We start from the raw sequence: 113,540 nt of genomic DNA on the forward strand, positions 1-113,540 counted from the left end.
GTGACGCCCAGTTCGGCGAGATGACCGAGCCGCTCGGCCGCCGCGTCCAGGGTGCCCTCGCGCGTGTACGTCCCCACGTGCAGCTCGTACAGCACCGCGCCGGGCAGCGGCCGCCCGGTCCACCGCGCGCGCCACGCGTACCGCTCGTGGTCGACGACCGCGCTCAGCCCGTCCGGGCCGTCCGGCTGCCGCCGTGAGCGCGGATCGGGCAGCACGGGCCCCTCGTCCAGCGCGAAGCCGTACCGGGACCCGTCGCGCGCCTCGGCCTCGCCCCGCCACCACCCCGGCCGTTCCGGATCGCGCTCCAACGCCTGCGTCGCGCCGTCGCACTGGAGCGTCACTCGGCCGGCCTGCGGTGCCCACACCTCGAACTGCACGGACGGTTCCCCTTCGTCTGCTCACCGTGATGTAGCCCGTCCATGGTGCGTCAAAAGAGATCAATCCGCTGGCGCATCCTCCCTTTTGCGGCAGGTGTCGCCGGGTACGCGCCCGTGGCGGCCGTTTTCCCGTTTTCTGGACAGCCCGGCCGCGCTGCCCGACAATCACCAGCGTGACGTCGTCCTTCGAGTTCAACACGTACCCCGCGCGGCTCTCCGACGTGGAGCGCGACAGGGCGCTGAAGGTGCTCCGTGACGGCGTCGCCATGGGCCGCCTGTCCCACGACACGTTCGTCCGTCGCATGGAGCTGGCGCTGACCGCCCGCCGCCCGGACGAGCTCGCCGTGCTCACCGCCGACCTGCCCTCGGAGGGCCGGGTCTCCCGGATGGTGTTCGGCACCGTCGAGGCGGTCTCCGGATTCACCGTGCGGCTGCGCCGCGCCTGGCGGGCCGAGCGGCTGCCCAAGCTGCTGCTGCCCCACCCGGAGCACGGCCATCCGCTGCGCATAGGCCGCGACCCCGCCAGCGGGCTGCGCCTCAACCACGAGACCGTCTCCCGCGTGCACGCCGAACTCCGCCACCAGGGCGGCATGTGGGTGCTGCGCGACCTCGGCTCCACCAACGGCACGACCGTGAACGGCCGGCGGGTCGTCGGCGCGGCCCTCGTCCGCGAGGGCGACCAGGTCGGCTTCGGGCAGATGACGTTCCGGCTGACCGGGGTCCGGCCGGCGGCCGGCTGACCTGAAACCGAGGCACTCCCGGGCTCCGGCCTGGGAGTTGTCCGCCGCCCTTCCGTCAGGGTGGCTCAAATCCCGTTGCCGTCCGTGGTGTTGACGTACCCCTGAAGTCGTGACTCACTGTGCGTACGCCATCTACATCTGGTGAACCGACGGCACCGCATGGGGGAGGTGTGCCCTGCCGCCCTTTCCGCGCTACCCGACCGTCGACGAACTGGGCGCCCGGGCCGCCGCCCTCGTCGCCCGCCACCCCCGTGACGCCCGGCTGCGCCGGATCGGCACCTCGCGCGCCGGCACCCCCCTGTGGCTGCTCTCCGTCGGCCACGGCAGCCGCCAGGCCCTCGTCGTCGCCGGCCCGCACGCCAACGAACCCGTGGGCGGCGCCACCGTGCTGCGCCTGGCCGAGCGGGCCCTGGCCGACGCGCGGCTCACCGAGGGCGCCGACGCCACCTGGAACCTGCTGCTCTGCCTCGACCCGGACGGGCTGCGCCGCAACGAGGGCTGGCTCACCGGCCCGTACACCCTCGGCCAGTACTTCCGGAACTTCTTCCGGCCCGGCTTCCTCGAACAGCCCGAGTGGCTGCCCGACGGCGCGGCCGGCGCCGCCCTGCCCGAGACCCGTGCGCTGCTCGACGTCCAGGACGAACTGCGCCCGTTCCTCCAGTGCTCCCTGCACGGGGTGGACATCGGCGGCGGCTTCGTCGAGCTCACCCGCGATCTGCCCGGCCTCGCTCCGCGCCTCGCCCACATCGCCGCCCGGCTCGGCATTCCCCGCGAACTCGGCGCGTACGACGCCCTGTACTGGCCCGGCCTCGGACCCGCCGTCTACCGGATCCCGCCGCCGCGCCGGGCCGGCCTCGCCGCGGCCATCACGGAGGCGGCCGTCGAGTCGACGTGGTTCCACCCGCACGGGCACGGCACCGTCACCGCGGTCGTCGAGGCGCCCATGTGGGGCGTGGCGGCCGTGTCGGACGGCTCCCCGCCCGCCGATCAGGACGCGGTGCTACGGGCCGTCAGCCGCGACCTGCGCCATGACACGGGGCTTCTGCGGCACCTGCTGGCCCGGATCCGCCCGCACCTGGCCCACGTGCCCGAAGCGGCGCGCCTGCTCGCCCCGGTCGACGACTATTTACTGGTCTGCCCCGGCCTCGCCGACGCCTGGGACCCCGAGACCGGCCACGGCGCGGCCCAGCCCCTCCCGCCCCTGACCACCGCCCACCTGGCCGCCCTGCGCATCTCGGGGCGACGGCTGGTGCTGCGCACCGCGGGGCTGCTGCACCAGCTCGTGCGGGCGGCGGGCCGCGACCCGGCCGGGGCCCTGCCGGAGCTGGACCGGCTGATCGACGAGTGGTGCGCCGACTACCGCGACGGCTGCGGGGCGCGCTGGATCCCGGTGGCACGCCAGGCGGAGTACCAGACACGTGTGGTGCTCTGTGCCTCCGAGCTGGCCGCGCGGCACACCGGCGCTCGGGAGGCCGGGGCGGCGGTGCCGATGCGGCGCGACTGAACGCCGCAGAGGCCTACGACGCCCCCTCACGCGCGTGCAGCGCCGCCGCGACCACCGTGCGGGACTGGTGCTCGACCTGGTGCTCCAAGGGCACCCAGCGGGCGCGGAAACGTTCCGCGAAAGCGTCGCTCCAGGTCGCGACCAGTTCCTCGAGCTGCTTGGCCGCCCGCTCGTCGGTCCCGCGCAGCACCCGCAGCAGCATGGCCGCCGCCCGCAGCGGCACCCGCCGCACGAACGCGTCGACGCTCCCGACGTAGGCCATGGTGCGGTCGGGCGGCGGGGTGTGGACCAGGTCGGCGGCCAGCCCCGGCACCAGCTCCAGACCCCACTGGGCGGCCCGCAGCAACGGCCCGTCCAGGTCCGCCAGCCGGGGCAGCGCGCCGTCGAGCACGCGCGTCACCTCCAGCGCGTCGCGCTGCAGCCGGCGCGCGAGCCGGCCGATCGCCGCCGCCGGGGCCGGATGCGGAGCCGGGTCGTCCACCAGGTCGCTCGCCCACATCGGCACCTCGACCACCGCGGTCAGACCGCCGTACCGATGGGCGTGGAACCAGGTGCTGTGCCGAGCGTCGTCCGGCAGGCTCGGGTACGCCGGACCGATCCCCGGCGCGGGCATCACATGCACCCCCGGCCCGGAGGCCGGCCAGCCCGCGGCGTCCGAGGCGCCGGTCTCCACCGGGATGTGCAGCTCCGCCGCGGACTTGGCGAACGGCTCGGCCAGCCCGGGCACGTCCTTCGTCAGCTGCACCCAGCTGCCGCCCAGATCCGTGCCGTGCAGGGTCACCTGGAGATAGGGCCGCAGCTCGTCGATGACGCCGGTCAGGGCCAGGGTCTCGGGCGGCAGCCGGTCGGGCGGCAGCACGGAGGGCGCCCACTCCGGCTGCTCCGGGCCCGCGGGGCGGAAGAAGCCGAGGTGGTAGTCGAACAGGCTGCGCGGCGCCGGCGTCACATGCAGGCTCGCCCCGTCGGGGTCCGCGCACAGCAGGAAGTGCCAGGACATGCCGTCCCGCAACTCCCGCTCGGCCAGCACCCGCCGGGCGAGCGCGAGCAGGGTGCAGGAGCCGGTCGGCTCGTTGGCGTGGGCGCCGGCGACCACCAGTACGGCTCGGCGGGCGCGGCCCACGGACAGCAGGTGCAGAGGTCTGCCGGCCCGCGAGGCACCCACCTGCCGCAGGGTGCACACACCGGGGCGGTGAGCGGTCAACGCCCGGGCAGCAGAGACCAATTCGGTCACCGTCGGGTAGCGCAGCTCCGGCAGGACACTCACCCCCGTCACATCCGCCCGAGTTCGCAATCGCAGTACCCCACGGCCATGGTGCGGTGTCAAGAGCGCGGCCGGGGAGCCTCCAGGGGGCGCCCGGATGCACCGACGGCGGGAGTGCGGCGGGCGCCGTGAACGGTGTGTGGCCCCTGCTGAGGGCGTGGCGTCGCCGGCGCGGTGTCACTGCTGGTGGAGCCCGCGTCCGGCCAGGGTCAGGAACACCTCGCCGACCGCCTCCGACAGGGTCGGGTGCGGGTGGACGTGCCGGGCCACGTCGGAGGGTTCGGCGTCCCAGCCGACGATCAGCTGACTCTCGGCGATCATCTCCGACACATGCGGGCCCACCAGGTGCGCACCCAGCACGCGCCCGCCGCCCGCCTCGGTGACCACCTTCACGATGCCGCCCTGCCCGTGCACCATGCCCTTCGCGACGGCGGTCAGCGGCATGCTGTTCGCCACCACGTCGTGTCCACGCGCGCGTGCCTCGGCCTCGCTCAGCCCCACGGCCGCGGTCTGCGGAGACGAGTACGTGACCCGGGGCACGGCCGCGTAGTCCACGGGGAGGGACGGCACACCGGCCAGCGTCTCAGCCACCAGCAGCCCTTCCGCGAAGGACGCGTGGGCCAGTCCGGGCGACGGCGGCGGCAGCAGGTCGCCCACGACGTGGATCCCGGGCACGGCCGTCTCCAGCCGGTCCCAGTCGGCCGGCACGACGAAACCCCGCTCGTCCGTGGTGAGACCCGCGGCGGCCACGTCCAGGCCGTCGGTGACCGGGGCCCGCCCGACCGCCACCAGCAGTCGCTCCGCCCCGACCGTCACGGTCTCTCCCCGGGCGGTGCGCACCCGTGCGCGTACGCCGTCGTCGAGGACCTCGGCGTCCAGGAGCCTGGCGCCGGCCCGGACGTCGATGCCGCGCTTCTTCAGACCGCGGGTCAGATGACGGCTCACATCGGCGTCCTCCAGCGGGACGATCCGTTCGGCGGCCTCGACCAGGGTGACCTCCGCGCCCAGGGAACGGTGGAACGAGGTGTACTCCACGCCGATCGCGCCGCCCCCGAGCACCAGCACGGACGCCGGGAGCCCGGGTGCGAAGAGGGCGTCGTCGCTGGTCACCACACGCCGGCCGTCCGGCTCGAGCCCCGGGAGCGCGCGCGGGCGTGAGCCGGTAGCGAGCACGATGCCACGGCGGGCGGTGAAGTCCCGCGCGCCCTGGGCCGCGGCAGCGCCCTCCACCCGCACCGAACGCGGCCCCGCCAGCCGGGCGTTGCCCCTCACCACCCGCACGCCCGCATGCGCGAGATGGGTTTCCACACCCCGGTGGTTGCGGGCCACGATGTCGTCGCGCGTGGCCACCAGCGCCGGCCAGTCGACGGCGTCCAGGGTCGCCTTCACCCCCCAGCGCTCGCGTGCCTCCGCGATGCCGTCGACGAGTTCGGCCGCGTGCAGCATCGCCTTGCTCGGGATGCAGCCGCGGTGCAGACACGTCCCGCCGACCTTGTCCCGCTCGACGAGCACGACGTCGAGACCGAGAGCGGCGGCACGCAGGGCGGTGCTGTAACCGCCGGTGCCGCCGCCGATGACGATGACGTCCGACGAGGTGGCGTCCGGCGAGGTGGCGTCCGATGAGTTCATGCCCTCAGCCTCCGCCCGCCCCTTGTCATGAGTCCAAGGCAATGTTCTTGTGGGGTCGATGCAGGGCGTTTATGGGAGGGGTCTTGAGCCTGCGGCAGATGGAGTACTTCGTGACGGTCGTCGAAGAGGCGTCCTTCACGCGGGCGGCGGAGGTCCTGCATGTCTCACAGCCCGCGCTCTCCCACCAGATCAAGGCCCTGGAACGCTCGGTCGGCGGCGCGCTCCTGGAGCGCCTGCCGCGCGGTGTGCGGCTGACGCCGATGGGCCGGGCCTTCCTGCCGCACGCCGAGCTCGCCGTGCGCAGCGCCGCCCAGGCCCGCCGCGCGGCCCGCGCCGCCGCCGGCGCCGAGGGCGGCGAACTGCACATCGCCGCCGTCCACTCCGTGGCGGTCGGCGTCCTCCCGGACGTCTTCGCCCGCTGGCGCGCCGCCCACCCGCGCGTCCTGCTGCACCTGCACGAGTACGCCTCCTCCGAGGCTCTGGAGGAACAGGTCGAGCGGGGCACCGCCGACCTCGCCGTCGGCCCGGCACCCGCCGGCTGGCCCGGCACCGTCGTGGCGGTCGGCGAGGAGGACATCGTCCTGGTCGTGCCCTTCGACGACCGCTTCGCCGGCCGGACGACGGTGACGCTGCCCGAACTCGCCGACCGGCCCTGGGTGCGCTGCGCCATGGAACCCGTCGTCCAGGGCGAACGATTCCTCGACTGGGCCTGCGGCCGGGCCGGATTCACGCCGCGCACCGCCGTGTTCACCGAGCACAGCTCCACGGCGGTACGGATGGCCGCCGCCGGGGTCGGTGTCTGCGCCGTGCCCTCCCATCTCGTACGCGACGCGGTCGGTGAGGACTGCGTCGTCCTGGCCCACGAACCGCCCTGGAAGCGCACGCTGACGGTCTTCTCCCGCGTACCACCGATCGGCGCGGCAGCGGCCTTCATCGACCTGTTGCGCTCGGCGTGGCCCCACCCGCGCGTGGCTCCCGCCGCACCGCTGCGCGCGTACGAGGACTGCCCCGAGGACGGCCCGGCGGCGGTTGCCTGAGCAGGGCGCTGGGGGCGCGCAGGCACGTGTGTGTGGCGCCGCGGCATCAGCGCGCGTCAGGAGCCGTCCCGGTATCAGACCACGCGCCCGTGCCGCGCCGCCGTGCCCGTCACGCCCGCCTGTCGTGCCCGGCGCGCACGATCGCCATGCCGCGCCGTGATCATCCCGCCCTCAACCGCCCACCCGCTCCAGCAAAGCCACCGGCAGCACCGCGAAAAGCTCCTCCACGCGTGCGTGCCCCGTGAACTCACGCCCCGGCTTCAGCACATCCGCCCAGCGCCCCGGCGGCAGCGGCAGCCGGGTGTCCCGCCAGCCGCCCGCCTCCGCCAGCCGCAGCGACAGCCGCGTCACGGCCGTGAGCACCTCGCCGGAGCGGACGAACGCCGCGCAGTACGCCGCCGCGGGGCCCTCGGCGGTCAGCGGCGTGTACGTCGCCGTGTCACCGAAGGCGTCGGGCCGCCGCCCCCGCAGCCCCAGGGCCGCCCGTGTCACCGCGGCCTTCTCCCCGGAGGTTCCGCCCGACTCCTCGGGCGGGAAACCCACCGCCCGCCGGTTGTCGGGGTCGACCAGCGCCCGGTACTCGGCCTCCGTGCCCTGGTAGACGTCCGGGACCCCCGGCATCGTCAGCTGGACCAGGGCCGTGCCCAGCACGTTCGCCCGGATGTGCGGCTCCAGGGACTCCCGGAAGGCCGCCACCCGCTCGGCCGGCGCCCCGCACGGCCCGGCCGCCACGAACCGCGCCACCGCCTCCTCGTACGGCGGCTCCTGCTCGGTCCAGCTCGTGTACAGGCCCGCCTCGCGCACATGCTTCAGCAGCGCCCCCTGCACCCGCTCCGGCGACCCCGGCTCCGGGCCAAGACCGAACACCGTCTGCCAGGCCGCCCACGCCAGTTGCGCGTCCGGTACGCCCTCGCCGGTGCGCGTCACCTCGGCGAGGACGTCCGCCCAGCGGTCCGGGCACTCGGTGAGCACGTTCAGCGCCGCCCGGACATCGCCGCTGCGCTTGGTGTCGTGGGTCGAGGCGACCGTCCCGCTCACCGGCCAGTCGCGCTGCACGCGCGCGCAGTACGCGTGGAACTCCTCCGGCGACAGCGCGGGAGCGCCCGGATTCCCGCCCACCTCGGTCGCCGACAGCAGCGGCACGTACCGGTAGAACGCCGTGTCCTCCACGGACTTCGCCCGCAGCGCCGACGAGGTCTGCGCGAACCGGGTCCGGAACTCCACCTGCGCGGGCCCGTCGCCGTACCGCCCCAGCACCAGGTCCCGTACGACGTCCACCGCGCCCGCCTCCTCGGGCACGGCGAAGGCCTGCCGGGCCTCGGCCGCGGCCGCCTCGGTGACCACGGACGCGGCGTCGCCCGACTCGTAGGGCCGGTACACGTCCATGCGCACCAGGAGCTCCTGGAGCGCCGTGCGCAGCGCCCAGGGCGCGCGGTCGCGCAGGGCGGGCTCCGGCGAGGTCGCGCACAGCCGGCCCGCCACCCGGGTCAGCCGGTCCATCTCCGTGGCCAGCTCGTGCGTGAGGACCTTGTACGCCGCCCGCCGCACCGTCGCCTCCCACTGCCCGCCCCGGTCCGTCTGCGGGGCCGCGAACCGCCGGTACTGCCCCAGGAGGTCCCCGAACCCGGCCGGGTCCGTGAAGAGCCCGTCCACGTGCCGCAGGGCGTCGTAGCCGGTGGTCCCCGCGACGGGCCAGGACGCCGGCAGGTGCTCACCGTCGGCCAGGATCTTCTCCACGACCGTCCAGCGGCCGCCCGTCGCCTCGTGCAGCCGCCTGAGGTAGCCGTCGGGGTCGGCGAGCCCGTCCGGATGGTCGACGCGCAGCCCGTCGATCACGCCCTCGTGCAGCAGCTCGAGGATCTTGCCGTGGGTGGCCTCGAACACCTCGGGGTCCTCCACCCGCACCCCGATCAGCTCCGAGATGCTGAAGAACCGCCGGTAGTTGAGCTCGGTCCGGGCCAGCCGCCACCACACCGGGCGGTACCACTGCGCGTCCAGCAGCTGCGGCAGCGGCAGGTCCTCGGTGCCCTCGCGCAGCGGGAACACATGGTCGTAGTAGCGCAGGACGTCACCGTCGACGCGCAGCTCCCCGAGCACCTCGCCCAGCGGTCCGCCGAGCACCGGGAGCAGCACCTGGCCGTCCTGTGCCTCCCAGTCGATGTCGAACCAGCGCGCGTACGGCGACTTGGGGCCCTCGCGCAGCACCTCCCACAGGGCACGGTTGTGGCGCGGGGCCATGGCCATGTGGTTCGGGACGATGTCCGCCACCATGCCGAGCCCGTGCTCACGCGCCGTGCGGGCCAGCGCCCGCAGTCCCTCCTCGCCGCCCAGCTCCGCACGCACGCGCGCGTGGTCGACGACGTCATAGCCGTGCGCCGAGCCCGGCACGGCCTCCAGGACGGGGGACAGATGCAGATGCGAGACGCCGAGCGAGGCCAGGTACGGCACCACGGCCGCCGCGGCCCCGAAGGGGAAATCGGGCTGCAGCTGCAGCCGGTACGTGGCCGTGGGCACCACCGGGTCAGGACGCTCAGGTGTCATGAACCGTACGTACCCGCCCCGCCGCCGTTCGTGTCATCGCCCGCGCCAGGTGCGCCGCGCGTCGCCCGGACGAGTGGCTCTTTCCGGACGACGCGCCACCATCGCGAGGCGGGGCCGCGGGGGCGGCTACACGGGCCGCTGGAGCACCGTGAGGCTCCGGTCGGTCAGGGTCAGCCGGTCCCCGGCCTGCACCTTCTCGCCGCTGTCCTCCGGAACACCGTCGGCGCGGGCCGTGTCGACCACGACCTGCCACTGCCGCCCGTGGTCGACCGGCACCACGAACTCCAGCGTCTTCGGCGAGGCGTTGAACATCAGCAGGAACGAGTCGTCGGAGATGCGCTCCCCGCGCGCGCCCGGCTCCGAGATCGCGTTGCCGTTGAGGAACACGGTCAGGGCCGACGCCCGCGCCGAGTCCCAGTCCCGCTGGGTCATCTCCCGGCCCTCCGGAGTGAACCAGGCGATGTCGGACAGGTCGTCGTGCGTGCCCTCCACGGGCCGGCCGTGGAAGAAGCGCCGTCTGCGGAAGACCGGGTGGTCCCGGCGGAGCCACACCATCGAGCGCGTGAAGGCCAGCAGCTCCCGCTTGAGTCCCCCTTCCTCCTCGTCGCCCTCCGGCCACTCGACCCAGGCCAGCTCGTTGTCCTGGCAGTACGCGTTGTTGTTGCCGTGCTGGGTGCGGGCGAACTCGTCGCCGTGGCTGATCATGGGCACGCCCTGGGACAGCATCAGCGTCGCGATGAAGTTCCGCATCTGCCGGGCCCGCAGCCGCCGCACGTCCGGGTCGTCGGTCTCGCCCTCGGCCCCGCAGTTCCAGGACCGGTTGTGGCTCTCGCCGTCCCGGTTGTCCTCGCCGTTGGCGTGGTTGTGCTTGTCGTTGTAGGCCACCAGGTCGTGCATCGTGAAGCCGTCGTGGCAGGTCACGAAGTTGATGGAGGCCAGCGGGCGCCGGCCGTCGTCCTGGTACAGGTCGGACGAGCCGGTCAGCCGTGAGGCGAACTCCGCGAGGGTGCGCTGCTCGCCCCGCCACAGGTCGCGCACGGTGTCCCGGTACTTGCCGTTCCACTCGGTCCACAGCGGCGGGAAGTTCCCCACCTGGTAGCCGCCCTCGCCCACGTCCCACGGCTCGGCGATCAGCTTCACCTGCGAGACCACCGGGTCCTGCTGCACCAGGTCGAAGAACGACGACAGCCGGTCCACCTCGTGGAACTGCCGGGCCAGTGTCGCGGCGAGGTCGAAGCGGAACCCGTCGACATGCATCTCCGTGACCCAGTACCGCAGCGAGTCCATGATCAGCTGGAGCACGTGCGGGGACCGCATGAGCAGGGAGTTTCCCGTCCCTGTCGTGTCCATGTAGTAGCGGGGGTCGTCGGTGAGCCGGTAGTAGCGCGAGTTGTCCAGGCCCTTGAAGGACAGCGTCGGGCCGAGGTGGTTGCCCTCGGCGGTGTGGTTGTAGACCACGTCGAGGATCACCTCGATCCCGGCCTCGTGCAGCGCCTTCACCGCCGACTTGAACTCCAGGACCTGCTGGCCCCGGTCGCCCCAGGACGCGTAGGCGTTGTGCGGGGCGAAGAAACCGATCGTGTTGTAGCCCCAGTAGTTGTTCAGGCCCATGTCGACCAGGCGGTGATCGTTCACGAACTGGTGTACGGGCATCAGCTCAAGGGCCGTGACCCCGAGCTCGGTGAGGTGCTCGATGACCGCCGGGTGGGCGAGGGCCGCGTAGGTGCCGCGCAGCTCCTCCGGCAGGCCCGGGTGGCGCATGGTGAGGCCCTTGACATGAGCCTCGTAGATCACCGTGTGGTGGTACCCGGTGCGCGGGAGCCGGTCGTCGCCCCAGTCGAAGTACGGGTTGACCACGACCGACGTCATCGTGTGCGGCGCCGAGTCCAGGTCGTTGCGCCGGTCGGGCTCGTCGAAGTGGTAGCCGTACACCTCCTCGCCCCAGCCGATCGAACCGCTGATCGCACGCGCGTACGGGTCGAGCAGCAGCTTCGCGGAGTTGCAGCGCAGCCCGCGCTCCGGGGTGTACGGGCCGTGCACCCGGAACCCGTACCGCTGCCCCGGCATGATGCCCGGCACGTACGCGTGCCGCACGAACGCGTCGCTCTCCCGGAGCTCGATCGCCGTCTCCGAGCCGTCGTCGTGCAGCAGACACAGCTCTACTCGGTCCGCGGCCTCCGTGAAGACCGCGAAGTTGGTACCGGCGCCGTCGTACGTGGCACCGAGTGGATACGCCTCTCCAGGCCAGACCTGCATGGATACGACTCTTTCAGGTGTGCGGCGCCGGTGGGGACGCCTTGGCCCCGAGTCTCCCCGAAAGTGAGGGAACCTCCTATGACTTATGTCCCTCTTACCGAGTGACCAGTGCATACGCGGTATGCCAAATAAATGGGGCAAGAACATACTCCCGGGGCTGATGAGGGGAGTAAGGGGATGATGTGCGCAAGACAGTGCACCGTCACTTAGGCAAGCTGGTGGCCGGTACGGCCATCGCCGTGGCCGGGACAGCCGTGATGGTGGGGATCACCCTGCCGGGCACGGCGGGGGCGGACGACACGGGGACCAGGTCGGGGCAGGCGGGGCGGTCCGTGCGGCAGGGGGCCGGCGCGGACCGGGCCGTGGCGCCGGGGGTGGTGGAGGAGGCGCCCGCCGAAGGGGAGAAGGGCACGGGCCGCGACCCGCTGACCGACGACGAGATGGAGCGGGTCGCGAAGATCGCCCTGAACCGGCAGCTGCTCCAGAGCAGTGAGGGCGTCGACGGGGAGCGCGGCCCGCAGCGTCTCGGCGTCGATCTCGCCGAACCGGAGGCCGACGAGGTCGGCGACCCGGACGCGCCGCGGCGCGCCGACGTGACGTTCTACGACTACCGGGACGACACCCTCGTCACCAGGACCGTCGACCTCGGCACCGGCAAGGTGGTGCGGACCGGCACCCAGCGCGGTGTCCAGCCGCCCCTGAGCGGCGACGAGAAGGCCGAGGCGGCCCGGCTGCTGATCGCCGACCCGCTGGGCGCGGGCCTGAAGGCCGACTACCGGGACGCCACCGGCAAGGAGCTCACCTCCCCGGACCAGCTGCAGCTCAGCGGCGCCGTCTACCGGGCCGCGCCGGGCGCCCAGCCCGCCGTGCTCGACCAGTGCGGCGAGCACCGCTGCGTCCGGCTGTTCCCGAAGATCAAGAACGGGCCCTGGGTCGACGCGAGGTCGATCGTCATCGACCTGAGCGCCCGCAAGGCCGCCCGGCTCGACCGCTGACCCGTTCTCCTCGCTCCTACTCTCACTGTCAGGGAGTCATCTCGTCATGCGCGTGAACAGACACAGCAAGGTCCGCACCCTGGCGGCCGCGGGCCTGACCGTGGCCACCCTCGCCGCCGGTGTCACGGCCGGCGCGGGACCCGCCACCGCCCAGCCGAAGGCCGCCCCCGCGGCGCCGGCAGCGCCCTACTGCGGCGCCGCCCACCGCATCGAGCAGAAGCTCTCCACCGGCACGACCTGGCGGATGTGCTGGCGCTACGACGGCAAGGCCGGCCTCGTCCTGGAGAACATCTCGTACCAGCCCAAGGGCGAACCCAAGCCGATCAAGGTCCTCAACAGCGCCAGGCTCGGCCAGATCCACGTCCCGTACGACGACGGGAACGTCGAGTACGACGATCTGACCGGGTTCGACTTCGCCCAGGGCCTGATGAACCTGGCGCCCGGCGAGTGCCCCGGCGGCACCATCAAGACGATCAAGGTCCCGGACTCCTGGAACGAGGACCCGAACGTCAAGGGCCTGTGCACCACCACCCGCTCCCGCGGCCACGCCTACCGCATGCAGGGCGACACCGCGAACAAGGTCTACCAGGCCCAGGGCAAGGACCTGCTCGTCTACACCGTGAACCAGGTCGGCTGGTACGAGTACATGACCGAGTGGCGCTTCCAGGACGACGGCACGATCACCATGAACGTCGGCGCCACCGGCAGCCTGTCGTGGGACGACTACGACGCCGGGGACGGCCGCGGCTGGCCGATCGGCAAGGGCGCGAGCGCCGCCAAGGCCACCAGCCACAGCCACAACGCCTTCTGGCGGCTCGACTTCGCCCTCGACGGCTCCACCGCCGACAAGATCGAGCAGTACGACTCGACCGTCACCGCCCCGGCCACGGGCCAGCGCGCCCCGAGCACCAGGACGACCCGCACCAAGGTCACCAAGGAACTCGCCGGGGACAGCAAGAACTACCGCTGGTGGCGTGTGGTCAGCGGGGCCGGCAAGAACAAGGACGGGCACCCGCGCTCCTACGAGATCGTCCCCGGCCCGACGACCAAGTACCCGGGCCGCAGCTACACCAAGCACGACGTGTACTTCACCGAGTACAACAAGTGCGAGCTGTTCGCCAGCCACAACCCCGGCGACTGCGGTGCCGGAGCCGGCAACTCCGTCGACAAGTGGGTGAACGGACAGTCCCTCAAGCACCCGGTGGTCTGGACGAACATCGGCTTCCACCACATAGCCCGGGACGAGGACCAGCAGCCCATGCCCGTCCACTGGCAGGGATTCTCCATCGCCCCGCGTGACGTCACGGCTATGAATCCGCTCACTCCGGCCGAGCTCGGCTGGCAGAACGGGCACTGGCAGCCGCGGGGTTGAGAACTACCCTGCCCATCCGGCTGCACCGCCGACCGCTCCCGGAGTACCCTTCCTTGATCGTTGGGTGGGGCCAGGCCCCTCGGGAGGCTCGGGGGAGCGGAAGGCGGTGCGCGGGTGGGCTCGGGAGGGCTGGAGCTGCCCCCTGGTGACGAGGGTCACGAGGGGAACTCCACAGACGTCCCGACCGGTGCCGTGTCCCTGGCGCGGCCGATGGACGCGACGGGCTCGATCGGCCCGGAACTGGACTGGGACGCCGACGCCTGGCGCGAGGTGCGCACCCGCGCCCAGCGGGCCGGCCGCGCCTACATCTGGCTGAACCTCGTCGAACAGCGGCTGCGCACGGTCGTAGCCGCCGTACTGCGGCCCATCTACGAACCCGTCCACGGCGACGACTGGGTGGTGGCCGCCGCCGGACCCGCCGGGCAGGAATGGGTACAGCGCGCCGTCGCCGTCCGCGAGGTCAGCCGCCGCAAGGGCTATCTGCTCGACCCGGCCGACGACAATGTCCTGTCCTTCCTCACCCTGCCGCAGCTGCGCGAGCTGATGGTGCAGCACTGGCCCTGCTTCGAGCCCTACTTCGACGACCGCCGGGACGTCGAGCTCGCCCTGGACGAGCTGGAGGTCACCCGGAACGTCGTGTCCCGCAACCGGGCCCTGTCCGAGGCCGTCCTGAACCAGGCCGAGCGCGCCTCGGCCCGGCTGCTGGAGATGCTCGGCGCCGACGGTGACGTGCCGTCGGCACGCCGGCTGCCCGTCGACGCCGTCGAGGACCTGGTCGGCGACCGGTACGCCGACGTGGTCGCCGTCCACCCGGACCGGGTGCGGCTGATGCGCCAGTTCCCGGCCGAGGACATCTTCGGCGGCGCCCGCCGCCTCGACGCCATCGGCATAGGCCTCAACCTGCTCGTGCAGAACTTCTCCGGCCGCCGGCTGGTGCGGCTGGCCGAGTCGGGCTGCCGGGTGCGGCTGCTGTTCCTCAACCCGGCCTCCAGCGCGGTCAAGCGGCGCGAGCGCGAACTGGGCATCAAGCGCGGCGAGCTCAGCCGGGCCGTCGAGATGAACATCCTGCACATGCGCCGGGTGCGCGCCCGGCTGCGCGACCCGGGTGCCTTCGAGATCCAGGTCTTCGACGAGACGCCCCGCTTCACGGCGTATCTGGTCGACGGCGACGGGGCGGACGGCATCGCGGTCGTGCAGAACTATCTGCGCCGGACACGCGGCATGGAGGCGCCGGTGTTCGTGCTGCGCAACGGCAGCAAGACGGTCAAGCCGGGCGAGATCGACGAAAGCGGCCTCTTTCCCACCTACCGTGAGGAGTTCGAGGTGATGTGGGCGGATTCGCGGCCGGTGTCGTGAACGGTGCCCCGCTGTGTGGCGGTTGTGGCGGTTCACCCGGCCGCCGCCGGGCGTAAGCGGAACGCGCTCCTCGGATTGTCAGTGGTGCATGCGAAGGTGGAGACCACTGGGGGACACCACCGGGGGACGCACCACAAGAAGGGGGACCGCCCATGGGCTGGCACCGGGAGCTGCTGATCGGCTTCGACCTGGAGACGACGGGCACCGATCCGCGCGAGGCGCGCATCGTCACGGGGGCCGTGATCGAGGTCAGGGACGGGGAGCCGATGGGCCGCCGCGAGTGGCTGGCCGACCCGGGGGTGCCGATCCCCGAGGACGCGGTGGCGGTGCACGGCATCAGCAATGAACGCGCGGCGGCCGAGGGCAGACCGGCCGACCAGGTGGCGGACGCCCTCGCCGACGTCCTCACCTCCTACTGGAAGTCGGGCGTGCCGGTCGTCGCCTACAACGCGGCCTTCGACCTCACCCTGCTCTCCGCCGAGTTGCGGAGGTACGGACTGCCGTCCCTGCGCGATCGCCTGGGCGGCGTGGACCCCGCCCCGGTCATCGACCCGTACACCATCGACCGCTCGGTCGACCGCTACCGCCGCGGCAAGCGCAACCTCCAAGCGGTCTGCTCGGAGTACGGCGTGGTCCTCGACTCCGCCCACGACGCGACGGCCGACGCCCTGGCGGCGGCCCGGCTGGCCTGTGCGATAGCCGACCGCCACCCCAAGATCGCGAGCCTGGGCCCGGCGGACCTGCACCACCGCCAGATCGAGTGGTACGCGGAATGGGCGGCGGACTTCCAGAGCTTCCTGCGCGGCAAGGGCGACGCGACCGCTGTGGTGGACGGGGCGTGGCCCCTGCGGGAGTTGGCGGACGAGCCGGTCTGACCCGGCGGGCCCCCGGCCCTCAGAACGGATACCACCGCACCGTCTCGTCGCCCTCCCGCAACGACGCCACCCGCCGCTCGAACTCGGCCAGTGCCTTCGGGTTGCTCGGTGCGTGCTGGGCCACCCACGCACAACTGGCCGTCTCCCGGGCGCCGCGCAGCACCGAGCACCCGTCCCACTCCCGGACATCCCATCCGTATGTCTCGGTGAAGGACCCGTACGCCTCGTCCGCGAGCCCGTACCGGTCATGGGACAGCGCCATCACCACCAGATCGTGCTCGCGCAGGTCGGAGGAGACCGTCTCCAGGTCGACCAGAACCGGCCCGTCCGGGCCGACATGCACATTGCGGGGCAGCGCGTCGCCGTGGATCGGCCCGGGCGGCAGCTGCGGCGTCAGCGTGGCGGCCTCCGCGGCGAAGCCGTCCCGCCGCTCGCGCAGATATGCCGCGTCCGCGGGGTCGATCGCATCGCCCGCGAGCCGCAGCCAGCGTTCCACACCGCCCAGCAGATCGCGGGCCGGCAGTTCGAAAGGAGGAAGAGGCGTGGCGTGCACGACCCGCAGCAGTTCGGCCAGATCCCTCGGCTCGGCGGGCCGTACGGCATCGGGCAGCCGGTGCCACACCGTCACCGGGTGCCCCTCGACCAGCAGCGCCTTCGGCTCGGCCGCCCGCACCGCGGGCACACCCGCCTCCGCGAGCCACACCGCGACGTCCAGCTCGCGGCGCGCCCGGTCGAGAAGCTCGGCGTCACGGCCGACCTTGACGACCAGGTCGCCGGCGGCGAACACCGCGTTCTCGCCCAGCGCCAGCAGCCGCGCCTCGTCGGCCGCGCCGCCCGGCACGCCCGCCGCGGCCAGTACGTCCCGCGCCCGTGCCTCGTCCATCGTCCGCCTCCGTGGTCCAGGTCCTTGTGCGTCACCGTCGGGTTCCGGCCATCCGTCCGTCAGTCTCCCATTCGCACAGGTGGGACCGTGTGCGCGGTGCCTTGACGAGGCAGGCCGCCTTCACGACCATGACGTGGCCCGTCCGAGCCGAGCGAAGGGGCTGATGCCGTGACGTCGGTGACCGAGGTGAGGAAGCCGGCCGATCCGGCACCGGGCCGGGACCGGCCCCGCCGGGCCGTGGACCACGGCGCCTGGTTCCTGGTGCTGCCCGCCTTGATCCCCATCCTCGTACTCAGCGTCGGCCCGCTGCTGTACGGGATCCTGCTGGCCTTCACCGACGCCCAGGCGGGCCGCACCGAGCCCACGCAGTGGATCGGCGGCCTCAACTTCCGGGATCTGCTGCACGACACGCTGTTCTGGGAGTCGTTCCGGATCGGGCTGGTGTGGGCGGTCGGGGTGACCGTGCCGCAGTTCCTGCTCGCGCTGGGCCTCGCCCTGCTGCTCAACCAGGAGCTGCGGCTGCGCTGGCTGGCCCGTGCCCTGGCGATCATCCCGTGGGCCATGCCCGAGGTCGTCGTCGGCATCATGTGGCGGCTCGTCTACAACCCGGACGCGGGCATCCTCAACGAGACCCTGCGCGATGTCGGCCTGGGCGGCGGTCGCGACTGGCTCAGCGGGCTGGCGACCGCGCTGCCCGCCGTGATCCTCGTAGGCGTCTGGGCGGGCATGCCGCAGACGACGGTGGCGCTGCTCGCCGGGCTGCAGAACACCCCGCGCGAACTGCACGAGGCGGCGGCGGTCGACGGGGCGGGTGCCTGGCGCCGCTTCCGCACGGTCACCTGGCCCGCCCTCAGACCCATCGCCCTCGCCATCACCGCGCTCAACCTCATCTGGAACTTCAACTCCTTCGCCCTGGTCTATGTGCTCACCAACGGCGGTCCGGGCGGCCGGACCCGGCTGCCCATGCTCTTCGCCTACGAGGAGGCCTTCCGCTACGGGCAGTTCGGCTACGCGGCGGCGATGGGCTGCGTGATGGTGGCCGTGATCTCGATCGCCCTGGCCGTGTTCCTCGCCGGGCGCATCAGGGGAGGTGACGACGCGTGAGGACCAGCACTCCGGCCCGTGTCGGCCAGTACACCGCGCTGCTCGCGTACCTCGTCTTCCTCGCCTTCCCGTTCCTCTGGCTTCTCTCCACGGCGTTCAAGCCGCCGCGCGAGCTGAGCAGTCTGCATCCGACGTGGATCCCGGAGGACCCCACCCTCGCCAACTTCCGGCAGGCCTTCGACGAACAGCCGCTGCTGCACGCCGCCCTCAACTCCCTGCTCGCCGCGCTCGGAGCGGCGGTCATCGCCGTGCTGATCGCGACGCCGATGGCCTATGTCGTCGCCCGGCGGCGCACCCGGCTGGCGAAGGCCGTGACGGGCTGGGTGGTGGTCAGCCAGGCGTTCCCGTTCGTGCTGCTGATCATCCCGCTGTTCCTCGTGCTGAAGAACCTCCGAATGATCAATTCCGTGCCGGGTCTTGTGCTGGTGTACGTGGTGTGGGCGCTGCCCTTCGCGCTGTGGATGCTCGCCGGGTATGTGCGGGCCGTGCCGCCCGAGTTGGAGGAGGCGGCCGCGGTCGACGGGGCGGGCCGGGTGCGGACGCTGGTGTCGGTGACGGCGCCGCTGCTCGCGCCGGGCATCGTGGCGACGGCGCTGTTCGCGTTCATCACCGCGTGGAACGAGTTCTTCTTCGCGCTGGTCCTGCTCAAGACCCCGGAGAAACAGACCCTGCCGGTGGTGCTCACCCACTTCATCGGGGCCGAGGGCGTGGCCGACCTCGGCCCGCTCGCGGCCGCCGCGTTCCTCGCGACGCTGCCCTCGCTGGTCGTCTTCGCCCTCATCCAGCGGCGGATCACGGGCGGCATGCTCACCGGGGCGGTGAAGAGCTGATGCGCGCCCGGCTGCCGGCCCTGGTCCTGGTCCTGCTGCTGCTCCTCGCCGGCTGCTCCTCCGGCGGCACCCGCGACGACGGCCGGATCACCCTGCGCTTCCAGTCCCTGGCCTGGCAGGAGGAGTCCGTCGAGGCCAACAAGGCGCTGGTGAAGGAGTGGAACGCCACCCACCCGGACGTCCGGGTCGAGTACGTCCAGGGCTCCTGGGACAGCGTCCACGACCAGCTCCTCACCGCCTTCGAAGGGGGCGAGGCACCCGACATCATCCACGACGCCTCCGACGACCTCGCGGACTTCGCCTACGGCGGCTATCTCGCCGACCTCAGCGACCTGCTGCCCGCGCGGCTGAAGTCGGACATCCCGCAGCGCAGTTGGGAGACTACGACCTTCGGGGAAGGCATCTACGGCGTGCCGTTCCTCCAGGAGCCACGGGTGCTGATCGCCAACGCGAAGTGGCTCCGGCAGTCCGGAGTGCGGATCCCGACCCCGGAGAAGCCGTGGAGCTGGGCCGAGTTCCGCCGGGTCACCGAACGCCTCAGCGGCCGGGGGAAGTACGGCATCGCCTGGCCGCTGAAGGAGCCCGTCTCCGCCACGCTCAACCTCTCCCTGTCGGCGGGCGGACAGCTCTTCCACCGTGGGGCGGACGGCAAGGTGACGGTCCGGTTCGGGACGGCCGACCAGGTGGTGCCGCGCACCATCCAGGAGCAGGTCGGCACCGATCGCAGCGCCTCGCCCACGACCCTGGGCAGCGGCGGCGGCGACACCCTGCCCGGCTTCTTCGGCGGGAGATACGCGATGGTCCCGCTCGGCTTCTCCTACCGTCAGCAGATCGTGCAGCAGGCGCCGAAGGGCTTCGACTGGCAGGTGCTGCCCGCCCCGGCCGGCGCCGGAGGGCTCACCCAGGGCGTCAGCCCGCAGACCCTCTCCGTCGCCGAGGACTGCCCGCACAAGAAGGAGGCCGCCGCCTTCATCGACTTCCTCCTCAGACCGCCCAACATGGTCCGCCTCGCCCTCGGCGACTGGATGCTGCCCACCGGCACCCGGGCGCTGGGCGACCCGGCACTGCGCACGTCCGAGCACGGCTGGGCCACCGGCACCGCCCTCGCCGGGCACCTGCGGCCTGCACCCGCGCAGACGGTGCGGGGCTACCCCGAGTGGAAGGACAAGGTGGCGACCCCGGCCCTGCAGGAGTACTACAGCGGAGCCATCGGACTGGGCGCACTGCGCGAACGGCTGGAGGAGGACGGCAACCTGGTGCTGGCGCGCTATCAGCGCTGACGGCGTCGCCGGTCCGGCTCCGTTCAAGGCACGGCGGGGCCCGTGAGGTACCGGCCCTGCTCGTCGTAGGGCCAGACATTGGGCGCGCAGCCGCGCATGCCCTTGATCTGCTGCATCATCGCGGGGGCCGGCTTGCCGGGGCCGGGGCAGCCGACGTGGCCGTGGCCGAGGAAGTGGCCGACCTCGTGGTTGATGATGAGGGCCCGGTAGGCCTTGACGTCCTTGGCGTAGACGGGAGTTGCCCGGAGCCAGCGCTTGAGGTTGACCATGACGTTCTTGGCGACGTTGCAGTTGACCTCGCCGCCGGTGTCCAGGCCGTACTGTCCGCAGATCTTGTCCACGGTCCCGGCGGTGGCGACCTTCACGACGAAGTCGGTGGGCCCGCTCGACACCCGCCGGAACGCCGAACGGCCGTCCGCCGTCCAGCCGCGCCGGTCGGCCAGGACGTTCTCCACCTGCTCGGCGACGTCCGGGGCGGACAGGTCGATGCCGTCCTCGACCTCGACCCGGTAGCGCAGGGGCGTGCCCTGCCCCGCCTCGGTGCCCGAGCCGGGGGCGACGGTGAAGGTGCCGGGGCCGGTGGCCGGGATATCCGGCCGTGCGGAGGGAGAGGGGGAGGGTAAGGCGGTCGGGGAGGACGGGTCCGACGGCGGGAGGGGCCTGGCCGGGGCGGTGGTCGGCGGGGAGCCCGGCGCGGGCTCGGTCGCGGGGCCCGAGCCGGCCTCGGCCGCCGTTCCCCCGGGCTTCGCCGATGTCCAGTCCACCGCCGCGATTCCGGCTGCTCCGAGCAGCGCCAGCGCGGACAGGCCCGCTAACAGCGGGCCCTTGCGGCCGCGCCGCCCGGCGGAGTGCGAAGGTCGGCCGTTCCTGCGGCGGCTGCGGGACGGAGGTGTGGAGTGCGCGGTCATGGTCGTTCAGATTGCGGAAGTCATGTGATCGAACATGGCGCGAAGGGTAACAGAAAGGTAACGAACATCTGCCGAAAGGCCTGTGTGATCATCCGGTAACAGGAGCCCGTCCGGGTGCGGGCCTGCGGATACTGAGCCCATGCCACGAGTTCTGCTGATCGAAGACGACCGCGCCGTTCGTGAAGGAGTCGCCCTCGCCCTGCGCCGCCAGGGACACGACGTCGCCGCCGCCGAGACGGGGGAGGAGGGGCTGGAGCGGCTGCGGTCCTTCCGGCCGGACGTCGTGGTGCTCGATCTGATGCTGCCCGGTATGCCGGGCCTGGACGTGTGCCGTGCCATGCGCGCCCTGGACCAGACCCTGCCGATCCTCATGGCGACCGCGCGCGGCGACGACGTGGACATCGTCGTAGGTCTGGAGGCCGGGGCCGACGACTACGTCGTCAAGCCCGTGCAGGCCCGGGTCCTGGAGGCGCGCATCCGGGCCGTCCTGCGCCGGGCGACGGCCGTGGCGGCGGCCGACGGCGGCATACCGAAGATCGACACCTACGGAGAGCTGGCCATCGACCGCGCCGGGCACTCGGTCACCTGGCAGGGCGCCCCGGTCCCGCTCGCCCCGTCCGAACTGCGGCTGCTGCTGACGCTGTCCGCCGCACCCGGCCAGGTGTTCAGCCGGCAGCAACTCCTGGAAGCGGTCTGGGAACACAGCTATCACGGCGACGCGCGCCTGGTGGACGCCTGCGTCAGACGGCTGCGCGCCAAGATGGGCGAGCCCTCGCGCGAGCCCCGCTACATCCAGACCGTGCGCGGCTTCGGCTACCGGTTCGTGTCCCCGTGAGGAACCCCTCCGCGAGGAACATCCTGGTCCCGCGCCTGCGCGGCCTGCTCCCACGCCTGCGCGGACTCTTCCCGCGCCTGCGCGGCCTGCTCCCACGCCTGCGCGGACTCTTCCCGCGCCTGCGTGGCCTGCGCACGCGTCTGGTGGTGGCGTTCGCGCTCGTCGCCGCGCTCACCGCGGCGACCACCGGCGCCCTGAGCTTCCGGGAGGCGCGCACGGGTGTGCTCCAGCAGAGCCAGGACACCGTGATCAAGCTGCTGCGCACCCAGGTCGACCGGCTCGCCCCGCAGCTCTCCTTTCCCCCGGCCGAGGCCGAACTGCGGCGCTTCGCCGCCGATGTGGCCCGCGCCGAGCCGTCCGGGAGCTGGCGGGTGCTGGTCGGCTACGAGGATCTGAGCGCCACGTCCCGCCCCGACGACCCGTTCCCCGAGCTGACGCCCGATCTGCGCGAGGCCGTGGACTCCAGCCCGGCCACCGTCTTCCAGCGGGTGAACACCGGCGATCACACCTCACTCGTCGTCGGCATGTCGGTCACCTTCGCAGGCGACGAGAACCGCGGGATCGCCTCGGGGGTCCAGGTCTTCCTCACGGTGCCGCAGGCCACCGAACAGCGGTACGTGGACGCCCTGGTCACCGCCGTGGAGCGGGCCACCGTGCCCGCGCTGGGCGTCGCCGTGCTGCTCGCGCTGCTCGCCGCGCGCGGGGTGCTGCGGCCGGTGCGCGCCCTGCGGCACGCCACCCGCAGCATCGCCGAAGGGCGGCTGGACACCCGGCTCGCGGTCAACGGCTCCGACGAACTCGCCGATCTGTCCCACACGTTCAACGAGACGGCCGCCGCCCTGGAGGAGTCGGTGGCCGAACTGCGCGGCATGGAGGCCCGGGCCCGCCGGTTCGCCGCGGACGTCTCGCACGAACTGCGCACCCCGCTGGCCGCGATGGCGGCGGTCACCGACGTCCTCGACGAGGACGCCGCCCGTCTCGACCCGGACACCGCCACCGCGGTCCGGCTGATCAGCGAGGAGACCGTGAAACTGGCCCGTCTCGTGGACGACCTGATGGAGATCTCCCGTTTCGACGCGGGCGCCGCGGTGCTGCACCTGGACGAGATCGACCTCGCCGAGTCGCTGCGCCGTACCCTCGCCGACCGTGCCTGGGCGGACCTGGTGGACGCCGACCTGCCGCCGCCGGACGTCGTGCGCGGCCGCGTCGACCCGCGCCGGCTCGATGTCGTGGTGGCGAACCTGGTCGGCAACGCGCTCCGGCACGGAGCCCGGCCGGTCCGTCTGAGCCTGCGCGCGGACGGCGGGCGGTCGGCGGTCATCGAGGTGCTGGACAGCGGTCCCGGCATCCCCGAGGACGTCCTGCCGCACGTCTTCGAGCGCTTCTACAAGTCGGACACCGCCCGCACCCGGACAGAGGGCAGCGGCCTGGGTCTCGCCATCACCGCGGAGAACGTCCGGGTGCACGGCGGCAGCGTCCGGGCGGCCAACCGGCCGGAGGGCGGCGCGGTGTTCACCGTCGAACTCCCGCTGCGGCGGGACGAACCGGCCCACGGGGAGCACCTGTGACGGCGGCCCGGCGCCGAGCCGCGCTGCTGGTCGGGCCGGCGCTGTGCGGGCTCGCCTCCTGCGGCATACCGGCCACCGGCGTGGTGGAGGCGGGCGGTCCCGCCGGCGGGGTCGTGCCGACGCTACGGGTCTACTTCTTGGCCGACGGCAGGCCCGCGCCCGTCCCGCGCAAGGGCGTCACCCCGATCGGCGCCGCGTCGGCCGTGGAGATGCTGCTGCAAGGGCCCACGGCGGAGGAACGGGCCGCCGGGCTGACGTCGTTGCTGCCGCTGACCGGGGCGGACCCGCCGTCGGCCGTCCCGGCCGATCCTGCCCGGCCCCCGGCCGCGGAGGCATCGCGAGCACCGGCCACGGAGGCCCCGCGGGCGGCCGCCGCCACGAACTTCGCGAAGGTCACGACGCGGGACAACCGGGTGTCCATCGAGCTGTCGCTGTCCTCCACCGGCGATCTGCCCGGCCTCGCGGTGACCCAGCTGATCTGCACCGCCGGCGCCGCCGCGCAGCTCTCGAACCCCGGGGACGACCCGGTGACCGTCACGGTCGCGGGCCGGGACCGCCGCCGTGTCGAGGGCACGGCGGCGCGCTGCCCCACCACGTGATCGACATCGGATAATTGAATAGGTTGCACGAGACGTATCGTCTCGCATACGGTCGGCGCATGACCAGTCGCGCGCACATCGCCATGTTCTCCATCGCCGCCCACGGCCACGTGAACCCGAGCCTCGAGGTGATCCGCGAACTCGTGGCGCGCGGCCACCGGGTGACCTACGCGATCCCGCCGGTCTTCGCGGAGAAGGTCGCGGACACCGGTGCCGAGGTGAAGCCCTGGAACTCCACGCTGCCCTCGCCCGACGACGACCCCGAGGCGTGGGGGAGCACGCTGCTGGACAACGTGGAGCCGTTCCTCGACGACGCGATCCAGGCCCTCCCGCAGCTGATCGAGGCCTATGAGGGCGACGAGCCGGACCTCGTGCTGCACGACATCGCCTCCTACCCGGCCCGCGTCCTCGCCCACCGCTGGGGCGTGCCCGCGATCTCCCTGTCACCGGCGATGGTCGCCTGGGAGGGGTACGAGAAGGAGGTCGCCGAGCCCATGTGGGAGGAGCCGAAGAAGACCGAGCGCGGACGCGCCTACTACGCCCGGTTCCAGGCGTGGCTGGAGGAGAACGGGATCACCCGGCACCCCGACCCGTTCGCGGGCCGCCCCGACTGCTCGATCGTCCTGATCCCCAAGGCGCTCCAGCCGAACGCGGACCGTGTCGACGAGAGCGTGTACTCCTTCGTCGGGGCCTGCCAGGGCGAGCGCCCCGCCGAGGGCGGCTGGCAGCGGCCGGCCGGCGCCGAGAAGGTCGCGCTCGTCTCCCTCGGGTCCGCGTTCACCAAGCAGCCCGGCTTCTACCGGGAGTGCGTCAAGGCCTTCGGTGACCTGCCCGGCTGGCATCTGGTGCTGTCGATCGGCAAGCACGTCGACCCGGCCGAACTCGGGAACATCCCGGCGAATGTCGAGGTGCGCTCCTGGGTGCCTCAGCTGGCGATCCTGAAGCAGGCCGACCTGTTCGTGACGCACGCCGGCGCGGGCGGCAGCCAGGAGGGCCTGGCCACCGCCACGCCGATGATCGCCGTACCGCAGGCCGTGGACCAGTTCGGCAACGCGGAGATGCTCCGGAACCTCGGCGTCGCCCGGTACCTCGCCACGGAGGAGGCGACCGGCGAGGCCCTGCGTGAGGCCGCCCTCGCCCTCGTCGACGACCCCGAGGTCGCCCGTCGCCTCAAGCTCCAGGCGGAGCTGCTCAAGGAGGGCGGCACTCACCGTGCGGCCGACCTCATCGAGGCCGAACTGCCCGTTCGCCAGGGTTAGTCGGGGCGCTGCTCCGCCCCTTGGCTCGCGCCACTGAAAGGGCCCGTCGGCTGCACCGGCAACCAACGGGCCCTTCGGACAGCGGCGGGGATCAACCTCCGCGGCGGGGACCAACCTCGCGGCGGGGATCAGACCTTGACGGGCTCGCCCTCGTCGTCCCGTGCCGCCGATCCCGCGACGACCGCCTGCGGCGCCTCGTCGTGGGTGAGGTCCGGAAGCCGGTGCAGCCACTTCGGCAGATACCAGTTGCGCTCCCCGAGCAGTGCCATGACCGCCGGCAGCAGCACGCCCCGGATGATCGTCGCGTCGATCAGCACCGCGGCCGCGAGCCCCACGCCCATCTGCTTCATGGACTGCATGGACAGCGTCCCGAAGATCGCGAACACGGCGACCATGATGACCGCGGCACTGGTGACGACCCCGGCCGTGGTGACCACGCCGTGCCGGATCGCGTCCTTCGTCGCCAGACCCCGCAGCCGCGCCTCCCGTATCCGGGAGACCACGAACACGTGGTAGTCCATCGACAGGCCGAACAGGATCACGAACAGGAACAGCGGCAGCCAGGTGATGATCGCGCCGACACCCTCCGCGCCCACCAGGGACGCGCCCCAGCCGTGCTGGAAGACGGCGACGAGAATGCCGTAGGCCGCGCCCACCGACAGCAGGTTCAGCACGATCGACGTGAGCGCGATCGTCAGCGAGCGGAACGACAGCAGCATCAGCGCGAAGGCGAAGACCACGACGAACGCGAAGACCGGGACGACGGCTCCGGCCAGCTGGTCGTTGAAGTCCTTTGATCCCGCGATCTGCCCGGTGATCGGCGCGTCGACGCCGTCGACCCTGCCGAGCGTGGCCGGGCGCACCTCGTCACGCAGCTTGTCCAGGCTCTCGCCCGCCTTGTCCTGGTCGGAGCCGCCGACCAGCGGGACATAGACGAACGCGACGTTCTGCGAGTCGTGCAGCTTGATCTCCACCGGGCCGCGCGAGGCGCCCGAACTGATCGCCCGGTCGCGGAAGTCGGCGAGCGCGGACTTCACCTCCGGCGCGTTGATGTCGTCCGCCTTGACGACCACCTGGGCCGGCTCCGAGCCGCCCGGGAAGGCGTCGTTGAGCCGGTTGTACGTCTGCACGATCGGCAGCGAGTCGCCGAACTCCTGGTCCAGCGTGAACTGCTGGGTCTTCATGCCGAGCGCGGGAGCCGTGATGGCCAGCAGCGCACCGGCCGCCACCGCCACGGAGACCACGGGCCGGGCGAGGACACGCCGCAGTACGGCCGTCCAGAACCGGCTGTCCTGGCGGGCGCCCGGCTTGCGCCGGTTCAGGAACGGAATGCGGCCCTTCTCCACACGCTCGCCCAGCAGCGACAGCAGCGCGGGCAGCACCGTCACCGACCCCACCATGGCCACGGCCACCACCATCAGCGAGGCCAGGCCCATCGCCTCGAACTCGGCGAGCCCGGTGAACAGCATGCCCGCCATGGCCACGCAGACCGTGACACCGGAGACGACGATCGCCCGGCCACTGGTCGCGGCGGCGATCCCGAGGGCCGTCCGCGCGTCATGGCCGGCCTCGCGCTCCTCGCGCTCCCGGCGCAGATAGAACAGGCAGTAGTCGACGCCGACCGCCATGCCGACCAGCAGCATCACGGAGTTGGCGGTGTCGCTCATCGGCTGGAGGTGGCTGACCAGGCCCATCAGGCCCATCGTCGCCATGATCGCGGTGACCGCCAGCGCCACCGGCAGCAGCGCCGCAACCAGCGCCCCGAAGGCGATGAGCAGAATGCCGAGGGCCACCGGCACCGCGGAGTACTCGGCCTTCTTGAAGTCGTCCCCGAACGCGTCGTCGAACGTCTTCATCATGCTGGCGCCGCCGATCTCCTCGATCCGCAGCGACGCGTGGTCCTTCTGGACGCCCTCGACGGCCTTCAGCACCGGCTCGACCCGCTCGCCGGCGGTGTCCGCCTCACCACGCATGTCGAACTGCACGAGCGCGCTGCGCCCGTCCTTCGAGATCGTCTTCGTGTCGTACGGCGAGGTCACGTCGGTGACCCGGCCGGTCTCCTCGACGGCTCGGACCACAGCGGTGACGGCATCCTTGAACTCTGCGTCCGTGGCCTTGAGTTCGCCGCCCTTGGCCTGGATCAGGACCGTCTCACCGGCCGGCTCGTCGATCCCGGCGTCCTCGATGATCCGCGCGGCGGTGTGCGTCTCCCCCTTGAGCTGGTCGCTGTCCTTGACGTCGACCCGGCCCGCCGCCGAACCGAGCCCCATCGCCAGGACGACGAACAGCACCCAGATGCCGACGGCGGCCCATCGGTGCCGGGCGCTCCAGCCGCCGGCCCGGGCGGCCAGGCCCCGCACCCGCGCTTCTCCGTTCCCCATGACGGGCTCGCCCCCTCGTGCAGCGGTGGCGGCCCCCTGCCGCCCCCTTTCGTTTCGAAGGTATGTGCCGGATAAAACCATCTCCTCGTGCTGCCCGGTGAAGTGACGGGGCCGGAACTCATCCCCATGGACCTCGCCCTCTCCCCACTGGGGAGGACCGCGAGGGACCGTGGCCCCTTACACATACTGTGTGGATCCTGAGCAGATGGTTGTGCCCCGAGGTGACCGATGAGTAATTTACGGGGCCGGGCAGCCGCCCGCCGACGGCCGTCGTGCCCACCCCCACGGGGCACGAAGGCCGTCCTAAGGTGTGCGGATGACGACGACGTACGCGGCACTGCTGCGCGGCATCAACGTGGGCGGCAGCAGGAAAGTCCCGATGGCGGACCTGCGCACACTCCTGGAGAACCTCGGCCACGAGGGCGTGCGCACGTATCTGCAGAGCGGCCAGGCGGTGTTCACCTCCGGCCATGGTGACGAGCGGTCGCACGCGGCCGAGATCACGCACGCCGTCGAGCGGCACTTCGGCTTCGGCGTCGACGTGATCGTGCGCGACCACGCCTATCTGAAGGCGATCGCCGACGCCTGCCCCTTCCCGGCCGCCGAGCTGGAGGCCAAGCAGCTCCACGTCACCTACTTCTCCGAGCCCGTGGCCCCCGACCGCTTCGCGGAGATCGACCAGGCCGCCTACCTCCCCGAGGAGTTCCGCCTGGGCGACCGCGCCCTGTACCTCTACGCCCCGAACGGCCTCGGCCGCTCCAAGCTGGCCGAACACCTGTCGAAGCCGCGGCTCAACAAGGGCCTGATCGCTACGTCCCGCAACTGGAACACCGTCGCAAAGCTGGTGGAGATGACGGGTGCCTGAGCACGAGTTCGCCGTCGAGTCGGTCATCGAGGCCGAACTGGCCCTGCTCACCCCGGAGGTCCGCCGCTCGCCCGAACGGTCCGGAGCGCTGCTGCACCCCGACTTCCACGAGTTCGGAGCCTCCGGGCGGCACTGGGACCGGGCCGCCATCATCGCCCTCCTGGCCCAGACCACCGACGTGGAGTCCCCGCCCGTCGTCACCTCCCGGATGCGCGGCGTACGGCTGGCCCCCGACCTCGTCCACCTCACCTTCGACACCGAGCACGGGGGCAGACACGCCCACCGCAGCTCGCTGTGGCGGCGGACGGAGGCCGGGTGGCTGCTCTACTTCCACCAGGCGACACCGTTCAGCTGACGGGCAGCGTGACCCGGCGGCCGGGTCGGACGTTTGGCCGAATCGCCCCCACGCGGCCCGGGGGCTTGGCACGGTAGGGCCATGACGAGCACCGATCACCCGACGACTCCATCCGGTCGTACGACGGCCGTCCAGGCCATGCGCGGCGCGGCGGCCCAGCTCGCCGAGCTGCTCGGCACGACCCCCGACTCCGTCTCCGCCCTCCGGCCGACCCCCGACGGCTGGACGGCGGACGTGGAGGTCGTGGAGCTGGAGCGGGTCCCCGACACCATGACCATCATGGCCACCTACCGGGTCACCCTCGACCCGCAGGGCCATCTGCTCGGCTACGAGCGGGTGCGCCGCTACGCCCGCGGCCAGCTCGACCGACAGCGCTAGCACCGGCCCGTCTCCTCTCAACTCCCTCTCGCGGCAACTCTTTTGGTGTTCACGTGAACACGCCCGCCGCCACCCCCGTACCTACGGGCGGCACGAGAACGAGTCTCGCGAGAGGAATCGCCCACGTGACCGTCATGACGCAGTCCGGCGGGATGCAACCCGCCGCCACCTCCAGCGGTTCGGGTTCCGCCGGCCTTTTCGACATCCTCGAACTGATCCTGGACCGGGGGCTCGTCATCGACGTGTTCATCCGTGTCTCACTGGTCGGCATCGAGATCCTGAAGATCGACATACGTATCGTCATCGCCAGCGTCGACACCTACCTCCGGTTCGCCGAGGCCTGCAACCGCCTCGACCTGGAGGCCGGCCGCAAGGCTCCGGACAAACTCACCGACATCGTCGGCAACCTCGTCGAGAGCGGCGCCCGGGGCAATACCAGCGGCGCGATCGGCGGGGCCATCGACGCGATCGGGGACATCTTCGACCGCGACGACAAGGACCGCGAGGAGGAGCGGTGAGCGGCGTCTACGTCTACGCGGTCACCCGATCCGACCACCCCCTGCGGCTGGACGGCCTGCGCACCGTCGGCGGGACCGACGACCCGCCGCGCGTACTCGTCCACGGCCCGCTCGCCGCCGTGGTCAGCGCAGCGCCCCCGGGCCTGCGGCCCAAACGCCGTGACCTCGCCGCCCATCAGGACCTCCAGGAACGCCTGATGGCCGACGGATCGGTCCTCCCCATGCGGTTCGGCCTGCTCGCCCCCGACGACACCGCCGTCCTGACCGCCCTGGAGCACAAGGGCGAGGAGTACGCCCGAAGGCTCGGCGAACTGCACGGCACCGCCGAGTTCAACCTCAAGGCCGCCCGCTCCCAGGACGACCTGCTGCGCGAGGTGCTCGACGAGTCCGAGGAGGCCCGCCGGCTCAACCGGCACACCCGCGACGGCAGCGGCGCCTACGAGGACCGCCTCGCCCTGGGCGAACTGGTGGCCCGGCAGGTCGAGGCCCGGCAGCGGCGGCAGGCCGACGAGATCGTCGGACGGCTGTCCGGGCTGGCCCGGGCCAGCGTCGTGGCCGACCCGTCCAAGGACGACTTCCTCAACGTCTCCTTCCTCGTCGAACGCGCCCGCGCCGACGAGTTCACCGCGGCCGGCCGGGGCCTGGCCCACGACTACGGCGAGGCTTACGACTTCCGGCTGCGCGGTCCGCTGCCCCCCTACAGCTTCGCCGCCTGACGGGGCCACCCATGGGCCTGCTCACCGGCATCCTCACCCTCCCGCTCGCGCCCCTGCGCACCACCCTCTGGGCCGCCGAGCAGCTCCAGGCCGCCGCCGAGACGCAGTACTACGACCCGGCCCCCGTCCGGCAGGCCCTTGTCGACCTGGAACGCGCCCTGCTGGAAGGACGGATCGACGAGGCCGAGTACGACCGCCGCGAGGACGAACTGCTGGACCGGCTCGACGAGATCAACGCCCGGAGACGAGGCCCCCGACCATGACCCACCCGGCAGCAGGCGGACTCGCCGGACCGCCCCGCTTTCCCTCCCCCTACGACCAGGGGCCCGGCGGCCAGACCGCCAACCTCGCCGACATCCTCGAACGGGTCCTCGACAAGGGCGTGGTCATCGCCGGTGACATCCGGATCAACCTGCTCGACATCGAACTGCTCACCATCAAGCTGCGCCTGCTCGTCGCCTCCGTCGACAAGGCGAAGGAGATGGGCATCGACTGGTGGGAACACGACCCCTCCCTCTCCTCCCGGGCCGCCCGCCCCGAGCGGTCCCTGGCCGACGAGAACGAACGACTGCGTGCCGAGATCGCCGCGCTCAAGGCGGCCGAGAGGAGCCCGGAGCCATGACCGAACCCGACCTCGTGTACACCTACGCCGTCCTGCGCCGCACCCCCGAGGCCACCGCGGCGGTGACGCAGCTGCGCGGAGTCGCCGGAGAACCGATCCACCTGGTCGACCCGGCGGCCGGCACGACCCGGCTCGCCTTCGCCGTCGGCCACGTCCCGGCCGCCGACTACGACGAGACTCCCCTCAAGGCCCACCTCGACGACCTGGACTGGCTGGAGTCCACGGTCCGCTCCCACCACGCCGTCGTGGCCGCCCTCGTCGGCTGCGGCGCCGCCGTACTGCCCCTGCGCCTGGCCACCGTCTACCACGACGAGGACAGCGCCCGGCAGGCCCTCGACACCCGCCGCGACTACTTCCTGTCCCTGCTGGACCGCCTCACGGGCCATGTGGAACTCGGCGTCAAGATCTACGCCACACCCGACATCACCCCGCCCGAAGCGGACACCGGCGCCGGACAGGAACAGCCCACCGGCCTCGGTGCCGGCCGCGCCTATCTGTCGATCCGCCGCCGCAGACAACGCAGAAACGAGGAGGCCTGGCGCACGGTCGCCCAGGCCGCCGCACACCTCACCGAGACGGCCGCCACCCTCGCCGTGGACCGCGTGGCACACAGCCCGCAGCGCGGCAGCCTCGCGGGCCCCGGCCCCGGCACCAACGTGGGCAACGACGCCTACCTCGTCGCCGCCGGCCGCGTCGACGCCTTCCGCGCCGGAGTCCTCGCGGCCGCCGAGGGCGTCCCCGGCCTCCGCGTGGAGGTCACCGGCCCCTGGGCCCCCTACTCCTTCGCCCTCCAGCCGGAGCCGGAGCCCGCCGCGTGACCGTCGCCCCCTACGCCGACCGCCCGGTCGCCCTCATCGACCTCCTCGACCGGCTCCTCCAGGGCGGCGTCGTCGTCACCGGCGACCTCGTCCTGTCCATCGCGGACGTCGACCTGGTCCGCATCGACCTGCGCGCGGTCATCGCCCCCGTGGCCGCGTCGGCACTCTCCCAGATCAGTGAGGCTCCATGCCCCCGGCCCGCCGTCTGACCACCGACCCCGATACGGTCGAACGCGACCTGGTCAAACTCGTCCTGACCGTCGTCGAACTCCTCCGCCAGCTCATGGAACGCCAGGCCCTCCACCGCGTCGACATCGGCGACCTCACGGAGGAACAGGAGGAACGCGTCGGCCTGACCCTGATGCTCCTCGACGACCGCATGCGAGAACTCTGCGCGCGCTACGACCTACACCCGGAGGACCTCAACCTGGACCTGGGGCCGCTGGGCACCCTGCTGCCGTCACACCGGTGACGGCTTCGCGCGGTCAGGCGCTCACGGCCGCCGGCATCGGCATCCGGGCCGCCTCGTACCGCTCCAGCACCACCCGCGCCACCTCCGGCGCCGGGCCCAGCACATCGGCCAGGACGTCCGCCTCCGCCGCGCCCCGGGCGATGCGGTCCGGGAGGAAACCGGGGGCGAGGACGTAGGGGGCGACGGCCACCCGGGAGCAACCCAGGGCACGGAGTTCGCGGACCGCGTCCTCCGTACGGGGGAGGGATGCGGAGGCGAACGCAGGTCGCACGGCGCACCAGCCGGTGTGCCGCCACTCCCGCGCGATTTCTGCGATCACTGCGATCGCCTCCGGGTCGGTGGACCCCGCCGAGGCCAGGACGACCCCGGTCGAGGACTTGTCGGCGGGGGACAGCCCCGCCTCGTACAGGCGCCGTTCCAGAGCCGCCAGCAGCAGCGGGGACGGGCCCAGGACCTCCGCCTGGTGGATGCGGAGCTGCGGAGGAGCGTCCGCGAGAACCGCCGGGATGTCCGCCTTGGCGTGGAACGCCCGGGTCAGGAGGAGGGGGAGGGCCACGACGTCACGGACGCCCTGGACCGCCAGGGACTCCAGTACCCCCTGCACCGAGGGCACGTTGAAGTCCAGGAAGCCTGTCTCCACGCGCAGGTCGGGGCGCAGGGTGCGGACCCGCCGTACCAGGGCGTGCACGGTCGCGGCGTGCCGCGGATCGCGGCTGCCGTGTGCGATGACGAGGAGAACAGGCTTGTTGATCATGGGACTTCAGCTCTTCACCAGCAGGCCGCGGTTGCGCAGCACCCACCGCTCCAGCGGGCTGAAGATGAGCAGGTCGATGGCGATACCGACGATCAGGATGAGCAGGATGGCCTCGAACACCATGGCCATGTCGCTGGCGTTGCGGCCGTCCTCCAGCAACTGGCCGAGGCCCACGCCGAGGTCCGGGAAGGACGCGATGATCTCCGCGGCCATCAGGGAGCGCCACGAGAACGCCCAGCCCTGCTTCAGACCGGCCACATAGCCGGGCAGCGCGGCCGGCAGGACGATGTGCCAGGTGCCCTTCAGGCCCGTGGCGCCGAGCGTGCGGCCCGCGCGCAGGAACAGCGGCGGCACCTGGTCGACGCCCGACACGAGGCCGTTGGCGATCGACGGGACCGCGCCGAGCAGGATCACCGCGTACATCATCGAGTTGTTCAGCCCCAGCCAGATCACCGCGGGCGGAACCCAGGCGACCGACGGCAGGGACTGCAGGCCCGACAGGATCGGGCCGAGGGCCGCGCGGACGAACTTCACCCGGGCCACCAGCAGACCCAGCGGCGTGCCGATCAGCAGGGCGAAGCAGAAGCCGAGCAGACCGCGCGAGACGCTGGTCCAGATGTAGCCGAGCAGCTCGCCCTCGAGCCACGCCGTGTGCACGACGTCCCACACGGCGGACGGCGCGGGCAGCTTGGTCGGGTCGTCGACGACCTTGAACGAGACGAGGGCCTGCCAGACCGCCAGCACCAGGGCTACGGCGAGGACGGGCGGCAGGATCTTCTCGGTGAAGGTCTGCCGGAACGGCGTGCGGTGCGTCTGCCTCGACTCCAGCGCGTCGAGGCCCGCCTCCAGACCGGCGAGATCGCTGCCGTCCTTGGCGACGGTCGTCGAATCAGTGCTGGCCATGACGGCGGATCTCCCCACGCAGTTCTTCGGTGATCTCGACGGACAGCTCCGCCACCTGGGTGTCCTCGATGCGGCGCGGGTGCGGGATGTCCACCGTCCACTCACGGGCGATCTTGCCCGGACGGGAGGACAGCAGCACCACACGCTGCGCGAGCCGGACCGCCTCGCGCACGTTGTGCGTGACGAACAGGACGGACAGCTGTGTCTCGCGCCAGATGCGGGTCAGCTCGTCGTGCAGCACGTCGCGCGTGATGGCGTCCAGCGCCGCGAACGGCTCGTCCATCAGCAGCAGCTTGCTCTCCTGCGCAAGCGCGCGCGCCAGCGCGACACGCTGGCGCATACCGCCCGACAGCTCGTGCACCCGCTTGCCGTACGCGCCCTTGAGCCGGACGAGTTCGAGCAGTTCCTCGGCCCGCTCGCGGCGCTCGGCCTTCGCGATGCCCCGCAGCTTCAGGGCGAGTTCGATGTTCTTGCCCGCGGTCAGCCACGGGAACAGCGCGTGCTCCTGGAACATCAGCGCCGGGCGGCCGTCCGTGGTGATCTCGCCGACGGTGGGCCGGTCCAGGCCCGCCACCAGGTTGAGCAGCGTGGACTTGCCGCAGCCCGAGGCCCCCAGGAGGGTGACGAACTCGCCGGGCGCGACATCGAGGGTGATGTCGTCCAGAACGAGCTGCTGCCCGGCGGGGCCCGCGAACGACTTCGAAACGTGTTCGATCCGGGCGGCGTGCGTGGCCGACTCAGTGCCGTCGGCGGCCTTGGCGAGGGTGGTTGCCATGGTCGTCACCTCCTGGGAACTCTTCGGGATGCGGGCTACTTGGCGCCGAGACCGGCGTCGTCGACCGCGGGCGCGCCCTCGGCCTTGAGGACCTTGTTCAGCGGAGCGAGGTCGTAGATGCCCTTCAGGTTCGGCTTCTGCAGCAGCCCCGCCTTCACGGCGTGCTCGGCCTCGGTGTTGAGCGTGGAGGCCAGCGGGTCGTCGGTGAACTGGATGGACTTCCACGCCGGGTCGAGCACCTCGGCCGGCAGCGCCTTGCCGGAGTCCTCCTCCAGCTGCTTGTTCGCCGCAGCCTTCGCCGCGTCCGGGTTGGCGTTGATCCACTTGTTGGTCTCGACCGAGCCCTTGAGCAGGGCCTCGACGACCTTCGGGTGCTCCTTGAGGAACTCCTGCCGCACGATGATGTTCGTGATCACGAACTTCTTGTCGGGCCACAGCGACGCCTCGTCGAGCAGCACCTTGCCGCCCTCGGCGACCAGCTTCGACGCGGTCGGCTCCGGCACCCAGGCACCGTCGATCGACCCGGACTTGTAGGCGTCCGGGGTGACCTTGTTGTCGCTGCGGACGACCGTGACGTCACCCTTGCCGCTCTGCGGGTCGACCTTCCAGCCCTGGTCGGCCGCCCAGTTGAGGAACGCCACGTCCTGCGTGTTGCCGAGCTGCGGGGTGGCGATCTTCTTGCCCTTGACGTCCTTCAGGGACTTGATCTTGTCCGGGTTGACCACGAGCTTCACGCCGCCGGACGCCGAACCGCCGATGATGCGCAGGTTCTTGCCGGCGGCCTTGGTGTAGCCGTTGATCGCCGGGGAGGGGCCGATCCAGCCGATGTCGATGGACTCGGAGTTGAGCGCCTCAATCTCGGAGGGACCGGCGTTGAAGATCGCGGGCTCGGCCTTGGTGGCGCCGAGGGCCTTCTGGAAGAAGCCCTTCTGCATGCCCACCAGCGCGGTTCCGTGGGTGAGGTTGCCGAAGTAGCCGATCTTGACGCTGTCGAGACCGTCGATCTTCTTCGCCCCGGCGGCGACCTTGGCGCCCCCGTCGTCCTCGGCCTGGGAGCCGTAGCCGCAGGCGGCCAGAGTGAGCAGGGGAAGCGCGGCTATGACCGCGAGGGATCGGCGCAGAGCGGATGATGCAGGCACGGGAGGTGTTCCTCTCGGAGGCCCGGCGGTCACGGTCTCTCAGGTCGTGGCCGGGAGGTCGGCAGGTTTGCGTCTACGGCGGTGGGGGGTGAGGGCGCGCAGGCAGTGCGCGTACGTCAGCGCACACATCGCGCCACTCCGCCCTGCCCGCTGCCGAGAGCACCGCTGCCGACGCGGCCGCCCTCCTTCGCGAACGTGGAGTAGAAGTCGGGGGAGTTCATGTCAGAAGTCCCACCCGTCGTCGTCGGCCTCGTCCTTCACGGGCTCCGGGGAGGCGAAGGACTCGCCGACCATGCCGGCGGTGAGGGTCTGGCCGTCGTTCGGGTCGATCAGGATGAACGAGCCGGTGCGCCGCGAGTCGGAGTAGGAGTCGACCGGCAGCGGCTCGGCGGTACGGATCTTCACCCGGCCGATGTCGTTCGCGACGAGCTGTCCCGGGTGCGGGTGCAGGGACAGGTCGTCGAGCGTGAGACGGGACGGGATGTCCTTGACGATCGCCTTGACCGTGCGGGTGCCGTGCTTGAGCAGCACCCGGTGGCCGACGGTCAGCGGGGCGTCCGCGACATGGCAGACGGTCGCCTCGATGTCCTGCGTGGTCGCGGGCGCGTCCTTGGTGGGCACGATCAGGTCGCCGCGCGAGATGTCGATGTCGTCCTCCAGCAGGAGGGTCACCGACTGCGTGGTCCACGCGACGTCGACCGGCTCGCCCAGCAGGTCGATGCCGGAGACCTTCGAGGTGCGGCCCGAGGGCAGCACCGTGACCTGCTCGCCGACACGGAAGGAACCGGCCGCGATCTGGCCGGCGTACCCCCGGTAGTCCGGGTGGTCGGTGTTCTGCGGCCGGATCACGTACTGCACGGGCAGCCGGGCGTGGCAGTGGCTCAGGTCGTGGCTGACCGGCACCGTCTCCAGGTGCTCCAGCACCGTCGGGCCGCCGTACCAGTCCATGTTCGCGGAAGGCTCCACCACGTTGTCGCCGACGAGCGCCGAGATCGGGATCGCGGTGACCTCGGGGACGCCCAGCTCGGTCGCGTACGCCGTGAACTCCTCGGCGATGGCGGCGAACACCTTCTCCTCGTACGCGACGAGGTCCATCTTGTTGACCGCGAGGACCACGTGCGGGACGCGCAGCAGGGCGGCGAGGGCGGCGTGCCTGCGGGTCTGCTCGACGACGCCGTTGCGCGCGTCGACCAGGATGACCGTCAGCTCGGCCGTGGAGGCGCCGGTGACCATGTTCCGCGTGTACTGCACATGGCCGGGGGTGTCGGCGAGGATGAACCGCCGCAGGGGCGTGGCGAAGTAGCGGTAGGCCACGTCGATGGTGATGCCCTGCTCCCGCTCGGCCCGCAGACCGTCCGTCAGCAGCGCGAGGTCCGGCGCCTCCTGGCCCCGGCTCGCCGAAGCGCGCTCCACGGCCTCCAACTGGTCGGTGAGGACCGACTTGGAGTCGTGCAGCAGCCGGCCCACCAGGGTGGACTTGCCGTCGTCGACCGAACCGGCGGTGGCGAACCGCAGCAGGGTGGTCTCCGAGAGTTCCTCGGTGGTGATGGTGCTCATCTCTAGAAGTACCCCTCGCGCTTGCGGTCTTCCATCGCGGCTTCGGACATCTTGTCGTCGGCGCGGGTGGCGCCGCGCTCGGTGAGCCGGGAGGCGGCGATCTCGACGATCACCTTCTCGATGGTGTCGGCCTCGGAGTCGACGGCTCCGGTGCAGGACATGTCACCGACCGTGCGGTAGCGCACCAGGCGCTTCTCCACGGTCTCGCCGTCCTTCGGGCCGCCCCACTCGCCGGCGGTCAGCCACATGCCGCTGCGCTGGAACACCTCGCGCTCGTGGGCGTAGTAGATCTGCGGCAGCTCGATGCCCTCGCGGGCGATGTACTGCCACACGTCCAGCTCGGTCCAGTTGGACAGCGGGAACACGCGCACGTGCTCGCCGGGGGCATGCCGGCCGTTGTACAGGTTCCACAGCTCCGGGCGCTGCCGGCGCGGGTCCCACTGGGAGAACTCGTCCCGCAGGGAGAACACCCGCTCCTTGGCCCGGGCCTTCTCCTCGTCGCGCCGTCCGCCGCCGAAGACGGCGTCGAACTTCTCCGCCTGGATCTTCTCCGTCAGCGGCAGCGTCTGCAGCGGGTTGCGGGTGCCGTCCGGGCGCTCCTTGAGCACACCGCGGTCGATGTAGTCCTGCACGGAGGCGACGTGCAGCCGCAGCCCGTGCCGCTCGACCGTACCGTCCCGGTAGTCGAGGACCTCGGGGAAGTTGTGCCCGGTGTCCACGTGCAGCAGCGAGAACGGCACCGCCGCCGGCCGGAAGGCCTTGAGCGCCAGGTGCAGCATGACGATGGAGTCCTTGCCGCCGGAGAAGAGGATCACCGGCCGCTCGAACTCGCCCGCCACCTCGCGGAAGATGTGCACCGCCTCGGACTCGAGGGCGTCGAGGTGGGACAGCGCGTAGGGGCTGTCGGTCTCCTCGGAAACGGTGGCGGCGGACGTCATGCCAGTCCCCTTTCGCTGAGCAGGGCGTACACCGACGCCGCGGACTCCTGCACGGTCTGGTTCTGCGACTCGATGCGCAGATCCGGCGACTCGGGCGCCTCGTACGGGTCGTCGACCCCGGTGAGTCCCGTGAGCTCGCCCGCCGCCTGCTTGGCGTACAGGCCCTTCACATCCCGCTCGCTGCACACCTCGACCGGCGTCGCCACGTGGATCTCCACGTACGCCGTCCCGTTCGCCTGGTGCCGCTTGCGCACCGCCTCACGGCTGTCCTGGTAGGGCGCGATGACCGGGACGAGGGCGAGCACGCCGTTGCGGGCGAGCAGTTCGGCGACGAAGCCGATCCGCTGCACATTGGTGTGCCGGTCCTCGCGGCTGAAGCCGAGGCCCGCCGAGAGGAACTCGCGGATCTCGTCGCCGTCGAGCACCTCGACGCGGTGGCCCTCGGCGCGCAGCCGGCCGGCCAGCTCGTGGGCGATGGTGGTCTTGCCGGCACTCGGCAGACCCGTGAGCCAGACGGTGGCTCCGGTCGTCACGTCGTTCTCCTGAGTCGTCGTCGTCATCCGTGCAGCCCGCACTCGGTCTTGCTGCGGCCCGCCCAGCGGCCGGCGCGTGCGTCCTCGCCCTCCAGCACCCGGCGGGTGCAGGGGGCGCAGCCGACGGAGGGGTAACCGTCCATCAGCAGCGGGTTCGTCAGGACGCCGTGCTCGGTGACATAGGCGTCCACGTCGTCCTGGCTCCAGCGGGCGATCGGGGAGATCTTCACCTTCTGCCGCTTCTCGTCCCAGCCGACCACCGGGGTGTTCGCCCGGGTCGGGGACTCGTCGCGGCGTAGCCCGGTCGCCCAGGCCCGGTAGTCCCTCAGGCCCTCTTCGAGCGGCTGCACCTTGCGCATCGCGCAGCACAGGTCGGGATTGCGGTCGTGCAGCTTCGGGCCGTACTCCGCGTCCTGCTCGGCGACCGTCAGGCGCGGCGTGAGCGTGATGACGTTGACGTCCATCACGGCGTCGACCGCGTCACGGGTGCCGATGGTCTCCTCGAAGTGGTAGCCGGTGTCGAGGAAGACGACGTCCACGCCGGGCATCGCGCGGGAGGCGAGGTGGGCGACCACCGCGTCCTCCATGGAGGAGGTCACGCAGAAGCGCTTGCCGAACGTCTCGGCCGCCCACTGGAGGATCTCCAGCGCGGAGGCGTCCTCCAGGTCGCGGCCCGCCTGCTCGGCGAGCGCCTTCAGATCCTCGGTGCTGCGCTCTTCCTGAGTGGTCGTCATATCTCTGCCCCTCCGGAGTCGGATCGCTTCAGTCCCTGGGCCAGCAGCCCGAGGAACTTCAGCTGAAAGGCCCGGCTGCACGCCGCGCATTCCCACGCGCCGTGTGCCTCGGCGCTCGGACGCAGGTCCTCGTCACCGCAGTAAGGGCAGTAGAACGGGGCGGCGCGTTCACTCATGAGAGGGCCTCCTCGCTGGCCCGGGTGGCCCAGGCGGCGAACCGCTCGCCGTCCTCGCGCTCCGCCTCGAACCGCTTCAGGACACGCTCGATGTAGTCGGGCAGCTCCTCGGAGGTGACCTTCAGGCCGCGCACCTTGCGGCCGAAGCCCGCCTCCAGGCCCAGCGCGCCGCCGAGGTGCACCTGGTAGCCCTCGACCTGCTCGCCCTGGCTGTTGACGACCAGCTGGCCCTTGAGACCGATGTCCGCGACCTGGATACGGGCGCAGGCGTTCGGGCAGCCGTTGAGGTTGATGGTGAGCGGCTCGTCGAAGTCCGGCAGACGGCGCTCCAGTTCGTCGATGAGCTGCGAGCCGCGCTGCTTGGTCTCGACGATGGCGAGCTTGCAGAACTCGATGCCGGTGCAGGCCATGGTGCCGCGCCGGAACGTGGACGGCCGGGCGGTCAGGTCGAGCGCCTCCAGGCCCTCGACCAGCGACGCGACCTTGTCCTCCTCGACATCGAGGACGATCATCTTCTGCTCGACGGTGGTGCGCACCCGGCCCGAGCCGTGGGCCTCGGCGAGGTCGGCGATCTTCGTGATGGTCGCGCCGTCGACGCGTCCCACACGCGGGGCGAAACCGACGTAGAAGCGGCCGTCGTTCTGCCGGTGCACACCGATGTGGTCGCGCCACTGCTGGGACGGCTGCTCGGGGGCCGGGCCGTCGACCAGCTTGCGCTTCAGGTACTCGTCCTCCAGCACCTGGCGGAACTTCTCCGCGCCCCAGTCGGCGACGAGGAACTTCAGCCGGGCGCGGGTGCGCAGCCGGCGGTAGCCGTAGTCACGGAAGATCGAGATGACGCCCTCGTAGACGTCCGGGACGTCATCGATCGACACCCAGGCGCCCAGCCGCACGCCCAGCTTGGGGTTGGTGGACAGGCCGCCGCCGACCCATACGTCGAAGCCCGGGCCGTGCTCGGGGTGCCGCACGCCGACGAACGCGACGTCGTTGATCTCGTGCACCACGTCCAGCACCGGCGAACCCGAGATCGCGGTCTTGAACTTGCGGGGGAGGTTCGAGTACGCCGGGTTGTTCAGGACGCGGCGCTTCATCTCCTCCAGGGCCGGGGTGGCGTCGATGATCTCGTCCTCGGCGATACCGGCGACGGGCGAGCCGATCATCACGCGCGGGGTGTCGCCGCAGGCGGTGACCGTCGACAGGCCCACGCCCTCCAGCCGGTTCCAGATCTCCGGCACGTCCTCGATCCGGATCCAGTGGTACTGGACGTTCTGCCGGTCCGTGATGTCGGCGGTGCCGCGCGCGAACTCCTGCGAGATCTCACCGATGACCCGCAGCTGCTGAGTGGTCAGCGCCCCGCCGTCGATGCGGACGCGCAGCATGAAGTACTCGTCGTCCAGCTCCTCCGGCTCCAGGATCGCGGTCTTGCCGCCGTCGATCCCGGGACGGCGCTGGGTGTACAGACCCCACCAGCGCATCCGGCCGCGCAGGTCGTTCGGGTCGATCGAGTCGAAGCCCCGCTTGGAGTAGATCGTCTCAATGCGTGTCCGCACATTGAGACCGTCGTCGTCCTTCTTGAACTGCTCATTGCCGTTGAGCGGGGTGTGGTGTCCCACGGCCCACTGACCCTCACCGCGGTGACGGCTCACCTTGCGGCGGGGAGTCGCGGCGGCAGGCTTCTGCGGGGTGGCGGCCATGGTTGATACGTCCTTCGGGACAGGCGGGAAAGCGGCTCTGACCTGCGCGCGCGGGCGCATGGGCATACGTGCGCGTCATTGCGCGGGAAAGGAGTCGAGAAGGGGGATGTCGGGCGCTGCGTGAGTGCTCTCAGATGCTCTCAGCGCGCCGGACAGATGGCGCTGGACATGCGGCCGAGGTCGACGTGCCGCCGACTCACCAAGGCAATTCCAGTTCCAGACATGACGGAAGCGTGTCACGGCGATCTGGACACAGTCCAGCTTCGTCCAAGATTCGGACACTCGTGTCTCGAAATCCAAGACACGCGTGTCCTTGGTCACATCAGGTCACCCCGGGGTGTCCGACCAGGTCAGACAGGGAACGCCCCAGGCCACGGTCCCGGAGCGGCGACGTCCGCCTCCTCCTCGACCTTGGTGTCGAACAGCTGGAACCCACGGCGCCGGTAGTTGTCCATCGCGTGCTCGCCGTCCTTGCTGCAGGTGTGCAGCCAGACCCGCTTCGTCGGCGTCAGTCCCGCCCAGCGGTCGGCGAGATCCCAGGCCCGGGCCGTGCCGTACGACAGCAGGTGCCCGCCGATGCGCCGGCCCCGGAAGCCGGGCAGCAGTCCGAAGTAGACGATCTCCACGACCGCGTCGTCCTGCGCCTCCAGCTCCACGTACCCGGCGGGCGTGCCCCGGTCGTAGGCCACCCAGGTCTCCACACCGGGCCGCTCCAGGTGCTCCACCCACCGCTCGTACGACCAGCTCAGCCGGTCGGTCCAGCGGATGTCGCCGCCCACCGACGCGTACAGGAACCGGCTGAACTCGGGCGAGGGCACCTCGGAGCGCACGACCCGGACGTCCCCGTCCGGCGCGACGGCCGGCAGCAGGTCGGTCGGGGCGGTCTGCTCCAGGGACCAGGTGGTCACGGCGATGGTCGGCATGAGGGTCAGGAAACCATCAGGTATGACGACCTGTCGAACGCCGGGGGCCGTGGCCGGGGGCGGCACCCCGCCGGACGCGCCCTAGTCGAGGGCCCGGTCGACCGAGGACAGGGGCAGTGCGAACAGCATCCGGCCGGACTGGGACCAGACCTCGCCGGTCTCCTCCCAGTAGGACAGGGAGCCCGACCGGCCGCTCCAGCAGTGGCGGGTCTCGTCCGTCCCGCACTCCGTCGCCCGGGCGCTGTCCGTGTCCTGGCGCCACAGCGTCCCGTGGCCGCCCGGTGAGCCCGCCGCACGGTCGAGGTACCAGCCCGAGCGGTACGCCAGCACGCCCCGCACATCGGTCGTCTTCGTCTCGTACGCCTCGACCGGGTCCGCGTGCCCGGAGGAGTCGGTGGTGAGCAGACCGGGCCGCGCCGGGTCCCGGCTCAGCGGGTAGCGCCACAGCCGGGTGCGCCGGTCGCCGTCCGCGGGCACCCACTCGCTCGCGACCAGACTGTCGGGGGAGGTGCTGCGGTCCAGGGAGACGGTGGCCGGGCGCGGCTCGTCGCCGCCGGGCAGGGTGTAGGAGCCGACGGCGGGCAGCACGTACCGGTAGCCGTGCGCCGCCCAGCCGCCGCGCACCCGGCCGACCGCGTCGGACTCGACGGTGGCGCGCTGGATGCGGTCCATGTCGTACACGTACAGCGCGTCCCGGTCGCCCTCGCGGGTCGTCACCAGCAGCTTGTCCTGGTACCAGACCATGCCGGACAGCGGCGAGACCAGCCCCCGGTAGTCGTGACCGCCGTCCACCGGGACGGCCAGCAGGGCCCACGTGTAGCGGAGCCGGTCCGGGTCGTTCGCGTCGACGAAGGCGACCTTGGCCAGACCCTGCCCGGGCGCCGGGCCGTCCATGGAGCCGCCCTCGGCGCCGTTGGTCCAGCCGGAGAGGATCACACGGTTCTCGCCCCAGCGGCCGTCGTCGTCCGCGTCCCCCGAGGTGGTGACCGCGCCCGGCCGCCAGCCCCGGGTGTCGGCGGCGCCGAAGCAGTACGCGCGTGTGGCCGCCGGTTCGACCGGCAAGGCGTGCTTCTCGGCGGTCGAACAGTCGGCCGCGTCCCGCAGCGGGCGGTCGGCGCTCTCCAGCACGGTGCCGACACCGACGGGGCGGCCCATCTCGGAGGAGAGCCGGTCGAGCCACTGCCCCGGCACCCGGCGCTCGGCCAGCGGCAGCCGCCCGGCCTCGGCCGACGCGCTGAGCGGCTTCAGCGTCCCCGGGGCGTCGGTGACCTCGGCCTGCGAAGCGCTGATCAGAGTGGCGGCGGCGGTGAGCGCGAGGGCCGTCCCGGCCAGCGTCGCCCGTACCGCCCTGCCCCGTCTGCGCCGCCGGTGCCTGCCGCGATGCTTCATAACGTCCTCCCGAGGCGGGTCAACTGCGCCTGATGATCCATACGTTGACGGAGGAGCAGGTGGGATGGCCCGTAGAGGGATGCTACGGCAGGTGAGCGGGGTGGCGGACGAAGACCCCGCAAATATGCGAAAGATGTACCTCCGAGGGAGGGGCGGATGTCCCGGTCGGCACGTCCGGTGAACCTCAGGGGGCCGGTGCGGACGTACGGAGCCCGCACACCGCCGGGGCCGTCGAGTACGGCAGCAGATCGCGCGGGTCGTCCGGGAGCAGCATCTCCACCTCGGCGTCCTCGGCGAACCGGTACGGCCGGTGCTCCAGTAACGCGCCCAGATACCGCCGTACCCGGGACATCTCGGCGCGCACCGTCACCGTGCGGGCCGGGTCGCCGAACACGTCCCCGGCCAGGCCCGAGGCGCTGCGGCCGGTGCGGTGGACGGCGAGGAGGTACAGCAACTCGGCATGCCGGGGACTCAGTTCGCGGGCCCAGGACCCGGCGCCCCCGGAGACCTCCACCGACCATCTGCGCGCCTGTCTGAGGTCCAGCACGATCCTGGTCGCCCCGCGCGGCACCGGCTCGTCGGCGGCCGCCCGCACCAGCCAGCCCCCGGCCAGCGGCTCCACCGAGCACCGCCCGAGCGCCGGCAGCCACCGCAGGCCCGCCGACAGCGACTTCGGCAGGGCGACCCGCCGTGTGTACGGCATCCCGCTCACCGCGGCCGTCCAGCCGTCCGCGTCGACCACCAGGGCACGCCCGCCGAGCCGGGCCAGCACCGGCGCCGCCACCGCGCGCAGCCGCTCCAGCGACTCCACGTGCATCTCCCGCAGCCGGGCCTCGGCGAGCTTGGCCACCGAGCCGACCCAGGCGAGCGTGGCCGGATGCATCGTCTCCAGCGGCCCGCTCACGTCCACCACGCCGAGCAGCCGGCCGTCCCGCGGATCCGTCAGGGGAGCGCCGGCACAGGTCCAGCCGGCCTGGGAACGCACGAAGTGCTCGGAGGCGAACACCTGGACGGGCCGGCGCACCACCGCCGGAGTGCCCAGACCGTTCGTGCCGACGACGTCCTCGCGCCAGTCCGCGCCGAGTTCGAAGCCGAGCCCGTCGGCCTTGCGCAGCACCGGCGCGCTGCCCTCGCGCCACAGCACCCGGCCGTCCTCGTCGGCGACCACCATGATGTGGTGCGCGATGTCGGCGACCGCCAGCAGCCCCTCCCGCAGCACGGGCAGCACATGGCGCAGCGCCGAGGTCTCGCGCCGCCGCCGCACCTCCTCGAGGGGCAGCAGCCCCGCCCGGAAGTCATGGTCCGGGTCGACGCCGCCGCGCAGCATCCGCTCCCAGGACTGCTCGATCACCGGCCGCGGCGCCACGGGGGCGGGCTGCCCGGAGAGCCGGGCGGAGCGGACCTCGTCGAGTACCCGGGCCGCCCGCGTGGCGTTCACGGCGGCGAGCTGCGTGACGTCCATCGGCGTGTCCCCCCGGAGCCGTTTCTGACTGTCCGTCTCATAGTGTCGTCTGCCCCTGACGGACGCGCACAGTCCGCACACAGTCGGCATCAAGTTGCAACCCCTCGCAACCCTGGTGGACGGCCCGGCCGTGGCTGAAAATTGAGCGGCGCCGTCCCGAGCGGCGTTCGATGGCTCGAACGGGCCAGTGCCGCGGGGGTGGTGCCGTGTCGGCGCAGCACCACCCCCGCTCCCGCGCAAGCGGATCAGAACAACAGGTCAGGAGACAGGACGCGCCCGCTCCACGACCGCCGCCAGGTCCAGCGTGTGCGGCAGTGTCCCGAAGGCCGCGCCCCCGTCGCCGCCCAGCCGAGCGGCGCAAAACGCGTCGGCCACCTGCGGCGGCGCGAACCGGACGAGCAGCGACCCCTGGAGCACCAGCGCGAGCCGCTCCGCCAGCCGTCGCGCCCGCCCCTCCACGCCCTCCAGATCGGCCAGTTCGGTCAGCAGGTTCCTGATGGCCCCGTCGAGACGGTGATCGGCGCCGCGCGCCTGCCCGACCTCCCGCAGATACGCGTCCAGAGCGCCCGGCTCCCGCTGCAACGCCCGCAGCACATCGAGGGCCTGGACATTGCCCGCGCCCTCCCAGACCGAGTTGAGCGGCGACTCCCGCACCAGCCGCGGCATTCCGGACTCCTCGACGTAGCCGTTGCCGCCCAGGCACTCCGCCGCCTCCACCGCCACCGGCGGGCACCGCTTGGTCACCCAGTACTTGGCGGCCGGCACCGCGATCCGCAGCAGCGCCCGCTCCTGCTCGCCGCCGTCGTCGTAGGCGGCCGCGAGCCGCAGCGCCAGGGTCGTCGCCGCCTCCGACTCCAGGGCGAGATCGGCGAGGACGTTGCGCATCAGCGGCTTGTCGACGAGCTTCCCGCCGAACGCCTCGCGGTGGGTGCAGTGGTGCACCGCCTGCGCCACGGCCTGCCGCATCAGCCCCGCCGAGCCCAGCACACAGTCGAGCCGGGTCGCGGCGACCATCCCGATGATGGTGCGCACTCCGCGCCCTTCCTCGCCGACCCGGCGGGCCCAGGTCCCGTCGAACTCGACCTCGGCGGACGCGTTCGACCGGTTGCCGAGCTTGTCCTTCAGCCGCTGGATCAGGAACACGTTGCGCGTCCCGTCCTCCAGCACACGCGGCACCAGGAAGCAGGTCAGCCCGCCCGGAGCCTGCGCCAGCACCAGGAAGCCGTCGGACATCGGCGCCGAGCAGAACCACTTGTGCCCGGTCAGCTCGTACGTCCCGTCCTCGGCGAGCGGCCGCGCGGAGGTGGTGTTCGCCCGGACGTCGCTGCCGCCCTGCTTCTCCGTCATGCCCATCCCGAACAGCGCGCCGGCCTTGAGACGGGCGGGCCGCAGCTCACGGTCGTAGACCATGGACGTCAGCCGCGGCTCCCACTCGGCGGCCAGCTCCGGGTCCGTGCGCAGGGCGGGCACCGCCGCGTGCGTCATCGACAGGGGGCAGCCGTTGCCGGCCTCGACCTGCGTCCACACGAGGAAGGCGGCGGCCCGTCGGACATGCCCGGCCGGCCGCCCCCAGGCCGCCGTCAGACCGGCCGAGACGCCCTTGCCGAGCAGCCGGTGCCAGGACGGATGGAACTCGACCTCGTCGATCCGCTCGCCGTACCGGTCGTGTGTGCGCAGCCGCGGCGGATTCTCGTTGGCGTGCGTTCCCCACTCCTGCACCTGGGCCGAGCCGGAGGCCCGTCCGAGCGCCGACAGCTCGCCGAGCACCTCGTCGAGCAGATCCGGATCCAGATGCCGTTCGACCGCGGCCGTGAGGGCCCGGTCGGCCGTGAAGACGTCGTACCCGACCAGCGGCGGGACCTGGTTGCTCACGGTGTGGGTGCTGCCAGCCATGCTGCGAACCTACCGGGTGAGTGCGGTCGGGCGCGACGGATACCGTTAGGGGGTGCAGCCAGCAAGTGAAACCCCCGACACACCCTCCGGGCGCCTCCACCGGGCGCGGGCTCTCTACCGGAACGTATCCAAGCGCAGGACCGCCTGGCTGCTGCTCAAGGACACCGTCAACTCCTGCATCGAGTACCGCATCCTGGGCCTGGCCGCCGAGGCCGCGTTCTTCACGCTGCTGTCGGTGCCGCCGCTGCTGCTCAGCATGATCGGACTGCTCGGCTACGTCGACGCCTGGACCGGCGCCGACACCATCGAGAGCCTCCAGGCCAACATCCTGGAGGCCGCGCGCACGATCCTCTCCGACCAGGGCGTCAGAGAGATCGCCGAGCCGATCCTGCACGACGTGATGAAGGGCGGCCGGCCCGACGTCATCTCCATCGGATTCCTGTTCGCCCTGTGGTCCGGCTCCCGCGCGGTGAACGTCTTCATCGACACCATCACCGTCATGTACGGCCTCGACGGCGTCCGGGGCATCGTCAAGACCCGCCTGCTGGCCTTCGCGCTGTTCATCGTGGCCCTGCTGATCGGCTCGATCGCGCTGCCGCTGATGGTGGCCGGGCCGGACGCGGTGGTGCGGATCGTGCCGTGGTCGACGACGGTCGTGCAGGTCCTGTACTGGCCCGTGGTGATCCTGCTGTCGATCGCCTTCCTCACGACGCTGTACCACGTGTCCGTGCCCGTCCGCTCCCCGTGGATCGAGGACGTGCCCGGCGCGCTCGTCGCCCTCGGCATGTGGGTGCTCGGCAGCTTCCTGCTGCGGATCTACCTGACCAGCACGGTCGAGGGCCCCACGATCTACGGCTCCCTGGCCGCGCCCGTCGCCGTGCTGCTGTGGATCGGTGTGTCCGCGTTCGCCGTGCTGGTCGGGGCCGCGGTCAACGCCGCCATCGACCGGGTCTGGCCGGCCGCCGCCACGGCCGCGGCCCGCGAGGCCAACGAGCGGCTGCGGCAGGCGCAGGTCGCCGAGTACGTGGCGCGCGCCGCCGCCGCGGGGGAGGCCGACCCCGACATGCCCTCCGAGTTCCCGGAACGCTGGTCCCGCTTCCTCCCCCCGGAGGACGTCTCGGCCCGCCTGCGCACGCATGTGAAGAGCACCCATGTGAAGAGCACCCATGCGAAGAGCACGCAGGCCAACGGGGAGAGGAAGCCGCCCGAGGACAAGTGACGCACGGCGGTCTCAGGCCTTCCAGGTCCCGGCCGCCGCCTCCTCGCGCACGAAGTCGGCGAAGTCCCTGGGCGCGCGGCCCAGGACCTCCCGTACACCGTCCTCGAGGTGCGCGTTGCGGCCGTCGAGCAGGGTGTCGAAGATGCCGGTCATCGCCGCGACCTCCTCCGGTGGCAGACCGAAGCCGACCATGGCCTCGCCGTAGTCCCGGGTGGAGACGGCCCGGTACGTCAGCGGCCGCCCCGTCGCCCCGGCGATCTCCGCGACCGCCTCCCCGAAGGTCAGCAGCCGCGCCCCGGACAGGGTGAGCGTCCGGCCCACGTACCGCTCGCCGCCCGTCAGCGCGCTCACCACCACGTCCGCGATGTCCCGCACATCGAGGAACGGCTCCCGCACCTCGTCGGCCGGGAACACCAGCTCACCGCGCTCCCGCAGCTCCGCCACCAGCGGGCCCTCGCTGAAGTTCTGCGCGAACCACGCGGCCCGTACGACCGTCCAGTCCGCCCCCGAGGCGTGCAGCGCCTCCTCGGTCGGCAGGGCCTGGTCCTCGCCCCGCGCGGACAGCAGCACCAGCCGCCGCACCCCGAGCCCGACCGCCTCGCGCGCCAGCGCCCCGACCGCTTCGGCGGCGCCCGGCGCGCCGACGTCCGTGGGGTGGGCGAGATAGGCAGCGTCGGCGCCGCGCAGGGTCGCCGCCCAGGTCGAGCGGTCCCACCAGTCGAAGCCGGTCGCCCGGGACGCGGCCCGCACCGTGAGTCCCGCGGCCTCCGCGGCCCGCGCCACCCGGCTCCCCGTACGGCCGGAGGCGCCCGTCACCACCACTGTCATGCTCTGCGTGTTGCGTGTCGTGTTCGTCATGCCGTCGAGTCAACTGCCGTGCGCGGCACGGAACCATCGCTGAACGGCTCATTCCCATACGCCCGCGTCTACGCTGGCCCCATGGACGCAGTCGCAGGGCTACTGGACGGCCCCCGCGCCCGGGGCGCGTTCATGATCAGGGCGTGTTTCGACCCCCCGTGGGCGGTCCGCGTGGAGGACCGGGCCCCGCTCACCGTGATGCTCGTCGTGCGCGGCGAGGCCTGGGTCGTGCCCGACCGGGGCGGGCGGGCCCTGCTGCGGGCCGGGGACCTCGCCATCGCCCGCGGCCCGGACCCGTACATCTGCGCGGACGACCCCGGTACGGCCCCGCAGGCGCTGATCCTGCCGGACCAGGAGTGCCGCTACCCCGACGGACGGCCCCTCAACGGCTCCATGGACCTGGGCGTCCGCACCTGGGGCGACCGGCTCGACGGGGCCACCGTGCTGCTGATCGGCACGTACCCGATGAAGGGCGAGGTCAGCGGACGGCTGCTGGACGCCCTGCCGCCGCTGCTCACCCTCCCGTCCGACGTGTGGGCCTGCCCGCTCACGCCGTACGTCGCCGAGGAGATCGTCCGGGACGAGCCGGGCCAGGAGGTCGTCCTGGACCGGCTGCTCGACCTGCTGGTCATCGCCGCGCTGCGGGCCTGGTTCGCCCGCCCCGAGGCGGAGGCCCCCGCCTGGTACCGGGCCCTCGCCGACCCCGTCGTCGGCGGCGTCCTGCGCCTGCTCCAGGACGACCCCGCCCACCCGTGGACCGTGGCCTCCCTCGCCGCCAAGGCTGGAGTGTCCCGCGCCGCGCTCGCCCGCCGCTTCACCGGCCTGGTCGGCGAACCCCCGATGACCTACCTCACCGGCTGGCGTCTCGCCCTCGCCGCCGACCGTCTGCGCGACTCCGACGACACGCTCGACGCGGTGGCCCGCCGGGTCGGCTACGGCAGCGCGTTCGCCCTGTCCACCGCGTTCAAGCGGGTGTACGGCGTCAGCCCGGTCGAGTACCGGGCGCGGGCGGCGTGAGCCGGCAGGGGCGGCGTAGCCTGGCACCTGTGTACGTGGAGTGGGCGTCGCGGCTGGCGGGAGCGGTCGTGTGGACCAACACCCCGGACCGGGACGGGGTGGGCCGGGTGCTGCCCGACGGGTGCATGGATCTGCTGTGGCACGAAGGGCGGCTGCTGGTCGCCGGGCCCGACACCCACGCCTACCTCACGGGCGGTGCGGCCGGTGCCTGGGCCGGGGTCCGCTTCTACCCGGGCACGGCTCCCGCGCTCCTCGGCGTACCGGCGCACGAGCTGCGTGACCGCCGGGTCGAGCTGACGGAACTGTGGCCGGCCTCGGAGGTACGCCGTCTGGCCGATCGCGTGCACGCGGCCCCCGACCCGGCGAGCGGCCTGGAGGAGGTGGCGCTGCGGCAGGCGGCCGGTGCCGAACCCCCGGACCCGGTGCTGCGACAGGTCGTCACAGCGCTCGACACGGGCCGCCCGGTCGCCGTGACCGCCGACGAACTCGGCCTGGGCGCCCGTCAGTTGCACCGCCGCTCCCTGGCCGCGTTCGGCTACGGCCCCAAGACCCTGGCCCGTATCCTGCGGCTGCGCCGCGCCCTCGCACTGGCCCGGGGCGGTGTGCCCTTCGCGGACACGGCTGCCCGGGCCGGGTACGCCGACCAGGCCCATCTGGCCCGCGACGTCAGGGAGTTGGCGGGCTTGCCGCTGGGTGAGCTACTCGCCGGACGCGGCTAGCGGGGCGAACAGGTCCACCCCGTTGCCGTCCGGGTCGAGCACGACGGCGTACCGCTGTCCCCAGAACGCGTCCCAGGGCTTGAGCTCGCCGTGGTACCCGGAGCCCACCAGCGTCTCGTACAGGGCGTCCACTTCCGACGGCCCGTCGCACCGCAGGGCCAGCGAGGTCCGTCCACCGCCGGCGGGCGGCTCCCACTCGGGGAGGAAGGAACGGACCGTCTCCTCGGTGTCGAACATCAGCCGGAGCCCGCCGGGCAGTCCGGCCTCGGCGTGCGGCTGGTTCTCGGCGCCCTCCGGGAAGGCGAACCCGAGCCGGCGGTAGAAGGTGACGGAGGCGGCCATGTCGGAGACGACCAGGCCGATGGCATCGAATCGTGCGGTCATGGCGCCACCGTAGGCAGGCCGGGCGCGGCCGGTCTTGAAGGAAACGGACACCGGGCCCGGCACCCGCACCCGTGTCCGATCCGTTCAAGACCATCCCCCGGCCGACCCCGTAACGTCGCCGCCATGACGACCACGACACAGCGATCCCAACACCTCGGCATCCCGATCGACCGCCCCGCCCAGGAGGTCTACGACTACGTCTCCGACCCCCTCAACGTCCCCGGCTGGGCCCCCGGACTGGCGCGCTCCATCGAGCTGGTGGACGGCCGGTGGGTGGGGGAGTCCCCGATGGGGCGGGTCGTGGTCGTGTTCACGCCCAGGAACGAGTTCGGCGTGCTCGACCACGACGTCACCCTGCCCTCGGGGCAGACCGTGCACAATCCGATGCGGGTGATCGCCGACGGCCCCGGCTGCGAGGTGGTGTTCACACTGCGCAGGCGGCCCGGGATGAGCGACGAGGAGTTCCGCCGTGACGCGGAGGCGGTGTCCGCCGACCTGACCGGCCTCAAGCGGCTGATGGAACGCTCCTAGCCCGTCTCCTGGCCCGTCTCCTCCGACTCGTAGTGGATGGTGCCGTCCTCGTCCATCGTCGGGTGCATCTTCATGGGGCCGTACTCGTCGATGTCCGACGGCCGCGGGCCTTCCGGTCCGTCGGGCCCCATGCGCAGAAAGCGTTCCACGCGGCAGATCCGGAAGAGGCGGCCGTCGAAGCGGAACTCGTCGGCGCGGTCGAGTGCCTTGTACTCCTCGGCGGCGCGCGCGTACTTCGCCTTCTTGGCCTCGTCGTACCGGTACAGCATGGCCCAGATCTCCGACATGCCGTTGTAGAGCAGACGCCGGGCGTCGTGGGGCGTGGCCATGAGCGTGCCGCAGGGCTGCCAGCCGTGGCGGCCGCGCTCGACCACGCCGAATCCGGTGGGCAGCAGCACGGGATCCGGGTGCGTGGCCACCGCACGCTCGGAGTCCTCGCGGACGTCGGTGGGAAAGCGGGCGCCCGTGTACGCGAAGTCGCTCAGGCCCAGCCGCAGCGCCCCCGCCGCCAGTCCGTCCGGGCGGGCCGGGTCGAGGACGAAGCCGACGTCCGGGGACGCGGTGTCCTTCGCCCGCTTGTCCCACGACCGCCGCACCGGCTCCAGGTCGGTGGGGCGCGGCGGCTCAAGACCGTCGTCGTCGCAGCGCGCGAACTCGTCGCCGCGCACGACCCGATAGCGCACCCCGCACACCTCCACCTCGTTCACCGGCTCGCGCTCCATCACCGCGACGGCGGCCAGCAGTTCGCGCCGGACGGCCGGGTCGTCGGTGTCGTCCTTGGCCGTGAACCACAGGTGCGAGTGCAGACCGTCCCGGGCCACCTGCGGCATTCCGTCCGTCACCGGCTTCAGCAGCCGCCACTGAGGCCCCGCGGCGGGATCCTGCGCGGCGACCCCGAAGACCGGCCCGCGCAGCGACAGAGCGGGATAGCGCCGCGAGGCGTCCATCGCGTCGGCCTCCCGCACCCAGGCGGCGGGATCGTCGCGGCGGACCAACTCCTCCTGGAGAGCGTCGATCTGTTGCTGCCAGTCATCATCCATGCACGCATTGTCCTGGCTGTGCCGAGGGCGTGGGAGGCCGGGCGGCGCAACAAAGGCTGTTGTTGGGAACCGGGCGCGGATGCCGGGCGCCGCCTTCCGGACCGGTCCGGCCCAGGGAGACCCCGAGCGTCCCACGCTCCGCCGGGACGCCGCCGCCCGGCGCGTGAGCCGTCCCTGGGCGGTCCGTGAACGCCGGGAAGGCTCGCCCCGCACGGGGGCCGGACGTGACGCTGTGCCCTGCCAAACGAGACGAGCCGCCCCAGGGGTGACCCGCCGGGGGACGGCGGTTCGGAAAGGAACACCGCATGAGGATGCGCAATCGGGCCATGGCGATGGTGACGGCCGTGCTGCTGGGGGGCGGGGCCACTGGGATCGCCCTGGCACCGGCAGCGAACGCCGCTCCCGCTCCCGCGTACTTCGGCATCGACGGCGGCGGTGCCGTCACCAACGACTGGGAGGACGAGGAGAACCTCGGCGTCGAGGCCTACGCCAGGGGCAACGCCATCGCCCTGTGGGAGACCGTCCTGTGGGCGGACGGCGCCCTGTGGGAGGACGACGAGGGTGAGTGGCGGCCCTTCAAGAAGAGCCAGATCGACGGCTCTTTCGGACCGGAGACCGAGTCGGCCACGCAGTGGTGGCAGAGCCGGCACAACCTCCCCGAGACCGACGGCACGGTCGTCAGCGAGAGCTGGGACTTCGCCCAGACCCGGTTGCAGAGCCTCCCGGGCAACATCGTCCAGTACAAGGGCGACGCGCGGAACGTCAACTTCAAGCGCGTGGGCGGCAAGTACCAGGTGAAGCTCAAGAACGTCGGGTCCTGGAAGAACGCGCACTACCGCATCGTGGGCTGAGTGCCCGGACGAGCGGGTGACCTCCAGGTCACCCGCTCCCCGGCGGCAGTGCCCACAGCAGCCCCGCCAGCAGTACGACGATGACCGCGAAGGAGACCAGCGCCGCCGCCCGCCACCGCCGGTACTCGGCAGCGGGCGGCGGTGTCGCGATGTCCACCGCCTGCCCGGCCGGCCCCGTCGCGCCGCGCGGCCATGTCGGATCGGCCAGGTCCCACACCGCCAGGAGCCGCGCCTGATCCGCCCCGGCCACCCGGCACAGCGCCTGCACCGCGCCCCTCGGCGGCTGCTTGGCCCCGCTGAGATACCGCTGCCACGACGACTTGCTGTACGCCGTCCGCCGCGCCAGCTCGGCCAGGCTCAGACCCGTGCGGTCCTTCAGGGCCCGCAGTTGCTCGACCAGATGCCGTGCCTCCCTCGGCAGTGCGTCCGGAAGCGGCTGCCAGCGTGTCATGGTCGTCCCCCCACTGCCCGCCGCCACCCCGCCCCCGGGCAACGGCCCCTCCCCACCGCATCGTTCGACGCCGGCCCGTCCGGACCAGTTCCCCGCGGAGACGGGCGCGCGACGCGTGCGGGGGGTGTGAGACGGCCGGCCGAGCGACCGCCGGTCGGCGATGGTGCGCCGGGGTGCCGCGACCGAAGCGGGCCGCCGGCCTCAGCCGGTCGAAGGCGGGTTCCACCTGCGCGGCGAAGCCCTCGGGCACCGGCGTGCCGGTCGCGTCGGAGGCGCACTGGCCGCTGATGAAGACGGTTTCCCCGGGCGCCGAGACGGCGTGGCCGTAGCCGAACGGCGTGGGGTCGTGGAGAGCGGCCGGGTGGCCCTGACCGCCGTCGCCGACTCGCCCTGTGCGCAGGCGGGTTCCGGACCGGGGAGCCGTCGGCGCACACGCGTGACGAACGCCCTACGCCCGCGGCGCCGCCGTGCTGGCCCGTTCCACCAACCGTGTCGACAACTCCGTCCGCGTGCTCTCCGGGCAGTGCCCGTCCATCACGCGCAGCAGGGAGCGCAGGGCCGTCGCGGCCATCTCCGACAGCGGCTGGCGGACCGTCGTCAGCGCCGGGGAGGCCCAGCGGGCCTCGGGCAGGTCGTCGAAGCCCACCACACTCACGTCGTGCGGGACCTTCAGCCCCTGCTCGGCCAGGGCCTGGTACACCCCCAGCGCCATCCGGTCCGAGCAGACGAAGACGGCCGTCGGCGGCTCCGGCAGGTCGAGCAGTTCCAGCATGCGGCGGCGGGCCCGGCTCTCGTCGAAACCGGCGTGCCGTACGTACTCGGCGCGATGCCGGACCCCGGCCGACGCGAGCGCCGAGCGGTAACCGGCGACCCGGGCACTGCTGCACATCGTGCGCCGGTCGCCGGCGATGACGGCGACGCGCTCATGCCCCAGGGACAGCAGATGCCCGGTGGCCGTCAGACCGCCCTGCCAGTTCGCCGCCCCCACCGACACCACGCCCTCCGGCGGCTCCTGAACCGGGTCGATCATCACGAACGGGATGCGGTGCTGCTCCAGCCAGGCGTACTGCGAGTCGCTCAGCTCGGCCAGGTTGAACAGGACCCCGGAGGAGCCCCGGGCGACCAATTTGTCCAGCCAGCCGCGCTCCGGGCGGCCGACCCGGGAGCGGGTCAGGGCGGCCGACACGACGACCTCCAGGCCCGCGTCGTGCGCCGCCTCCTCCACCCCGTGCAGCACCGCGCCCGACCAGGAACTCTCCAGCGAGTGCACGACCAGGTCGACCAGCCGGGGCGCCTTCGCCGCGTCGAACCGGGGTCTGCGCACATAGCCGAGCCGGTCGAGCGCCTCGGTGACCCGGCGGCGGGTCTCGGGCGCCACGTCCTCCCGGCCGTTGACCACCTTGGACGCGGTCGGCACCGACACCCCCGCCTCACGGGCCACGACCGCCAGCGTCGGACCTGCCGCCACGCTCGCACTCGCCGTACGGACCATCGGAACCCACCTCTCGACCGGGCAGAAAGCGCTTCCTACTCTAGGTGCGGCGCAGGACGGCGGGTAGACAGCGGACTGAATGCCGGCCGATCGGGCCGACACGTCGTGGACGAGGCCGTATCGCCGGAATTCCATCGGGTGCGCGGCGATGACGTCTGTCACTTTCAGTGATGACAAGTCTCACTGCCGACGGGGTCGCACCGGAAGAAGACTGGACTTCCGTCCAGGTGTGCGCCCCTCAGGAGGACTTCACATGCACCGAGCCTTATCCCTCGCCCTCGCCGCCGCCGGCGTGGTGGCGGCGTCCGCGCTTCCGGGAGTTTCGGTGGCGGCGACGCCGGACCCCGTGCGGTGGGGCCCGTGCCCGAAGGACGTCGCCGCGCCCCCTCTTGAGTGCTCGACGCTCGAAGTCCCGCTGGACTACCGGAAACCGGACGGCCGGCAGATCGAGATCGCGATCTCCCGGCTGGCGAGCGAGGAACCCTCCAAACGCCGCGGCGTGCTGCTGACCAATCCAGGCGGTCCCGGCGGTTCGGGGCTCAACTACCCGGCTGTTCTCGCCGCCTCAGGGCTGCCGAAGAAGGTGCTGGACTCCTACGACGTGATCGGCTTCGACCCGCGTGGCGTCGGCCGCAGCACTCCGGTGACCTGCGATCTGACGCGGGAGCAGCAGTACGACGGCAACTTCCCGGCGTACGCGCACACCGCGGCCGATGTCGCGCGGGAGGCGCCGAAGGCGCGGACCATCGCCGAGCAGTGCGCCGCCTCGCGGACGGCATGGATGCTGCCGCACACCACCACCGCGAACACCGCGCGCGACATGGACCGGATCCGGGCGGCGCTGGGCGAGCCGAAGCTGTCGTACCTCGGTGCCTCCTACGGCACCTCCCTGGGCGCGGTGTACACGACGATGTTCCCGAAGCGCAGCGACCGGATCGTGCTCGACAGCAACTTTGGTCCCGGCGGTTACGACTACACCGCCATGCGGATGTTCGCCCGTGGAATGGAGGACCGCTTCCCGGACTTCGCGAAGTTCGCGGCCGCGCACCCCGAGTACGGCCTGGGCACCACACCGGAGCAGGTGACCGCGAAGTACTTCGAACTCGCCGAGCGGCTGGAGGAGAAGCCGGTCCAGGGCATCGGCGGCACCGAGTTCCGCGGGTTCACGTTCGACCGTCTCTACGCCGACGGGTTCATGACCGAGCTGGCCGAGTTCTGGCAGGCGGTCGACACGGACCGGCCGGTGCCGGACATTCCGCCGTTGCCGAACATGGAGAACCTCATGGCCGCGCGTTTCTACGTGATATGCGGTGACACGCGCTGGCCGGGGACGGTCCGGGAGTATCAGCGCAACGTCGCGGCCGACCGGGTGAAGCATCCGATGCTGGGCGGGTCCACGGCCGGCATCGGGCCGTGCGCGTTCTGGCCGGACGAGCGGGTCGAGCCGCCGGTGCGCATCGGTGACCGGGGTCCGTCGAACGTGCTCATGGTGCAGAACGAGCGCGACCCCGGGACCCCGCTTGCCGGCGCCCGGGAGCTGCGGAAAGCGCTCGGGAAGCGGGCCACGATGGTGACGGCCGACCAGGGCGGGCACGGTGTCTATCCGTTCGGCCGCAACACCTGCGCGAAGGACGCGGTGACCACGTTCCTGACCACCGGGCAGCGCCCGTCCAAGGACCTCGCCTGCGCGGCGGAGCCGAGCAAGTCGAGCAAGTAGCGGGAGCGGAAGCATGTTCAAGGAATGGCGGCATCGCCGGGCTGTCCAGCGGGTCAAGCCCGGGGACGGACGACCGTTGAAGCGTTTCCGCTGGTGGCAGATGCTTACCCGCGCACTGTTCCATCTCCGGCTGTTGAGCGACGAGGGCCGGCAGCTGGACTACGCCGTCGACGTCAGGCATCAGAATCAGAAGGACGGCTACGTCAAGGCCCACCTGTACCTCGACGGCAGGCATCACGCCGAGTCCAGAGTCCCCGCCGTCTTCCCCGTCCACGGCGGCACCGTCGAAGTGAGGGCGAGCAACTTCGGGCTCAAGCGCTGCCACTACGTCACCGCCGAGGGGGCCGAGTTCCGGCTCGTCCCGGACCCCGCCTCGGCCGAGGGGCGCCGCGCCCGCCTCGACCGATCGCACCCCGCGGTGAGCCGCTGTATCGGTTTCCTCTCGCTGATCGTGCTGCTCATCGGCCTGTCTCTCCTGATCCTTCAGCTCGCCGAACAGCTCACCCGGGACCCGCAGGGCCTCGCCCGGTACGTCGGGACCTTCATCTCGCCCATTGATCTGCCGGCAGGGGCCAACGCCGTGGTCGGGCTCGTCACTGTGGCGGCCAGCACCGAGCGGGCGCTGCGGCTGCGCTACAACTGGCTGCTCGACGGCGGGGCGGGCTGAGCTCGCGTCAGCGGACGGGCGGCATGTCCGTGGGGCTGGAGTCGAGGCCGGGCCTCTTGCCGGCCCAGGCGCCACGGGTGAAGTCCGGGATCTCGACCGGACGGCCGTTCCTCGCCAGGGACGCGGCGCTCAGCGGGACCGCCGAGCACCAGGCGGCCGAGTCGTACACGTCGATGTCGGGCACCAGCCCCGCGCGCATCAGCTGGACGGTGCGCCACTGCAGGACGTAGTCCATCCCGCCGTGACCGCCGTTGTTCGCGGCGTCGTCACCGACCTTGCGCCACAGCCAGTGGTCGTACTCCTTGCGGTAGTCGGCGAAGTCGCGCCAGGTGTGGCCGCCGTGGTCCGGTTCGAGATAGACGCGCGCGCCGGTCGGAGTGGGCCCGGTGTAGTCCTCGACGATCCCGCGGCTCCCGGCGAGGCTGTTGATCCTGCTGTACGGCCGGGGTGAACTCACCTCGTGCTCGGCCCGGATGATCCTGCCCTTGTCGGTCTCGACGATGCAGGTGACCAGGTCGCCGTTGATGTACGTCTCCTTCCAGGACGGGTGGTCGCGGGGGACGTAGCGTTCGCGGTAGTCGGCCAGTCCCTTCGGGGCGGTCGCGGTGGCGGCGAGGGTGGTCATCCGGTCGCCGCGGTTGATGTCCATGGCCGCCGCGATCGGGGCCAGTCCGTGCATGGGGTAGAGGGACGCGGTGCTGCGGGTGTGCCACAGGCGCCGCCAGGAGTCGGTGTAGTACGTGTCGGAGAACAGGAGTTCACGCAGGTCGTGGAGGTAGCCGCCATGGCCGTTGGTGATGTCTCCGAACACGCCGGCGTGCGCCATTCTCAGCATGGCCAGTTCGTTGCGGCCGTAGCTGCAGTTCTCGGCGAGGAGCAGGTGTCTGCGGGTGCGCTCGGAGGTGTCGACCAGGTCCCACAGCTGGCGCAGTTCGGTCGCCACGGGGAGTTCCACCACGGCGTGCCTGCCGCTCAGCAGGGCGGCTCTGCCGTGCTCGTAGTGGAACTCCCAGGGCGTGGCGACGTACACCAGGTCGATGTCGTCGCGCCGGAGCATCCGGGCGTAGGCGTCGGCTGATCCGCCGTATTCGGCGGGGCGGGGCTCGCCCTTGCTCACCAGCCGGTCGGCGGCGCGGCGCGCCCGGTCGGCCCGGATGTCGCAGACGGCGGTCACGGTGCAGCCGGGCACGGCCGCCCAGCCCTCGACCATGCCTCCGCCACGGTTGCCGAGTCCGATGACCCCGACGCGGACGGTTCTGTGGGCCTCGAACGGCACGCCGATCATCGACTTCTGTCCGGGGCGGCGGCGTGGCGCCTGCCCGGTCGCGGCGGCCGCGTCCGGGGCCGCGGTGGTCATCCCGGCCGCGAGCGCACCGGTGGCGACGGCTCCGCCCAGGAGCAGTCGGCGTGAGACAGCGGGTGTTTCGGACATGACGGCAACACTCCTCGATGGGGTCGATGCATCACTGCCGGGGCACTGTCGGGCCTGTCGGGGCATGACTCTGCGGGCTTCGACAGTTACATGTCAATACGTGCTCGATAGGAAGCAGTTCCGAGCAGGATCGAGCATCGCTTGTCGAAACCCCGAACGCGCCGACGCCCTCAGCCGGATACGCAGGTCAGCCGGAACCCCGTGAAGTCCGCCGTGAACGCCGCGTCGACGAGGTCCCGGGCGTGGATGCCCGCCATCGCCCCGGTGAAGCGCAGCCGGGAGCCGTGGTCGTCGGACAGCCGGCTGAAGTCCAGGGCCGGTCCGACCGCCGTGCGCACTCCGTCCCGTACGAACCAGAAACGGGCGTCGGCACCCTCGACCGTCACTCCCAGCGTCACCGGCGCGTCGTCCGGCAACTCCACGACGGCGACCTGCCGCACGCCGTCCTCGTCGCGCTCCACGAGGCTCAGCACCCTCCGACCCCCCTCGCCCCATTGCTGCCCGCGCTGCGGCTCCCCCTCCGGCTCCGCCCAGGTCAGGTCCAGGCTGAGATACGCCTCGGCGCTGTACCAGAGCACCAGCCCCGCGGCCTGGGTGAAGGTCACCGGCCGTGCCTCGACGGTGACTTCGGCCTCCGCGCGGTGCTCGGTGACGCGCTGCGCCAGCAGGCTGGTCGCCCAGCGGGACTCCGGCCCGTGCCGGCCGCGCAGCCGGATCCGGCCCGGGCGTGCCGTCGTGTCGGCCCAGGACGGGTCCGGCGCTTCGCGCAGGGTGCTCCAGGGCCAGGACAAGTCATCGGGCCGGGCGGTGGGAGGCATCGGCACCGGGTGGGCCGGCAGCGGGTGCGGCCGGTCGGAGAGTGGCTGCGGCCGGTCGGAGACTGGTTGCGGCCGGGTCGGCGCCTCGACGTCGACCGCCGGGTGCCAACCGCCCTGCCGCAGCCGGGGCCAGCCTTCCGCGTCCCAGGTCACCGCCTGGATCGCGGTCTCCCGGCCGAGCGTGCAGCGACGGCCCCGCGGAGTGTCCAGCGGACGGGCCGTCAGATGGCTGAGCAGCCACTGCCCGTCCGGCGTCTCGACCAGCTCGCCGTGCCCGGCCTTCTGCAACGGCACGCTCTCGTCGTCCCGTGTCGTCAGCAGCGGCCGGTCGTCGAGTACGTACGGCCCGGTCAGCTCCCGGCCGCGGGCCACCCGCACCCCGTGCTCCCAGCCCGTGCCGCCCTCCGCGAGCACCAGGTAGTACCAGCCGTCGCGCCGCAGCAGCTTCGGCCCCTCGATCAACCGGTCGTGCTGGAGCAGCAGACGGGTCTCGCCGACGGGGCGCAGCGTGCCCCGGTCCAGCTCGGTGACGACGATCCCCGCGAACCGCCGCCCTCCCGGCCGGTGGTCGTTCTGCAGGTTCAGCAGCCACAGCCGGCCGTCCTCGTGGAACAGGGCCGGATCGAAACCATGGCTCGCGACCCGGCGCGGTGCGCTCCACTCGCCGCCGACTTCGGTGGCCGTCGAGACGTACGTGTCGAGATCGAAGTACGGCGTGCCGACCGACCGTACGACGGTGTACGTCACCCAGAACCGCTCCCCGTCCCAGCTCAGCGACGGAGCCCAGATGCCGCCCGAGTCGGGCACCCCCGCCAGCGAGCCTCCGGGTGCCGCCCCCTCGACGTGCCCCGCGTACTCCCAGTGGGCCAGGTCGCGGGAGCGGTGGACCGGGATCGTCGGGAACCACTCGAAGGAGCTGGTCGCCACGTAGTACCAGCCGCCGACCCGGACCAGGGAAGGATCGGGCGCGAAGCCGCGGAGGACGGGGTTGTGCAGGACAGTCACGCGGAACTCCGGGAGGTCGGGCACCCGGGGGCCGCGGGGAGTCAGGTCACCCGCGGCCCCCAGGAGTCAGGGAGGAAGGACGGACGGGATCACTTGAGAGCGCCGAGCGTCACGCCCGTTCGCCAGTAGCGGCGCATCGCGACCATCATGATCGCCATCGGCACGATGGACAGCAGTGCGCCGGTCAGCACCAGACCGGTCAGGTCGATGCCGGACTCAAGACGCGTCCCGGTCCAGTTGTAGAGGCCGAGGTTGAGCGTCCAGTTCTCCTTGCCGCGCAGCACGGTCAGCGGCAGGAAGAAGGCGTTCCAGGTGTTCACGAAGGCCAGCAGGAACACCGTCGCCCCGCCCGTCGTCATCATCCGCAGCACGATGCTGAAGAAGATCCGCAACTCGCCGGCGCCGTCGATCCGGGCCGCCTCCAGCAGCTCGTAGGGGATCGTGGCCTCGGTGTACACCTTGGCCAGATACACGCTGAACGGGTTGATCAGGCAGGGGATCAGCATCGCCCACGGGGTGTCCACCATGCCGATCGCCGAGAACAGCAGATACAGCGGGAGCGTGAGCAGCGCGATCGGGATCAGGAACGAGCCCACGACACACGCGAAGATCGCGTTGCGGCCCGGGAAGTCGAAGCGGGCCAGTCCGTAACCGGTTGCGAGCGCGATCAGCGTGCCTCCGAGCGAGCCGACACCGGCGTAGAGCAACGAGTTGGCCGTCCACCGCAGGAAGATGCCGTCCTGGTACGTGAACACCTGGTGCAGGTTGTCCCACAGATGCCAGCCCGAGAACCACAGGCCGTTGCTCTGGTACAGCGCCGTGCGGTCCTTGGTCGCGGCGACGATCAGCCACCACACCGGGAACAGGCCGTACACGCTCGCCAGGACCAGCCCGACGAGGAGGAAGCGCTGACCGCCCCGCCCGCGCGAGGCCGGATCCGGACGGGACAGGCGCCGCACGCCCCGGACTTCGGGCCGCTCGGTGGCGGTCTGCTCGGTCAGCACCATCAGTCGGCCTCCTTCGAGGTGAGCCGGTAGAAGAGGAAGGAGGCCACGCCCAGGATCAGGGCGAGGAGCACGGACAGGGCGGCCGCGTAGTGGTAGTCGCCCGCGTTGAACGCCTGGTTGTAGATGATCATGATCGGGGTGAAGCTGTCGCTGACCGTCTGCGGAGTGATGTTCCGGAACAGCGCCGGCTCGTTGAAGATCTGCAGCATCTGGATGATCGACAGCAGTCCCGTCAGGATTAGCGCCCCGCGCACGAACGGGATCTTGATGCTGCGCGCGATCCGCAGCTCGGAGGCACCGTCCAGCCGGGCCGCCTCGAACAGCTCGCGCGGCACGCCCTGCAGCGCCGAGTAGATGATCACCATGTTGTAGCCGATGCCGTGCCAGGTCAGCAGGTTGCCGATGGACGGCCACACCATCGACGGCGCGAAGAAGTTCCAGTCGAGGCCGAGGGCCTTGCCGATCGGGGTGAGCGGACCGACGTCCGGGCTGTAGAGGTTGACCCACACGATCGCCGCGACCACGCCGGGGATCATGTACGGCACCAGCAGCAGGATCCGGAACCGGCTCGCCGCCCTGGAGGTGAGCGCGTCCAGGAACAGCGCCAGCAGGAGGCTGACGAGCAGCATGAACGGGATCTGGACACAGGCGAAGAGCACCACCCGCAGGATGGAGTTCATGAACGCCGAGTCGGTCAGGCCCTGCGTGTAGTTGTCGAGTCCGGCGAACTCCGTCGTCGCGCCGCCGAGGCCGAGCCCGGACTGCCTCTCCGTGAACAGCGACTCGTAGACGGCGTAGCCGATCGGGAGCAGATAGAGGAAGACGAAGCCGAGCAGGAAGGGCACCGTGAACGCGGCACCCTTCCAGCGCAGGGAGCGAATCATCGAATGCCCTAGCCCTTGACGCTGATACCGCGGGACTTCAGGTCCTTGACCGTCCACTCCTGCATGTGCGCGAGCAGGTCGGTGACCTTCTCCTGCTTGTTGACGACCTTGGCCCAGCCCGCCTGGAGCTCGGTGAACATCGCGGTCCAGTTCGGGCCGTAGGTCCAGTCGGTGGTGACCGTGCCCAGGCTGTCCGTCACGACCTTCTGCGCCGGCTCGTAGTTCTTTCCGAGCAGCTTCTGCGAGATCGACTCACCGACGTAGGAACCGCTGTCCTCGAGGGCCGGCATCACGCCGTTGCCGGTCTCCGGGCTCGCCATCGTCTTGACCGCGTCCTGGTTCGTCGACATCCACAGCGCCGCCTTCGCCGCCTGCTCCTGGTTCTCGCACTGCTTGGTCACCAGGGTCACGCTGCCGGTCAGGTTCGTGCCGGCCGGCGTCTTGGCCGCCTCGCCCTTGTATGTCGGCCAGGGCGCGAGGGCCCAGTCGCCGAAGGACTTGGTGAAGTTCTGCACCATGCCGGCCATCTGCCAGGTGGAGATCTGCCGGGTCGCGGTGGCGCCGGTGTCGTAACTGCGCTGCACGGCCGCGTAGTCGGCGAAGGACAGCTTGGCGTTCAGGTCGTTGTCGATGATCTCCTGGATCACCTTCGCGGCCTTGAGGGTGCCCTCGTCCTGGAAGTCCACCTTCCAGGCGTTGCCGTCGATCGCGTACCAGTGCGCCCCGGCCTGCATCGCGAGCACCTCCAGCGTGCTCGGGTCCTCGCCGGCATAGTTGGTGATCTTGATGCCGTGCTTCTTCAGCACCTTGCCCGCGGCGACGAAGTCGTCCCAGGTGGCCGGGGGCTTCAGGCCGTACTTCTGGAAGATGTCGGTGCGGTAGATCGTGAACTGCGGTGCCGAGCTGGTGGGAACGCCGTAGAGCTTGCCCTGCACCTGCGCGCTGGCCCAGGCGCCGGTGTTGAACTTGTCCTTCTCGCCCTCGACATACTGCGTGATGTCGGCGAGCGCGTCCTGCGACACCCAGCTGGTCACGTACTCGGCGGTGTTCTGCACCAGGCAGGGGGCGTTGCCGGCCTTCACCGCGTTGGTCAGCTGCTTCTGCATGGTCAGCTGGTCGGTGACCTTCGTGTACTTCAGCCGGATGTCCTTGTGCGAGGTGTTGAACGCCTTGACGACCGCCTCCTGGCCGTTGGCCCAGCCCCAGAAGGGGAGGGTGACCGGACCGGACTTCGACCCGGCGTCGTCGCCCGAGCCGGATCCGCCGCAGGCGGAGAGCAGACCTGTCAGCGCGATGCCCGCGACGGCGGCGGAGGCGAACCTTCTCCGGGGGCTGGTGAAGTTCATCTGACCGTGATCCTTCGGAATAGGACGTTCTCAGAACGAGAGGACGGCGGAGGGCGGCGGCTCGGTGGTGCCGGCCGGGAACGGCGGCCGGAATACCGTCGGCTCGCGGTTGCGGGGGGTCGGCCAAGCAGAAGCTGTAGTAAGCGGTTGCTGGGACGGTAGGCGGACGGATCCGCTCAGAGCAAGAGGTGCGCGTCAATTTGTTACGGCGGATCGCCCGGCGGGTTGCCGCCGGGCGTACGCCGCGCCCTCGCGTCGGGCTAGGTATACGTACAGGTCAAAGCGCTGGCAGGGGTGCCGGTCCGCGACGCGGCGGGCACGTCGACGCTCTCTGTGAAGGGCCGTAAAGTCTCTGGAAAACGGTTACGTAACGAAGGGGCCGACGCGGCGGTCAAGGTCAGACGCGTGTCGCCGGCGGCCGCACCGAGTTGCGGACCACGACATGCGTGCCCAGCACCAGATGGTCGCCGTCGGCGCTCTTGCGGCGGCCCGCGCCGCCCTCGCGCCGGTCGGCCACCGCGCGCAGCGCGACCCGGCCCATCTCCTCGTACGGCACGTGCACGGTGGTCAGTTGGGGTGTGAGCTGGGAGGCGAGCGGGATGTCGTCGTAGCCGACGATCGAGACGTCCTCCGGTACCCGCAGACCCGCCGCGCGCAGGGCCTGCGCGGCGCCCGCGGCGACCACGTCCGTCCCGGCGAGCACCGCGGTGAAGTCCGGTGTGTCGTGCAGGGCCGCCTCCACCGCTTCGTAGCCGTGCTCGTAGTCGTACGGGCCGTGCCGCACCATGCCCGGGTCGAAGGGCACGCCGTACGCCTCGAAGGCCCGCCGCGCCCCCTTCAACCTGCCCTGGGCGGTGGTCAGTTCGGCGTGGCCCGGCAGAACGAGGACACGTCGGTGGCCGGCCGACAGCAGGTGGCTGGCCATCGCGTGGGCGCCGCCCTCGTTGTCGTAGTCGACGGTCGTCGCCGGGACGTCGCCCTCCAGCGGGGGCCTGCCCACCAGGACCAGGTGCGAGCCGGCCGCGTCCAGGGAACGGGCGAAGCGGGCCATGCGCAGCTGGTACTCGTCGTAGTCGTAGGCGCCGCCGAGCAGGATCACGGCGGCCACGCCCTGCTGCCGCATGAGGTTCACCAGGGCCAGTTCGCGCTCCGGGTCGTCGCCGGTCGTGCCGACCAGGGAGAGCCAGCCGCGTAGCGTGGCGGCGCCCTCGACGCCCTTCGCGACGTGCGCGAACGCGGCGCCGGTGATGTTGTTGATGAGGATCGCCACCGTCGGTGTGCCGCCGCCGGCGAGGGAGCGGGCGTGGGCGTTGGTGACGTAGTCCAGGTCCCGGACCACCTTCATCACCCGGCGGCGCAGCTCCTCCGACACCGGGTAGTTGCCGGACAGCACCCGCGAGACGCTGGCCACGGAGACGCCCGCGCGCTCCGCGACATCGCGGATGGTCGCCCGGCCGGCGTCACTCGTCGCCTTGCGCTGACTCACCCCTGCGGCTCCTTCACGGTAGTGGTCCGGCCTGTTGCCGTCCGGCCTGTGGCGGGCCCGGCCGCGCCGACTGCGGCGGTCGTGCCGACGCCGTGCGGAAACCGTATCCCATCGTTACTCAAGTGCCCGAGGGCCTGTGGACAACGGTTGAACGCGCCTGCCCGGCATGACGTGTGCCGGAATCGCACGCCGCGCGGTGACGACTCGTGTCGCGTTCTCACGGCGCTGGTCACCGGGCCGTGACGCGGTCTGTGGCGGCGCTCCTCCGGCAGGCACACTGAGTGGCGGTACGGAAGCGCCGGCGGCACGGGGGAGGCGCGATGGACTCGGCTGTGGCGGGCCTGCTGGTGGCAGTTGTGGGCGTGGGCGGCACGCTGGGGTCGGCGTGGCTGACCCAGCGCCGCGGGGACGTGTCCCGCCGCGAGGAGTGGGAACGGCTCGAAGGGACGCGCCGCGCCGAGGTCGCCGCCCGGCTCGTGGAGTCGGGCCGGGAGACCCGCAGAGCGGCGTACACGGAGTTCAACGCGGCCGCCCGCCACTATCTGGCGACGCTCAACGACCACTCCCACGTCCTGCGCATCGGGTACGACCCGCAGGAGTCGCTGGCCGCGGTCGAGGCGGCCCGTGTGGACTACCGTCGCCGCTACGCCGAGGCCCAGATGATCGTGCCGGACAGCGTGCTGACAGAGGTGAAGCGGGTCGACAGCGACCTGAATTCCGTCTACGGCGTCCTGGCCCGCCTGACCCGTGGCACCACACGCGAAGGCGACGACATCGAGGGCGTGCGGGATGCGATCAGGCAGGGCTGGCAGGACCTGTCCAGGATGCGCACCGCGATGCGTGAGGACCTGGGAGTGACCGGGCCGTCCCCGGACTGAGGCTGCTTCGGGCGACGACTTGTCCGACGCCGAGATCCTTCCTGGTCGCCCGGTTGCCCCACCGTCGACGCCCGGCCGGATCGCGCGCGGGTTCCCTGCCGCGTCGCCGAAAGGCTCACCCGTCATGGCGTGACCGCCGGGGAAGGGGGCCGGTCCCGCCCGGCCTGCTCTGAGTCCGGACCGCCCGCCCGCCACGGCGTCACGCCACCCGTGCCAGATCCGACCGTCGCACCTCGTGGACCGGCGGCGCGCCCGCCACCAGGCGTTCCAGTTCCTCCACCACGATGTGGCCGAGCCGCTCCAGTTCGTTGCCCAGGGAGCCCGCGATGTGCGGGGTGAGGAACACGTTGGGCAGTCGGTACAGCGGCGAGCCGGCGGGCAGCGGCTCCGGGTCGGTGACGTCGAGGACCGCGCTGAGCCGGCCCGAGAGCAGCTCACCGGTGAGCGCCTCGTGGTCGACCAGCGCACCCCGGGCGGTGTTGATGAGCACGCCCCCGTCCCGCATCAGGGCGAGCCGGTCGCGGTCGAGCATGTGGTGGGTCTCGGGGATGTCGGGGGCGTGCAGGCTCACGATGTCGCTGCGTCTGAGCAGGTCCTCCAGCGACAGCGACTCGGCACCGAGCGCGGCGGCCTCGGCCGGGCTCACATACGGGTCGTGCAGCAGGACGGTGAGATCGAACGGCCGCAGCAGCTCCAGCAGCCGACGGCCCACACGGGACGCCCCGATGACCCCGACGCGGCGCCCGAGGTTGCCGGTCGCGGCGGTCTCGGCGGGGCCCGGGTAGGCATGGGTGCTGCGGAAGTGCTCGCGGTGGTCGAAGGCGTCCTTGCCCACCAGCAGGATCATCGCGAGCGTGTACTCCGCGACGGGCAGGGCGTTGCCCGTCACCGCGCTGGAGACGGTCACCCCGCGTTCCCACAGGGCCTCACCGACCAGGGAGCGGACGGAGCCGGCCGCGTGCAGCACGGCGTCGAGTTTCGGGACCGCCGCGAGGACACCGGCGTCCAGGTGCGGGCAGCCCCAGCCGGTGATCAGCACCTCGGCGGAGGCCAGGGCACCGGCCGCGGCCGGATCGGCGAAGTCCCGCACCACCAACCCGGGGTCGATGTCGGCCGTGCGCCTCAGTCGCTCCATCAGCGGCGGAGGGAAGAGCAGCGGGAGGTGCACCGGGTCCATCGCGAAGACGGTCCGCGGCAGCTGAGGGCTGGGCATGACTCTCCTGGAGCAGAGGGGGGAGGGCGGAAACAGATTCAGAACGGAAACGGTTTCAGAAAGCGTCTTCTACCGTAGATCCGCCGGGAAGCGGCGGTCAATCGGCTGGGCGGGGATGACGGCGGGAGGCGCCGGTTCGGCGCAACGCCCTTGATGAGCGCAGGTTGTGGCGCGATGGGAGAGGGCGAGGTCGGTGGGGTGGGGGAGTCGGGCCGGGTGTGGCCGGGCGGATCGGGTCGAGAGGGATCCCTCCGGGAGGCCCGGCAGGAGGCCTGACCGTGGAAATCGATTACTGCGGTTTCGGTGGGGGAGGGCGGAGCCTGTGCGGCCGCTGTCGAGATCTCGGTGCCCGGGCGGTCCGCTCGGCAACCGGTTCCCCGGTTGTTGCCAAAGTCGAGCGCGGAGACGTCCCTGGTCATGCCGGTCGGGGCACTCTCCGATGGCTTGATCACGCCGACCGAAAACAGGTCTGACCCGCCCTCGAGCTGATGACGCCGAGGTTACACAGTCTTTTCGAAAATTCGTCAAGGGCCTTGACGCGCCCTGCCGACCGGAAGAAGCTCTGCCCCACGCACAACAACCGGTTGCCAAGTCACCGGAACCGCAAGGAGGTGGTGCGTTCATGCACCCACGTGCTGGTGCTTCCCTGAGCCGCCGCCGATTCCTCGCCCTCTCGGCAGCGGGTGCCGCGACCGGCGCGGCGAGCCTGAGCGGCTGCGCGATGCAGGTCTCCAGCGGCGTCAGCGGCGGCGAGACCGTCACGCTGATGGCCAAGCCCGACGACCTCTCCCCGGAGCTGGTCCAACAGGCCCAGAAGGACATCGGCGTCAAGATCGTCACGGTGCGGTACGACATCACCAAGCTCATCGGGATGATGACCAACGGCGCCCCGCCCGACCTGGTGCGCGGTGTCGGAGCCACGGACGCGCCCTACTTCGCGGCGCGGGACGTCATGGAGGACCTGGACCCCTACTTCGCCCGGAGCAGCGTCCTCAAGGCCGGCGACCTGGACCCCGTCAACGACCTGTGGCGCTTCGACGGACGCACCCAGGGCAAGGGCCCCCGCTACGGCATGGCGAAGGACTTCTCCCAGGACTCCATGTTCTGGTACAACACGGCCCTCTTCGACGACGCGGGCGTCGACTACCCGCCGGAGATGGAGCCGGTCACCTTCGAGGAGTGGCTGGAGAACGCCAAGCGGCTGACGCGGCGCAAGAGCGGCCAGACGACCGTCTTCGGCGGCAGCTACAACGGTGTGCTCACGCCCAACCTGCTGGCGAGCCTCACTGTGGCGGCCGGAGGCAGCCTCTTCACCGACGACTTCTCCCGCGTCGACTTCACCACCCCCGAGGCCCGCAAGGCACTGAACTGGTACATCGAGTACGGCAGGGCCAGGGTCGGCCCCAGCATCGTCCAGCCCGACCCCAACGCCTGGGACGGGCCCACCTTCCAGGCGAACCGCATGGCCATGTCGAACTCCGGCTACTGGCTCGGCGGGCTGATCAACTCCGACAAGAAGCTGGCGCCGCACGCCCGCCTCGCTCCGGCCCCGGTGTTCGAGGGCGGCCGGCGGGTCAGCCCCTGTCAGGCGGGGACCGGCCTGTGGATGCCGAAGAAGGCGAAGAACAAGGACGCCGCCTGGCGGGTCTTCGAATGGTTCCTCGGCGAGGGACCGGCCAAGGCCCGTGCCGCCGGCGGCTGGGGCATCCCCACCCTGAAGTCCCTGCGCCCGCTGATGCCCGGCCAGGAGGACTACCAGAAACGGGTGCTGAAGGTGCAGAACGCCGAGCTGAAGCACTTCTCGGTGATCGCCTACACCCCCTACGCCACGGCGGACTCCCTCTACGCCCTGTTCAACCAGGAGGCCCCGGCCGCGATGAACGGCCGCATGTCCGTCGACGCCCTGGCCGGCCGTCTGAACTCGGTCATGAACGAGCAGCTGAAGCGCGGTAAGGAGCAGGTGGGATGACGGTCGACCAGATACCCGCCACGGGGCGGCCCGGCCCGGCCGCGCGCGCCGACCGCACGACACCGGACCGGCGGCCCCGGATCTCCATGACGGCGCGCAGGCATCGCGCTTTCTACCTGTTCACCTCGCCCTGGATCATCGGTTTCCTGCTGCTGACCGTCGTACCGATGGCGTACGCGCTGTGGCTGAGCTTCACCACCTACGACGGCATCTCACCGCACTGGAGCTATGTCGGCCTCGGCAACTACACCGAGCTGTTCTCCGACCCGCAGACCTGGAACTCCCTGGGCCGCACGGCCCTGTTCGCCCTCACCTCGGTGCCGCTGTCGATCATCGCCGGGCTGGGGCTCGCCGTCCTGGTGAACCGGCCGATCAGGGCGCGCGGTCTGTTCCGCACCCTGCTCTATCTGCCGGCCGTGGTGCCCCCGGTCGGCGTGGGTCTCACCTTCAAGGCGCTCTTCGACCAGAACTCCGGTGCAGCCAACGGCGTCATCACCCTCTTCGGCTTCGACGCGCTCGGCTGGCTCGCCGACCCCTACGCCCGCTACGTGCTGCTGATGAGCGTGCTGTGGGCCGCCGGAAACGTCATGATCATCTCGCTGGCCGGGCTCCAGGACGTGCCCCGCGAACTGCACGAGGCCGCCCGCATCGACGGGGCGAGCGCCTGGCGGACCTTCCGCAGCATCACCGTGCCGCTGCTGTCGCCGGTCCTGCTCTTCCAGACGGTGACGGGAGTGATCGCCTCGGTGCAGACCATCATGCCGCTGCTGCTCTCCCCGGACGGCACGACCGCCGGCGTCACCGCGCTGCCGCAGTCCAACTACCTCTACATGATGCATGTGTTCTCGCAGTACTTCGCGCTCGGCCGCTACGGCTACGCCTCCGCACTGCTGTGGGTGCTCTTCGTTCTGATCCTCATCGTGACCGGACTCATCTTCAGGTTCACGTCCGGCGTGGTGTTCTACAACGTCGACCCGGAGGCGAAGAAGTGACCGCCACCAGCCTGCCCCCGAACACCGCGCCCCGGGTGCGGGTGCGCGTCAACCGCCTTGTGCTCTACACGGTCCTCGTCGCCCTCACCGGGCTGTTCATCGGCCCCTTCGGCTGGCTGATCCTGTCCGGCCTGAAGACCCCGGCGGAACTGGCCGCCTCGCCCGTGCACTGGCTGCCCACCCACGTCCAGTGGCACAACTTCGCGGACGCCTTCAACCTCATCGACTTCCTCGGCTACGCCCGCAACTCCCTGGTCATCGCCCTGATCTACGCCACGCTCGTCACGCTCAGCTCGGCCTGGGTCGGCTTCGGCTTCGCCCGTCTGGACGCCCCCGGCAAGAAGACGCTGTTCGGCATCCTCATCGGCTCGATGATGCTGCCCCAGATGATCACCCTGCTGCCGACGTATCTGATCTTCGCGAAGCTCGGCATGGTCGACACGTACTGGCCGTGGGTGTTCTGGGGACTGGCCGCCGCTCCCTATCTGGTCTTCCTCTTCCGGCAGTTCTTCGCCGGACTGCCCCGCGAGCTGGAGGAGGCCGCGATCGTCGACGGCTGCGGCTACGGCACCATCTTCTGGCGGATCTTCCTGCCGCAGTCCTGGCCGGTGCTGTCCGCGAGCTTCGTGATCGCCTTCACCTGGTCCTGGGGCGACTACATCGCCCCGCAGCTGCTGCTCTCCACCGACAGGTCCACGCTGGCCGTCGCCGTGATGTCCACCTACGTCACCTCGGCCGGGACGCCCGTCGCCAATCTCCAGGCCGCCGCCTCCGTGATGTACGTCGTGCCGATCCTGCTGATCTTCCTCATCGCCCAGCGCGGCTTCGTCGCCGGCATGTCCACCACCGGCCTGAAGTGACCCCGGCCGTCTCCCGTCTTCGTACCGCCAAGGAGCTCACCATGACCCCGTCCCTGTCCCGCCGAGGCGCCCTCCAGGCGGCCGGCGCCACCGTCCTCGCCGCCGGGCTCACCCACCTCACGGCCACGACCGCCCGGGCGGACGACACGGCCGTCGCGCCGAAGCTGGTGACCTACCCCCGCCCGGCCGCCATGCCGACCAACACCAGCTTCAAGGTGCGGGTCCGCACGGCTCCCGACGGCGAGTGGCAGACGCTGGACATCTGGCGGCCCCAGCTCGGGGAGATCAACCCGACCACGGGGTCGAGCAAGATCTACAACTCGTCGCTGGCGTACTTCGACTTCCAGGGCTCCGTCGAGGTCGAGGTCACCTACCTCAAGGGCGGCACCACCAAGGTCCGCGTCAGACCGGACTCCTACGGCATCAAGCCCGAAGTGGGCGGCGACACGATCCGCTTCACGCTCGACAAACCGCGCAACATCGTCGTGCAGATCAACGACGACATCTTCGACGTCCTGCACCTCTTCGCCCGCGCGATCGAGAAGAAGATCCCCGCGCAGGACGACCCGAACGTCCTCTACTACGGCCCCGGCGTCCACACCACCGCCGACGGATATCTGAACGTCCCCTCCGGCAAGACCGTGTACCTCGACGGCGGCGCCGTCCTCAAGGCGACCGTCGTCTTCCGCAACGTGGAGCATGCCTCGATCGCGGGTCATGGCGTCCTCGCCGGGACGGCGGCGGGCGGTGCCCTCGTGGAGAACTCGCGGAACATCTCCATCGGCGCCGTCACCGTCCTCAACCCGAACGGCTACGCCGTCCAGCTCGGCGAGGCCACCGGCGTCACCATCAAGGGCCTCGGCTCCTTCAGCTCCAAGGGCTGGGGCGACGGCATCGACGTCTTCTGCAGCAGCAACGTCGTCATCGACGGCGTCTTCATGCGCAACTCCGACGACTGCATCGCCATCTACACCCACCGCTGGGAGTACTACGGCGACACGAGCAACATCACCGTCCGCAACTCCACCCTGTGGGCGGATGTCGCGCACCCCATCAACGTCGGTACGCACGGCAACACCGACAACCCCGAGGTACTGAAGAACCTCACCTTCAAGAACCTCGACATCTGCGACCACCGCGAGCCCCAGATGGGCTACCAGGGCTGTATCGCCCTCAACCCCGGCGACAGCAACCTGATCAAGAACGTGAAGGTCGACAACGTACGCGTCGAGGACTTCCGCTGGGGCCAGCTCATCCATATGCGGATCATGTACAACACGAAGTACAACACCTCGGTCGGACGCGGCATCCAGAACGTCTACGTCAAGGACCTCTCCTACACGGGCAAGCCGCTCGCCACCTGCCTGTTGCTCGGCTACGACGCCAAGCACGCCATCAAGGACGTCACGTTCGAGAACCTCGTCGTCAACGGCACGGTCATCGCCGACTCGATGAAGAAGCCGACCTGGTACCTCACCACCGACACCGTCCCGATGCACGCCAACGAGCACGTGCTGAACCTGAAGTTCCTCACCACCGCAGAGGCGGCCGCGGCGTCATGAGCACCAGCCCTCCGAGACCGATCGCTCCGAGCCGCCGGGGCTTCCTCGGCGGCGCGGCCGCCCTGCTGCTGGTGTCCGGCGCGAGCGGCCTGCTCGCGCCCGGCAGCGCCCGGGCCGCCACGGCCCGCCCCCGGGCGTTCACACACCCCGGACTGCTGCACAGTGCCGACGACCTGGCCCGGATGAAGGCGGCGGTCGCCGCCAAGGAAACTCCCATCTACGACGGTTACCTCGCCTTTTCCGCCCACGCGCGCTCCAAGTCCACGTACACCGTGCAGAACACCGGCCAGATCACCTCCTGGGGCCGGGGCCCCACCAACTTCCAGAACCAGGCCGTCGCCGACTCGGCCGCCGCCTACCAGACCGCGCTGATGTGGTGCCTCACGGGCGAGCGCGCCTACGCCGACAAGGCCCGGGACATCCTCAACGCCTGGTCGGCGTCCCTCACCGCCATCACCGGAGCGGACGGGCCTCTGGGCGCCGGTCTTCAGGCCTTCAAGTTCGTCAACGCGGCCGAATTGCTCCAGTACACCGGCTACGACGGCTGGGCGCAGGAGGACATCGCCCGTTGCAAGGAGTCGTTCCTGCGCGTCTGGTATCCGGCGATCTCCGGCTACATGCTCTACGCCAACGGAAACTGGGACCTCACCGCCGTCCAGTCCATCCTGGCCATCGGCGTGTTCTGCGAGGAGCCGGCCCTCTTCGAGGACGCTCTGCGCTTCGCCGCCGCCGGCGCGGGCAACGGCAGCGTCCCGCACCGTATCGTCACCGACGCGGGACAGGGCCAGGAGTCCGGCCGTGACCAGGGCCACGAGCAACTTGCCGTCGGCCTGCTCGCGGACGCCGCGCAGGTCGCCTGGAACCAGGGCGTCGACCTGTACGCCTTCGACGACAACCGGCTGCTGAAGAACGTCGAGTACGCCGCCCGCTACAACCTCGGCGGCGACGTCCCGTTCGTCCCCGACCTCGACCGCACCGGCAAGTACGTCAAGACGTCGGTCTCGGCCGTCGGACGCGGCACCCTGCCGCCGATCTACGAGATGGCGTACGCGCATTACGCCGGTGTCCGCCGCCTCGACACCCCCTACACCAAGGCGGCCGTCTTCCGTGGCACGGGCGGCGCCCGCGTTGTCGAGGGCAGCAACGACGACCTGCCCAGCTGGGGCACCCTCACCTTCGCCGGTACGAAGGCCCCGGCCCCGTCCGCGCCCACCGCCCCGGCCGGTGTCACGGCGGTCGGCGACGACGGGGCCGTCACCCTGGCCTGGCTGCCCTCGGCGTGGGCCGAGTCGTACACCGTCCTGCGGGCGAGCAGCGCCGACGGGCCGTTCGAGAAGATCGCCACCGGTGTCGGCAAGCCGACGTACACCGACCGCCGGGCCCGCCCGGGGCGCACCTCCTACTACACGGTGGTCGCCGTCAACTCCCAGGGCCGGAGCGGCGGTTCCGCCTGGGCGTCCGCGGTTCCCGGCCTGCCCGCCTCCTGGTCCACCCGGGACATCGGCGACGTCAGGATCCCGGGCTCGGCGGTCTTCGACGGTGAGCGGTTCGTGCTGGAGGCCTCCGGCACCGCCGACACCCACCGCCTGGCCCACCTGCCGCTGCGCGGCGACGGCACCATCACCGCGCGGATCGTGTGGCCGCTCAGCTCCCAGTACTCCAGGATCGGCGTCACCGTACGGGCCGGCCTGGACGCGGACGCGGCCCACGCCGCCATGCTGATCCAGGGCCTGCCGCTGCACACCTGGAGCGGTGTGTGGTCCGTACGGCCGAAGGCGGGGGCCGGGATCAAGGGCACCGGCAGTACGCCCGTGCCGCCGTCCCAGCAACAGACGATCACGACCGGCGCCGCCTTCCCGATCTCCTCCCTCGGCGAGCTGCCCGAGTCGGCCACCCCGCTCCAGGCCCCGTACGTCGAGGGCGCGGGCGACGGCTACCGGCTGCGCATGCCGTACTGGGTCCGGGTGACCCGCCGGGGCGACCGCTGCGCCGGCGCCATCTCCCCGGACGGCATCCACTGGACCGAAGTCGGGAGCAGTGAAGTCGAGTTGGGGAAGACCGTGCACGTCGGTCTCACCCTCACCTCCTGCCTCGGCGTCGACGCCGACTACGCCGACACCGGCACCGGCGCCTTCGACAACGTCAGCATCACCTTGCGTACGGGCGGTGACATCTGGTCCGTGCCGCGCCCGGCCCGGGCCGCCGGGGACCTGCGGGCCGTCGCCGGCGCCGACGCGGTCGAGCTGGCCTGGACCGACCCGGACCTCTCGGCCCGCTACAAGGTGCTGCGCCACACCTCCGCCAAGGGCCCGTTCGAGACGATCGCGACCGGCATCGGCCCCGTCGGCTTCGGCACCCGCGTCCGGTACGCCGACGCCACCGGCAAGCCCGGCACGACGTACCACTACGCCGTCGCGAAGACCAACAGCTCCGGGCGCGGGCCCCTCTCGGACCCGGCGAAGGCCACGATGCCGACGCCGTCCGCACCTCAACTCACCTCATCCGAAGCGGCGTTCGCCAACAAGGGTGTGCCCTTCCAGCACCTGCTGCGCGCCTCGCACGAGCCGGTCCGGTTCGCCGCGAAGGGACTCCCCGACGGCCTGCGCGTCGACAAGCGCACCGGCCTGATCTCAGGAACCCCCGCCCGGAGCGGCGAGTTCACCGTCGTCACGAGCGCGGGGAATGCCGGCGGAGACGCCACCGGCACCCTCACCCTGACGGTCGGCACCCCGCCGCCCGCGCCCTGGAGCTACGGCGACCTGGGCGATGTCATCCTCGACGGCCGCGCATACGGCACCCTCGGCGTGGTCGCCGTCCGGACCCCCGGCTCCACCGCCCACGAGGACGGGACCTTCGTGGTGCGGGGCGCCGGGACCGACCTCACCGTCAACAACCAGGGCATGACGGGCCAGTTCGTACGACGGCCCGTCAGCGGTGACTGCGAGGTCACCGTCCGCCTGGTCTCCCGCGCCGGAGCCACCGGCGACCGGGCCGGCCTGCTGATGGCCAAGTCCCTGTCGCCGTTCGACCAGGCGGCCGGGGCGATCGTCACCGGCGGCACGAGCGCCCAGCTGATGCTGCGCCCGACCGTCGCCGGAAAGTCCAGCTTCACGGGCAACGGGGCTGTCACCGCCCCCTGTCTGCTGCGGCTGAAGCGCACCGGGACGCACTTCACCGCATCCGCCTCGACCGACGGTGGCGCCACCTTCACCCCCCTCGCCGAGGGAGACCTCCCCGGCTTCGGTGACGCCCCCTACTACGTGGGCCTCGTGGTCTGCTCCCGCGACCCCCTGGCCCGCAGCACCACCGAGTTCGACGAGGTGAGCATCACCCCCAGGTAGCACTCCACCGATTGGAGAAGCCCCCACATGAGCCGCACTTCCCCCCACACGCACCACGAGGGCGGCCAGGTGAGCCGCCGCGGTCTGCTCAAGACCGCCGGCGGCCTCACCGCGGCCCTCGCCCTCGGCGCCGGCGCCACCACGGCGGACGCCGCCCCCGGCACCTTCACCCACCCCGGCATGCTCCACAACGCCGGCGACATCAACCGCGCCAAGGTCAGGGTCGCCGCGGGCACCGACCCCTGGCTGTCCGGCTGGAACAGGCTGACCGCCAACTCCCACTCCCAGTCCACCTGGAGCCCCCGGGCCACCGCCACGATCATCCGCGGCGGCACCGGACAGAACTACGGACTCCTCTACAACGACATCGCGGCCGCCTACCAGAACGCGCTGCGCTGGAAGGTCGGCGGCACCGAGGCCAACGCCCAGTGCGCCGCGCGGATCCTCAACGCCTGGGCGACGACCCTGACGACGGTCACCGGAAACGCCGACCGGTTCCTCGCCGCCGGCCTCTACGGCTGGCAGTTCGCCAACGCCGCAGAACTCATGCGGGACTACAGCGCCTTCGACCTCGCCGCCTTCCAGGAGATGATGGCCAAGGTCTTCTACCCGCTCAACAACCAGTTCCTGACCGGCCACAACGACGCCTGCATCACCAACTACTGGGCCAACTGGGACCTGTGCAACATGGCCTCCGTCCTGGCCATCGGCATCCTCAACAACGATGGCGCCAAGTACGACCAGGCCGTCGACTACTTCAAGAACGGCGCCGGAAACGGTTCCATCAAGAACGCCGTCCCGTTCCTGTACGGCAATGTCGAGGGCTACGACCTCGGCCAGTGGCAGGAGTCCGGCCGCGACCAGGGCCACACCGTCATGGGCATGGGCCAGATGGGCGCGATCTGCGAGATGGCCTGGAACCAGGGCGAGGACCTCTACTCGTACGACGGCCGCCGCTTCATGAAGGCCGCCCAGTACGTCGCCAAGTACAACCTGAACATGGACGTGCCCTTCACCACCTACAACTGGGGCAGCGGCCAGAACTGCTCCCCGCAGTCACAGACCGTGCCCGGCGCCGGGTCGCGCGGCCAGGTCCGCCCCGTGTGGGCGATGCTCCACTACCACTACGGCAGGCGCCTGCTCCTCGACGACAAGTACATCTCCCAGATGTGCTTCTCCGTCGCCCCCGAGGGCGGAGGGGGTGACTACGGCAGCGACAGCGGCGGCTACGACCAGCTCGGGTTCGGCACCCTGATGTACGCCAAATAGCCGTCGAACCGGCTCGTGCACCGGAATACCCGTGAGCGGTGTGGTGCTCTGGTGATACCGGTGCACGAGCTCGGCGAAGGGCTGGTGGGCGCATGACGGCAGGCCAGACGGATCCCGTGGTCAGGAGCCCGTACGGGGCCGTGCGCGGCAGGTACGAGCGGGGAGTCGCGGTCTTCCGCGGCATCCCCTACGCGGCACCCCCCTTCGGCCCCCGCCGCTTCCGCCCGCCCGTCCCCCTCCCGCCCTGGGACGGCGTCCGCGACGCCGGCGCCTTCGGCCCCACCCCGCCGAAGCCCCCGTACTCCGGCGCCTTCGCCCACTATCTGTCCGACCCGGTCGTGCCCGGCGACGACTGCCTCAACCTCAACGTCTGGACCCCCGAGCCGGCCCCCGGAGCCCGCCTCCCGGTACTCGTCTGGCTGCACGGCGGCGCCCTGACCAGGGGTTCCTCCGCCGTACCCGTCTACGACGGCCATGCCTTCGCCCGTGACGGCGTCGTCTGTGTCTCGGTCAACTACCGGCTGGGCGTCGAGGGCTACGGACTGTTCCCCGACACGCCCCCGAACCCCGGCCTGCGCGACCAGATCGCCGCTCTGACCTGGGTGTACGAGGCCATCGATGCCTTCGGCGGCGACCCCGGCCGCATCACCCTCGCCGGCCAGTCCGCCGGGGCGATCAGCATCGGGGCCCTCGTCGCCGCCCCGCAGACACAGGGGCTGGTCCGGCGGGCGGTCCTGCAGAGCGGGCCGCCCGAGGCGTCCGAGCGGGCCAAGGTACGGCGGATGGTGCGCCGTATGGCCACCCGGCTGAAGATCCCCGCCACCGCCGAGGCCTTCGCCGCCGTCGACCGCGACCTGCTGCTGAGCACCCAGGCCGAGGCGGGCAAGCTGAGCAGCCCCGTGGTCGGCGGCCCCGCCTTCGGCATCGTCATCGACGGCGACACCGTCCCGCGCGACCCCCTGGAGGCCCTCACCGAGGGCAGCGCGGCCCCCGGGGTCGAGCTGCTGACGGGCTGGACCCGGGACGAGTACCGGCTGTGGCTGGTCCCCGGCGGCCTCCTGGAACGCGTCGACCGCCTCGGCGCCGTCGCCCTGGCCGGTGCCATGGCCCGTTGCCACTGCGGCAGCGAGGTCCCGCGCGGCTACCGCGCCCTGCACCCCGAGGCGAGCACGGCGGACATCGTCGGCCAGCTCGTCACCGACCACCTCCTGCGCATCCCCCTGCACCACCTGGCCGACGCCCGGACGGAACCCTCGTACGTCTACGAATTCGCCTGGCCCTCGAACCTCCCCGACCTCGGCGCCTGCCACGCGCTGGAGCTGGGCTTCGTCTTCGACACCGGGGAGGTCCCCGAGTCCCGGAAACTGGCCGGTGAGGGCGCCCCGCAGGACCTGGCCGCCGCGATGCACACCGCGTGGGTGCGCTTCGCCACGGACGGCGACCCGGGCTGGGAACGCTGGGACGAGGCCCGTCCGGTGCGGGTCTTCGGAGACCGCGCACCGGATGCCGAGAACGGCGTGGCCTATACGGCGTACGGCCCCCGGGACCGTGAACTCGCCCTCTGGGCGAGCGACGCCGTCACTCCCGAGGAATCCACACTCGCATCGGTCCCTGCCGACGGTTCGCCCACACGCAGTACGGAACTGCGGTCAGCCGTACGGCGGCTCCGTCGCTCCGGCGCGCTCCGCCGGCACTGAGGAGCGTCACACCGCCCATCAGACCGGGCTCGTCCCGGGCCTCCAGCCGGGCCCCGTCCGGCAGCGTGAGGTCGTCGAAGCGGACACCGGGCTGCTGGTCGACGCCCTCCAGGCAGTACACCAGCGGACCCCGCTCGATCGCCACACAGCCCCGTACGGCGTCCACACGCGGGTCCGGGCGGGTCAGCCGGGCGTCGAGGTCCAGGTCCAGGGTGAACGTGTCGCCGGGTGCCCAGGGGCGGCGCAGCCGGAGCCAGCCGGGGGAGGCCTCGGCCGGTGCCGATCCGTCCGGTGCGGTCGCCGTGCGGCCCGTCGACCAGGAGGGGATGCGCAGCGACAGCGTCCACTCGGCGGCCTCGGGGGCTTCCTCGACGGTCACGCTGATCCGCCCGTGCCACGGATAGGCCGTCTCCACGCGGACCCGGCCCCCACCGGCCTCGTACACGCCCGTCGCGTACTGGTGCAGCTGGAGGCCGTCGGCGTCCCCGCTGGCCATGTAGTGGGGCAGCGAGGCCAGCAGCCGCATCACATTGGGCGGGCAGCAGGCGCAGCGGAACCAGGGCACGCGCCGGGCCGCCTTGTCGGCCTCGTTCGCGCCCTCGTACTCCTCGCGCACGAGGAGCGGGTTCACGTACAGCCAGCTCTCGCCGTCCAGGCCCGCACCGGACAGGAAACCGTTGTAGAGAGTCCGCTCCACGAGGTCCGAGTACTTCGCCTCGCCCGTCAGCAGCGCCATCCGCCAGGACCACTGGATCGACGCGATCGCCGCGCACGTCTCCGCGTAGGCCCGGTCCGGGGGCAGCTCGTACGGCTCCCCGAAGGCCTCGCCCTCGTGCCGGGAGCCGACACCGCCGGTGAGATACGTCTTGGAGGCGACCATGGCCTCCCACAGCCGCTCGGCCGTGGCCCGCAGCTCGGGATCGGCCGCTTCGGAGGCCAGGTCCGTGACGCCCGCGAGGAGATACAGCTGCCGCACGGCGTGGCCGGTGACCGACGTCGCCTCGCGTACCGGGGTGTGGTCCTGCCAGTAGGCCGGGCCCAGGTGCGGGTTGACGTCGGCGTCGAGCAGGCCGTGACCGCGCCGGTCCACGAAGGCGGAGGCCAGCTCCAGCCAGCGGCGCTCCCCGGTCTCCCGGTACAGCTCGACGAGGGCGGTCTCGATCTCGGGGTGGCCGCAGACGCCGTCGACCGTCGCGTCGATGTGTTCGGCGAACCGTACGGCGACGGTGAGGAGTTCGCGCCTGCCGGTCGCCCGGTGGTGGGCGACGGCGGCCTGGATCAGATGCCCCGCGCAGTACAGCTCGTGGCCCCAGCCGAGTTCAGTCCAGCGCTTCTCGGGGTGGGCGACCTGGTAGTGCGTCTGGAGGTAGCCGCCGGGTTCCTGGGCGGCGGCGAGGAGTTCGGTGAACTCGTCGACATGGGAAACCAGTCGACTGTCCCCGGGGTGCTCGGCGAGGTGCCAGGAGGCGGCCTCCAGCCACTTGTGGACGTCCGAGTCCTGGAACGGGAAATCGCCGCTGAACGTGCCGTCGCCGCCCGCGGCTGCCCTCAGGTTGGCCAGGTTCCCGGCCTCCTCCAGCTTCGCGGGCCCCTGCGGGATGCTCACCTCGGCGTTGGTTCTGCGCCGGGCGGCCCAGAATCCGTCGGTGATGCGGGCGGCGGTGGCGGGGCGCAGGGCGGTGTGCGCTCCGCCGGTGGGACGGATGGGGCCTTGGCCTGTGGTCATGCCTCCGCAGCATCGCACACACCCGGGCGGGTGTTCCGTGCGGCATGACGAGTGCGTGAGGTGGGCGTGAGCCGTCGCTGGGAGCGTGGGCCGTCGTCAAGGACAGTCTGGGAAAAGGGGATTCGCGTGACCGTGATGGCCGAGACGGACAGCGTCGGGACCGCGCTGCGTGCGCTCACATACGAGCACACCGTGGCGAAGGCGCTCGTACACCGCCGGGCGCTGTCGGAGGTGTTCCTGACCGACAGCACGGCGGTCGACGACAGCCACTTCGTGGCCGGGGCGCAACTGCCGCCGTCCCACGCCTACTACACCGACCACACGACCTGGTCCGCGGTCGATCCGCTGTTCCTGCTGGAGTGCTGCCGCCAGGCCGAGACTCACGCCGTGCACGCGCACTTCGGGGCGCCGGCCGGCACCAAGTTCGTTCTCCAGCAGTGGTCGATGGAGCTGCCGGGCCTGGCCGCGCTCGAGCCGGCCCACGGGCCGGCCGAGGTGACGATCGCGGTCACGACGCACGACGCGCAGTGGGTCGGCGGCTCGCTGCGCGGTCTGCGGTACCGCATGGCGATCACCGTCTCCGGGCAGCCCGTGGGCGAGGTGTCCATGCGCGTGAAGTACGTCGCCGACAGCGTCTACGGGATGCTGCGCGGCCGCCGGGACGGCGGCGGCACCCCGACGTCCGAGTCCTACCGGCGGCCGGCCACGGAGGGCCTCGTGGAGCCCGGGCGCGTGGGCCGGGAGCGGCCGGAGAACGTGGTGCTGCTCGACCCGGTCACCGAGGGCCGGCAGGTGCGGGCACGGCTGCTGGTCGCCGGCGGGCACCCCAGCCTGTTCGACCACGCCCAGGACCATGTGCCCGGCATGGTGCTGATGGAGGCGGGACGACAGACGGCCCTGCTGGCCGCCGAGGAACTCTTCGGGGCCCCGGCGGCGTCGTGGTCGGTCACCGGCCTCGAGGCCTCCTTCGACGCCTACGCGGAACTCGACGAGCCCCTGACGGTGGTCGCCGACGGCCACGGGCCGGCGGACACCGTTGCCGGGGCCGTCTCGATACCCGTGACGTTCGAGCAGGGCGGGCGGAGTGTTGCCCGGGCGGCCTTCACGCTGGAACGCGGCGGCGGCGCCCGACGGTAACCGCGAAGGGGCGGTCCGGACCCCCTGGGGGTCCGGACCGCCCCTTCGGAAGGGCGTTCTTTTCGGAGGGACTTACACGTCCTGGGCGTGGGAGGACGGGTCCAGGTCGCGGTCGCGGACCATGGTGAAGATGGCGACCGCACCGGCGAGGGCCACACAGGCCAGCACCACGTAGACGACGCTCCACCCGTGCTGGAGACCCTGGACCGCCCGGTCCACCAGATCCTGTCCGCCGCTCTCGCGCACGGAACCCAGACGGCCCTGGACCACGTCGTCGGCCATCGCACCACCGGCGCTGTCTCCGCCGCCCGACAGCTGCTGACGGGTCGAGGTGAGCAGCAGCCCGCCCACACACGCGACGCCGATCGTCTCGCCGGCGACCCGGAGGGTGTTGAACATGCCCGACGCCATACCGCTGCGCTCGGCCGGCACCACGCTGACCGCCGCGTTGTCCATGACGCCGAAGGCGAGACCGATGCCGACACCGGCCAGCAGCAGCGCCGCGTACAGCCCCGTACGGGACGACACCGGGTCGGTGAACGTCATCAGCAGCAACGCGACGGCCAGCACCGCCGGCCCGACGGCGAGCAGCAGCCGCACCGACAGCAGCCGCACCAGCGTGCCGGTGAACAGCGGCAGGATGAAGACCGGCAGCGTCAGCGGCAGCAGCATCGCACCGGACATCGTCGACCCCGCGCCGCCCGCGCCCTGGAAGTAGGGCGGCAGGTAGACCAACAGGGCCGCGAACGCGAAGACGATGCTGACCGGCTGCCAGATGATGGCGACGAACGTGGGGCGCCGCAGCAGGCTCAGGTCGAACATCGGCTCGGCGACGCGCAGTTCGACCACGACGAACAGGGCGAGGAAGAGTGCCGCACCCGCGAAGGAACCGAGTGTGACGACTCCGCCCCACCCCTGCGAGGGCCCCTCGACGAAGCCGAGGGCGAGCAGCATGAGCGCCAGGGTGAAGGTCAGCACCCCGGGCAGGTCGATACGCCGCGCCCCCGGGTTCCTCGACTCGGGCAGCGGCCGGGCCAGGACGAGCACGACCGCGCCGAGCAGGACGTTGACCAGGAACACGGCGTGCCAGGACGCCATGCCCACCAGCAGGCCGGACACGAACGGCCCCATCGCCAGGCCGAAGCCGATCGAGGCGCCGAAGATGCCGAAGGCCCGGGCGCGGGCAGCCCCGCTGAACGTGTGGGCGAGCAGCGCGGAACCGCTGGTCAGCACCGCTGCCGCGCCCATGCCCTGAACGAAGCGCGCCAGGTCCACGAGCAGGATGGTGGGGGCGGTGCCCGCGACGAGCGAGGCCAGCGCGAAGACGGTCGTGCCGCTCAGGAACAGGCGGCGGCGCCCGAAGAGGTCGGCCGCTGAACCGGCCGCGAGCATGAAGGCGGTGAACGCCACGTTGTAGGCGTTCAGCACCCATTGGGTGGAGGCGGCCGAGGCGTGCAGCGCGCCGGACATGTCGGCGAGGGCGACGCCCGGCCCTGTGACGGAGATGGGCAGCATCACGGCGGCCAGGGCGATGGCCACCAGCACCCGCGTGGGGCCGACGGCGCTCTCCGCCCCGGGGGCGGTCTCCGCGGGATCGGTCCTGGGGGGTGACAGCTCGGAATCAACGGGTGACTGGGACATCGGAACCTTTGGGGGAGGGGGAGTTTGTCAGAGCCGGGTGGCCGGCGAGGCCGCGTCCTGGGCGGTGAGCAGAGCGCCGAGTTCCGCGAACGTGCTCACCCGCGCGTCGATGAAGGACCCGAACGCCGACACGTCGTCGTCCGAGAAGACAGCGCCGCGCATCAGCACCGTGCGCAGCCCCGCGATCTTGGCCGCGCGCAGGGCGAGCGGGGAGTCGTCCACCAGCAGCCACTGCCCCGGATCCACCTCGCCCTCGGTCGCGAGAAGCGCCGCGTAGGTGTCGGGATCGGCCTTGGAGGCGTGGTCGAGCGCCACATAGTCCTCGGGCCCGAACAGGCCGTCGAGCAGCGAGCGACGCGCGGTGGTGCGGTCCATCGTGGAGAACACCCGCAGCCGCACGCCCCGCGCCCGCTGCTGTGCGCAGAACACCTCCACGTCCTCGCCGAGGGCCAGCGGCGTGCCCTGGACGGAGGTCAGCGACCTGAGCGCGTCGATCTCGGCGTTCAGGTGCTGCTCGATGCCGAGGCCCGCGAACAGCACACGCAGGCTCTCCCGTTGGGGAAAGGTGCTGATGGCCTTGAACTGCGTGACCGTCGCCTCGATGGGCAGCTCGGTGTGGCGGTTGATGCCCTCGTGCAGGGCGAGCAGCAGCAGGCTCGACGCGTTCAGGCTCAGCACTCCGTCGAAGTCCAGCAGCACGGTCTGCGGGGAAGCGGCGCGGTCCAAGGCGTAACTCCTGGGTGGGTGAGGGAGGCGCGGCCGGAGGGGCCGGGACCGCGCGGGGCGGGGGAAGGAGGGGCCGGCGGTGCCGGACGGGCCGGGTGGCGGCCGGTCCGGCACACGGGACGGCGCGTCGGCTCAGTCGCGCCAGACGGAGTGCGCGGCGGCCTCGGCGTCGAGGGTGCGCAGCAGCTCCTCGTCGATGGAGTGCAGCGAGTCGACGATGTGCCGGGCACCGCTCTCGCGCATCAGCTGCGGCTGGAAGCTGTGCTCGAAGGAGCTGGGGTGGCCGATGAAGGGGATGTCGAGGGCCTTGGCCACCTCCGCCACCCGGGCCACGTCGTCGATGAACAGCACCTCGTCGTGCTTCAGCCCGAAGACCTCGGTGGTGATCTCGCGCAGGCCGGGGCGGAAGTCGTTGGTGCAGACGTAGCCGGGCTCGTCGAAGAGGTCGGCGTGCTCGCCCAGGAAGTGGTCGAAGTGCGACTTGGCGAGGCCGCCGTAGCTGACCGTCTTCAGACCGAGGCCGCGCAGCCGGCGCAGCAGGTCGATCGCGCCGTCGAGCAGCTCGACCGGGTGCTCGCGGGTGTACTCCTCCCGCTCCTTGAAGTAGACGTCGATCGCCTCCTGCGCGGTCCACGGGACGCGTGCGGCGTTCGCCATGCCCTGGCCGCCCACCAGCTGCGGCTGGGAGAAGATGCTGCGCTCGACGTCGGCGGTGTACTCGCCGCCACGGCTGACGATGAAGTTGTGGATGACGGGGCTGAACGTGTCGTTCAGCAGGACGCCGTCGATGTTGACGGCGGCCAGCTTGAGCTGCTTGAGCTTGTCTGCCATGGGATTCCTCGTTACATCGGGGGTTGGTGGTGGAGGGGTAAGAGGGGCGGGCCGGTCAGTGGCCGACGGTCGCCATGCCCGCGGGGTCGTAGCGCTCGCCGGAGACGACGTCGTGGGGCACCGCGGCCGACACGGCGGCCAGTTGCTCGTCGGTGAGGCGCAGTTCGGCGGCGGCGACGTTCTCGCGCAGGTAGCCGATCCGACGGGTGCCCGGAATGGGGACGATGTCGTCGCCCTGAGCCAGCAGCCAGGCCAGCGCGAGCTGGACGGGGCTGCAGCCGTAGCTCTCGGCGAGCTCGCGGAGCCGCTCGACCATCCGGATGTTGCGCGCCAGGTGCTCCTGCTGGAAACGGGGGTGCGAGTGCCGGAAGTCGGTGGGGTCCAGGTCCTCGGGCCGGCTGATCGCACCGGTCAGGAAACCCCGACCGATCGGCGAGTACGCCACGAGCGAGGTGCCCAGCTCCCGGGCCACCGGCAGGACCTCCTGCTCCACCTCGCGGGTCCACAGCGAGTACTCGGTCTGCAGAGCCGCGATGGGGTGCACGGCGTGCGCCCTGCGCAGGGTCTCCGCGGTCACCTCGGAAAGACCCAGGTGCCCGACCTTGCCGGCCCGCACCAGCTCCGCCATGGCTCCCACGGTCTCCTCGACGGGGATGTCGGGGCTCTTGCGGTGAAGGTAGTAGAGGTCGATGTGGTCGACGCCCAGGCGCTGCAGCGAGGCGTCGACGGCCTGCCGGCAGTACTCCGGGCTGGAGTCGATGTTCCGGCCCTGCCTCGGGTCACTGTCGTCGCGCCGGATGCCGAACTTGGTCGCGAGGACCACCTGGTCGCGGCGGCCCGCGATGGCCCGGCCCACCAGGCGCTCGTTGTGGCCCTTGCCGTACATGTCGGCGGTGTCGAGCAGCGTGACCCCGCCGTCCAGGGCCGCCTGAAGGGTCGCCAGGGACTCGGCCTCGTCGGTCGGGCCGTAGAACTCCGACATCCCCATGCAGCCGAGACCGATCGCGGAGACCACCGGACCGTCGGTTCCTATCCTGCGTTGCTGCACTCAGTTCTCCTCGTGCGCGGTCGTGAGCCGGGTCGTGTGAAGGGGTGTCCGGAGCGCGTTCCGCCTGCACCGCGGGGCAGGCCGCCGCCGGACGCCTTCCATGCTGGCAACGCGTACTTACGCACCGCTCATGTGCCGCTCACGGCCGGCGTGAGCGGCACATGTGCCCTGCGTGGGCCGGTGGTGAGGGAAAGCGGAGCACGCGTTGCCACAGTGAGACCTCCGAGAGGCGCCGGAGCGCATCGGTGCACCACGACACCAGCCAGGAGGAACAACGCAGTGACGGCTACGACAGCGACAACGGCTGTGGCTGACAGCAGCACCTCGAGGACGTCCCGCGCCGCCGGGGACGCCGGATGACCGGCACGGACCGGGCGGCGGTCGTCGCCGGCCTGGGAAGCTGGGTCCCGCCCACCGTGGTCACCAACGACGACCTCGCCCGGCAGCTGGACACCTCGGACGAGTGGATCAGCAGCCGGACCGGGATCCGCCGGCGCCATGTCATCGAACCGGGCGGATCGACCGGGGACCTCGCCGTCGAGGCCGGACGCAGGGCCCTGAAGTCCGCCGGCGAGGAGCGGGCCGACATCGTCGTGGTCGCCACCAGCACTCCGGACCGCCCCTGCCCGGCCACCGCGCCCGAGGTCGCCGACCGGCTGGGCCTCGGCGGTGTCGGCGCGTTCGACATCGCCGCCGTGTGCACGGGCTTCGTCTACGCCCTGGGCACGGCGGCCGGTTTCATCCAGGCGGGCTTCGCGCGCTCCGTCCTGGTCATCGGGGCGGACACGTTCTCCACCATCCTCAACCCGGCCGACCGTACGACCCGGGCCATCTTCGGGGACGGCGCCGGAGCGGTGTACCTGCGCGCCGGCGAGGCGGACGAGCCGGGCGCCCTGAACGGGCTCCACCTCGGCAGCGACGGCGGCCAGAGCGACCTCATCCAGGTCGCGGCCGGCGGCTCGCGGCAGCGGTCCACCGGCCTGCCGGCCCCGGCGGAGGCCGCCTACTTCACCATGGAGGGCCGCCCGGTCTTCGGGGAGGCGGTGCGCCGCATGGCGGCCTCCGTGACCACGACGGCCGAGGCCGCGGGCTGGGCCGTCGAGGACATCGACAAGGTCGTCCTCCACCAGGCCAACGCCCGCATCCTGGCGGCGGTCGCCGAACGCGTCGGCCTGCCGCCCGAACGGTTCCCCGCCAACATCGAACGGGTCGGCAACACCGTCGCCGCCTCGATCCCGCTAGTCCTGGCCGACGCGTCGGCCGACGGCGAACTGCGCCCCGGCCAGCGCGTCGTGCTCGGCGGCTTCGGCGGCGGTCTCACCTGGGGGTCCGTGGCGCTCGAATGGCCGGACATCACGGCGGTCTGACACCGGCTCACCCCCGCCCTCCCTCACCACCCATCGCATCCCCACTCATCACACCAAGGAGAAACACCATGCAGGCGATCGCGGAGCGGGTCTCGGTCCTTCTCTCCGACCAGTTCAAGGTCAAGCCCGAGATCATCGCGTCCGAGGTGACCCTCGGCAAACTGTCCTTCGACTCCCTGGTCCTGATCGAGCTCGGCCTCGTCCTGGACAAGGAGTTCGGCGTGGAGATAGCGGACGGCGAACTCACCGAGGAGCACACCCTGGACGACCTGGTCCAGCTCCTGTCGGCCAAGGGAGCGGCGGTCTGATGGCGCACGGTCGTACGAACGCCATCGCCGTCACCGGTCTGGGTCTGGTGACCCCGGCCGGAATCGGCGTGGCCGAGAACTGGGAGCGGGTGCTGTCAGGACGCTCCTGCGCCACACGCGACCCCGCACTCGGCGAGCTGTCGGTGGACTTCTCCTGCCGGGTACCGGGCTTCGACGCCGGTGAACTGCTGGGCGGCTTCGCCGGCTGGCAGCTGGAGCGCTTCGTCCAACTCGCCCTCGTGGCCTCCCGGATGGCCGTCACCGACGCCGGATGGGACTCCACGACCTGGGACGGCGCCCGGGTCGGGGTGGTCCTCGGCAACTCGCTCGGCGGCCCCGCCACCTTCGCGGAGCAGCACGACACGCTGCGCGAGCGCGGGCCCGACAAGGTCTCGCCCCTCCTGGTGACGAAGTACATGCCGAACATGGTCGCCGGCTATGTGGCGATCGACTGCGGTGCCCGGGGGCCGAGTCTGGTCACCGCCACCGCGTGCGCGTCCGGCGCGACCGCCATCGGCACCGCACGCGACCTGCTGCGCTCCGGCGTCTGCGACATCGTGCTCGCCGGCGCCAGCGAGTCCGCGCTGACCCCCACGGTGATGGCCGGGCTGTGCAAGATGGGCGCCCTGTCCAAGTCGGGGGACGCGCCCGAGCACGCGGGCAAGCCGTTCGACGCGGAACGGGACGGCTTCGTGGCCGCCGAGGCGGCCGGCGTGCTCGTCCTGGAACGGGAGGCGGACGCCCGCGCCCGGGGCGCGGAAGTCCGCGCCCTCGTCAGCGGTTACGCGTCCTCCTCCGACGCCCACCACGCCACCGCCCCGCACCCCGACGGGGAGGGCATCGAGCGAGCCCTGCGCGCCGCCCTGGCGGACGCCGGCGTCGCCCCCTCGGACGTCCGCCACGTCAACGCGCACGGCACCGCCACCGCGATGAACGACCTCGTCGAGGGCCGGATGCTGCGCCGTGTCCTGGGCGACACGCCCCTGGTCACGTCGACCAAGGGGGTCACCGGCCACGCGCTGGCGGCCGCGGGCGCCATCGAGGCGGCGTACACGGTGCTGGCCGTGCAGCACGGCACGGTGCCGCCGACGGCGAACCTGAAGAACCCGGACCCGGCCATCGAGCTGGACGTGGTCAGCGGCGAACCCCGCACCACCCCGGTGGACGTCGCCGTCAGCACCTCGCTGGGCTTCGGCGGCCACAACGCCGCGCTCGTCATCACAGCGGCCTGAGTCCCACGGCAGGCCGGGCTCTCCGGGCCGGGAACACGCTCCCGGCCCGGAGAGCCCGCGTCGTGCGTGACCGCCGCGCCGACCCACCAAGGAATGAGCATGCTTCCCCACTCCGAAGACTGGACGCACGTGCTGCGTCCCTCGGCACGGCGCGGCAGCCGCATCGTCGTCTTCCCGCACGCCGGCGCGGGCCCGCAGCGCTACTCGGGCGTCCTGGCCGGACTGCCGGACACGGTGGAGGTGGTGGGCGTCACACTGCCCGGGCGAGAGCGGCGCGCGGACCTCGCACCCCGTACGACCGTGACCGCCGCCGTGTCGGGCATCAGTCGCGGACTGCGCGACCTCGCCCCCGCCCCCACCGTCTTCTACGGGCACAGCTTGGGAGGACTGTTGGCGCTCGCCGTCGCCGACGCGGGCGGCGGGCGCTGCGACGGCCTGGTCGTGAGCTGTTCCCAACCGGGCGCCCGAAGCCGGCCGCGTCCGGAACACCCGAACTCCGTCGCCGAGTTGGCCGAGATCCTCGCGACCCACCGGCTGCCCGCCGACGCCCTGCGCGATACGTCCCTCAGCCCCGCGCGGCAGGTCCTGGCCCATGACCTCGCACTCGCGCGGGACGCGCTGCGCGCCGTGGAGCCCCTCCGGCTCAGCGTGCCGGTGACCGCGCTGGCCGGCACGGACGATCCGCTCGTCCCGCCGGACGTGCTGCCGCTGTGGGCCCGCTTCACGTCGGGCCCGTTCCGTGCCCGGCTCGCCCGGGGCGGGCACTTCTTCCCCTTCACCCCGTACGGTCAGGGCGTCCTGCTCGAAGAGCTCGTCGCGACCCTGACGGCCGCTCACCGAGCGGGACCGCTACGCCCCGACAAGGTGGGGTGAGCGGTCGTCCAGGAAGGTGTGCTCCAACGCGTCGTCACAGTTCAGGATCTGCTGCTGGAGGCGACGCAGCCGGTGCGAGGGCTCCAGGCCGATCCCGTCGGTCAGCGCGGCACGCAGGCCCTGATAGGCCGCCAGCGCGTCGTTGCGGCGCCCGGAGAGGTACAGCGCCAGCATCAGGTACTCGTGCAGCACCTCGTCGTAGGGATTGAGGGCCACGAGGGCGTGCAGTTCGCCGATCACCTCGGCGTAGCGGCGCAACCGCAGGTCCAGGCCGACGCGCTGGCTCAGCACCGCCTTGCGGTCCTCCTCCAGCCGTAGCACGTGCGGATGCAGCACGGGTCCGGCCGGCACATCGGCCAGGGGCGCGTCCCGCCACAGCTTCAGCGCGTTGTTCAGCTGGGCCGACGCCTGCGACAGATCGCCCCTGGCCTCCGCCTCTCCCGCCGCCGAGACGAGCCGGTGGTAGCCGACGATGTCGAACTGCTCGCCGGGGACTTCGAGCCGGTAACCGGTGGCCTCGGTGATCAGCGTCTCCTTGGGGAGCCGGTCCGAGGGCCCGCCGTCGACGGCGCGGCCGATGCTCTTGCGGATCTGCATGACGCAGTTCTGGATGCCCGTAGAGGCGCTCATGGGCACGTCGAGGCCCCACAGTTCGCGCTCGATGGCGGCCCGCTGCACCACGCGCCCTCGGTTCAGGATGAGCACGGCGAGGAGTTTCCTGGCCTTCAGCGCCGTGGGGACCACCGACACACCGTTCATGGTCACGCGCAGGGGACCCAGCACTCTGGCGATCATCCGTCCTCCTCCTGAGCTTCTGTGTAGCGGTTTATCAATGGACTGTAGCCCATGTTTCTACCGGTGTCGTTCGAGGGGTCGGCGCCCTACGGGGGGTAACGGCAGGTCACCAACCTTGCGAACCGGGCAAAAAGTCGTCCGTAGCGCGATCGTCTCCTCCTGTTCACGGAGTCGACTGGAAGCCAAATTTGGTCTCTGGTGTACTTTTGGATCCTGACACCACATCACTTAGGGGGGACCTGGTGCAGCAAGGCGGCATGCCCGAAATCGCGATCGTCGGGATGGGATGCAGATTTCCCGGAGCGCGTGGGGTGCGTGAGTTCCGGCGACTGCTCGAAGCCAACACCGACGCCGTCACGCCCGTACCGGAGGACCGGTTCGACGTACGGCGGTACCACTCCGCACAGCCCGGTGAACCGGGCACGACCGTCTCGCGGCACGGCGGGTTCATCGACGATCTGTACGGCTTCGATGCCGCCTTCTTCGGCATCGCCCCGCGCGAGGCGCTGGCCATGGACCCTCAGCAGCGGGTCCTCCTCCAGGTGGTCTGGGAAGCGCTGGAGGACGCGCACATCCTCCCGTCCTCGCTGGCGGGCAGCCGCACCGGCGTGTTCGTGGGACAGGCGACCGCCGAGTACGGAGACCTGGCGGAGTCCGGGGGATTCCAGGACGTGCACGGCATGGCCGGCAGCCGGCTGCGGACGATGACCGCCGGGCGCCTCTCCTTCGCCCTCGATCTGCGGGGCCCCAGCCTGGTGGTCGACACCGCGTGCTCCTCGTCCCTGGTGGCCGTGCATCTCGCCCGGCAGAGCCTGCTGACCGGAGAGAGCGACATGGCCGTCGCCGCGGGAGTCAACGCCGTGCTCTCACCGTCCGACGCCGTCACCTACTCCCAGGGCGGCATGCTCGCTCCCGACGGGCGCTGCAAGTTTGCCGACGCCTCCGGCGACGGCTTCGTACGCAGCGAAGGAGTAGGGACGGTCCTGCTCAAGCGCCTGCCCGACGCGCTGCGCGACGGTGACCGGATCCTCGCCGTACTGCGGGGCAGCGCCGTCACCAACGACGGCCGGGGCAGCGGAATGCTGCTCCAGCCCGCCGTCTCCGGACAGACAGAGATGATCCGCTCCGCCTGCCGCAGCGCCGGCATCACCCCGGACCAGCTCGACTACGTGGAAGCGCACGGCACCGGCACCCCGGTCGGCGACGACGTCGAACTGCGCGCCCTCGCCGAGGTGTTGGGCGAGGAAGCCGAGGGAGAGCGGTCCCGCCCGCTGCTCATCGGTTCCGTCAAGACCAACATCGGGCACGCCGAAGCCGCCGCAGGGATCGCGGGCCTGATCAAGACCGTGCTCATCGCCCGGCACCGCACCATCCCCGCTTCACTGCACCTGCGCACTCCGCACCCCGTCCTGGCCGAGGGCACCGCCCCCCTCGAATGCGTCGCGCGCAACACCCCGCTCGTGCCCGGCGGCCGGGCCGCGCTCCTGGGCGTCAGTTCCTTCGGCCTCTCCGGCACCAACGCCCATGTGATCGTCGGCGAGTACGTGCCCGAACCGGCCCACGAGCCGATACCGGAGCCGGCCGCCCCGGCAGGCGAGGAGCCGCAGTTGCTGCTGCTCAGTGCCCGCACTCCGGCGGCCCTCAGCCGACTCGCCGCGCGCCACGCCGCCTTCCTGGAGGGCCGAGAGGGACGCGCCTTCGCGCTGCGGGACATCTGCCACGCCGCCGCCACGCGCCGTGACGCCCACCCTCACCGCCTGTGGGCGGTCGGCCGCACCCATGACGAACTCGCCGCCGCTCTGCGCGCCCTGGCCGCGGGCGAGGAGACCCCGGACGGAGGGACGGCCGACGCCGGCTTCACGGGTGACCGCCGGATCGCCTTCGTCTTTCCCGGGCAGGGCTCGCAATGGCTCGGGATGGGGCGCCATCTGCTCGCCTCCGAGGCGGTGTTCCGGCACACCCTGACCGAATGCGACGCCGCCGTCCGGGAGGAACTGGGGTGGTCGGTCATCGGCCTGCTGACCGGCGAGGGCGAGGACGCATCGCCGCGGGAGCTCACCGACGACGTCGCGGTGGTGCAACCCCTGCTGTGGGCCATGCAGGTGTCGCTGGCCGCGCTCCTGCGGGCCAAGGGGGTCGACCCCGGCCTCGGTATCGGGCACAGCATGGGCGAGGTGGCCACCGCCCAGGTCTGCGGTGCGCTGTCGCTCAGGGACGCCGCCTCGGTCATCTGCCGGCGCAGTTCCCTGATGCAGCGGCTGGCGGGGCGCGGCGCGATGCTCGCCGTCGAACTCGACGCGCTGAGCGCAGCCGACGCCGTGGCGTCCTACGGCGACGCGGTGTGCGTCGCGGCGGAGAACGCCCCGAGGAGTACGGTCCTCGCCGGGGACGCACGCGCTCTGCGGCGTATCGCCGAACGCCTCGAAGCCGAAGGGGTGCAGAGCCGGCACGTCAAGGTCAACGTGGCCTCCCACTCCCCGTACATGGCGGAACTGCGGGACGACCTGGCCGGCGCCCTCGCCCACCTCGCCCCGCTGCCCGCCCGCACCGCGATGTTCTCCACCACCCGCTGCGAGCCGGTCGACGGGCCCGAGCTGGACGCCGCCTACTGGGTGGACAACCTTCGCGAGCGGGTGCGCTTCGTCGAGGCCGTGCGGGCTGCCGCCAAGGAGGAGACGGTGTTCCTGGAGGTCGGCCCGCACCCGATCCTCGTCCAGTCCGTCGCCGCGGTCCTCGCGGAGCAGGGCGCCGAACCGGCCGCCGTGGCCACCCTCAAGCGCCACCAGGACGACGGCGAGAACATCACCCGGGCGCTCGGGCAGCTCTTCGCCCACGGCGGACGCGTCGACTTCGGCCGCTTCTTCCAGGGGACCGCGCCCCACGTCCCGCTGCCGACGTACGCCTGGGACCAGGAGCAGTTCAGGAAGGATCCGGCTCCCGCGGCGACGCCCGCGGGGCCGGCCGAGCATGTGCGGGAGGTCGAGCTGCGCGAGCTGGGCCTGGACGACCTCGGGGAGAGCGTCCGCACGCGAGGCGGCGCGGCCGTCGTACCGCCGGTGCTCTACTTCAAGGCCGTCCTGCGGGCGGCGGGCGGCATCGCGCCCTGCGATGAAGGCGTGCTGGAGGACGTCGAGTTCGGGAGCCGGCCCCTGGAGCTGGAGCGGGCGCGCGACGCCGCGGTACGTGTGGGCCTGGCGCCCGCCGCGCAGGAGGGGACCTTCGTGTTCACCGTCACCGCGGTGCGCACCCCGGACGGCGCCCGGGACGGCGAACTGTGCATGACGGGCAGGTTCCGCGCGGCCGGTGGGAGCGTGGCGGCGGAGCGGCAGGGCGGGGAGCTGCTGGACGACGGCCTGACCCGGTGCACCTCGTACGTGCCGGCGGGCGAGTTCTACCGCCGCGCCCAGGGCCGCGGCTACACCATCGACGCCTCGCTGCGCACCGTGGCCCAACTGTGGTGTTCCGAAGGCGAATCGGTGGCTCGGATGCGCCGCGCCGGGGCGGGGGCGGCCGGACTCGAGGCCGGGCTTCTGACGATGCTCGCCGCGTGGCCGCACTCCACGGGCGCAGGGGGAAGGCCGGACGGCTACGTGCCGGTGTCCTTCGGCCGCGTCCTGGTGCGCGACGAGGAGGCGGTCGGCCGGGACCACTGGTGCGTGGCCCGCTTCACGCCCGGCGACGGTACGGACGACGCCCGCTGCGATGTGTGGCTGACGGCCGAGGACGGCCATCTGATCGCGGAGTTCCGTGACATACGCCTGCGCGGGCGAGCGGTCGGCTCCGCACCCGAGACGGCCGACGGGGCCGGGGTGGCGGAAGCCCCGGCGCCGGCTCCCGCGACGCCGACCGCCCCTCCCGCGATCGCCGCCCCCGGGCCCGCCCTCGCGGCCGACGACGTGCTGAAGCAGGCCGCCACCGTGCTCGGCCTCTCGGCGACCCGGCTCGATCCCCGCAGGCCGCTGCGGACCCTGGGGCTGGACTCACTGCTGGCGACCGAGCTCAGGGTGCGACTGCACCGCACGGCGGGTGTCGACATACCTGCCACCCGGCTGCTGGGCCGCGAACCCATCGGTGTGATCGCCGCTTCCGTGGCATCCGGGACCTGACGTCATGGGCAAACCAAGACCATGACTCATAGATGTACCGTGGTATAATTTTTGGGGGCCAGGGGGAGCCCGCACAACGACGTGAGAAGGCGAGGAAGCACATGGCCTCTGAACCTGCCCGCCCCCTCGGGCGCAGAGAGCGCAGCAAGCAGCGGGTGCGGGACCGCATCTACACATCCGCCCTGACCCTCTTCGCGGAGCAGGGCTACGACGGCACCACGATCGACCAGATCGCCGAGCACGCCGACGTGGCCCGGGGCACCTTCTTCAACTACTTCCAGCGCAAGGAAGACCTGGTCACCGCCTGGGCCGAGGCCCGGAAGCGGCGCCTGGAGCTGGCCATGGAAGAGTCGATGAAGTCCCGCAACGACGATGTGACGGTGCATCTGGAGCGGTGCATGGCGGCGCTGGCGGAGTTCAACGAGTCCGAGCGCGAGATCACCGCCGCCATGCTCCAGGCCTGGGTGAAGGCCGGGCAGCCCCTCCTCGAGGAGCCCTACGCGGGCCAGGTCTTCGCCAACATCATCGAAGCCGGCCGCCAGCGCGGTGAGGTCAGCTTCGACATCGACCCGATGCGGGTCGGCAACATCCTCCGTGACTCCTATCTGGGCCTGCTCTACCGCTGGTCACAGGACCCGGGCGGGCGCGTGCCGCTCCACATCGAACTGCGCGAGGTCCTCAGGATCGTCCTCACGGGCGTCCTGTCGTACTCCCAGCACGGGCGCGGCGTCCCGGCGTCGCCGGCTCCCGCCTCCTCGCCCGCCGTCACCTCGCTCGCTCCGACGTCGCAGGGGTAGCGTCCCGGCGGGCCTGCGCGAGCTGGGCGCGCGGCATCCCTCAGCGGCCGCGCCGCCACCAGCGCCGTCCGCGGTCGGCGCGGAGGGTCTCGAGATTCTCCGCCCCGACCGGATTGCCAGATTCCGCAGAGCACCGGAACCAGGTCTCGGCCTCGGCGAGGTCGCCGCGCTCGGCGAGCAGGCGGCCGAGGTTGTCGGCGGCGTCCGCGTCCCCGGCTTCGGCGTCCCCGCGGAACAGCCGCTCGCCTCGGCGAGTTCGCCCCGGTCCCGGAGCGGAACGCCGTAGTTCCCGGCGCCTTGGGGCGCCGCCCTCCGTCGCCGGCGGGCTCGCCGCGCTCCTTGAGGAGGGTGCCGAGGTGCCTCCCCTGCCCAGAACGGCATACCGCTGTCGCCGAGCCTCGGCAACAGCGGTATGCCCCGGGGGAGTCACCGCGCCGGGGGTGGGCCCACCGAATCCCGTACCACCACGTGGGTGCCCAGCAGCAGGTGCTCGTCCGCGGCGCCCGGGGCGTGTTCGAGGGCCGTGCGGACGGCGAGACGGCCCAGTTCCTCGTAGGGGACGTGGACCGTCGTCAGGGCGGGGTGCAGATCGCGGGCGAAGGGGATGTCGTCGTAGCCGGCGAGGGAGACATCGCCCGGGACGGACAGGCCCGCCTCGTGCAGGGCGGTGAGGGCGCCCGCCGCGACCATGTCGGTGGCGGCCACGACGGCCGTGAAGCCGAGGTCGTCCTCGAGCGCCCGCCGCATCAGGCGGTGGCCCGCGTCGCGCGTGAAGTCGCCGTGCAGGACGAGGGACTCGTCGGGGGTGAGGCCGCGGGCCCGGTGAGCGGCGAGGTAGCCGCGTTCACGGCCCAGGGCCGTGGTGTGGTCCGCCCGGCCGCCCAGGAACAGCACCCGGCGGTGCCCCTGGGCGAGCACATGGGCGACCAGGGTGTAGGCGCCGCCCTCGTTGTCGTACTCGATGACCGTCACCGGGGCGCCGGGGTCCAGCGGTGGCCGGCCGCACAGGACCAGGCGAGAACCGGCCGAGGCGAGGGAGTCCGCCATGCGATGGGTGCGTTCGCGGTACTCGGGGGTGTCGGCGCTGCCGCCGACCAGGATCACCGCGGCGGCCCGCTGGGCGCGCATCATCTCGACGAACTCCAGCTCCTGCCGGACATCGCCCTCCGTGCTGCACACCAGGCAGAGATGGCCGAGCCGGGTCGCCTCGCGCTCCACGCCGTGGGCCATGTGCGCGAACGAAGGGCCCGTGATGTCCTCCAGCACGAAGGCGAGGGTGGGCGTGCCGACACCCGCGATCGCCTTCGCCCTCGCGTCGGCCACATAGTCCAGCTCACGGACCGCCCGCATGACGCTCCCGCGCGTCGCCGCGCTCACCGGATACACGCCGCCCAGCACCCGGGACACCGTCGACGCCGAGACGCCCGCGCGCAGCGCCACGTCCCGGATGGTGCTGCGGCTCGCGTCCCCGCTCTTCCTCGTCATGCCTGCCTCGTCTCTCCCGGGCACCTGCGGAAACACCATGGCAACCGGTTCCCATGCGGAGGCTAGCAGCGGAGCAGGACGGGGAGGAGGGATGTGCGCGGACTGGTGCCGGGCGTCGCGGGCCGGCGGGACTTCGGGGGCAGGCGGGGTGGGACCTCGCGGGCCTCTAGGCCGCGCCCAGCGTCCCCGCGATCCCCGAGATCGCCTCCGGCCCCACCCGGCAGCAGCCGCCGATCAGCCGGGCCCCGGCCTGCTGCCAGCCCGTCACCTGGCCGGCCGTGAACCTCGAATGTCCGGTCCAGGCGCGGGCCTCGGCGTCCCAGGTCTCGCCGCTGTTGGGGTAGACGACGACCGGCTTGCCGGTGACCCGGGCCGCGGTCGAAGCGGCGGCGTCCACGTCCTCGGGCGCGCAGCAGTTCACGCCGACCGCGATGACCTCGTCCGCGTCGGCGGCCGGGGCGAAGGCCTCCTCCAGCGGCTGCCCGGCACGCGTGCGGCCTCCGGCGACGGAGTACGTCAGCCAGGCCGGCACCCCGAGCCCGCGCACCGCCCGCAGCAGCGCCACCGCCTCGTCGGCGTCGGGGACCGTCTCCAGGGCGAGGACGTCGGGGCGGGCCGCCGCCAGCACCTCGAGACGCGGGCGGTGGAAACGCTCCAGTTCGTCGACCGTGAGCCCGTAGCGGCCCCGGTACTCCGAGCCGTCCGCGAGCATCGCACCGTAAGGACCTGCCGAAGCCGCCACCCACAGGGGCCGCGAGACGCGCGCCCGGCGAGCCGCCTCCCGCGCCGACTCCACGCTGAGCGCCATGAGTTCGGCCGCCCGGTCGTGGCCGATCCCGCGCTTCCCGAAGCCCTCGAACGTGGCCTGGTAGCTGGAGGTGATCGCCACGTCCGCGCCCGCCCGGAAGTAGGCCAGATGCGCCTCGGTGATCGCCTCCGGCTGTTCGGCGAGCAGCCGCGCCGACCACAGCTCGTCGCTCAGGTCGTGCCCGGCCGATTCGAGCTGGTTGGACATGCCGCCGTCGAGGACGACCGTTCCGGCGGCGAGGGCTTCGGCGAGGGTGATGGTGCTCGTCATACCGACGACGGTAATCGAGATCCGGCCGTGGACCCCAGCCGATTGTGTCCAGTACATGAACAGATCGACCACCATGTGGGATGGCGGTTACGATCAGGACCCTCCCCCTCCGCTTGTACAGGATCGCTCATGACCGTCCCCAGCCCCACCGAGGCCGCCGAGCCCGCCGAGTCGGCCGAACCGGCGACCGCGGCGGCCCCCGCTCCCCGCCGCACCTTCGGCCTCGCCGCCGCCACGGCCCTCGTCATGGGCAACATCATCGGCGGCGGCATCTTCGCCCTGCCCGCCACCGTCGCCCCCTACGGCACGATCAGCCTGCTCGCGTTCGTCGTGCTCTCGGTGGGCGCCGTGGCGCTCGCGTTGCTCTTCGGCAAGCTGGCCCGGCGCAGCCCGGTGACCGGCGGTCTCTACGTCTACCCGCGTGACGCGTTCGGCGAGTTCGCCGGGTTCCTCTCGGCCTGGTCCTACTGGACGATGTGCTGGGTCAGCATCGCCGCCCTGGCCGTCGCGGTCGTCGGCTACGTCGACGTCCTGATACCCCTGCACGGCAACCACGCCCTGCAGGCCGCCGTCGCCATGGCCGCCCTGTGGCTGCCCGCCGCGGCGAACTTCGCGGGCACCCGGTGGGTCGGCACGGTGCAGGTCGTCTCGACGATCCTGAAGTTCGTACCGCTGCTCCTGCTCGCCACGATCGGCCTGTTCTTCGTCGACGCGGACAACTTCGGCCCGTTCAACGCCTCCGGCCAGAGCGTCTCGGGCGCGCTGGCCGCCTCCGCCGCGCTGCTGCTGTACAGCTTCCTCGGGGTCGAGTCGGCCGCCGTCAGCGCGGGCGAGGTCCGCGACCCGGAGCGCACGGTCGGCCGGGCGAGCGTCCTCGGCACTCTGGCCTCGGCCCTGGTCTACATCCTCGGCACGGTCGCCGTCTTCGGACTGGTCCCGCACGACCGGCTCGTCGACTCCGGCGCCCCGTTCGCCGACGCCGTCAACGTCGTCACCGGCAGCTCCTGGGGCGGCACCGCCATCGCCCTGGTCGCCGTCGCCTCGATCACCGGCTGCCTCAACGGCTGGATCCTCATGGCCGCGCAGATGCCGTACGCCGCCGCTCGCGACGGTCTCTTCCCGGCGCCGTTCGCGCGGCTGGGCAAGGGCGGCGTCCCCGGCTTCGGCGTGTGGGCCTGCGCGGTCCTCGGCTCGCTCCTCATCGCCCTGAACTACACGGCCGGCCCGGACACCACCTTCCGCGTCCTCGTCCTGATCACCACGTTCACCGGCTGCGTGCCGTATCTGCTGTCGGCGGCGGCCCAGCTGTACTGGCTGGCCCGCGGCACCCGGGAACGCGTCCGCCCCGCGGGACTCGCCCGTGACCTGGTCGTCGCCGTCCTCTCCTTCGGCTTCGCCTTCTGGCTGATCGCCGGGGCCGGATACGCGGCCGTCTACCAGGGCGTGCTGTTCCTGTTCGCCGGGATTCCCGTGTACGTGTGGCTGCGGGGACGCAAGGACACGGCGGAGGCCTCGGCATAGCATCGGGGGATGCCCGAGGTCGCTGTCGCTGATGCCGAAGTTCGTGAGGTCCTGGGAGTCCCGGCCGGGAGGGCGGTGTTCGAGCCGCTCACGCACAACCCGCACAACGGCGTCACGGCCGGAGTGTGGCGGGTCACGGGCGGCGACCGCTCGGCCGTTCTGAAGGTACTGACGCGGACGAAGGAGACCAGCGTCGCCTGGTCCGCCTCCAACGACCCCCGGCACTGGAACTTCTGGCGCCGCGAGGCGTACGTCTACGGGTCCGGGCTCGCCCAGGTCTGGCGGCGGCACGGCATCCGCGCGCCCCGGCTGCTGGCCTGCGTCGAACGCCCCGACGGCGATGTGGCGCTGTGGCTGGAGGACGTACCCGGCGCACCCGCGACGGCCTGGCCGCTCGCCCGGCACATCGAGCACGCCCACCGGCTCGGCATCGCGCAGGGCGCGGTGGGAGCGGGGGAGGACCAGCCGTGGCTGTCCCAGCGCTTCCTGCGCGACTACACGGCCGGCAAGACGACGGGCCAGGACCTGCTCGACGACGACGAGGCATGGCGGCACCCCCTGGTCCGGGAGCACTTCCCCGCGGGCCTGCGCGCGGACATGGTCCGCCTCCACCATGACCGCGAGTGGTTCCTCACGGTCATGGAGTCCCTGCCCCGCACCTTCTCCCACCTCGACCAGTGGCCGGCCAACGTCCGCTCCGACGGCCGCGACAGCGTCCTGGTCGACTGGGCGTTCGTCGGCGACGGCGCGCTCGGCGAGGATCTCGGCAACTACCTCCCCGACTCCGTCTTCGACCTGTTCGTCCCCGCCGCCGACCTCCCCGGCCTGGCCAAGGCGGCCTACGACGCCTATGTGCACGGCCTGCGCGAGGGCGGCTGGCACGGCGACGAACGACTCGTACGGCTCGGCGTGTGCGCCTCCGCGGTGAAGTACGACTGGCTCACCGCGCTGATGCTGGCCCGGGCCGACGACGAGCAGGTCGGGTACGGCGGCGCGGGCACCGTCCCCGCCGCACTCCGCTACCGCGAACGCGGTCTGACCCTCGCCTTCCTCGCCGAGTGGGCGGCCGAGGCACGGCTGCTGGCTCCGCGACTCGGGTTTCCCGAGGCGCCCAGCGGACGCTGACGGCAGACACTCGTGACGCCGGGAGAAGGGAATGGCATGGCCCGCGTGGTCGAGTTGACGTACTACCCCCTCAAGGGGTGCGCCGGGACATCGGTCCAGGAGGCGCTGCTGACCCAGGCCGGACTGGCACACGACCGCAGCTTCATGGTCGTCAGCGAGGAGGGCGTGTACCGGACGCAGCGGCGGGACCCCCGGCTGGCCCTCGTCCGCCCCGCCATCACCCCCGACGGCGAACACCTCGCACTCACGGCACCACGCACCGAGGCCCTGAACCTCCGGGTGGACACCTCCGGCACCCGGCAGATGGTCGACCTGTTCGGCACCCCCTACCAGGGCATCGACCAGGGCGACGCGGCAGCCGCCTGGCTCTCGGACGTGCTCGGCGCCCGGAGCCGGCTCGTGCGCGTACCGCCGGAGCACGACCGGGTGACCGACGGCATGACACCGGGCACCTCGGGATACGCCGACAGCTGCGCCCTGCACGTCATCTCCCGCTCCACCCTCGACCTGCTCAACCGGAAACTGACCGAGCGCGGTGCACGCCCGCTGCCCATGGACCGCTTCCGCCCCAACCTCGTGCTCGACGGCTGGGACGACCCCCACACCGAGGACCGCGCCCACCGCATCCGCATCGGCGACACCGACTTGGGCTATGCGAAGCTCGCCATCCGCTGCGCGGTCACCCTGGTCGACCAGCACTCCGGAACCAGGGCGGGCCCGGAACCCCTGCGCACCCTCGCCGCCTACCGGCGCGCGTCCCAGGGCGGCATCGCCTTCGGCACGAAGTACGCGGTGCTCCGGCCCGGCAAGGTCTCCGTCGGAGACGAGGCGGCCGTCACGCTGTGGGGCGAGTCCGAGGTGTGAACCTCACTGCCGCGCACGGCCCGTGTGCCGGCCGCCGCGCCGCCGGCCCCGCCCGCGTCGCGTGGCCATCGGCACGGCGAGGCTGACGACGAGGGCCAGGCCGAGCGCGTAGGGCCACCAGCCGAAGCCGACGTTCTCCGACGCTCCGGCGCTGCGCGGCGTCACGTCGGATGCGGGCGGGCCGGGCGCGGTGGGAGACGGGCTCGGGGCGGCGCTGACCGCTGTCAGGGCGACGTCGTTGCCGTCACCGGCGCGGTAGCTGATGCGGTAGGCGGTGCCGGCCAGTTTCAGGCGGGCGCCCTCCTTCAGGCCGGTGAAGGTTCCCGAGGGCTGGGAGCGGCCCCGGTTGTCGAGCACGGGGATCACTCGGGCGGGCCGGCTCCCGGCGGCGGACGCGTCGAGCTCTCCGGACAGCCGTACCGCGCCCGTCACCTTCAGCGGCTTGTCCCGCAGGAGCAGGGAGCCTTTCGCGCTCTGCGTGTAGGGGCCGTCGACGGTGAGACCGGTGCTGACGGTGCCTTCGTTGGTGACCGCCCCTGTGACCGTGCCCTTGCCGGTGAGGGCGGTCGACAGATGCAGGCCCGTCCGGCCGGTGTCCAGCCGGGCTCCGGCCGAGGTGAGCCGGATCGCCTTGCTGCGTGCGAGCGTGGCGCCCCGGCGAAGGGTCAGCGTGCCCCTGGAGACCGTGGTCGTCCCGGTGTACGTCACCGCGCCGCCCGTCAGCGTCGTCGTGGCCGCGCCCGACTGCGTGAGCGAGCCGCTGCCGCCGATGCGGGACAGGGCGAGGGGCTTGGCCGTGTTGCGCAGGACGAGCGAGCCGTTGTTGACGACTTTGGAGAGGGCCCCTTGCGTGTACAGGCCGCCGTCGCCGCCCCGTTTGCCGCTGCCCAGGCGCAGGACCGCGCCCTTCTCGACCGTCGTGGAGCCGTCGTAGTACTGGACGGCCGCGAAGGTGACGTCGTTGCCGGGGGTTCCGGCGATGACGATGTCGCCGGCGCCGGGGGCGGAGAGCGTGTCGTGGAAGCGGCCGCCGCCGATGGGGGCGCCGAGCGTCACCGGGCCGTTGTAGTCGAAGGTGAGCTTCGAACGCTCCCGGGCCGCGAGGAGGTTGATGTACACGGTTTCCGCGGTGCCCGGCATGAAGATCTTGTTCGTGGTGCCGTCGCCCCACCGGACGTTCGCGCCCTTGATGTTGGTGCCGCGCTTGTTGACGTTCTTGCGGGCGGGCGTCCAGTTCAGGGCGGGGTCGCTGAGCGAGGGGTCGGTGTCGCCGCCCTGGTCCGACCAGCTGTACTGCCCGGCCAGGACGACCTCGCTGCCCGGCCGCGACTGGACGTTGATGTCGCTGCCGTACTCGCGCTGGTAGAAGTCCATGCCCATGGTGACGGTCTGCCCCAGCGGGGTGTCGACCGTCCAGGTGCCCTGGTTGAGGATCTTGCGCACGCGGGGCAGCGAGGTCGCGTACTCCGGCCGGCCGGCGTTCGCCTGTGTGCCGTTGTCGATCACCCCGGAGAAGGAGTGGGTCCCCGACAGGTCCCAGGTGCCCCAGAGGAAACGCGGCTGGGTGATCAGCCCGGAGCCGCTGATGGTGCCCAGGTTGTAGGCGCTCTTCAGGGCGAGCCGCAGGGTGCCGTCGACCCGGATGTTGTCCTGGTTGAGCCGGAACGCCGGGGTGCCGTACGGGAAATGGCCGACGAGCCCGGTCGTGCCGCCGTCGCCGTACTGAAGGGTCGCCCCGCGCTCCACGGTGATCGCGGGCGGGTCGGGGCGGGCCACGGTCACATACGGATGGTTGCCGCCGAGCGTCCGCACGGTCTGCCGCTGCCGGGAGCGGGGCAGCGTGAAGTCGCTGTCCCTGGTGAGGACCAGCGTCCCGCTGCCGCGCACGGTGAGAGTGCCCTCACCCCGGAACACGCCGTCGTACGTCGTCGTCCCGGGCGGCACGGTGACCACCGTGTCGCCGGTGAGCGTCACGTCCCGGCCGCCGAGCACGGCGCCCGTGACGTCCCGGGGACCGGCGGCCGCGGCCGGGGGAGCGACGACCAGGGAAACGACCGCCGCGAGGACGCCGGCGGCCGCTGCTGTGGTGTGGGTGAGGCTGCGCACGTGAACGGAGACGTGGGGGAGAGCGGCCGATAACAGAAATTCGGCGACTGCCGTCCCGTCTTCGTCCCGTCAGACCCGTTGACCTCCTCGTGGCACACCCTTACCTTTTCGGCGTTCGTAATGACAGATGGTGTTCGAAATATCAGACGATCGGTAGGTCGGACGACGCATCGGACAACGCCGTGTGTCCCCAGTGAGAGGCAGCCCCCCGCATGAGCCGCGACCGCGACCACGCTCTGCCCGAATCCCCCAGCCGCAGACTGCTGCTGAAGGGTGCCGCAGCCGCCGGCGCCCTGGCCGCCGTTCCCGCCGTTCCCGGCGTGGCACAGGCCGCCACCCCGGCCGGGCACCCCAAGCCGGCCCCCTTCGTGAACCCGCTCGTCCGCAACCGGGCCGATCCGCACATCCACCGGCACAAGGACGGCTTCTACTACTTCACCGCCACCGCCCCCGAGTACGACCGCATCATCCTGCGCCGCTCCCGCACCCTGAACGGACTCGGCACGGCCGCCGAGTCGGTCATCTGGCGCGCCCACCCGACCGGGAACATGGGCGCGCACATCTGGGCGCCCGAACTGCACCGCATCGGCGGCAAGTGGTACATCTACTTCGCCTCCGCGCCCGCCGAGGACGTCTGGGCGATCCGCATCTGGGTGCTGGAGAACTCCCACCCCAACCCCTTCAAGGGCACCTGGGTGGAGAAGGGTCAGGTGAAGACGGCCTGGGAGACCTTCTCCCTGGACGCCACCACCTTCACCCACCGGGGCAAGCGCTACCTCGCCTGGGCGCAGCACGAGCCCGGTATGGACAACAACACCGGCATCTTCCTCTCCGAGATGGCGAACCCCTGGACCCTGAAGGGCCCGCAGGTGCGGCTCTCCACCCCGGAGTACGACTGGGAGCGCATCGGCTTCAAGGTCAACGAAGGTCCCTACGTGCTGAAGCGCAACGGCCGCCTCTTCATGACGTACTCGGCCAGCGCCACCGACTTCAACTACTGCGTGGGCCTGCTGACGGCCGACGCCGACAGCCACCTCCTGGACCCCATCAGCTGGTCCAAGTCGCCGACCCCGGTCTTCACCAGCAACGACACCACCAAGCAGTACGGCCCCGGCCACAACTGCTTCACGGTCGCCGAGGACGGCCGCACCGACGTCCTCGTCTACCACGCCCGCCAGTACAAGGAGATCAACGGCGACCCGCTGAACGACCCCAACCGCCACACCCGCGTCCAGAAGCTCGGCTGGAAGGCGGACGGCACCCCGGACTTCGGCATCCCGGTCGCCGACACGGCCACGGCGGGTGAGTGAGATGAGACGTGCCTACGCCATCGTCCTCGCCCTGTGCCTGGGGATGTTCGGCGCCCTCGCCACCGCCGGGCCCGCCCAGGCCGCGCCCCAGACCATCACCAACGGCACCCAGTTCACGGACACCTCCGGCAACCCCGTCCACGCGCACGGGGGCGGAGTCCTCAAGGTCGGCTCCTACTACTACTGGTTCGGCGAGCACCGCAACGCCGACAACACCTTCCGGTACGTCGACGCCTACCGCTCGACCGACCTGAAGAACTGGGAGTTCCGCAACCACGTCCTGACCGAGGCCAGTGACCCCGAGTTGGCGACCGCCAACATCGAGCGGCCCAAGGTCATGTACAACGCGTCCACCGGCAAGTTCGTGATGTGGATGCACAAGGAGAACGGCACCGACTACAGCGAGGCCCGCGCGGCCGTCGCCGTCTCCGACACCGTCGACGGGAACTACACCTGGAAGGGCAGCTTCCGGCCGCTCGGCCAGCACATGTCCCGGGACATCACGGTCTTCGTCGACACCGACGGCGCCGGGTACATGGTCTCCGCCGCGCGGGAGAACTACGACCTCCAGATCTACCGCCTCACCGCTGACTACACCGGTATAGCGAGCCTGGTCGCCAACCCCTGGCCCGGCGGCCACCGCGAGGCCCCGGCCCTGTTCAAGCGGAACGGCGTGTACTTCATGCTGACCTCGGGCGCCACGGGCTGGAACCCCAACCAGCAGCAGTACGCCACGGCCACCAGCATCGCCGGACCCTGGTCCGCCATGAAGAACGCCGGCGACTCGACGACCTTCGGCTCGCAGACCGCGTTCGTCCTGCCCGTGCAGGGCACCTCGGGCACCTCGTACCTCTACCTGGGCGACCGCTGGGGCAACTCCTTCGGCGGGACCGTCAACGACTCGCGCTACGTGTGGCTGCCCCTGACCTTCTCCAACGCGACCACGATGTCCATGTCCTGGTCGCCGGAGGTCACCGTCGACACGGCCGCCGGAACCGTCTCGGGCACCAGCGCCACGTACAACACCCTCATCGCCCGCCACTCCTCCAAGTGCGCGGACGTGACGAGCCAGTCGCTCTGGGCCGGTGCCCAGCTCAAGCAGTACGACTGCAACGGCGGCACCAACCAGAGGTACTGGTTCAAGGCCGTCGGAAGCGGTTACTACCAGTTGCTGGTCAGGAACAGCTCCCTGTGCGTGCAGGAGAACGCGAGCACGGTCACACAGGAGAACTGCTCCTCCGCGACGAGCCAGCAGTGGTCGCTGACCACCACCGGCTCGTATGTGAACGTCAAGTCTCGGGCCACCGGTGAATGCCTGGACGTGAACGGCGCGTCCACCGCCGACTCCGCCGCCCTCATCACGTACACGTGCAACGGAGGAACCAACCAGCAGTGGACGCGCGGGACATGACAAGCCTCAGAGTGTCTAGGCCAGCAGATCGATCGCGTCGATCGCCGTCCCCGCGCTGAGGAAGCCGGCCGCCCCCGACCCGCTCACCACGTCGATCCTGAGCACGTTGTACTGACTCGTGTCCGTCTTCCAGGCGGACGCCGGGACGCTGTACGTGAACGTGTGGTTGTTGCCGCGGTACGAACCGTTGGTCAGCGACCGGGTGTTCGGCTGGGTGGGCGGCGAGGGGGCCGCCGAGGTCCAGCTGTCGTTGACGGTGACCTGGGGCCGGCCGTTCGCGTACGCCGTCGTCACGCCGATGCGCAGGGTGTGCGCGGCGGCGGCCTGCGCGGCGGTCAGCTTGAAGTACACGAGGATGCCGCTGTTGACGTCCTTCCAGAGGTAGCAGGGGAAGGCCGCCGTCTCCCCGCCGCTGCCGATCACCACGTTCCCGGTCCAGGACGCGGCCCTCGCGTCCGACGGATGCGCGTACGTCATCAGGTCCGCGTTCTTGAAGCCGCCCGGCGTGCCGTTCCAGTCGCCGATCCGCCAGATCGCGCTCGCGTTGGCGGGGTCGTTGGAGGACGGCAGGGCGATCGTGTTCAGGGTGGTCGTCCCGCCCGCCGACACGCTCACCGAGGTCGTGTACACCGCCAGCTCGCCCTTGAAGACGGTCAGCGTGTACGTCCCCGGCAGCACGCCCGCGATGGAGAAGTAGCCGTCCGAGGAACGCGCCGAACCCCAGTACTGCGCCGCCGCGTCGGCCAGCCCGACGGTGTACGGGTAGGCCGTGTTCCGGCCGGAGATCCCGACGCCCGCCACCTTGCCCCGGCCGCTCGCCGGCACGTACCCGGAGATGCCGAGCGAGTCGGCCCACGGGGTGGTCAGCGTGCCCGGGAACAGCGCCGAGGAGGGAGCCCCGCCGTCCGTGAAGGCGATGACGTACGGGCCCTGGAGGCCGAAGCGCTGGGCCTCGGTCTGGTTCTGGCCGTAGTACAGGATCTCGTAGAGGCCGCCGCCGTCCGCGCTCTGGTGGCGCAGCAGGGAGCGGTAGAAGGGGCCGCCGGAGGCCTTCTCGTGGTTGCTGCGCACGATCCACAGGCCGACCCCGCCGGCGGACCAGCCGAGGTAGTCGTAGTCCATGACGCGCCGCTTGGAGTAGTGCTTCGAGCGGGTCTGCCCGTCGGACTTCCTGAACACGTCCGAGGCCTCGATGGTGGTCGGCGCGTAGGTGTACGAGTCGGGCTCGTCGTTGAGGAACGCGCCCTTCTTCACGCGCACGATGTACCGGGTCGCGGAGACGGACGTGTCGGCCTTGTTGGTCCACAGATAGACGTTGTTCTCGCCGCTGCGGGCCGCGTAGTAGTGCTTCAGCGTGCCGTGCGTGACGGAGATCAGGATCGTCGAACCGGACTGCCTGATGCCGACGGCGGAGGCGCCGAGCCCGGACTCGATGTGCGAGTTCATGCCGCCGTAGCCCTGGTACTCCGTGCCCCGGTAGACCAGCGAGGTCAGGTCGCCGGTCGACTTGCTGACCTTGAAGACCAGTTGGGCGCCGGTGTCGACGACGTAGTTCGAGCCGTCGTCGCTGTAGCCGAAGGCGGCGGCGTGTGCAGTGCCGGTGAGGGCCGTGCCCGCGGCGGCGGTGGCGGCGAGGACGAAGGCGCGGCGGCCGACCGGTCTGTTCGCGGATCCGGACATGGGGGGCCTCCTCGGGAGGTGGGGGGAGTTCGGGTGGGAGTGAGGGTGACAGTTGAATCGATTTCGCGAAAGGGCTTTCGGTCATGTGAAGCTGTCCATCTCGTGAATGCTGTTCGAGGTCTAGAAAGCGCTTGTCCGGAGCGGTACGGTCCACCTCCAGGTCTTGTCGTCCGCTGGGAGGAGCACCGAGTGAGACGTTTCAGCATCGCCGTAGTGGCGGCGGTGGCCCTGGGGAGCGCGTTGCCGTCCGTACCGGCGCAGGCGCACTCCGGCCGCCCGTCCCCGGGCCTGGCGCAGTGCGCCGCCGGCACCTGCCACTTCGACGTACCGCCCGGCACGTACGACGTACGGGTCGCCCTCGGCGGAGAGTCCGCGACCAGCACGAGCATCAGCGGTGAAACGCGCCGCGCCCTGCTCCCCGAGACGGCCGCACCGGCGGGCAAGCGCGTCACCCGCAGCTTCACCGTGAACGTCCGCACGCCCGAGGGCGAGCCCACCGGCCCCGAGGGCACCCCCGGCCTCGACCTGCGGATCGGCGGTTCCGCCCCCGCCCTCGCCGACATCAGGGTCACCCCGGCCCGGCACACCCGCCAGATCTTCCTCGTCGGCGACTCCACCGTCTGCGACCAGCCAGGCGACCCGTACTCCGGCTGGGGCCAGCAGCTGCCCCAGTACCTCCGCGAGGGCGTGTCCGTCGCCAACTACGCCGATTCCGGGGAGAGTACGGTCTCCTATCTGGGGAACCCGAAGCTGTGGGCCACCGTACGGCCCCTGATCCGCCCCGGCGATCTGGTCCTGGTCCAGCTCGCCCACAACGACAAGACCACGGACGAGGCCACCTACCGGGCCAACCTGGAGACCCTGGTGGAAGGCGTCCGGGCGCGGGGCGGACAGCCGGTCCTTGTCACCCCCATCGTGCGACGCTGGTTCAACCCGGACGGCACGCTCAACAACGGAACCGCGCTCCTGGTCAACGGCCTCGGTGTCGACCACCCCGCGGTCACCCGCTCCGTCGCCGCCGCGCGGAACGTCCCGCTGATCGACCTCACCGCGAAGACGAAGGCGCTCGTGGAGTCCCTGGGCGTGGAGGGCTCGAAGGCGCTGTACCTCTACAACGAGGCGCGGGACAACACGCACACCTCCGTGCGCGGTGCCACGGCCTACGCGGGCCTGGTCCGCGACGAACTCGTCACCCGGCATCTGGTGCCGAAGGGCAAGGTGCGGGTGGGATAGAGCCCCTGGGGCGCCCCGACCGGAACCGGGGCGCTCCAGGTCCGACCTGTTCCGGCCGATCCAGCGTCTGAGCACGAACCGCGCACGAACACGAACCGCGCACGAAAGAGAACCGATGCACCTGCCTCCGGCCGACGGCACGACGTCTCCGTTCACCGGCTACACCCGCGCCCACTGGGAGGCGGCGGCCGACGCCCTGCTCAGCGCCGTCGAGCCCTACGCGACCGAGGACCGGGCGCTGTACCACCTGCCCGGCGAGCGGACCAGCTGGTCGGGCCGCCTCTCCGACGGCCTGGAGGGCTACGCCCGCACCCTGCTGCTGGCCGCCTTCCGCCGCGACGAGAAGGCCCTGGAGCGCTACGCCACCGGCCTCGCCGCCGGTGTCTCGGGCGTCTGGCCCCGTATCGAGGACCGCGGCCAGCCCCTGGTGGAGGCGGCGTCGATCGCGCTCGCCCTGCGCCTGACACGGGAGCTGCTGTGGGACCGGCTGGACGACGGAGTACGGCAGCGGACGGCCGCCTGGCTCGGCGACGCGCTCACCGCCGAGGCCTGGCCCTGCAACTGGGAGCTGTTCCCCGTCACGGTGGGCGGCTTCCTGGCCGAGGTCGGCCATGAGCGGGACGCCTCCCGCGCGGCGATCGACCGCGGACTGGAACGCATCGAGCAGTGGTACGTGGGCGACGGCTGGTACACCGACGGCGACGGCCGCAAGTTCGACTACTACAACGGCTGGGCGATGCACCTCTACCCGGTGCTGCACGCCTGGCTGGAGGGCGACGAGCGCCTGCTGGACCTGTACGGCGACCGGCTCTCGCGCCACCTCTCCGACTACGCCCGGCTGTTCGGCGGGGACGGCGCCCCGATGCGCCAGGGGCGTTCCCTGACCTACCGCTTCGCGACGACGGCCCCGTTGTGGCTGGGCGCGCTGACCGGCCGTACGCCCCTGTCGCCGGGGGAGACCCGGCGCCTTGCCTCGGGAGCGCTGCGGTACTTCCTCGACCGGGGCGCGGTGGACGACAAGGGCCTGCTCTCCCTGGGCTGGCACGGCCCCGACGCCTCCGTCCTCCAGGGCTACTCGGGGCCGGCCTCCCCGTACTGGGCGAGCAAGGGCTTCCTCGGCTTGCTTCTCCCCGCGGACCACGAGGTGTGGACGGCGGCGGAGGAACCCGGCCCGGCCGAGCGCGCGGACGCCGTCACCCCCGTCGGCCCTCCCAACTGGCTGCTCCAGTCGACCCGTTCGGACGGCGTGGTCCGCCTCCACAACCACGGCAGCGAGGACGTCCGCTACGACCCGTACTACACGCGTCTGGCGTACTCGACGGTGACAGCCCCGGTCTCCTCACCCTCTCCGGGCGACAACAGCGTGATCGTCGGCGACGACCCGAGCCGCACCGGCATCGAACCGCTGGGCGTCGGAGAGGGCTGGGCGGCCTCCCGGCACACGGCGGGCGGGGGAGCGCGGGTGACGAGTGTTGTGCTGGCGCGCGGGGCCGCGGAGGTCCGGGCGCATCTGGTGACGGGCGCGGAGCCCGGGACGCCGGTCCGCGTGACCGGCTGGCCGGCCGGGGAGGGCCTGCGGGCCGAGCTCGTACCGGCGATCGGACTCACGGACTCCCTGACGGGTGCGGTGGGCGAGAACGCCACCCTGTTCGTCGCCCTGGCCCGGCTGACCGCCGAGCCGGACCCGGCCCCGCTGGCGGAGTCGGTCTCCGTGCGCGCGGACGATGCCGGAGCACTGGAGGTCCGCTGGAGCGACGGCGGTGTGACTCGGGTCCGGCTGACGGAGTCGGGCGTGGACGTCACGGCTTGAGACGCGCGATCCTCAGGGTCGTGGACGTCGGGGACGCACCGCTGAGCGGCTTCGCGTAGGAGGGTGTGGCCGGGGCGTAGGCCCACGTCAGCGTTCCGTCGGCGGACACCGCGATGTCACCGGTGATCCTGTCCTTGACCACCTTGGCAGCGCTCTGGAACTTGCCGTTCCAGTCGATGAGGCGCAGCCGGGTGCCCGCGAACGTCCCGGTGCAGGTGCCGTCCTTGCACGAGGCGTTCTTGACCGACTCCCAGGACAGCAGCAGCCGGTCCTTGCCGTACGGGGCGAGGTGGACATTGACGTGCTCCACACCCTTCGTCTCGGACAGGCGGATCGCCTTGCCGGGGCCGGAGTTGCGGTCCTTCAGAAACGCCACCGCCACCTGGTGCGTGCCCGTCTTCGGGGTGACCGTCCAGCCGCGGCCGCTCGCGTCGTCCGGGTTCTTCTTCGCGGAGGCGGCACCGCGGGAGGCGAAGGCGGTGGCGTAGCGGCCGGTCGCCGACCGGACGAGATCGCCGGTACGGCCCGGGAAGGTGCCGCCGCAGTAGCCCGCCCAGCACTGCTCGCGCTGCACGACCGGTGCGTTGTCCGGGGCGCCGATGCCGGTGGACACGAACAGGCCCGAGCGCCAGTCGTCGAAGCAGAGGGAGGTGAACGCGCCGGTCTTCTCGGCGTGCAGCGCGATGCCCTCGTTGTGGCTGCATCCCCAGCTCCAGCCGCCGCTCAGCTTCGCGCCCTTGGCGCTGACGTAGGCCAGCTTGTCGCCGAAGTGACCGTCGGCCGCGCCGCCCGCGCCGTGCACGACGAAGTACGCGCCGTACCTACTGCCGTTCCAGGTGAGCTGTCCGTCCAGCAGCGGGGCCGTGTCCTTGGACGCGGTGCCCGTGAGCTTCGTGCGGAAGGTCTGCTTGCCGTTCTGGTAGCGGACCAGCGCGGCCGCCGTCTCCTTCCACTTGTTGCTGTCGGCGACGCGGGTCAGAAGCGCGAAGCCGTCGTTGTGCGCGACCAGGCCGCCGACCTCCTCGGCGCCCTTGACGACGGTGTCCGCGCCCGCCCGCTTTCCGGCGCTGGTCAGCGGGGTGACGTGGATGCCGTCCGCCGCGGGCCAGGCCACCCGGAGCGTGCCGTCGGGGGCGGCCGCCGTCGCCGTGCGGGTCCACTCGCGGGTGTTGTTGTAACCGGCCGACAGATAGGGGAACTTGGCCGGCAGACCGACGGCCGTGTTCGTCACCGCGAGGGCGGGTGACGTCGCCGCCCCGGCGGTCGCGTACCACGCCCCGGCCAGCAGACCGGCCGCCGCGAGCGCGCCGATCGCGGGCTTGCGGGCCGCGCGGACACGGCGGTGGCGTGTGGTGCGGTGGGGCTGTGTTTCCGGTTGTGCTGGTGTCATGGTCTGTGGTTGCCGTGGGGGCGGGGAAGGT

Annotated in this window: 99 protein-coding genes and 1 pseudogene (1 of these 100 cut by a window edge); 53 read left to right on the top strand and 47 right to left on the bottom strand. The window is 71.7% G+C overall.

Annotation, left to right across the window (positions count from 1 at the left end; translation table 11 throughout):
• On the bottom strand, positions 1-377 hold the beginning of the coding sequence (gene treZ / locus ACFT32_RS31835; RefSeq protein ID WP_382496194.1) for a malto-oligosyltrehalose trehalohydrolase. Its footprint begins 1,369 nt before the window's first position; only the first 377 of its 1,746 coding nucleotides appear in the window; the start codon lies at positions 375-377; the stop codon falls past the left edge of the window.
• A gap of 173 nt (positions 378-550) precedes the next feature.
• Here treZ and ACFT32_RS31840 point away from each other — a divergent pair, with 173 nt between their 5' ends.
• A complete protein-coding gene (locus ACFT32_RS31840; protein WP_382496196.1) occupies positions 551-1,117 on the top strand; it encodes an FHA domain-containing protein in 567 nt (188 codons plus the stop codon).
• A 175-nt stretch (positions 1,118-1,292) separates the two neighbouring features.
• Positions 1,293-2,621 (top strand): M14 family zinc carboxypeptidase, encoded by a 1,329-nt coding sequence (locus ACFT32_RS31845; protein WP_382496686.1) that lies wholly within the window; start codon positions 1,293-1,295, stop codon positions 2,619-2,621.
• Positions 2,622-2,634: 13 nt separating this feature from the next.
• Here ACFT32_RS31845 and ACFT32_RS31850 read toward each other — a convergent pair whose 3' ends face one another.
• Both ACFT32_RS31850 and lpdA read right to left on the bottom strand, forming a co-directional pair.
• Complete coding sequence (locus tag ACFT32_RS31850) at positions 2,635-3,885, bottom strand: M14 family zinc carboxypeptidase (RefSeq protein WP_382496197.1); 1,251 nt, start codon at positions 3,883-3,885, stop codon at positions 2,635-2,637.
• A gap of 174 nt (positions 3,886-4,059) precedes the next feature.
• The gene (gene lpdA / locus ACFT32_RS31855) at positions 4,060-5,511 is read right to left on the bottom strand and encodes a dihydrolipoyl dehydrogenase (RefSeq protein WP_382496199.1); all 1,452 of its coding nucleotides are present in this window, start codon (positions 5,509-5,511) and stop codon (positions 4,060-4,062) included.
• 83 nt (positions 5,512-5,594) lie between these two features.
• Between lpdA and ACFT32_RS31860 the strand changes: the two genes are divergently transcribed.
• On the top strand, positions 5,595-6,548 hold the full coding sequence (locus ACFT32_RS31860; RefSeq protein ID WP_382496201.1) for a LysR family transcriptional regulator: 954 nt from the start codon (positions 5,595-5,597) through the stop codon (positions 6,546-6,548).
• Between the two features lie 171 nt (positions 6,549-6,719).
• Here ACFT32_RS31860 and treY read toward each other — a convergent pair whose 3' ends face one another.
• Together treY and glgX are read right to left on the bottom strand one after the other, a co-directional pair.
• Complete coding sequence (gene treY / locus ACFT32_RS31865; RefSeq protein ID WP_382496203.1) at positions 6,720-9,089, bottom strand: malto-oligosyltrehalose synthase; 2,370 nt, start codon at positions 9,087-9,089, stop codon at positions 6,720-6,722.
• A 126-nt stretch (positions 9,090-9,215) separates the two neighbouring features.
• Positions 9,216-11,345, bottom strand: a complete 2,130-nt coding sequence (glgX, locus tag ACFT32_RS31870; protein WP_382496205.1) for a glycogen debranching protein GlgX — start codon at positions 11,343-11,345, stop codon at positions 9,216-9,218.
• Positions 11,346-11,527: 182 nt separating this feature from the next.
• Between glgX and ACFT32_RS31875 the strand changes: the two genes are divergently transcribed.
• The 4 genes from ACFT32_RS31875 (at position 11,528) to ACFT32_RS31890 (ending at position 15,943) form a co-directional block, all read left to right on the top strand.
• Positions 11,528-12,340 carry a Tat pathway signal sequence domain protein gene (locus tag ACFT32_RS31875; RefSeq protein ID WP_382496207.1) on the top strand — a complete coding sequence of 271 codons (813 nt, stop codon included), beginning with the start codon at positions 11,528-11,530 and terminating at the stop codon, positions 12,338-12,340.
• A gap of 46 nt (positions 12,341-12,386) precedes the next feature.
• Positions 12,387-13,712 carry a copper amine oxidase gene (locus ACFT32_RS31880; protein WP_382496208.1) on the top strand — a complete coding sequence of 442 codons (1,326 nt, stop codon included), beginning with the start codon at positions 12,387-12,389 and terminating at the stop codon, positions 13,710-13,712.
• A gap of 114 nt (positions 13,713-13,826) precedes the next feature.
• Positions 13,827-15,068 carry an SAV2148 family HEPN domain-containing protein gene (locus ACFT32_RS31885; RefSeq protein ID WP_382496210.1) on the top strand — a complete coding sequence of 414 codons (1,242 nt, stop codon included), beginning with the start codon at positions 13,827-13,829 and terminating at the stop codon, positions 15,066-15,068.
• A gap of 152 nt (positions 15,069-15,220) precedes the next feature.
• Positions 15,221-15,943: a 3'-5' exonuclease gene (locus ACFT32_RS31890; RefSeq protein ID WP_382496212.1), complete on the top strand. Its 723-nt coding sequence runs from the start codon at positions 15,221-15,223 to the stop codon at positions 15,941-15,943.
• A gap of 19 nt (positions 15,944-15,962) precedes the next feature.
• Here ACFT32_RS31890 and ACFT32_RS31895 read toward each other — a convergent pair whose 3' ends face one another.
• On the bottom strand, positions 15,963-16,826 hold the full coding sequence (locus ACFT32_RS31895; RefSeq protein ID WP_382496213.1) for a phosphotransferase enzyme family protein: 864 nt from the start codon (positions 16,824-16,826) through the stop codon (positions 15,963-15,965).
• Positions 16,827-16,994: 168 nt separating this feature from the next.
• Here ACFT32_RS31895 and ACFT32_RS31900 point away from each other — a divergent pair, with 168 nt between their 5' ends.
• From ACFT32_RS31900 to ACFT32_RS31910, 3 genes are read left to right on the top strand one after another with little or no spacing between them, the layout of a single operon-like run.
• Positions 16,995-17,930: a carbohydrate ABC transporter permease gene (locus ACFT32_RS31900; protein ID WP_382496215.1), complete on the top strand. Its 936-nt coding sequence runs from the start codon at positions 16,995-16,997 to the stop codon at positions 17,928-17,930.
• On the top strand, positions 17,927-18,760 hold the full coding sequence (locus ACFT32_RS31905) for a carbohydrate ABC transporter permease (protein WP_382496217.1): 834 nt from the start codon (positions 17,927-17,929) through the stop codon (positions 18,758-18,760). The genes ACFT32_RS31900 and ACFT32_RS31905 overlap by 4 nt, the downstream gene beginning before the upstream one ends.
• Positions 18,760-20,040: an ABC transporter substrate-binding protein gene (locus ACFT32_RS31910; RefSeq protein ID WP_382496219.1), complete on the top strand. Its 1,281-nt coding sequence runs from the start codon at positions 18,760-18,762 to the stop codon at positions 20,038-20,040. The genes ACFT32_RS31905 and ACFT32_RS31910 overlap by 1 nt, the downstream gene beginning before the upstream one ends.
• A 23-nt stretch (positions 20,041-20,063) precedes the next feature.
• Here ACFT32_RS31910 and ACFT32_RS31915 read toward each other — a convergent pair whose 3' ends face one another.
• Positions 20,064-20,948 (bottom strand): DUF3152 domain-containing protein, encoded by an 885-nt coding sequence (locus ACFT32_RS31915; RefSeq protein WP_382496221.1) that lies wholly within the window; start codon positions 20,946-20,948, stop codon positions 20,064-20,066.
• A 139-nt stretch (positions 20,949-21,087) separates the two neighbouring features.
• Between ACFT32_RS31915 and ACFT32_RS31920 the strand changes: the two genes are divergently transcribed.
• Genes ACFT32_RS31920 through mgt form a run of 4 tightly spaced genes read left to right on the top strand, consistent with a single transcriptional unit; the run spans position 21,088 to position 25,209 of the window.
• Positions 21,088-21,783, top strand: a complete 696-nt coding sequence (locus ACFT32_RS31920; protein WP_382496223.1) for a response regulator — start codon at positions 21,088-21,090, stop codon at positions 21,781-21,783.
• A 56-nt stretch (positions 21,784-21,839) separates the two neighbouring features.
• Positions 21,840-23,351: a sensor histidine kinase gene (locus ACFT32_RS31925; protein ID WP_382496688.1), complete on the top strand. Its 1,512-nt coding sequence runs from the start codon at positions 21,840-21,842 to the stop codon at positions 23,349-23,351.
• A complete protein-coding gene (locus tag ACFT32_RS31930; protein ID WP_382496225.1) occupies positions 23,348-23,950 on the top strand; it encodes a hypothetical protein in 603 nt (200 codons plus the stop codon). The genes ACFT32_RS31925 and ACFT32_RS31930 overlap by 4 nt, the downstream gene beginning before the upstream one ends.
• 59 nt (positions 23,951-24,009) lie before the next feature.
• Complete coding sequence (gene mgt / locus ACFT32_RS31935; RefSeq protein WP_382496227.1) at positions 24,010-25,209, top strand: macrolide-inactivating glycosyltransferase; 1,200 nt, start codon at positions 24,010-24,012, stop codon at positions 25,207-25,209.
• Between the two features lie 128 nt (positions 25,210-25,337).
• Here the strand turns inward: mgt and ACFT32_RS31940 are convergent, their stop codons facing one another.
• Positions 25,338-27,590, bottom strand: a complete 2,253-nt coding sequence (locus ACFT32_RS31940) for an MMPL family transporter (protein ID WP_382496229.1) — start codon at positions 27,588-27,590, stop codon at positions 25,338-25,340.
• Between the two features lie 316 nt (positions 27,591-27,906).
• Here ACFT32_RS31940 and ACFT32_RS31945 point away from each other — a divergent pair, with 316 nt between their 5' ends.
• The 10 genes from ACFT32_RS31945 to ACFT32_RS31990 all read left to right on the top strand — a co-directional run bounded on the left by ACFT32_RS31945 (position 27,907) and on the right by ACFT32_RS31990 (position 32,334).
• Positions 27,907-28,455 (top strand): DUF1697 domain-containing protein, encoded by a 549-nt coding sequence (locus ACFT32_RS31945; RefSeq protein ID WP_382496231.1) that lies wholly within the window; start codon positions 27,907-27,909, stop codon positions 28,453-28,455.
• Entirely contained in the window at positions 28,448-28,810 is a 363-nt protein-coding gene (locus tag ACFT32_RS31950; RefSeq protein WP_382496233.1) for a DUF4440 domain-containing protein, read from the top strand. The genes ACFT32_RS31945 and ACFT32_RS31950 overlap by 8 nt, the downstream gene beginning before the upstream one ends.
• A gap of 81 nt (positions 28,811-28,891) precedes the next feature.
• Complete coding sequence (locus ACFT32_RS31955; RefSeq protein ID WP_382496234.1) at positions 28,892-29,188, top strand: gas vesicle protein; 297 nt, start codon at positions 28,892-28,894, stop codon at positions 29,186-29,188.
• A gap of 125 nt (positions 29,189-29,313) precedes the next feature.
• Positions 29,314-29,706, top strand: a complete 393-nt coding sequence (gvpJ, locus tag ACFT32_RS31960; protein ID WP_382496236.1) for a gas vesicle protein GvpJ — start codon at positions 29,314-29,316, stop codon at positions 29,704-29,706.
• On the top strand, positions 29,703-30,422 hold the full coding sequence (locus ACFT32_RS31965) for a GvpL/GvpF family gas vesicle protein (RefSeq protein WP_382496238.1): 720 nt from the start codon (positions 29,703-29,705) through the stop codon (positions 30,420-30,422). Before gvpJ ends, ACFT32_RS31965 begins: the two co-directional genes overlap by 4 nt.
• An 11-nt stretch (positions 30,423-30,433) precedes the next feature.
• Positions 30,434-30,685 carry a gas vesicle protein GvpG gene (locus tag ACFT32_RS31970; RefSeq protein WP_382496240.1) on the top strand — a complete coding sequence of 84 codons (252 nt, stop codon included), beginning with the start codon at positions 30,434-30,436 and terminating at the stop codon, positions 30,683-30,685.
• A complete protein-coding gene (locus ACFT32_RS31975; RefSeq protein ID WP_382496242.1) occupies positions 30,682-31,044 on the top strand; it encodes a gas vesicle protein in 363 nt (120 codons plus the stop codon). Before ACFT32_RS31970 ends, ACFT32_RS31975 begins: the two co-directional genes overlap by 4 nt.
• Positions 31,041-31,862 (top strand): GvpL/GvpF family gas vesicle protein, encoded by an 822-nt coding sequence (locus ACFT32_RS31980; protein ID WP_382496244.1) that lies wholly within the window; start codon positions 31,041-31,043, stop codon positions 31,860-31,862. The genes ACFT32_RS31975 and ACFT32_RS31980 overlap by 4 nt, the downstream gene beginning before the upstream one ends.
• Positions 31,859-32,071 carry a gas vesicle protein gene (locus tag ACFT32_RS31985; RefSeq protein WP_382496245.1) on the top strand — a complete coding sequence of 71 codons (213 nt, stop codon included), beginning with the start codon at positions 31,859-31,861 and terminating at the stop codon, positions 32,069-32,071. Before ACFT32_RS31980 ends, ACFT32_RS31985 begins: the two co-directional genes overlap by 4 nt.
• Positions 32,050-32,334 (top strand): gas vesicle protein K, encoded by a 285-nt coding sequence (locus tag ACFT32_RS31990; RefSeq protein WP_382496247.1) that lies wholly within the window; start codon positions 32,050-32,052, stop codon positions 32,332-32,334. The genes ACFT32_RS31985 and ACFT32_RS31990 overlap by 22 nt, the downstream gene beginning before the upstream one ends.
• Positions 32,335-32,347: 13 nt before the next feature.
• On the opposite strand, the gene ACFT32_RS31995 is transcribed toward ACFT32_RS31990, so the two are convergent.
• From ACFT32_RS31995 to ACFT32_RS32065, 15 genes are all read right to left on the bottom strand, one after another.
• Positions 32,348-33,088: a sirohydrochlorin chelatase gene (locus ACFT32_RS31995; protein ID WP_382496249.1), complete on the bottom strand. Its 741-nt coding sequence runs from the start codon at positions 33,086-33,088 to the stop codon at positions 32,348-32,350.
• Positions 33,089-33,094: 6 nt separating this feature from the next.
• Positions 33,095-33,991 carry an ABC transporter permease gene (locus ACFT32_RS32000; RefSeq protein ID WP_382496251.1) on the bottom strand — a complete coding sequence of 299 codons (897 nt, stop codon included), beginning with the start codon at positions 33,989-33,991 and terminating at the stop codon, positions 33,095-33,097.
• Positions 33,978-34,766: an ABC transporter ATP-binding protein gene (locus tag ACFT32_RS32005; RefSeq protein ID WP_382496253.1), complete on the bottom strand. Its 789-nt coding sequence runs from the start codon at positions 34,764-34,766 to the stop codon at positions 33,978-33,980. Before ACFT32_RS32005 ends, ACFT32_RS32000 begins: the two co-directional genes overlap by 14 nt.
• A 35-nt stretch (positions 34,767-34,801) precedes the next feature.
• Complete coding sequence (locus tag ACFT32_RS32010) at positions 34,802-35,905, bottom strand: ABC transporter substrate-binding protein (RefSeq protein WP_382496255.1); 1,104 nt, start codon at positions 35,903-35,905, stop codon at positions 34,802-34,804.
• Positions 35,906-36,127: 222 nt separating this feature from the next.
• Positions 36,128-37,462, bottom strand: a complete 1,335-nt coding sequence (locus tag ACFT32_RS32015) for a sulfate adenylyltransferase subunit 1 (protein ID WP_382496257.1) — start codon at positions 37,460-37,462, stop codon at positions 36,128-36,130.
• A gap of 2 nt (positions 37,463-37,464) precedes the next feature.
• Positions 37,465-38,400 carry a sulfate adenylyltransferase subunit CysD gene (gene cysD, locus ACFT32_RS32020; RefSeq protein WP_382496259.1) on the bottom strand — a complete coding sequence of 312 codons (936 nt, stop codon included), beginning with the start codon at positions 38,398-38,400 and terminating at the stop codon, positions 37,465-37,467.
• Positions 38,397-38,933, bottom strand: coding sequence for an adenylyl-sulfate kinase (gene cysC, locus ACFT32_RS32025; protein ID WP_086851630.1), 537 nt, complete (start codon positions 38,931-38,933; stop codon positions 38,397-38,399). The genes cysD and cysC overlap by 4 nt, the downstream gene beginning before the upstream one ends.
• A 23-nt stretch (positions 38,934-38,956) precedes the next feature.
• Complete coding sequence (locus ACFT32_RS32030; protein ID WP_382496261.1) at positions 38,957-39,667, bottom strand: phosphoadenylyl-sulfate reductase; 711 nt, start codon at positions 39,665-39,667, stop codon at positions 38,957-38,959.
• Positions 39,664-39,843 carry a hypothetical protein gene (locus tag ACFT32_RS32035; RefSeq protein WP_382496263.1) on the bottom strand — a complete coding sequence of 60 codons (180 nt, stop codon included), beginning with the start codon at positions 39,841-39,843 and terminating at the stop codon, positions 39,664-39,666. Before ACFT32_RS32035 ends, ACFT32_RS32030 begins: the two co-directional genes overlap by 4 nt.
• Entirely contained in the window at positions 39,840-41,537 is a 1,698-nt protein-coding gene (locus ACFT32_RS32040; protein ID WP_382496265.1) for a nitrite/sulfite reductase, read from the bottom strand. The genes ACFT32_RS32035 and ACFT32_RS32040 overlap by 4 nt, the downstream gene beginning before the upstream one ends.
• 140 nt (positions 41,538-41,677) lie before the next feature.
• Positions 41,678-41,761 (bottom strand): putative leader peptide, encoded by an 84-nt coding sequence (locus ACFT32_RS32045; RefSeq protein WP_310591794.1) that lies wholly within the window; start codon positions 41,759-41,761, stop codon positions 41,678-41,680.
• A 126-nt stretch (positions 41,762-41,887) separates the two neighbouring features.
• Positions 41,888-42,460, bottom strand: a complete 573-nt coding sequence (locus ACFT32_RS32050) for a GNAT family N-acetyltransferase (protein ID WP_382496266.1) — start codon at positions 42,458-42,460, stop codon at positions 41,888-41,890.
• 81 nt (positions 42,461-42,541) lie between these two features.
• Complete coding sequence (locus ACFT32_RS32055) at positions 42,542-43,849, bottom strand: hypothetical protein (RefSeq protein WP_382496268.1); 1,308 nt, start codon at positions 43,847-43,849, stop codon at positions 42,542-42,544.
• Between the two features lie 184 nt (positions 43,850-44,033).
• Positions 44,034-45,311, bottom strand: coding sequence for a GAF domain-containing protein (locus tag ACFT32_RS32060; protein ID WP_382496270.1), 1,278 nt, complete (start codon positions 45,309-45,311; stop codon positions 44,034-44,036).
• Positions 45,312-45,569: 258 nt separating this feature from the next.
• Complete coding sequence (locus ACFT32_RS32065; protein ID WP_382496272.1) at positions 45,570-47,204, bottom strand: acyl-CoA dehydrogenase family protein; 1,635 nt, start codon at positions 47,202-47,204, stop codon at positions 45,570-45,572.
• A gap of 52 nt (positions 47,205-47,256) precedes the next feature.
• Here ACFT32_RS32065 and ACFT32_RS32070 point away from each other — a divergent pair, with 52 nt between their 5' ends.
• The gene (locus ACFT32_RS32070; protein WP_382496274.1) at positions 47,257-48,423 is read left to right on the top strand and encodes a YihY/virulence factor BrkB family protein; all 1,167 of its coding nucleotides are present in this window, start codon (positions 47,257-47,259) and stop codon (positions 48,421-48,423) included.
• A 12-nt stretch (positions 48,424-48,435) separates the two neighbouring features.
• On the opposite strand, the gene ACFT32_RS32075 is transcribed toward ACFT32_RS32070, so the two are convergent.
• Positions 48,436-49,281, bottom strand: coding sequence for an NmrA family transcriptional regulator (locus tag ACFT32_RS32075; protein ID WP_382496276.1), 846 nt, complete (start codon positions 49,279-49,281; stop codon positions 48,436-48,438).
• Between the two features lie 81 nt (positions 49,282-49,362).
• On the opposite strand from ACFT32_RS32075, the gene ACFT32_RS32080 reads away from it, so the two are divergent.
• Together ACFT32_RS32080 and ACFT32_RS32085 are read left to right on the top strand one after the other, a co-directional pair.
• Positions 49,363-50,298, top strand: a complete 936-nt coding sequence (locus tag ACFT32_RS32080) for an AraC family transcriptional regulator (RefSeq protein WP_382496277.1) — start codon at positions 49,363-49,365, stop codon at positions 50,296-50,298.
• Between the two features lie 29 nt (positions 50,299-50,327).
• On the top strand, positions 50,328-51,017 hold the full coding sequence (locus tag ACFT32_RS32085; protein WP_382496279.1) for a helix-turn-helix domain-containing protein: 690 nt from the start codon (positions 50,328-50,330) through the stop codon (positions 51,015-51,017).
• Here ACFT32_RS32085 and ACFT32_RS32090 read toward each other — a convergent pair.
• Complete coding sequence (locus ACFT32_RS32090) at positions 50,997-51,401, bottom strand: VOC family protein (protein WP_382496281.1); 405 nt, start codon at positions 51,399-51,401, stop codon at positions 50,997-50,999. The genes ACFT32_RS32085 and ACFT32_RS32090 overlap by 21 nt on opposite strands.
• Positions 51,402-51,524: 123 nt before the next feature.
• Between ACFT32_RS32090 and ACFT32_RS32095 the strand changes: the two genes are divergently transcribed.
• Positions 51,525-51,932, top strand: coding sequence for an SRPBCC family protein (locus ACFT32_RS32095; RefSeq protein WP_382496283.1), 408 nt, complete (start codon positions 51,525-51,527; stop codon positions 51,930-51,932).
• On the opposite strand, the gene ACFT32_RS32100 is transcribed toward ACFT32_RS32095, so the two are convergent.
• A complete protein-coding gene (locus ACFT32_RS32100) occupies positions 51,929-52,972 on the bottom strand; it encodes a DUF5954 family protein (RefSeq protein WP_382496284.1) in 1,044 nt (347 codons plus the stop codon). The genes ACFT32_RS32095 and ACFT32_RS32100 overlap by 4 nt on opposite strands.
• A gap of 305 nt (positions 52,973-53,277) precedes the next feature.
• On the opposite strand from ACFT32_RS32100, the gene ACFT32_RS32105 reads away from it, so the two are divergent.
• Positions 53,278-53,823, top strand: a complete 546-nt coding sequence (locus tag ACFT32_RS32105) for a peptidoglycan-binding protein (protein WP_382496286.1) — start codon at positions 53,278-53,280, stop codon at positions 53,821-53,823.
• A 28-nt stretch (positions 53,824-53,851) separates the two neighbouring features.
• Here the strand turns inward: ACFT32_RS32105 and ACFT32_RS32110 are convergent, their stop codons facing one another.
• The 3 genes and pseudogenes from ACFT32_RS32110 to ACFT32_RS32120 all read right to left on the bottom strand — a co-directional run bounded on the left by ACFT32_RS32110 (position 53,852) and on the right by ACFT32_RS32120 (position 55,766).
• Complete coding sequence (locus ACFT32_RS32110; RefSeq protein WP_382496288.1) at positions 53,852-54,274, bottom strand: helix-turn-helix domain-containing protein; 423 nt, start codon at positions 54,272-54,274, stop codon at positions 53,852-53,854.
• Between the two features lie 193 nt (positions 54,275-54,467).
• Positions 54,468-54,674 (bottom strand): annotated as a pseudogene (locus tag ACFT32_RS32115) (RidA family protein); the annotation flags it as partial.
• A 48-nt stretch (positions 54,675-54,722) separates the two neighbouring features.
• On the bottom strand, positions 54,723-55,766 hold the full coding sequence (locus ACFT32_RS32120) for a LacI family DNA-binding transcriptional regulator (RefSeq protein ID WP_382496290.1): 1,044 nt from the start codon (positions 55,764-55,766) through the stop codon (positions 54,723-54,725).
• Positions 55,767-56,019: 253 nt separating this feature from the next.
• Here ACFT32_RS32120 and ACFT32_RS32125 point away from each other — a divergent pair, with 253 nt between their 5' ends.
• Both ACFT32_RS32125 and ACFT32_RS32130 read left to right on the top strand, forming a co-directional pair.
• A complete protein-coding gene (locus tag ACFT32_RS32125; protein WP_382496292.1) occupies positions 56,020-57,483 on the top strand; it encodes an alpha/beta hydrolase in 1,464 nt (487 codons plus the stop codon).
• Between the two features lie 13 nt (positions 57,484-57,496).
• Positions 57,497-58,150 (top strand): hypothetical protein, encoded by a 654-nt coding sequence (locus ACFT32_RS32130; RefSeq protein WP_382496294.1) that lies wholly within the window; start codon positions 57,497-57,499, stop codon positions 58,148-58,150.
• A gap of 7 nt (positions 58,151-58,157) precedes the next feature.
• Here the strand turns inward: ACFT32_RS32130 and ACFT32_RS32135 are convergent, their stop codons facing one another.
• The 6 genes from ACFT32_RS32135 to ACFT32_RS32160 form a co-directional block, all read right to left on the bottom strand.
• The gene (locus ACFT32_RS32135) at positions 58,158-59,582 is read right to left on the bottom strand and encodes a Gfo/Idh/MocA family protein (protein ID WP_382496296.1); all 1,425 of its coding nucleotides are present in this window, start codon (positions 59,580-59,582) and stop codon (positions 58,158-58,160) included.
• 170 nt (positions 59,583-59,752) lie between these two features.
• Positions 59,753-61,405, bottom strand: coding sequence for a family 43 glycosylhydrolase (locus ACFT32_RS32140; RefSeq protein ID WP_382496297.1), 1,653 nt, complete (start codon positions 61,403-61,405; stop codon positions 59,753-59,755).
• Positions 61,406-61,494: 89 nt separating this feature from the next.
• Complete coding sequence (locus tag ACFT32_RS32145; protein WP_382496298.1) at positions 61,495-62,412, bottom strand: carbohydrate ABC transporter permease; 918 nt, start codon at positions 62,410-62,412, stop codon at positions 61,495-61,497.
• Entirely contained in the window at positions 62,412-63,296 is an 885-nt protein-coding gene (locus tag ACFT32_RS32150; protein ID WP_382496300.1) for a carbohydrate ABC transporter permease, read from the bottom strand. The genes ACFT32_RS32145 and ACFT32_RS32150 overlap by 1 nt, the downstream gene beginning before the upstream one ends.
• An 8-nt stretch (positions 63,297-63,304) precedes the next feature.
• A complete protein-coding gene (locus ACFT32_RS32155) occupies positions 63,305-64,642 on the bottom strand; it encodes an ABC transporter substrate-binding protein (protein ID WP_382496302.1) in 1,338 nt (445 codons plus the stop codon).
• A gap of 397 nt (positions 64,643-65,039) precedes the next feature.
• A complete protein-coding gene (locus tag ACFT32_RS32160) occupies positions 65,040-66,128 on the bottom strand; it encodes a LacI family DNA-binding transcriptional regulator (protein ID WP_382496303.1) in 1,089 nt (362 codons plus the stop codon).
• A 320-nt stretch (positions 66,129-66,448) separates the two neighbouring features.
• Between ACFT32_RS32160 and ACFT32_RS32165 the strand changes: the two genes are divergently transcribed.
• A complete protein-coding gene (locus ACFT32_RS32165) occupies positions 66,449-67,006 on the top strand; it encodes a hypothetical protein (RefSeq protein ID WP_382496305.1) in 558 nt (185 codons plus the stop codon).
• A gap of 199 nt (positions 67,007-67,205) precedes the next feature.
• On the opposite strand, the gene ACFT32_RS32170 is transcribed toward ACFT32_RS32165, so the two are convergent.
• Entirely contained in the window at positions 67,206-68,219 is a 1,014-nt protein-coding gene (locus tag ACFT32_RS32170) for a hydroxyacid dehydrogenase (RefSeq protein WP_382496307.1), read from the bottom strand.
• A gap of 622 nt (positions 68,220-68,841) precedes the next feature.
• Here ACFT32_RS32170 and ACFT32_RS32175 point away from each other — a divergent pair.
• The 7 genes from ACFT32_RS32175 (at position 68,842) to ACFT32_RS32205 (ending at position 79,909) form a co-directional block, all read left to right on the top strand.
• Positions 68,842-70,188 (top strand): extracellular solute-binding protein, encoded by a 1,347-nt coding sequence (locus ACFT32_RS32175; RefSeq protein ID WP_382496309.1) that lies wholly within the window; start codon positions 68,842-68,844, stop codon positions 70,186-70,188.
• Positions 70,185-71,180 (top strand): carbohydrate ABC transporter permease, encoded by a 996-nt coding sequence (locus ACFT32_RS32180; RefSeq protein WP_382496311.1) that lies wholly within the window; start codon positions 70,185-70,187, stop codon positions 71,178-71,180. The genes ACFT32_RS32175 and ACFT32_RS32180 overlap by 4 nt, the downstream gene beginning before the upstream one ends.
• Positions 71,177-72,040 carry a carbohydrate ABC transporter permease gene (locus ACFT32_RS32185; RefSeq protein ID WP_382496312.1) on the top strand — a complete coding sequence of 288 codons (864 nt, stop codon included), beginning with the start codon at positions 71,177-71,179 and terminating at the stop codon, positions 72,038-72,040. Before ACFT32_RS32180 ends, ACFT32_RS32185 begins: the two co-directional genes overlap by 4 nt.
• Positions 72,041-72,081: 41 nt before the next feature.
• Positions 72,082-73,602, top strand: coding sequence for a glycosyl hydrolase family 28 protein (locus ACFT32_RS32190; protein WP_382496314.1), 1,521 nt, complete (start codon positions 72,082-72,084; stop codon positions 73,600-73,602).
• Positions 73,599-76,943 (top strand): alginate lyase family protein, encoded by a 3,345-nt coding sequence (locus ACFT32_RS32195; protein ID WP_382496316.1) that lies wholly within the window; start codon positions 73,599-73,601, stop codon positions 76,941-76,943. The genes ACFT32_RS32190 and ACFT32_RS32195 overlap by 4 nt, the downstream gene beginning before the upstream one ends.
• A gap of 27 nt (positions 76,944-76,970) precedes the next feature.
• Positions 76,971-78,212: an alginate lyase family protein gene (locus ACFT32_RS32200; RefSeq protein WP_382496318.1), complete on the top strand. Its 1,242-nt coding sequence runs from the start codon at positions 76,971-76,973 to the stop codon at positions 78,210-78,212.
• A 92-nt stretch (positions 78,213-78,304) separates the two neighbouring features.
• Positions 78,305-79,909, top strand: coding sequence for a carboxylesterase/lipase family protein (locus ACFT32_RS32205; protein ID WP_382496320.1), 1,605 nt, complete (start codon positions 78,305-78,307; stop codon positions 79,907-79,909).
• Here ACFT32_RS32205 and ACFT32_RS32210 read toward each other — a convergent pair.
• The gene (locus tag ACFT32_RS32210; RefSeq protein ID WP_382496322.1) at positions 79,791-81,635 is read right to left on the bottom strand and encodes a glycoside hydrolase family 127 protein; all 1,845 of its coding nucleotides are present in this window, start codon (positions 81,633-81,635) and stop codon (positions 79,791-79,793) included. The two genes, ACFT32_RS32205 and ACFT32_RS32210, sit on opposite strands and share 119 nt — an antisense overlap.
• 135 nt (positions 81,636-81,770) lie before the next feature.
• Here ACFT32_RS32210 and ACFT32_RS32215 point away from each other — a divergent pair, with 135 nt between their 5' ends.
• On the top strand, positions 81,771-82,772 hold the full coding sequence (locus tag ACFT32_RS32215) for a ScbA/BarX family gamma-butyrolactone biosynthesis protein (protein WP_382496691.1): 1,002 nt from the start codon (positions 81,771-81,773) through the stop codon (positions 82,770-82,772).
• A gap of 72 nt (positions 82,773-82,844) precedes the next feature.
• Here the strand turns inward: ACFT32_RS32215 and ACFT32_RS32220 are convergent, their stop codons facing one another.
• From ACFT32_RS32220 to ACFT32_RS32235, 4 genes are all read right to left on the bottom strand, one after another.
• Positions 82,845-84,413 (bottom strand): MFS transporter, encoded by a 1,569-nt coding sequence (locus ACFT32_RS32220; RefSeq protein ID WP_382496324.1) that lies wholly within the window; start codon positions 84,411-84,413, stop codon positions 82,845-82,847.
• A gap of 27 nt (positions 84,414-84,440) precedes the next feature.
• Positions 84,441-85,139, bottom strand: a complete 699-nt coding sequence (locus ACFT32_RS32225; RefSeq protein ID WP_382496325.1) for an HAD family hydrolase — start codon at positions 85,137-85,139, stop codon at positions 84,441-84,443.
• Positions 85,140-85,271: 132 nt separating this feature from the next.
• Entirely contained in the window at positions 85,272-85,970 is a 699-nt protein-coding gene (locus ACFT32_RS32230; RefSeq protein WP_382496327.1) for an HAD family phosphatase, read from the bottom strand.
• A gap of 55 nt (positions 85,971-86,025) precedes the next feature.
• Positions 86,026-87,018 (bottom strand): aldo/keto reductase, encoded by a 993-nt coding sequence (locus ACFT32_RS32235; protein WP_382496329.1) that lies wholly within the window; start codon positions 87,016-87,018, stop codon positions 86,026-86,028.
• A gap of 356 nt (positions 87,019-87,374) precedes the next feature.
• On the opposite strand from ACFT32_RS32235, the gene ACFT32_RS32240 reads away from it, so the two are divergent.
• The 4 genes from ACFT32_RS32240 (at position 87,375) to ACFT32_RS32255 (ending at position 90,798) form a co-directional block, all read left to right on the top strand.
• Positions 87,375-88,385, top strand: coding sequence for a beta-ketoacyl-ACP synthase III (locus ACFT32_RS32240; protein ID WP_382496331.1), 1,011 nt, complete (start codon positions 87,375-87,377; stop codon positions 88,383-88,385).
• Between the two features lie 68 nt (positions 88,386-88,453).
• On the top strand, positions 88,454-88,693 hold the full coding sequence (locus ACFT32_RS32245) for an acyl carrier protein (protein WP_020272690.1): 240 nt from the start codon (positions 88,454-88,456) through the stop codon (positions 88,691-88,693).
• The gene (locus ACFT32_RS32250; RefSeq protein WP_382496336.1) at positions 88,693-89,925 is read left to right on the top strand and encodes a beta-ketoacyl-[acyl-carrier-protein] synthase family protein; all 1,233 of its coding nucleotides are present in this window, start codon (positions 88,693-88,695) and stop codon (positions 89,923-89,925) included. The genes ACFT32_RS32245 and ACFT32_RS32250 overlap by 1 nt, the downstream gene beginning before the upstream one ends.
• Before the next feature lie 99 nt (positions 89,926-90,024).
• Positions 90,025-90,798 carry a thioesterase II family protein gene (locus tag ACFT32_RS32255; protein WP_382496338.1) on the top strand — a complete coding sequence of 258 codons (774 nt, stop codon included), beginning with the start codon at positions 90,025-90,027 and terminating at the stop codon, positions 90,796-90,798.
• Here ACFT32_RS32255 and ACFT32_RS32260 read toward each other — a convergent pair.
• Positions 90,775-91,593, bottom strand: a complete 819-nt coding sequence (locus ACFT32_RS32260) for a BTAD domain-containing putative transcriptional regulator (RefSeq protein WP_382496340.1) — start codon at positions 91,591-91,593, stop codon at positions 90,775-90,777. The genes ACFT32_RS32255 and ACFT32_RS32260 overlap by 24 nt on opposite strands.
• Before the next feature lie 257 nt (positions 91,594-91,850).
• Here ACFT32_RS32260 and ACFT32_RS32265 point away from each other — a divergent pair, with 257 nt between their 5' ends.
• Together ACFT32_RS32265 and ACFT32_RS32270 are read left to right on the top strand one after the other, a co-directional pair.
• Positions 91,851-95,699: a type I polyketide synthase gene (locus ACFT32_RS32265; RefSeq protein WP_382496342.1), complete on the top strand. Its 3,849-nt coding sequence runs from the start codon at positions 91,851-91,853 to the stop codon at positions 95,697-95,699.
• Between the two features lie 101 nt (positions 95,700-95,800).
• Positions 95,801-96,496: a TetR/AcrR family transcriptional regulator gene (locus ACFT32_RS32270; protein ID WP_382496344.1), complete on the top strand. Its 696-nt coding sequence runs from the start codon at positions 95,801-95,803 to the stop codon at positions 96,494-96,496.
• Between the two features lie 426 nt (positions 96,497-96,922).
• Here ACFT32_RS32270 and ACFT32_RS32275 read toward each other — a convergent pair whose 3' ends face one another.
• Together ACFT32_RS32275 and mmuM are read right to left on the bottom strand one after the other, a co-directional pair.
• The gene (locus ACFT32_RS32275; RefSeq protein WP_382496346.1) at positions 96,923-97,981 is read right to left on the bottom strand and encodes a LacI family DNA-binding transcriptional regulator; all 1,059 of its coding nucleotides are present in this window, start codon (positions 97,979-97,981) and stop codon (positions 96,923-96,925) included.
• Positions 97,982-98,147: 166 nt separating this feature from the next.
• A complete protein-coding gene (gene mmuM, locus ACFT32_RS32280; RefSeq protein ID WP_382496348.1) occupies positions 98,148-99,059 on the bottom strand; it encodes a homocysteine S-methyltransferase in 912 nt (303 codons plus the stop codon).
• A 129-nt stretch (positions 99,060-99,188) separates the two neighbouring features.
• Between mmuM and ACFT32_RS32285 the strand changes: the two genes are divergently transcribed.
• The 3 genes from ACFT32_RS32285 to ACFT32_RS32295 are packed head-to-tail and all read left to right on the top strand — an operon-like array spanning position 99,189 to position 102,569.
• Entirely contained in the window at positions 99,189-100,580 is a 1,392-nt protein-coding gene (locus ACFT32_RS32285) for an amino acid permease (RefSeq protein ID WP_382496350.1), read from the top strand.
• A 9-nt stretch (positions 100,581-100,589) separates the two neighbouring features.
• Entirely contained in the window at positions 100,590-101,705 is a 1,116-nt protein-coding gene (locus ACFT32_RS32290; RefSeq protein ID WP_382496352.1) for an aminoglycoside phosphotransferase, read from the top strand.
• A gap of 36 nt (positions 101,706-101,741) precedes the next feature.
• Complete coding sequence (locus ACFT32_RS32295; RefSeq protein WP_382496354.1) at positions 101,742-102,569, top strand: MOSC domain-containing protein; 828 nt, start codon at positions 101,742-101,744, stop codon at positions 102,567-102,569.
• A 3-nt stretch (positions 102,570-102,572) separates the two neighbouring features.
• Here the strand turns inward: ACFT32_RS32295 and ACFT32_RS32300 are convergent, their stop codons facing one another.
• The gene (locus tag ACFT32_RS32300) at positions 102,573-104,675 is read right to left on the bottom strand and encodes an autotransporter (protein ID WP_382496356.1); all 2,103 of its coding nucleotides are present in this window, start codon (positions 104,673-104,675) and stop codon (positions 102,573-102,575) included.
• 212 nt (positions 104,676-104,887) lie between these two features.
• Here ACFT32_RS32300 and ACFT32_RS32305 point away from each other — a divergent pair, with 212 nt between their 5' ends.
• Together ACFT32_RS32305 and ACFT32_RS32310 are read left to right on the top strand one after the other, a co-directional pair.
• Positions 104,888-105,985 (top strand): family 43 glycosylhydrolase, encoded by a 1,098-nt coding sequence (locus tag ACFT32_RS32305; protein WP_382496358.1) that lies wholly within the window; start codon positions 104,888-104,890, stop codon positions 105,983-105,985.
• A gap of 1 nt (position 105,986) precedes the next feature.
• On the top strand, positions 105,987-107,396 hold the full coding sequence (locus ACFT32_RS32310) for a family 43 glycosylhydrolase (RefSeq protein ID WP_382496360.1): 1,410 nt from the start codon (positions 105,987-105,989) through the stop codon (positions 107,394-107,396).
• Positions 107,397-107,411: 15 nt separating this feature from the next.
• Here ACFT32_RS32310 and ACFT32_RS32315 read toward each other — a convergent pair whose 3' ends face one another.
• Positions 107,412-109,076 carry a rhamnogalacturonan lyase B N-terminal domain-containing protein gene (locus tag ACFT32_RS32315; protein ID WP_382496362.1) on the bottom strand — a complete coding sequence of 555 codons (1,665 nt, stop codon included), beginning with the start codon at positions 109,074-109,076 and terminating at the stop codon, positions 107,412-107,414.
• Between the two features lie 189 nt (positions 109,077-109,265).
• On the opposite strand from ACFT32_RS32315, the gene ACFT32_RS32320 reads away from it, so the two are divergent.
• Together ACFT32_RS32320 and ACFT32_RS32325 are read left to right on the top strand one after the other, a co-directional pair.
• On the top strand, positions 109,266-110,309 hold the full coding sequence (locus ACFT32_RS32320; RefSeq protein ID WP_382496364.1) for a rhamnogalacturonan acetylesterase: 1,044 nt from the start codon (positions 109,266-109,268) through the stop codon (positions 110,307-110,309).
• 115 nt (positions 110,310-110,424) lie between these two features.
• Positions 110,425-112,119 (top strand): DUF2264 domain-containing protein, encoded by a 1,695-nt coding sequence (locus ACFT32_RS32325; protein WP_382496365.1) that lies wholly within the window; start codon positions 110,425-110,427, stop codon positions 112,117-112,119.
• Here ACFT32_RS32325 and ACFT32_RS32330 read toward each other — a convergent pair.
• On the bottom strand, positions 112,109-113,509 hold the full coding sequence (locus tag ACFT32_RS32330; protein ID WP_382496367.1) for a hypothetical protein: 1,401 nt from the start codon (positions 113,507-113,509) through the stop codon (positions 112,109-112,111). The two genes, ACFT32_RS32325 and ACFT32_RS32330, sit on opposite strands and share 11 nt — an antisense overlap.
• Positions 113,510-113,540 lie beyond the last annotated feature (31 nt).

It is taken from the genome of Streptomyces sp. NPDC057002 (assembly GCF_042673825.1).
Classification (GTDB): domain Bacteria; phylum Actinomycetota; class Actinomycetes; order Streptomycetales; family Streptomycetaceae; genus Streptomyces.

Bases quoted from the DNA above. Each gene is read 5' to 3' on its own strand.
- lpdA (WP_382496199.1), bottom strand. From the start codon at position 5,511: ATGAACTCATCGGACGCCACCTCGCCGGACGCCACCTCGTCGGACGTC.
- treY (WP_382496203.1), bottom strand. From the start codon at position 9,089: ATGACACCTGAGCGTCCTGACCCGGTGGTGCCCACGGCCACGTACCGG.
- glgX (WP_382496205.1), bottom strand. From the start codon at position 11,345: ATGCAGGTCTGGCCTGGAGAGGCGTATCCACTCGGTGCCACGTACGAC.
- ACFT32_RS31880 (WP_382496208.1), top strand. From the start codon at position 12,387: ATGCGCGTGAACAGACACAGCAAGGTCCGCACCCTGGCGGCCGCGGGC.
- ACFT32_RS31890 (WP_382496212.1), top strand. From the start codon at position 15,221: ATGGGCTGGCACCGGGAGCTGCTGATCGGCTTCGACCTGGAGACGACG.
- ACFT32_RS31895 (WP_382496213.1), bottom strand. From the start codon at position 16,826: ATGGACGAGGCACGGGCGCGGGACGTACTGGCCGCGGCGGGCGTGCCG.
- ACFT32_RS31910 (WP_382496219.1), top strand. From the start codon at position 18,760: ATGCGCGCCCGGCTGCCGGCCCTGGTCCTGGTCCTGCTGCTGCTCCTC.
- ACFT32_RS31915 (WP_382496221.1), bottom strand. From the start codon at position 20,948: ATGACCGCGCACTCCACACCTCCGTCCCGCAGCCGCCGCAGGAACGGC.
- ACFT32_RS31920 (WP_382496223.1), top strand. From the start codon at position 21,088: ATGCCACGAGTTCTGCTGATCGAAGACGACCGCGCCGTTCGTGAAGGA.
- mgt (WP_382496227.1), top strand. From the start codon at position 24,010: ATGACCAGTCGCGCGCACATCGCCATGTTCTCCATCGCCGCCCACGGC.
- ACFT32_RS31940 (WP_382496229.1), bottom strand. From the start codon at position 27,590: ATGGGGAACGGAGAAGCGCGGGTGCGGGGCCTGGCCGCCCGGGCCGGC.
- ACFT32_RS31945 (WP_382496231.1), top strand. From the start codon at position 27,907: ATGACGACGACGTACGCGGCACTGCTGCGCGGCATCAACGTGGGCGGC.
- ACFT32_RS31955 (WP_382496234.1), top strand. From the start codon at position 28,892: ATGACGAGCACCGATCACCCGACGACTCCATCCGGTCGTACGACGGCC.
- ACFT32_RS31970 (WP_382496240.1), top strand. From the start codon at position 30,434: ATGGGCCTGCTCACCGGCATCCTCACCCTCCCGCTCGCGCCCCTGCGC.
- ACFT32_RS31975 (WP_382496242.1), top strand. From the start codon at position 30,682: ATGACCCACCCGGCAGCAGGCGGACTCGCCGGACCGCCCCGCTTTCCC.
- ACFT32_RS31980 (WP_382496244.1), top strand. From the start codon at position 31,041: ATGACCGAACCCGACCTCGTGTACACCTACGCCGTCCTGCGCCGCACC.
- ACFT32_RS31990 (WP_382496247.1), top strand. From the start codon at position 32,050: ATGCCCCCGGCCCGCCGTCTGACCACCGACCCCGATACGGTCGAACGC.
- ACFT32_RS31995 (WP_382496249.1), bottom strand. From the start codon at position 33,088: ATGATCAACAAGCCTGTTCTCCTCGTCATCGCACACGGCAGCCGCGAT.
- ACFT32_RS32000 (WP_382496251.1), bottom strand. From the start codon at position 33,991: ATGGCCAGCACTGATTCGACGACCGTCGCCAAGGACGGCAGCGATCTC.
- ACFT32_RS32005 (WP_382496253.1), bottom strand. From the start codon at position 34,766: ATGGCAACCACCCTCGCCAAGGCCGCCGACGGCACTGAGTCGGCCACG.
- ACFT32_RS32015 (WP_382496257.1), bottom strand. From the start codon at position 37,462: ATGAGCACCATCACCACCGAGGAACTCTCGGAGACCACCCTGCTGCGG.
- cysD (WP_382496259.1), bottom strand. From the start codon at position 38,400: ATGACGTCCGCCGCCACCGTTTCCGAGGAGACCGACAGCCCCTACGCG.
- ACFT32_RS32030 (WP_382496261.1), bottom strand. From the start codon at position 39,667: ATGACGACCACTCAGGAAGAGCGCAGCACCGAGGATCTGAAGGCGCTC.
- ACFT32_RS32035 (WP_382496263.1), bottom strand. From the start codon at position 39,843: ATGAGTGAACGCGCCGCCCCGTTCTACTGCCCTTACTGCGGTGACGAG.
- ACFT32_RS32040 (WP_382496265.1), bottom strand. From the start codon at position 41,537: ATGGCCGCCACCCCGCAGAAGCCTGCCGCCGCGACTCCCCGCCGCAAG.
- ACFT32_RS32045 (WP_310591794.1), bottom strand. From the start codon at position 41,761: ATGTCTGGAACTGGAATTGCCTTGGTGAGTCGGCGGCACGTCGACCTC.
- ACFT32_RS32050 (WP_382496266.1), bottom strand. From the start codon at position 42,460: ATGCCGACCATCGCCGTGACCACCTGGTCCCTGGAGCAGACCGCCCCG.
- ACFT32_RS32055 (WP_382496268.1), bottom strand. From the start codon at position 43,849: ATGAAGCATCGCGGCAGGCACCGGCGGCGCAGACGGGGCAGGGCGGTA.
- ACFT32_RS32060 (WP_382496270.1), bottom strand. From the start codon at position 45,311: ATGGACGTCACGCAGCTCGCCGCCGTGAACGCCACGCGGGCGGCCCGG.
- ACFT32_RS32065 (WP_382496272.1), bottom strand. From the start codon at position 47,204: ATGGCTGGCAGCACCCACACCGTGAGCAACCAGGTCCCGCCGCTGGTC.
- ACFT32_RS32075 (WP_382496276.1), bottom strand. From the start codon at position 49,281: ATGACGAACACGACACGCAACACGCAGAGCATGACAGTGGTGGTGACG.
- ACFT32_RS32080 (WP_382496277.1), top strand. From the start codon at position 49,363: ATGGACGCAGTCGCAGGGCTACTGGACGGCCCCCGCGCCCGGGGCGCG.
- ACFT32_RS32090 (WP_382496281.1), bottom strand. From the start codon at position 51,401: ATGACCGCACGATTCGATGCCATCGGCCTGGTCGTCTCCGACATGGCC.
- ACFT32_RS32095 (WP_382496283.1), top strand. From the start codon at position 51,525: ATGACGACCACGACACAGCGATCCCAACACCTCGGCATCCCGATCGAC.
- ACFT32_RS32100 (WP_382496284.1), bottom strand. From the start codon at position 52,972: ATGGATGATGACTGGCAGCAACAGATCGACGCTCTCCAGGAGGAGTTG.
- ACFT32_RS32105 (WP_382496286.1), top strand. From the start codon at position 53,278: ATGAGGATGCGCAATCGGGCCATGGCGATGGTGACGGCCGTGCTGCTG.
- ACFT32_RS32110 (WP_382496288.1), bottom strand. From the start codon at position 54,274: ATGACACGCTGGCAGCCGCTTCCGGACGCACTGCCGAGGGAGGCACGG.
- ACFT32_RS32120 (WP_382496290.1), bottom strand. From the start codon at position 55,766: ATGGTCCGTACGGCGAGTGCGAGCGTGGCGGCAGGTCCGACGCTGGCG.
- ACFT32_RS32125 (WP_382496292.1), top strand. From the start codon at position 56,020: ATGCACCGAGCCTTATCCCTCGCCCTCGCCGCCGCCGGCGTGGTGGCG.
- ACFT32_RS32130 (WP_382496294.1), top strand. From the start codon at position 57,497: ATGTTCAAGGAATGGCGGCATCGCCGGGCTGTCCAGCGGGTCAAGCCC.
- ACFT32_RS32135 (WP_382496296.1), bottom strand. From the start codon at position 59,582: ATGTCCGAAACACCCGCTGTCTCACGCCGACTGCTCCTGGGCGGAGCC.
- ACFT32_RS32145 (WP_382496298.1), bottom strand. From the start codon at position 62,412: ATGGTGCTGACCGAGCAGACCGCCACCGAGCGGCCCGAAGTCCGGGGC.
- ACFT32_RS32150 (WP_382496300.1), bottom strand. From the start codon at position 63,296: ATGATTCGCTCCCTGCGCTGGAAGGGTGCCGCGTTCACGGTGCCCTTC.
- ACFT32_RS32155 (WP_382496302.1), bottom strand. From the start codon at position 64,642: ATGAACTTCACCAGCCCCCGGAGAAGGTTCGCCTCCGCCGCCGTCGCG.
- ACFT32_RS32165 (WP_382496305.1), top strand. From the start codon at position 66,449: ATGGACTCGGCTGTGGCGGGCCTGCTGGTGGCAGTTGTGGGCGTGGGC.
- ACFT32_RS32170 (WP_382496307.1), bottom strand. From the start codon at position 68,219: ATGCCCAGCCCTCAGCTGCCGCGGACCGTCTTCGCGATGGACCCGGTG.
- ACFT32_RS32175 (WP_382496309.1), top strand. From the start codon at position 68,842: ATGCACCCACGTGCTGGTGCTTCCCTGAGCCGCCGCCGATTCCTCGCC.
- ACFT32_RS32180 (WP_382496311.1), top strand. From the start codon at position 70,185: ATGACGGTCGACCAGATACCCGCCACGGGGCGGCCCGGCCCGGCCGCG.
- ACFT32_RS32190 (WP_382496314.1), top strand. From the start codon at position 72,082: ATGACCCCGTCCCTGTCCCGCCGAGGCGCCCTCCAGGCGGCCGGCGCC.
- ACFT32_RS32195 (WP_382496316.1), top strand. From the start codon at position 73,599: ATGAGCACCAGCCCTCCGAGACCGATCGCTCCGAGCCGCCGGGGCTTC.
- ACFT32_RS32200 (WP_382496318.1), top strand. From the start codon at position 76,971: ATGAGCCGCACTTCCCCCCACACGCACCACGAGGGCGGCCAGGTGAGC.
- ACFT32_RS32205 (WP_382496320.1), top strand. From the start codon at position 78,305: ATGACGGCAGGCCAGACGGATCCCGTGGTCAGGAGCCCGTACGGGGCC.
- ACFT32_RS32210 (WP_382496322.1), bottom strand. From the start codon at position 81,635: ATGACCACAGGCCAAGGCCCCATCCGTCCCACCGGCGGAGCGCACACC.
- ACFT32_RS32215 (WP_382496691.1), top strand. From the start codon at position 81,771: ATGGCCGAGACGGACAGCGTCGGGACCGCGCTGCGTGCGCTCACATAC.
- ACFT32_RS32220 (WP_382496324.1), bottom strand. From the start codon at position 84,413: ATGTCCCAGTCACCCGTTGATTCCGAGCTGTCACCCCCCAGGACCGAT.
- ACFT32_RS32230 (WP_382496327.1), bottom strand. From the start codon at position 85,970: ATGGCAGACAAGCTCAAGCAGCTCAAGCTGGCCGCCGTCAACATCGAC.
- ACFT32_RS32240 (WP_382496331.1), top strand. From the start codon at position 87,375: ATGACCGGCACGGACCGGGCGGCGGTCGTCGCCGGCCTGGGAAGCTGG.
- ACFT32_RS32245 (WP_020272690.1), top strand. From the start codon at position 88,454: ATGCAGGCGATCGCGGAGCGGGTCTCGGTCCTTCTCTCCGACCAGTTC.
- ACFT32_RS32250 (WP_382496336.1), top strand. From the start codon at position 88,693: ATGGCGCACGGTCGTACGAACGCCATCGCCGTCACCGGTCTGGGTCTG.
- ACFT32_RS32255 (WP_382496338.1), top strand. From the start codon at position 90,025: ATGCTTCCCCACTCCGAAGACTGGACGCACGTGCTGCGTCCCTCGGCA.
- ACFT32_RS32260 (WP_382496340.1), bottom strand. From the start codon at position 91,593: ATGATCGCCAGAGTGCTGGGTCCCCTGCGCGTGACCATGAACGGTGTG.
- ACFT32_RS32265 (WP_382496342.1), top strand. From the start codon at position 91,851: ATGCCCGAAATCGCGATCGTCGGGATGGGATGCAGATTTCCCGGAGCG.
- ACFT32_RS32270 (WP_382496344.1), top strand. From the start codon at position 95,801: ATGGCCTCTGAACCTGCCCGCCCCCTCGGGCGCAGAGAGCGCAGCAAG.
- ACFT32_RS32275 (WP_382496346.1), bottom strand. From the start codon at position 97,981: ATGACGAGGAAGAGCGGGGACGCGAGCCGCAGCACCATCCGGGACGTG.
- mmuM (WP_382496348.1), bottom strand. From the start codon at position 99,059: ATGACGAGCACCATCACCCTCGCCGAAGCCCTCGCCGCCGGAACGGTC.
- ACFT32_RS32285 (WP_382496350.1), top strand. From the start codon at position 99,189: ATGACCGTCCCCAGCCCCACCGAGGCCGCCGAGCCCGCCGAGTCGGCC.
- ACFT32_RS32290 (WP_382496352.1), top strand. From the start codon at position 100,590: ATGCCCGAGGTCGCTGTCGCTGATGCCGAAGTTCGTGAGGTCCTGGGA.
- ACFT32_RS32295 (WP_382496354.1), top strand. From the start codon at position 101,742: ATGGCCCGCGTGGTCGAGTTGACGTACTACCCCCTCAAGGGGTGCGCC.
- ACFT32_RS32305 (WP_382496358.1), top strand. From the start codon at position 104,888: ATGAGCCGCGACCGCGACCACGCTCTGCCCGAATCCCCCAGCCGCAGA.
- ACFT32_RS32310 (WP_382496360.1), top strand. From the start codon at position 105,987: ATGAGACGTGCCTACGCCATCGTCCTCGCCCTGTGCCTGGGGATGTTC.
- ACFT32_RS32315 (WP_382496362.1), bottom strand. From the start codon at position 109,076: ATGTCCGGATCCGCGAACAGACCGGTCGGCCGCCGCGCCTTCGTCCTC.
- ACFT32_RS32325 (WP_382496365.1), top strand. From the start codon at position 110,425: ATGCACCTGCCTCCGGCCGACGGCACGACGTCTCCGTTCACCGGCTAC.
- ACFT32_RS32330 (WP_382496367.1), bottom strand. From the start codon at position 113,509: ATGACACCAGCACAACCGGAAACACAGCCCCACCGCACCACACGCCAC.